The sequence below is a fragment of the Streptomyces sp. NBC_01515 genome (genome assembly GCF_045040345.1).
In the GTDB taxonomy this organism is placed as follows: Bacteria; Actinomycetota; Actinomycetes; order Streptomycetales; family Streptomycetaceae; genus Streptomyces.
The window spans coordinates 4,283,872-4,399,214 of record NZ_CP109416.1; the positions used below are offsets into that span (position 1 = coordinate 4,283,872).

The 115,343-nt window shown below is 70.7% G+C and carries 101 protein-coding genes, 3 tRNA genes and 2 pseudogenes (2 of these 106 only partly in view); 58 read left to right on the top strand and 48 right to left on the bottom strand.

All coding sequences use genetic code 11. The annotated features are described in order from the left end of the window. From OG407_RS18950 to OG407_RS18965, 4 genes are all read right to left on the bottom strand, one after another. Positions 1-368: the 5' portion of an ATP-dependent Clp protease proteolytic subunit gene (locus tag OG407_RS18950; RefSeq protein ID WP_328683354.1), read on the bottom strand. Its footprint begins 313 nt before the window's first position; the window shows 368 of its 681 coding nt (coding positions 1-368); the start codon lies at positions 366-368; its stop codon lies beyond the left edge, outside the window. 50 nt (positions 369-418) lie between these two features. Next, a complete protein-coding gene (locus tag OG407_RS18955; RefSeq protein WP_327407260.1) occupies positions 419-1,021 on the bottom strand; it encodes an ATP-dependent Clp protease proteolytic subunit in 603 nt (200 codons plus the stop codon). A gap of 366 nt (positions 1,022-1,387) precedes the next feature. Then, complete coding sequence (gene tig, locus OG407_RS18960) at positions 1,388-2,767, bottom strand: trigger factor (RefSeq protein ID WP_405859521.1); 1,380 nt, start codon at positions 2,765-2,767, stop codon at positions 1,388-1,390. 194 nt (positions 2,768-2,961) lie between these two features. Beyond that, positions 2,962-3,038: transfer RNA gene (locus OG407_RS18965), tRNA-Pro, on the bottom strand. A 164-nt stretch (positions 3,039-3,202) separates the two neighbouring features. Here OG407_RS18965 and OG407_RS18970 point away from each other — a divergent pair. Then, positions 3,203-3,276: transfer RNA gene (locus OG407_RS18970), tRNA-Gly, on the top strand. A 79-nt stretch (positions 3,277-3,355) separates the two neighbouring features. Here the strand turns inward: OG407_RS18970 and OG407_RS18975 are convergent. Beyond that, complete coding sequence (locus tag OG407_RS18975) at positions 3,356-3,550, bottom strand: hypothetical protein (protein ID WP_026151384.1); 195 nt, start codon at positions 3,548-3,550, stop codon at positions 3,356-3,358. A 303-nt stretch (positions 3,551-3,853) separates the two neighbouring features. On the opposite strand from OG407_RS18975, the gene OG407_RS18980 reads away from it, so the two are divergent. Further along, positions 3,854-4,996, top strand: coding sequence for an acyltransferase family protein (locus OG407_RS18980; RefSeq protein ID WP_405859523.1), 1,143 nt, complete (start codon positions 3,854-3,856; stop codon positions 4,994-4,996). A 16-nt stretch (positions 4,997-5,012) separates the two neighbouring features. Here the strand turns inward: OG407_RS18980 and OG407_RS18985 are convergent, their stop codons facing one another. Both OG407_RS18985 and OG407_RS18990 read right to left on the bottom strand, forming a co-directional pair. Continuing rightward, positions 5,013-5,483, bottom strand: a complete 471-nt coding sequence (locus OG407_RS18985; protein WP_405859525.1) for an HD domain-containing protein — start codon at positions 5,481-5,483, stop codon at positions 5,013-5,015. Further along, the gene (locus OG407_RS18990) at positions 5,480-6,661 is read right to left on the bottom strand and encodes a PP2C family protein-serine/threonine phosphatase (RefSeq protein WP_365300441.1); all 1,182 of its coding nucleotides are present in this window, start codon (positions 6,659-6,661) and stop codon (positions 5,480-5,482) included. Before OG407_RS18990 ends, OG407_RS18985 begins: the two co-directional genes overlap by 4 nt. Positions 6,662-6,823: 162 nt before the next feature. On the opposite strand from OG407_RS18990, the gene OG407_RS18995 reads away from it, so the two are divergent. Further along, the gene (locus OG407_RS18995) at positions 6,824-8,086 is read left to right on the top strand and encodes a GNAT family N-acetyltransferase (RefSeq protein WP_405859527.1); all 1,263 of its coding nucleotides are present in this window, start codon (positions 6,824-6,826) and stop codon (positions 8,084-8,086) included. A 36-nt stretch (positions 8,087-8,122) separates the two neighbouring features. Here OG407_RS18995 and OG407_RS19000 read toward each other — a convergent pair whose 3' ends face one another. Beyond that, on the bottom strand, positions 8,123-8,938 hold the full coding sequence (locus tag OG407_RS19000; RefSeq protein WP_405859529.1) for an Fpg/Nei family DNA glycosylase: 816 nt from the start codon (positions 8,936-8,938) through the stop codon (positions 8,123-8,125). Positions 8,939-9,035: 97 nt separating this feature from the next. Beyond that, on the bottom strand, positions 9,036-9,521 hold the full coding sequence (locus OG407_RS19005; RefSeq protein ID WP_403587945.1) for a ribose-5-phosphate isomerase: 486 nt from the start codon (positions 9,519-9,521) through the stop codon (positions 9,036-9,038). 215 nt (positions 9,522-9,736) lie between these two features. On the opposite strand from OG407_RS19005, the gene OG407_RS19010 reads away from it, so the two are divergent. After that, the gene (locus OG407_RS19010) at positions 9,737-11,179 is read left to right on the top strand and encodes an amino acid permease (protein WP_405859531.1); all 1,443 of its coding nucleotides are present in this window, start codon (positions 9,737-9,739) and stop codon (positions 11,177-11,179) included. 19 nt (positions 11,180-11,198) lie between these two features. Here OG407_RS19010 and OG407_RS19015 read toward each other — a convergent pair whose 3' ends face one another. After that, positions 11,199-13,205: a serine/threonine-protein kinase gene (locus OG407_RS19015; RefSeq protein WP_405868487.1), complete on the bottom strand. Its 2,007-nt coding sequence runs from the start codon at positions 13,203-13,205 to the stop codon at positions 11,199-11,201. 239 nt (positions 13,206-13,444) lie between these two features. On the opposite strand from OG407_RS19015, the gene OG407_RS19020 reads away from it, so the two are divergent. Next, entirely contained in the window at positions 13,445-14,185 is a 741-nt protein-coding gene (locus tag OG407_RS19020; protein WP_405859533.1) for an LPXTG cell wall anchor domain-containing protein, read from the top strand. Between the two features lie 136 nt (positions 14,186-14,321). Continuing rightward, positions 14,322-15,647 (top strand): FAD-binding oxidoreductase, encoded by a 1,326-nt coding sequence (locus tag OG407_RS19025; RefSeq protein WP_405859535.1) that lies wholly within the window; start codon positions 14,322-14,324, stop codon positions 15,645-15,647. On the opposite strand, the gene OG407_RS19030 is transcribed toward OG407_RS19025, so the two are convergent. Then, positions 15,631-16,212, bottom strand: coding sequence for a biotin transporter BioY (locus tag OG407_RS19030; protein ID WP_405859537.1), 582 nt, complete (start codon positions 16,210-16,212; stop codon positions 15,631-15,633). The two genes, OG407_RS19025 and OG407_RS19030, sit on opposite strands and share 17 nt — an antisense overlap. A gap of 450 nt (positions 16,213-16,662) precedes the next feature. Here OG407_RS19030 and OG407_RS19035 point away from each other — a divergent pair, with 450 nt between their 5' ends. The 7 genes from OG407_RS19035 to OG407_RS19065 all read left to right on the top strand — a co-directional run bounded on the left by OG407_RS19035 (position 16,663) and on the right by OG407_RS19065 (position 24,079). Beyond that, complete coding sequence (locus tag OG407_RS19035) at positions 16,663-17,895, top strand: ROK family protein (RefSeq protein ID WP_405859539.1); 1,233 nt, start codon at positions 16,663-16,665, stop codon at positions 17,893-17,895. A gap of 215 nt (positions 17,896-18,110) precedes the next feature. Continuing rightward, positions 18,111-19,181, top strand: coding sequence for an ABC transporter substrate-binding protein (locus tag OG407_RS19040; RefSeq protein ID WP_405859541.1), 1,071 nt, complete (start codon positions 18,111-18,113; stop codon positions 19,179-19,181). Continuing rightward, on the top strand, positions 19,178-20,059 hold the full coding sequence (locus tag OG407_RS19045; RefSeq protein WP_405859543.1) for an ABC transporter permease: 882 nt from the start codon (positions 19,178-19,180) through the stop codon (positions 20,057-20,059). Before OG407_RS19040 ends, OG407_RS19045 begins: the two co-directional genes overlap by 4 nt. Further along, positions 20,035-20,778 (top strand): ABC transporter ATP-binding protein, encoded by a 744-nt coding sequence (locus OG407_RS19050; protein WP_405859545.1) that lies wholly within the window; start codon positions 20,035-20,037, stop codon positions 20,776-20,778. Before OG407_RS19045 ends, OG407_RS19050 begins: the two co-directional genes overlap by 25 nt. A 341-nt stretch (positions 20,779-21,119) precedes the next feature. Then, on the top strand, positions 21,120-22,463 hold the full coding sequence (locus tag OG407_RS19055; RefSeq protein WP_405859547.1) for an LLM class flavin-dependent oxidoreductase: 1,344 nt from the start codon (positions 21,120-21,122) through the stop codon (positions 22,461-22,463). 12 nt (positions 22,464-22,475) lie between these two features. Next, on the top strand, positions 22,476-23,366 hold the full coding sequence (locus OG407_RS19060) for a TauD/TfdA dioxygenase family protein (protein WP_405859548.1): 891 nt from the start codon (positions 22,476-22,478) through the stop codon (positions 23,364-23,366). 77 nt (positions 23,367-23,443) lie between these two features. Beyond that, complete coding sequence (locus OG407_RS19065) at positions 23,444-24,079, top strand: superoxide dismutase (RefSeq protein WP_405859550.1); 636 nt, start codon at positions 23,444-23,446, stop codon at positions 24,077-24,079. 106 nt (positions 24,080-24,185) lie between these two features. Here the strand turns inward: OG407_RS19065 and OG407_RS19070 are convergent, their stop codons facing one another. Genes OG407_RS19070 through OG407_RS19080 form a run of 3 tightly spaced genes read right to left on the bottom strand, consistent with a single transcriptional unit; the run spans position 24,186 to position 26,717 of the window. Next, the gene (locus OG407_RS19070) at positions 24,186-24,629 is read right to left on the bottom strand and encodes a hypothetical protein (protein ID WP_405859551.1); all 444 of its coding nucleotides are present in this window, start codon (positions 24,627-24,629) and stop codon (positions 24,186-24,188) included. Between the two features lie 25 nt (positions 24,630-24,654). Then, positions 24,655-25,260 (bottom strand): histidine phosphatase family protein, encoded by a 606-nt coding sequence (locus OG407_RS19075; protein ID WP_405859553.1) that lies wholly within the window; start codon positions 25,258-25,260, stop codon positions 24,655-24,657. Further along, positions 25,257-26,717, bottom strand: a complete 1,461-nt coding sequence (locus OG407_RS19080) for an FGGY-family carbohydrate kinase (RefSeq protein ID WP_405859555.1) — start codon at positions 26,715-26,717, stop codon at positions 25,257-25,259. Before OG407_RS19080 ends, OG407_RS19075 begins: the two co-directional genes overlap by 4 nt. A gap of 71 nt (positions 26,718-26,788) precedes the next feature. Between OG407_RS19080 and OG407_RS19085 the strand changes: the two genes are divergently transcribed. The 3 genes from OG407_RS19085 to OG407_RS19095 all read left to right on the top strand — a co-directional run bounded on the left by OG407_RS19085 (position 26,789) and on the right by OG407_RS19095 (position 29,602). Continuing rightward, entirely contained in the window at positions 26,789-27,829 is a 1,041-nt protein-coding gene (locus OG407_RS19085) for a 2-hydroxyacid dehydrogenase (RefSeq protein WP_405859557.1), read from the top strand. 49 nt (positions 27,830-27,878) lie between these two features. Beyond that, positions 27,879-29,300 (top strand): FGGY family carbohydrate kinase, encoded by a 1,422-nt coding sequence (locus OG407_RS19090; protein ID WP_405859559.1) that lies wholly within the window; start codon positions 27,879-27,881, stop codon positions 29,298-29,300. Positions 29,301-29,407: 107 nt separating this feature from the next. After that, entirely contained in the window at positions 29,408-29,602 is a 195-nt protein-coding gene (locus OG407_RS19095) for a hypothetical protein (RefSeq protein ID WP_405859561.1), read from the top strand. A gap of 12 nt (positions 29,603-29,614) precedes the next feature. On the opposite strand, the gene OG407_RS19100 is transcribed toward OG407_RS19095, so the two are convergent. Then, the gene (locus tag OG407_RS19100) at positions 29,615-30,268 is read right to left on the bottom strand and encodes a disulfide bond formation protein DsbA (protein ID WP_405859563.1); all 654 of its coding nucleotides are present in this window, start codon (positions 30,266-30,268) and stop codon (positions 29,615-29,617) included. Positions 30,269-30,418: 150 nt separating this feature from the next. Between OG407_RS19100 and pepN (OG407_RS19105) the strand changes: the two genes are divergently transcribed. Together pepN (OG407_RS19105) and OG407_RS19110 are read left to right on the top strand one after the other, a co-directional pair. Then, complete coding sequence (gene pepN, locus OG407_RS19105; protein WP_405859565.1) at positions 30,419-33,031, top strand: aminopeptidase N; 2,613 nt, start codon at positions 30,419-30,421, stop codon at positions 33,029-33,031. A 252-nt stretch (positions 33,032-33,283) separates the two neighbouring features. Continuing rightward, positions 33,284-34,321 (top strand): hypothetical protein, encoded by a 1,038-nt coding sequence (locus OG407_RS19110; protein ID WP_405859567.1) that lies wholly within the window; start codon positions 33,284-33,286, stop codon positions 34,319-34,321. A gap of 72 nt (positions 34,322-34,393) precedes the next feature. Here OG407_RS19110 and OG407_RS19115 read toward each other — a convergent pair whose 3' ends face one another. Both OG407_RS19115 and OG407_RS19120 read right to left on the bottom strand, forming a co-directional pair. Beyond that, positions 34,394-35,611, bottom strand: coding sequence for a glycosyltransferase (locus OG407_RS19115; protein WP_405868489.1), 1,218 nt, complete (start codon positions 35,609-35,611; stop codon positions 34,394-34,396). A gap of 154 nt (positions 35,612-35,765) precedes the next feature. Next, a complete protein-coding gene (locus tag OG407_RS19120) occupies positions 35,766-36,182 on the bottom strand; it encodes an ATP-binding protein (protein WP_405859569.1) in 417 nt (138 codons plus the stop codon). A gap of 203 nt (positions 36,183-36,385) precedes the next feature. Between OG407_RS19120 and OG407_RS19125 the strand changes: the two genes are divergently transcribed. Next, positions 36,386-37,267: a helix-turn-helix domain-containing protein gene (locus tag OG407_RS19125; RefSeq protein WP_405859571.1), complete on the top strand. Its 882-nt coding sequence runs from the start codon at positions 36,386-36,388 to the stop codon at positions 37,265-37,267. A gap of 4 nt (positions 37,268-37,271) precedes the next feature. After that, entirely contained in the window at positions 37,272-37,559 is a 288-nt protein-coding gene (locus OG407_RS19130) for a DUF397 domain-containing protein (protein ID WP_405859573.1), read from the top strand. Here OG407_RS19130 and OG407_RS19135 read toward each other — a convergent pair. Next, positions 37,548-37,793 (bottom strand): annotated as a pseudogene (locus OG407_RS19135) (helix-turn-helix transcriptional regulator); the annotation flags it as partial. The gene OG407_RS19130 and the pseudogene OG407_RS19135 sit on opposite strands and share 12 nt — an antisense overlap. 64 nt (positions 37,794-37,857) lie before the next feature. Between OG407_RS19135 and OG407_RS19140 the strand changes: the two are divergent. Both OG407_RS19140 and OG407_RS19145 read left to right on the top strand, forming a co-directional pair. After that, complete coding sequence (locus OG407_RS19140; protein ID WP_405868491.1) at positions 37,858-38,004, top strand: DUF397 domain-containing protein; 147 nt, start codon at positions 37,858-37,860, stop codon at positions 38,002-38,004. Positions 38,005-38,288: 284 nt separating this feature from the next. Continuing rightward, positions 38,289-38,480 carry a hypothetical protein gene (locus OG407_RS19145; RefSeq protein WP_405859575.1) on the top strand — a complete coding sequence of 64 codons (192 nt, stop codon included), beginning with the start codon at positions 38,289-38,291 and terminating at the stop codon, positions 38,478-38,480. A gap of 38 nt (positions 38,481-38,518) precedes the next feature. On the opposite strand, the pseudogene OG407_RS19150 reads toward OG407_RS19145, so the two are convergent. From OG407_RS19150 to OG407_RS19175, 6 genes and pseudogenes are all read right to left on the bottom strand, one after another. Continuing rightward, positions 38,519-38,884 (bottom strand): annotated as a pseudogene (locus tag OG407_RS19150) (aldo/keto reductase); the annotation flags it as partial. 90 nt (positions 38,885-38,974) lie between these two features. Beyond that, positions 38,975-40,093 (bottom strand): serine hydrolase domain-containing protein, encoded by a 1,119-nt coding sequence (locus tag OG407_RS19155; protein ID WP_405868493.1) that lies wholly within the window; start codon positions 40,091-40,093, stop codon positions 38,975-38,977. Positions 40,094-40,239: 146 nt separating this feature from the next. After that, complete coding sequence (locus OG407_RS19160; RefSeq protein WP_405859577.1) at positions 40,240-42,018, bottom strand: TIGR03767 family metallophosphoesterase; 1,779 nt, start codon at positions 42,016-42,018, stop codon at positions 40,240-40,242. 252 nt (positions 42,019-42,270) lie between these two features. Further along, positions 42,271-42,729, bottom strand: coding sequence for an NUDIX hydrolase (locus OG407_RS19165; RefSeq protein WP_405859579.1), 459 nt, complete (start codon positions 42,727-42,729; stop codon positions 42,271-42,273). Between the two features lie 104 nt (positions 42,730-42,833). Continuing rightward, the gene (locus tag OG407_RS19170) at positions 42,834-43,724 is read right to left on the bottom strand and encodes a pyridoxamine 5'-phosphate oxidase family protein (RefSeq protein WP_405859581.1); all 891 of its coding nucleotides are present in this window, start codon (positions 43,722-43,724) and stop codon (positions 42,834-42,836) included. 19 nt (positions 43,725-43,743) lie between these two features. Beyond that, positions 43,744-44,196 (bottom strand): VOC family protein, encoded by a 453-nt coding sequence (locus tag OG407_RS19175; RefSeq protein WP_405859583.1) that lies wholly within the window; start codon positions 44,194-44,196, stop codon positions 43,744-43,746. Between the two features lie 110 nt (positions 44,197-44,306). On the opposite strand from OG407_RS19175, the gene OG407_RS19180 reads away from it, so the two are divergent. Then, entirely contained in the window at positions 44,307-44,870 is a 564-nt protein-coding gene (locus tag OG407_RS19180) for a CGNR zinc finger domain-containing protein (protein ID WP_405859585.1), read from the top strand. Between the two features lie 113 nt (positions 44,871-44,983). Beyond that, positions 44,984-48,286 carry a S8 family serine peptidase gene (locus OG407_RS19185; RefSeq protein ID WP_405859587.1) on the top strand — a complete coding sequence of 1,101 codons (3,303 nt, stop codon included), beginning with the start codon at positions 44,984-44,986 and terminating at the stop codon, positions 48,284-48,286. 62 nt (positions 48,287-48,348) lie between these two features. On the opposite strand, the gene OG407_RS19190 is transcribed toward OG407_RS19185, so the two are convergent. Then, a complete protein-coding gene (locus OG407_RS19190) occupies positions 48,349-49,101 on the bottom strand; it encodes a hypothetical protein (protein WP_405859589.1) in 753 nt (250 codons plus the stop codon). A gap of 1 nt (position 49,102) precedes the next feature. Continuing rightward, positions 49,103-49,624 carry a sigma-70 family RNA polymerase sigma factor gene (locus OG407_RS19195; RefSeq protein ID WP_405868495.1) on the bottom strand — a complete coding sequence of 174 codons (522 nt, stop codon included), beginning with the start codon at positions 49,622-49,624 and terminating at the stop codon, positions 49,103-49,105. Between the two features lie 314 nt (positions 49,625-49,938). Between OG407_RS19195 and OG407_RS19200 the strand changes: the two genes are divergently transcribed. After that, positions 49,939-50,955: an aspartate-semialdehyde dehydrogenase gene (locus OG407_RS19200; protein ID WP_405859591.1), complete on the top strand. Its 1,017-nt coding sequence runs from the start codon at positions 49,939-49,941 to the stop codon at positions 50,953-50,955. Between the two features lie 129 nt (positions 50,956-51,084). Here the strand turns inward: OG407_RS19200 and OG407_RS19205 are convergent, their stop codons facing one another. Next, complete coding sequence (locus OG407_RS19205; protein WP_405859593.1) at positions 51,085-51,558, bottom strand: DUF1203 domain-containing protein; 474 nt, start codon at positions 51,556-51,558, stop codon at positions 51,085-51,087. Between the two features lie 112 nt (positions 51,559-51,670). Here OG407_RS19205 and pepN (OG407_RS19210) point away from each other — a divergent pair, with 112 nt between their 5' ends. Continuing rightward, positions 51,671-54,247: an aminopeptidase N gene (pepN, locus tag OG407_RS19210; protein WP_405859595.1), complete on the top strand. Its 2,577-nt coding sequence runs from the start codon at positions 51,671-51,673 to the stop codon at positions 54,245-54,247. Between the two features lie 96 nt (positions 54,248-54,343). Here pepN (OG407_RS19210) and OG407_RS19215 read toward each other — a convergent pair whose 3' ends face one another. The 4 genes from OG407_RS19215 to OG407_RS19230 all read right to left on the bottom strand — a co-directional run bounded on the left by OG407_RS19215 (position 54,344) and on the right by OG407_RS19230 (position 58,848). After that, complete coding sequence (locus OG407_RS19215; RefSeq protein ID WP_405859597.1) at positions 54,344-55,567, bottom strand: M14 family zinc carboxypeptidase; 1,224 nt, start codon at positions 55,565-55,567, stop codon at positions 54,344-54,346. A 131-nt stretch (positions 55,568-55,698) separates the two neighbouring features. Continuing rightward, positions 55,699-56,457, bottom strand: coding sequence for an SDR family NAD(P)-dependent oxidoreductase (locus OG407_RS19220; RefSeq protein WP_405859599.1), 759 nt, complete (start codon positions 56,455-56,457; stop codon positions 55,699-55,701). Between the two features lie 86 nt (positions 56,458-56,543). Next, positions 56,544-57,881 carry a sigma-70 family RNA polymerase sigma factor gene (locus OG407_RS19225; protein ID WP_405859601.1) on the bottom strand — a complete coding sequence of 446 codons (1,338 nt, stop codon included), beginning with the start codon at positions 57,879-57,881 and terminating at the stop codon, positions 56,544-56,546. A 19-nt stretch (positions 57,882-57,900) separates the two neighbouring features. Next, the gene (locus tag OG407_RS19230) at positions 57,901-58,848 is read right to left on the bottom strand and encodes an EamA family transporter (protein WP_405859603.1); all 948 of its coding nucleotides are present in this window, start codon (positions 58,846-58,848) and stop codon (positions 57,901-57,903) included. 151 nt (positions 58,849-58,999) lie between these two features. Between OG407_RS19230 and OG407_RS19235 the strand changes: the two genes are divergently transcribed. Continuing rightward, complete coding sequence (locus OG407_RS19235) at positions 59,000-59,494, top strand: MarR family winged helix-turn-helix transcriptional regulator (protein WP_405859605.1); 495 nt, start codon at positions 59,000-59,002, stop codon at positions 59,492-59,494. 19 nt (positions 59,495-59,513) lie between these two features. On the opposite strand, the gene OG407_RS19240 is transcribed toward OG407_RS19235, so the two are convergent. Continuing rightward, entirely contained in the window at positions 59,514-61,013 is a 1,500-nt protein-coding gene (locus OG407_RS19240; RefSeq protein WP_405859607.1) for an FAD-dependent monooxygenase, read from the bottom strand. Between the two features lie 127 nt (positions 61,014-61,140). On the opposite strand from OG407_RS19240, the gene OG407_RS19245 reads away from it, so the two are divergent. Beyond that, a complete protein-coding gene (locus tag OG407_RS19245) occupies positions 61,141-61,734 on the top strand; it encodes a TetR family transcriptional regulator (RefSeq protein ID WP_405859609.1) in 594 nt (197 codons plus the stop codon). Positions 61,735-61,831: 97 nt separating this feature from the next. Here the strand turns inward: OG407_RS19245 and OG407_RS19250 are convergent, their stop codons facing one another. The 3 genes from OG407_RS19250 to OG407_RS19260 all read right to left on the bottom strand — a co-directional run bounded on the left by OG407_RS19250 (position 61,832) and on the right by OG407_RS19260 (position 64,615). Then, positions 61,832-62,110: a hypothetical protein gene (locus tag OG407_RS19250; RefSeq protein ID WP_329350858.1), complete on the bottom strand. Its 279-nt coding sequence runs from the start codon at positions 62,108-62,110 to the stop codon at positions 61,832-61,834. A gap of 66 nt (positions 62,111-62,176) precedes the next feature. Further along, entirely contained in the window at positions 62,177-64,303 is a 2,127-nt protein-coding gene (malQ, locus tag OG407_RS19255) for a 4-alpha-glucanotransferase (protein WP_405859611.1), read from the bottom strand. Further along, the gene (locus OG407_RS19260; protein WP_405859613.1) at positions 64,304-64,615 is read right to left on the bottom strand and encodes a hypothetical protein; all 312 of its coding nucleotides are present in this window, start codon (positions 64,613-64,615) and stop codon (positions 64,304-64,306) included. Between the two features lie 207 nt (positions 64,616-64,822). Here OG407_RS19260 and OG407_RS19265 point away from each other — a divergent pair, with 207 nt between their 5' ends. The 3 genes from OG407_RS19265 to OG407_RS19275 are packed head-to-tail and all read left to right on the top strand — an operon-like array spanning position 64,823 to position 67,397. Continuing rightward, positions 64,823-65,356 (top strand): PadR family transcriptional regulator, encoded by a 534-nt coding sequence (locus OG407_RS19265; RefSeq protein WP_405859615.1) that lies wholly within the window; start codon positions 64,823-64,825, stop codon positions 65,354-65,356. Continuing rightward, positions 65,353-66,051 (top strand): ABC transporter ATP-binding protein, encoded by a 699-nt coding sequence (locus OG407_RS19270; RefSeq protein ID WP_405859617.1) that lies wholly within the window; start codon positions 65,353-65,355, stop codon positions 66,049-66,051. The genes OG407_RS19265 and OG407_RS19270 overlap by 4 nt, the downstream gene beginning before the upstream one ends. After that, positions 66,048-67,397: an ABC transporter permease gene (locus OG407_RS19275; RefSeq protein ID WP_405859619.1), complete on the top strand. Its 1,350-nt coding sequence runs from the start codon at positions 66,048-66,050 to the stop codon at positions 67,395-67,397. Before OG407_RS19270 ends, OG407_RS19275 begins: the two co-directional genes overlap by 4 nt. A gap of 102 nt (positions 67,398-67,499) precedes the next feature. On the opposite strand, the gene OG407_RS19280 is transcribed toward OG407_RS19275, so the two are convergent. Then, entirely contained in the window at positions 67,500-68,036 is a 537-nt protein-coding gene (locus OG407_RS19280; RefSeq protein WP_019063156.1) for an HNH endonuclease, read from the bottom strand. A 324-nt stretch (positions 68,037-68,360) separates the two neighbouring features. Between OG407_RS19280 and OG407_RS19285 the strand changes: the two genes are divergently transcribed. Together OG407_RS19285 and OG407_RS19290 are read left to right on the top strand one after the other, a co-directional pair. Next, positions 68,361-69,455 carry a mechanosensitive ion channel family protein gene (locus OG407_RS19285; RefSeq protein WP_405859621.1) on the top strand — a complete coding sequence of 365 codons (1,095 nt, stop codon included), beginning with the start codon at positions 68,361-68,363 and terminating at the stop codon, positions 69,453-69,455. A gap of 193 nt (positions 69,456-69,648) precedes the next feature. Further along, positions 69,649-70,269 (top strand): Uma2 family endonuclease, encoded by a 621-nt coding sequence (locus tag OG407_RS19290; protein WP_405859623.1) that lies wholly within the window; start codon positions 69,649-69,651, stop codon positions 70,267-70,269. A gap of 21 nt (positions 70,270-70,290) precedes the next feature. On the opposite strand, the gene OG407_RS19295 is transcribed toward OG407_RS19290, so the two are convergent. Both OG407_RS19295 and OG407_RS19300 read right to left on the bottom strand, forming a co-directional pair. Beyond that, positions 70,291-70,602 (bottom strand): hypothetical protein, encoded by a 312-nt coding sequence (locus OG407_RS19295; protein ID WP_403588085.1) that lies wholly within the window; start codon positions 70,600-70,602, stop codon positions 70,291-70,293. Between the two features lie 266 nt (positions 70,603-70,868). Continuing rightward, the gene (locus OG407_RS19300) at positions 70,869-71,297 is read right to left on the bottom strand and encodes an ATP-binding protein (protein ID WP_405859625.1); all 429 of its coding nucleotides are present in this window, start codon (positions 71,295-71,297) and stop codon (positions 70,869-70,871) included. Between the two features lie 185 nt (positions 71,298-71,482). On the opposite strand from OG407_RS19300, the gene OG407_RS19305 reads away from it, so the two are divergent. Continuing rightward, positions 71,483-72,319, top strand: a complete 837-nt coding sequence (locus OG407_RS19305; RefSeq protein WP_405859627.1) for a helix-turn-helix domain-containing protein — start codon at positions 71,483-71,485, stop codon at positions 72,317-72,319. Between the two features lie 3 nt (positions 72,320-72,322). After that, positions 72,323-72,496 (top strand): DUF397 domain-containing protein, encoded by a 174-nt coding sequence (locus tag OG407_RS19310; protein WP_405859629.1) that lies wholly within the window; start codon positions 72,323-72,325, stop codon positions 72,494-72,496. A gap of 291 nt (positions 72,497-72,787) precedes the next feature. Here the strand turns inward: OG407_RS19310 and OG407_RS19315 are convergent, their stop codons facing one another. Then, the gene (locus tag OG407_RS19315) at positions 72,788-73,138 is read right to left on the bottom strand and encodes an alcohol dehydrogenase catalytic domain-containing protein (RefSeq protein WP_405859631.1); all 351 of its coding nucleotides are present in this window, start codon (positions 73,136-73,138) and stop codon (positions 72,788-72,790) included. A 165-nt stretch (positions 73,139-73,303) separates the two neighbouring features. Between OG407_RS19315 and OG407_RS19320 the strand changes: the two genes are divergently transcribed. Beyond that, on the top strand, positions 73,304-73,558 hold the full coding sequence (locus OG407_RS19320) for a hypothetical protein (protein WP_405859633.1): 255 nt from the start codon (positions 73,304-73,306) through the stop codon (positions 73,556-73,558). A 141-nt stretch (positions 73,559-73,699) separates the two neighbouring features. Here OG407_RS19320 and OG407_RS19325 read toward each other — a convergent pair whose 3' ends face one another. Continuing rightward, positions 73,700-74,278, bottom strand: coding sequence for a hypothetical protein (locus tag OG407_RS19325; RefSeq protein ID WP_405859635.1), 579 nt, complete (start codon positions 74,276-74,278; stop codon positions 73,700-73,702). Positions 74,279-74,639: 361 nt separating this feature from the next. On the opposite strand from OG407_RS19325, the gene OG407_RS19330 reads away from it, so the two are divergent. The 14 genes from OG407_RS19330 (at position 74,640) to OG407_RS19395 (ending at position 93,982) form a co-directional block, all read left to right on the top strand. After that, on the top strand, positions 74,640-75,473 hold the full coding sequence (locus OG407_RS19330; RefSeq protein WP_405859637.1) for a hypothetical protein: 834 nt from the start codon (positions 74,640-74,642) through the stop codon (positions 75,471-75,473). 201 nt (positions 75,474-75,674) lie between these two features. Next, the gene (locus OG407_RS19335) at positions 75,675-76,901 is read left to right on the top strand and encodes an ROK family transcriptional regulator (RefSeq protein WP_405859639.1); all 1,227 of its coding nucleotides are present in this window, start codon (positions 75,675-75,677) and stop codon (positions 76,899-76,901) included. 111 nt (positions 76,902-77,012) lie between these two features. After that, the gene (locus tag OG407_RS19340) at positions 77,013-78,350 is read left to right on the top strand and encodes an ABC transporter substrate-binding protein (protein ID WP_403588108.1); all 1,338 of its coding nucleotides are present in this window, start codon (positions 77,013-77,015) and stop codon (positions 78,348-78,350) included. Between the two features lie 7 nt (positions 78,351-78,357). Beyond that, complete coding sequence (locus tag OG407_RS19345; protein WP_405859641.1) at positions 78,358-79,326, top strand: carbohydrate ABC transporter permease; 969 nt, start codon at positions 78,358-78,360, stop codon at positions 79,324-79,326. A gap of 2 nt (positions 79,327-79,328) precedes the next feature. After that, positions 79,329-80,222 (top strand): carbohydrate ABC transporter permease, encoded by an 894-nt coding sequence (locus OG407_RS19350; RefSeq protein ID WP_328683293.1) that lies wholly within the window; start codon positions 79,329-79,331, stop codon positions 80,220-80,222. Between the two features lie 6 nt (positions 80,223-80,228). Continuing rightward, complete coding sequence (locus OG407_RS19355; protein WP_405859644.1) at positions 80,229-81,494, top strand: 6-phospho-beta-glucosidase; 1,266 nt, start codon at positions 80,229-80,231, stop codon at positions 81,492-81,494. After that, on the top strand, positions 81,485-82,456 hold the full coding sequence (locus tag OG407_RS19360) for an N-acetylglucosamine kinase (protein WP_405859646.1): 972 nt from the start codon (positions 81,485-81,487) through the stop codon (positions 82,454-82,456). The genes OG407_RS19355 and OG407_RS19360 overlap by 10 nt, the downstream gene beginning before the upstream one ends. Positions 82,457-82,641: 185 nt before the next feature. Continuing rightward, positions 82,642-84,087, top strand: a complete 1,446-nt coding sequence (locus OG407_RS19365; RefSeq protein WP_405859648.1) for a hypothetical protein — start codon at positions 82,642-82,644, stop codon at positions 84,085-84,087. Positions 84,088-84,101: 14 nt separating this feature from the next. Then, positions 84,102-85,163, top strand: coding sequence for a glutamate ABC transporter substrate-binding protein (locus OG407_RS19370; protein ID WP_405859650.1), 1,062 nt, complete (start codon positions 84,102-84,104; stop codon positions 85,161-85,163). 66 nt (positions 85,164-85,229) lie between these two features. Beyond that, positions 85,230-86,561: a hypothetical protein gene (locus OG407_RS19375; RefSeq protein WP_328683289.1), complete on the top strand. Its 1,332-nt coding sequence runs from the start codon at positions 85,230-85,232 to the stop codon at positions 86,559-86,561. A 26-nt stretch (positions 86,562-86,587) separates the two neighbouring features. Beyond that, complete coding sequence (locus OG407_RS19380) at positions 86,588-89,128, top strand: tetratricopeptide repeat protein (RefSeq protein ID WP_405859652.1); 2,541 nt, start codon at positions 86,588-86,590, stop codon at positions 89,126-89,128. Then, positions 89,129-90,472, top strand: coding sequence for a PP2C family serine/threonine-protein phosphatase (locus OG407_RS19385; RefSeq protein ID WP_405859654.1), 1,344 nt, complete (start codon positions 89,129-89,131; stop codon positions 90,470-90,472). Positions 90,473-90,570: 98 nt separating this feature from the next. Beyond that, complete coding sequence (locus tag OG407_RS19390) at positions 90,571-91,917, top strand: vWA domain-containing protein (protein WP_405859656.1); 1,347 nt, start codon at positions 90,571-90,573, stop codon at positions 91,915-91,917. A gap of 61 nt (positions 91,918-91,978) precedes the next feature. Continuing rightward, entirely contained in the window at positions 91,979-93,982 is a 2,004-nt protein-coding gene (locus tag OG407_RS19395; RefSeq protein WP_405859658.1) for an FHA domain-containing protein, read from the top strand. Positions 93,983-94,010: 28 nt separating this feature from the next. On the opposite strand, the gene OG407_RS19400 is transcribed toward OG407_RS19395, so the two are convergent. Next, positions 94,011-94,994 (bottom strand): methyltransferase domain-containing protein, encoded by a 984-nt coding sequence (locus OG407_RS19400; protein ID WP_405859660.1) that lies wholly within the window; start codon positions 94,992-94,994, stop codon positions 94,011-94,013. 77 nt (positions 94,995-95,071) lie between these two features. Between OG407_RS19400 and OG407_RS19405 the strand changes: the two genes are divergently transcribed. The 4 genes from OG407_RS19405 (at position 95,072) to OG407_RS19420 (ending at position 102,668) form a co-directional block, all read left to right on the top strand. Further along, a complete protein-coding gene (locus OG407_RS19405) occupies positions 95,072-95,485 on the top strand; it encodes a globin (RefSeq protein WP_033284567.1) in 414 nt (137 codons plus the stop codon). 146 nt (positions 95,486-95,631) lie between these two features. After that, on the top strand, positions 95,632-98,865 hold the full coding sequence (locus OG407_RS19410; protein WP_405859662.1) for an FtsX-like permease family protein: 3,234 nt from the start codon (positions 95,632-95,634) through the stop codon (positions 98,863-98,865). Positions 98,866-98,947: 82 nt separating this feature from the next. Beyond that, positions 98,948-101,659 (top strand): FtsX-like permease family protein, encoded by a 2,712-nt coding sequence (locus OG407_RS19415; RefSeq protein WP_405859664.1) that lies wholly within the window; start codon positions 98,948-98,950, stop codon positions 101,657-101,659. A 52-nt stretch (positions 101,660-101,711) separates the two neighbouring features. Then, positions 101,712-102,668 carry an ABC transporter ATP-binding protein gene (locus OG407_RS19420; protein WP_405859666.1) on the top strand — a complete coding sequence of 319 codons (957 nt, stop codon included), beginning with the start codon at positions 101,712-101,714 and terminating at the stop codon, positions 102,666-102,668. Positions 102,669-102,674: 6 nt separating this feature from the next. Here OG407_RS19420 and OG407_RS19425 read toward each other — a convergent pair whose 3' ends face one another. The 7 genes from OG407_RS19425 to OG407_RS19455 all read right to left on the bottom strand — a co-directional run bounded on the left by OG407_RS19425 (position 102,675) and on the right by OG407_RS19455 (position 112,062). Beyond that, a complete protein-coding gene (locus tag OG407_RS19425) occupies positions 102,675-103,343 on the bottom strand; it encodes a hypothetical protein (protein ID WP_405859668.1) in 669 nt (222 codons plus the stop codon). Then, entirely contained in the window at positions 103,340-103,753 is a 414-nt protein-coding gene (locus OG407_RS19430) for a thioesterase family protein (RefSeq protein ID WP_328683279.1), read from the bottom strand. Before OG407_RS19430 ends, OG407_RS19425 begins: the two co-directional genes overlap by 4 nt. A 5-nt stretch (positions 103,754-103,758) precedes the next feature. Then, entirely contained in the window at positions 103,759-105,423 is a 1,665-nt protein-coding gene (ettA, locus tag OG407_RS19435; protein ID WP_403588150.1) for an energy-dependent translational throttle protein EttA, read from the bottom strand. 593 nt (positions 105,424-106,016) lie between these two features. Beyond that, on the bottom strand, positions 106,017-107,429 hold the full coding sequence (locus OG407_RS19440) for a Cys-Gln thioester bond-forming surface protein (RefSeq protein ID WP_405859671.1): 1,413 nt from the start codon (positions 107,427-107,429) through the stop codon (positions 106,017-106,019). A 270-nt stretch (positions 107,430-107,699) separates the two neighbouring features. Then, a complete protein-coding gene (locus OG407_RS19445; protein ID WP_405859673.1) occupies positions 107,700-108,233 on the bottom strand; it encodes a single-stranded DNA-binding protein in 534 nt (177 codons plus the stop codon). 202 nt (positions 108,234-108,435) lie between these two features. Further along, a complete protein-coding gene (locus OG407_RS19450) occupies positions 108,436-110,451 on the bottom strand; it encodes a GTPase (protein WP_405859675.1) in 2,016 nt (671 codons plus the stop codon). Positions 110,452-110,454: 3 nt separating this feature from the next. Next, positions 110,455-112,062 carry a dynamin family protein gene (locus OG407_RS19455; protein ID WP_405859677.1) on the bottom strand — a complete coding sequence of 536 codons (1,608 nt, stop codon included), beginning with the start codon at positions 112,060-112,062 and terminating at the stop codon, positions 110,455-110,457. Positions 112,063-112,384: 322 nt separating this feature from the next. Between OG407_RS19455 and OG407_RS19460 the strand changes: the two genes are divergently transcribed. From OG407_RS19460 to OG407_RS19475, 4 genes are all read left to right on the top strand, one after another. Then, a tRNA-Arg gene (locus OG407_RS19460) sits at positions 112,385-112,457 on the top strand. A 289-nt stretch (positions 112,458-112,746) separates the two neighbouring features. Beyond that, positions 112,747-113,202: a hypothetical protein gene (locus OG407_RS19465; RefSeq protein ID WP_405859679.1), complete on the top strand. Its 456-nt coding sequence runs from the start codon at positions 112,747-112,749 to the stop codon at positions 113,200-113,202. A gap of 464 nt (positions 113,203-113,666) precedes the next feature. Next, entirely contained in the window at positions 113,667-114,188 is a 522-nt protein-coding gene (locus OG407_RS19470) for a TerD family protein (protein WP_405859681.1), read from the top strand. A gap of 313 nt (positions 114,189-114,501) precedes the next feature. Beyond that, positions 114,502-115,343, top strand: the 5' portion of a protein-coding gene (locus OG407_RS19475; protein ID WP_405859683.1) for an APC family permease. Its footprint extends 697 nt past the window's final position; only the first 842 of its 1,539 coding nucleotides appear in the window; its start codon is at positions 114,502-114,504; its stop codon lies off the right edge, out of view.

Sequence of the window (115,343 nt, forward strand, 5' to 3'; positions counted from 1 at the left end):
GCGGACGCGGCCTGGCCCATGCAGACCGTCTGGACGTCCGGCTTCACGAACTGCATCGTGTCGTAGATCGCGGTCAGCGCCGTGAAAGAGCCACCGGGGCTGTTGATGTAGATCGAGATGTCGCGGTCCGGGTCCATCGACTCCAGGCACAGCAGCTGCGCCATGACGTCGTTGGCCGACGCGTCGTCGATCTGGACACCGAGGAAGATCACGCGCTCCTCGAAGAGCTTCGCGTACGGGTCGTACTCACGCACGCCCTGCGAGGTGCGCTCCACGAAGCGCGGGATCACGTAACGGGACTCGGCGGCGGGACCCGTGTATTCGGCGCGTGCGTGCTCGTACAGGCCGTTGCCGGGGAAGTCGTTCACTGTCTCTCTCCTAGGGGCTGTGACGGTCGGCTGGGGGCTGTGCTGGGGCATCAGGCCCCGGTGCCGCCGCCGCCCGGCATACCGGCGGCCGTGGGAATCACGTCGTCGATGAGGCCGTAGTCCTTGGCCTCGTTCGCGTCGAACCAACGGTCGCGGTCCGAGTCGCGGGTGACCTGCTCGATGCTCTGGCCCGTGTGCTGGGACGTGAGCTCGGCCATGCGCCGCTTGGTGTGCAGCAGCCGCTCCGCGTGGATCTTGATGTCGGAGGCCGAACCGGCCAGGCCGGCGGAGGGCTGGTGGATCAGGATCTCGGCGTTCGGCAGCGCGAAGCGCTTGCCCGGGGTACCCGCGCTGAGAAGGAACTGGCCCATGGAGGCGGCGAGGCCCATGGCGATGGTCACCACGTCGTTCTTGATGAACTGCATGGTGTCGTAGATCGCCATGCCGGCCGTGATCGAGCCGCCGGGGCTGTTGATGTAGAGGTAGATGTCCTTGTCGGGGTCAGCGGCAAGGAGGAGGAGCTGCGCGGTGATCTTGTTGGCGATGTCGTCGTCGACCGCCTGGCCGAGAAAGATGATCCGCTCACCGAGCAGCCGGTTGTAGACCTGGTCGCCGAGGCCACCGATAGAGGGCTCGCCGGCGGCTGTAGGCATCAGATTCGTCACGTATCCACCTGCTCGTCTTTACGACGGCGCCGGGCCGTCTCACCGTGTACTGCCGGGGGCAATGGGGACTCCCCTGCCCTCGTATTCATGGACCCTAACGCGCGGGTCCCTTCGGAGAATCCCGCAAAGGGAACTGTTCGCTGTCAGCGCATGCGGTGCGCCGGCCTGAGCGGAATCCTCTGGGGTGGGGTGGGTGCGGTCGTATCGGGGCCGCGGGTGAGTGGGGGCTTGTCGCGCCCGCGCGGCGGAGCCGCAAGTCGATACGGCCCCGCGCCCCCTTGGGGCGCCCCATTGGGCGGTACGGCAAAGGGCCCCGGGGCTTGATGCAAACCCCAGGGCCCCTCGTGTGACTGCTTACGCCTCGGTCGGCTCCTCGACGGCCTCGGCCGTCTCGGTGGCCGTCTCGGTGGTCGTCTCGTCGTCCTCGTCGTCCAGGTCGACGATCTCGCCGTTGGTGTCCTTGACCGTGGCGGCCTCTACGACGACGGCCAGGGCCTTGCCGCGGGCCACCTCGCCGACGAGGAGGGGGACCTGACCGCCTTCGACGACGGCCTGGGCGAACTGGTCGGGGGACATGCCGGAGGAGGCCGCGCGGCGCATGAGGTGCTCGGTGAGCTCCTCCTGGTTGACGTTCAGCTTCTCCTTGTTGACGAGCTCGTCGAGGACGAACTGCGTCTTGATGCCCTTGACCGCGGCTTCCTTGGTCTCGGTGTCGAACTCCTCGGCCGTCTTGCCCTGGATCTCCAGGTACTTGTCGAGGTCGAGGCCCATCTGGCCGAGCTGGTGGTGCTCCAGGTTGTGCTTGCGGGTGTTGATCTCGTCCTCAAGGAGCTTCTCGGGGACGGGCACCTCGACGAGCTCCAGCAGCTTCTCCAGGACGCGCTCCTGGGCCTGCGTGGCCTGGTCGTACTGCTTCATGTTCTCCAGGCGCTTGCGGCTGTCCGCGCGCAGCTCCTCCAGAGTGTCGAACTCGGAGGCGAGCTGGGCGAACTCGTCGTCCAGCGCGGGCAGTTCGCGGGCGGCGACCTGGGTGACCTTGACGGTGACCTGGGCCTCCTGGCCGGCCGCGGAGCCGCCCTTGAGCTCGGAGGCGAAGGTGGCCTCGCCACCGGCCTCCAGGCCGGTCACGGCCTCGTCAATGCCTTCGAGCAGCTCGCCGGAACCGATGGTGTAGGAGACACCCTCGGCGACACCGTCCTCCAGGACCTCGCCGTCGACCTTGGCCTCCAGGTCGAGGGTGACGACGTCACCGTCGACGGCGGCGCGCTCGACCGGGGAGGTCGCCGCGAAGCGCTCGCGCAGCTGCTCGACCGACTCGTCGATGTCCTCTTCGCTGACCGCCACGGCGTCGACCTCGACCTCGATGCCCGAGTAGTCCGGGATCTCGATGGTCGGGCGGATGTCGACCTCGGCGGTGAAGTTCAGCGTCTCGCCGTCCTTCAGCTCCGTGATGTCGACCTCGGGCTGGCCGAGCGGGTTGAGCTCCGCCTCGTTGACCGCCTCGGTGTAGAACTTCGGAAGCGCGTCGTTGACCGCCTCCTCCAGGACCGCACCGCGGCCGAACCGCTGGTCGATGACGCGCGCCGGGATCTTGCCCTTCCGGAAGCCCTTCACCGTGACCTGCTGGTTGATCTTCTTGTACGCCGCGTCGAGGCTGTCCTTGAGCTCCTCGAAGGGCACCTCGATGCTGAGCCGAACCCGGGTCGGGTTCAGGGTCTCCACGGCGCTCTTCACGGTTCGGTCTCCTTGGGGGCTGACTTCTTGGGTTGCGGACCCAGACAGGTCCGGCGGTTTCTGGTCGCCCGGAGGACTTCAGAGTGTGAGAGACACACGGGCGCGCAGCTTGCATAGTAGCCGCAGCGACGAGACCCCCCAAAAGGCGATCCCGCGAGGTACTGGTGTGATACCGGTCCCGGAGGGCCGGTATGTGGTCGGGGTGGCGGGATTTGAACCCACGGCCTTCCGCTCCCAAAGCGGACGCGCTACCAAGCTGCGCCACACCCCGTCTGGTGCGACACGTAGGGTACATGCCCGCAGGCGGTCGGGCCGCCGCATTTCACGAGCGCCGGGGTGCCGGACGGGGCACGGGGAATGCGGTGTGCGCTCAGGGCACCCGACCCGCTACGATGCCTTCTGTGCCGCGGTCGTCTGACCTGCGGCGCGTCGTGTGCGGGCGTAGCTCAATGGTAGAGCACTAGTCTTCCAAACTAGCTACGCGGGTTCGATTCCCGTCGCCCGCTCCATACGACTCAGGGCCAGGTCGGAGAATCACTCCTCGACCTGGCCCTGAGTCGTTCCCGGAGTCCCGCCCTTGCCAGCGACTCAGAAGCTGATCGAGTTGATCGTCTCCGCCAGTGAGTTTATGAACCGGTTGATGGACGGGGCCATCCCGGTCGAGGCGAGGAAGAAGCCGAAGAGGATCGCGACTATGGCTGGGCCGGCCTTGATCGATCCCCCTCGGATCAACACCACCAGGATGATCGCCAACAGCAGCACCACAGACAGTGAAATGGCCACAACTGATCACACCCTCGGTCGGTCCGCTCTCCCGGCCCGGGGACGCAACCCGCGCACCCCGCCAGAACCATCGTGCCACCAACGCGGCCCACGTATGCGGCGGGTGACGCATCGTTGGTCGCAAAGGTTCGGCAGGGACGCGTTCGCAGTTCGTTCGCATTATTGGCATGCGCACATGAACAGACCTTCCCCGTGTGCCCTTTTGCGCCTTTTGATCGGGATGAATCGTGACATCGTGAACAGATTCCGGACGCGCGTCCGATGGTTTCACCGATTTCCACAGGCAACGCTAGGGTGCCTCAGATGTTCCACGTTGACGCGCCCCCGGGCCAGAACGAACAGAGCAAACAGAACGAAAAGAACGAACAGACCAAACCGCGTGACGCGTTCTTCGACAACGCGAAGTACCTGGCGATCCTGCTGGTCGCCATCGGGCACTCCTGGGAGCCCCTGAAGGGCGACAGCAGAGCGCTCCAGGGCCTGTACATGGTCGTGTACAGCTTCCACATGCCGGCGTTCATCGTCATCTCCGGCTATTTCTCCCGCAGTTTCGACATGAGCCCCGCCCGGCTGAAGCGACTCCTCACCGGTGTCGCGCTGCCGTACGTCGTCTTCGAGATCGCGTACTCGCTCTTCAGCCGCTACGCCAACGACGACCCGCACCAGCAGATCACCCTCCTCGACCCGCTGTATCTCACCTGGTTCCTCTGCTCGTTGTTCATCTGGCGGCTGACCACCCCGGTCTGGAAACTGGTCCGCCACCCGCTGCCGGTCGCCCTCGGCATCGCCATGCTCGCCTCCTGCACCCCGGCCATGACCGACGACTTCGATCTGCAGCGGACGGCGCAGTTCCTGCCGTACTTCGTGCTCGGCCTCGTCCTGAAGCCCGAGCACTTCCGGCTGGTGCGGCGGCGCGAGGCGCGGATGCTGGCGGTGCCGGTGTTCGTGAGCGCGCTGGTGTTCGGCTACTGGGCGGTGCCGCGGATGAACGCGAGCTGGCTCTACCACCACGACTCCGCGCAGGAGTTCGGGGCGCCCTGGTGGGCCGGGCCCGTGATGATGCTCGCGATGTTCGGCTGCTCGCTGCTGCTGACCGCCGCCTTCTACTCCTGGGTGCCGAGCCGGAAGACCTGGTTCACGGCGCTCGGCGCGGGCACCCTGTACGGCTACCTGCTGCACGGCTTCCTGATCAAGGGCGCCGGCTACGCGGGCCTGTACGACCACACCTGGCTGCACCGCCCGTACGGCGTCGCCCTGGTGACCGCCCTCGCGGTCACCGCCGTCACCCTGCTGTGCACGCCGCCCGTACGCCGGGTGTTCCGCTTCGCGATCGAGCCGAACATGGAGTGGGCGTTCAGGCGGGACGCAGCCGAACTGGCCCGCGACCGCGAGCAGTTGGAGCAGCCGCACGGGCAACAGGCCGCGCGGGAGACGGTCAACGCCTAGGGACGCCCAGGGACGCCTATTCAGGAACGGCCAGACCGAGAAGTGCGCGCATCCGTGCGTACTTCGCGGTCAGTCGTCTCCGGGTCGGTTCGTCCAGGACGGCGAGGCGGGCCGGGTCCGCGTTGTGCGCCAGGTCCGCCTCCTTCACCAGGAGTGCGCCGGGGGTCGCGAGAATGCGCGCGGCGTACGCCTCCGGAGGCTCCCCGGCCCGCTTGGTGACTGCCAGCACGATGTCCTTCGTACGACGGCTCAGCGCGGCCTCGTGCAGCCGGCGCTCGCTGAGCGCGTCGTCCTCCACGGAGTCGTGCAGCCAGGCCGCCGCGATCTGCTCGGCGTCGCCGCCACGCGCGCGTACGCCCTCGGCCACGGCCTGGAGGTGCTCGGCGTACGGCCGCCCCGCCTTGTCGGTCTGGCCCTCGTGGGCGGCGCGGGCGAGGGTCTCGACCTCGGCGGTGGTCAGACTCCCCGGAAAATCACCGGTGCTCACCGGGGCAGGGCCTGCGCCGTCGGCCCCTCCCGGCACACCAGCAGCAGAGCCCGGTCGTCGTTGACGTCCTTCGCGACCGCCTCGATCAGGTGCCAGGCCGCGCCGTGGAAGCCGCCGGCGACATAGCGGTCGGCCTCGCCGGTGAGGCGGTCTATGCCCTCGACGATGTCGCGCTCGGAGGTCTCCACCAGGCCGTCCGTGAACAGCATCAACACGTCTCCGGGCCGCAGCGATCCCTTCACAGGGTCGAACTGGGCGCCGTCGTACACACCCAACAGCGGGCCCTCGGCCGCCTTCTCCTCCCAGCGGCCGCTGCCCGCGCTGAGCTGGAGGCCCGGCGGGTGGCCCGCGGAGAAGAGTTCGTAGTCGCCGGAGTCGAGGTCCAGGACGAGGTGGATCGAGGTCGCGAAGCCCTCGTCCCAGTCCTGGCGGAGCAGGTAGCCGTTGGCGGCGGGCAGGAACGCGTGCGGGGGCAGCGAGCCGAGCAGGCCGCCGAAGGCGCCGGAGAGGAGCAGGGCGCGGGAGCCCGCGTCCATGCCCTTGCCGGAGACATCCGTGAGGACCACCTCCATGGTCCGACCACCGTTCGTGCGGGCCGCGACCACGAAGTCCCCCGAGAACGACTGGCCGCCCGCCGGCCGCAGCGCCATCTCCCGGTGCCAGCCCTGCGGGAGTTGGGGCAGCTTGCTCTGCACCCGGATCCGCTCGCGCAGGTCGAAGAGCATGGTGCCGCCGCGCCGCCAGGGCACGCCCACCCGGCTGCGGAACTGCGCGATCAGCAGCCCGAAGAAACCGCACGCGGCCACCACGAGCACCACGCCCGGGGTCACCCGCGCCGGGCCCTCGGTGTACGGGCCGAGCTTCACCGACTCCACGATCAGACCGGTGGCCGCCGCCGCGTACAGGCCGAGCAGGCTCGCGGGGCGCAGCAGCAGGCCGCCCGCGACGATCGGGAGGACCAGCGCGGCGGCCGAGAACCACACCGCGTTGGCGAGGGTCATGGCCACGATCACCGGGATCGTGATCAGCAGCCCGGCCAGCGCGACCCAGTCCGAGCCGTCCCCGCGGAAGTAGTCCACGGCACTTCTGCGCAGGCCGGTGCGGACCCGGTGAACCAGCTTCTTCAACCGGGCCGTGAACGTGTCGGCCTCCGCGCGCCGCTCTCGTCCTGCTGCCATTAGTTCGGGACCCTATCCATCCGACCAGCCGCTTGGCACGGGAGGTCCCACTTGTCCCCCCTGCGAGGTTCAACTTCACAGTGAACTTCACCGGAGGCCCTCGTGGAGGCGCCCGGCGGAAATTCCCTGGCTCGTCCCGCAATGCGCTGGTAGGCATGGTCCATGGGGACAGTTGCGAGAAACACACCGGCCGGGCCGACCGAACTGCGGGTACTGCGCCAGGACGAGTGGAACACCTGGTACGACAACCTTGTCAACGCCTTCGGCGGCATCCCGGAGTCGCCCGAGGAACGTGAACTGTGGCAGCGGCTCACCGAGTTCGACCGCTCCCTCGGCGTCTGGGACGGGAACACGTGCGTGGGGACGGCGGGCGCCTTCAGCTTCCGGCTCACCGTGCCCGGCGGCGCCTCCGTGCCCGCGGCCGGCGTCACGATGGTCAGTGTCGCCGCCACGCACCGGCGGCGGGGCATCCTGAGGTCGATGATGCGCCGGCAGTTGGACGACGTACGGTCCTGGGGCGAGCCGCTGGCCGTCCTGACGGCCTCCGAGCCGGAGATCTACGGCCGCTTCGGGTACGGCATCGCGACGATGACCACGACCGCCGAGATCGACACCGACCGCGTCCGGCTCTCGGTGCCGCCGGGCACGGACGACGTACGCCTGCGCTACGCCGAGCCCGCCGCCGTACGGGACGAGTGCGAGGCGGTGTACGCGCGGCTGGTGGCCGGGCGGCCGGGGATGCTGGCGCGGCGGCCCGGGTGGGAGGAGCTGCCGCTGCTGGACCCGGAGAGCGAGCGGGAGGGGGCCTCGCCGCTGCGGTGCGTGGTGGCCGAGCGGGACGGTGAAGTCGTCGGCTACACGCGGTACTTCGTCAAGCCGGAGTGGGACATCCAGGGTCCCAAGGGGACCGTACGGCTGCGGGACATGGCGGCGCTGGACCCGGCGTCGTACGCGGCGCTGTGGCGGTTCCTCTGCGAGCTCGACCTGACGGGGAAGGTGGCGATCCACAGCCGGCCCGTCGACGACGCCTGGCAGCATCTCGTCTCCGACATCCGGCGGTGCGCGATCCGGCACCGGGACTCGCTGCACGTACGGCTGGTGGAGCTGGGGGCCGCGCTGGAGGCGCGCACCTACCAGGCGCCCGTGGACGTCGTGTTCGAGGTCGCGGACGCCTTCTGCCCCTGGAACGAGGGGCGTTGGCGGCTCACCGGCGACGCGAAGGGCGCCGCATCCTGCAAGCGCACCGAGGAACCGGCCGATCTCGCGCTGTCCGTACGGGAGTTGGGGGCCGCGTATCTCGGCGGGGTGTCCCTCGCGTCGCTCGCGGGGGCCGGTCGGGTGCGGGAGCTGCGGGCCGGGGCGCTGGCCGAGGCGTCCTTGGCGTTCGGGTCGACGGTCGCGCCCTGGCTGCCGCACGGGTTCTAGGCCATCCGGAGAACATCCGGAACAGCCGGAACAGCCCTACCGCTGCTGGCAGTTGGGGCACCAGAACAAGTTGCGGGCGGCGAGGTCGGCGGTGCGGATCTCGCCGCCACAGATGTGGCAGGGGCGGTTCGCCCTGCGGTAGACGTAGACCTCGCCGCCGTGGTCGTCGACGCGCGGCGGGCGGCCCATCGCCTCGGGGGTGTGCTCGGGCCGGACGGTGTCGATGCGGTTGGTGCGGACGCCCTCGCGCATCAGCGCGACGAGGTCGGTCCAGATCGCGTCCCACTCGGCGGGCGTGAGGTCCTTGCCCGCGCGGTACGGGTCGATGCCGTGCCGGAAGAGGACCTCGGCGCGGTAGACGTTGCCGACGCCCGCGATGACCTTCTGGTCCATCAGCAGGGCCGCGATCGTCGTACGGCTGCGGGAGACGCGCCGGTACGCCGCGTTCGGGTCGGTGTCCTCGGGCGGGCGCAGGGGGTCGGGGCCGAGGCGGTCGTGTATCGCCCGCTTCTCGGTGTCCGTGATCAGGGCGCAGGTGGTGGGGCCGCGGAGATCGACGTACGACGTGTCGTTCGCGAGGCGCAGGCGGACGGTGTCCGTGGGCGGGGGTGCGGGGGCTCCGCCGAAGCTCACCTTGCCGAACAGGCCGAGGTGGATGTGGATCCACTCCTCGTCCCGGAAACCCAGGAACAGGTGCTTGCCGTGGGCTTCCGTGCGGGTGAGTTCCGTACCGGTCAACAGTGCTGCGGCGTCGCTGAACTTGCCCTGGGGACTGGTGACTTGAGTGGCTCGGCCCTTGAAGTGAGCGCCGTAGTCCAGTGCGAGTCGGTGAATCGTGTGCCCCTCTGGCACCTGACGAACTTCCTTTCCCACCCAGCCACCCACCCACCCGTCTCGGTCAGTTGACGGGTGGGCGCTCGAAAGACCTCTCCCAAGAGGCTGGTTCCGCTTACTGCTTCGGGTGGTGCGCCGGAATCTCCGGCAGCTCCCCCGTCGCCTCGTACTTCGTCAGCATGTCGATCCGCCGCATGTGCCGCGGGTCCTCGGAGAACGGCGTACCCACGAAGGTCTCGACGAACTTCGTCGCCTCCTCCTCCGTGTGCATCCGCGCGCCGACAGCCACGACGTTCGCGTTGTTGTGCTGGCGGCCGAGCGACGCCGTCTCCTCGCTCCAGGCGAGGGCCGCACGCACGCCCTTGACCTTGTTCGCCGCGATCTGCTCGCCGTTGCCTGAGCCGCCGATGACGATGCCGAGGGCCTCGGGGTCGGCGGCGGTGCGCTCTGCGGCGCGGAGGCAGAAGGGCGGGTAGTCGTCCTGGGCGTCGAAGATGTGCGGCCCGCAGTCGACGGGCTCATGGCCCGCCTCCTTGAGCCACTCGACGAGGTGGTTCTTGAGTTCGAAGCCCGCATGGTCGGAGCCGAGATACACGCGCATGCGTCGAGTGTGACACGGCTGTTTCCGGGAAGCAGCTCCGGGGCCCGACCTCGTTAAATACAGGCAACACCTCGCAACCTCAAGGAAACCTCAAGTAACGATCTGGATTCAAAGGTTCAGGAATTCCTTTACCTCCGATTCACTGGACCGACTCGTACGCCGCTCGTACGAGCACCCCCCACCGGCATCCCAACCGGCGTAAAGGAATTCCCCCCATGACTGCCCCCATGACTGATGGCTCCGGCCTCCAGGCAGGACTCAAGAACCGACATCTCTCGATGATCGCGATCGGCGGTGTCATCGGCGCCGGCCTGTTCGTCGGCTCCAGCTCGGGCATCGCGACCGCGGGCCCCGGCATCCTGCTCTCCTACGCGCTCGTCGGCACGCTCGTGGTGCTGGTGATGCGCATGCTCGGCGAGATGTCGGCCGCGAACCCCACCTCCGGCTCCTTCTCCGCGCACGCCGACCGCGCGCTCGGCCGCTGGGCCGGTTTCTCGATCGGCTGGCTGTACTGGTTCTTCTGGGTCGTCGTGCTCGCCGTCGAGGCGACCGCCGGCGCGAAGATCCTCGAAGGATGGATACCGGCCGTACCGCAGTGGGGCTGGGCGCTCATCGTGATGGTGGTGCTGACCGCCACGAACCTCGTATCGGTCGGTTCCTACGGCGAGTTCGAGTTCTGGTTCGCCGGGATCAAGGTCGTGGCGATCGGCGCGTTCATCGTCGTCGGCGCGCTGGCGATCTTCGGCGTGCTGCCCGGCGCCCACACCGACAAGGCGGGCCTCGGCAATCTCACCGACCACGGCGGCTTCCTGCCGAACGGTCCCGGCGCGATCCTGACCGGCGTGCTCCTGGTCGTCTTCTCCTTCATGGGCAGCGAGATCGCCACGCTGGCCGCCGGCGAGTCCGAGGACCCGCAGCGCGCGGTCACCAAGTCGACCAACAGCATCATCTGGCGCATCGGCGTCTTCTACCTCGGCTCGATCTTCATCGTCGTCTGCCTGCTCCCGTGGAACGACCCGTCGATCAAGGCGCAGGGCTCCTACGTCGCCGCCCTCGACTCCCTCGGCATCGCGCACGCCGGCCAGATCATGAACTTCATCGTGCTGACCTCGGTGCTGTCCTGCCTCAACTCCGGCCTCTACACGGCCTCCCGCATGGCCTTCTCGCTCGGCGGTCGCGGCGACGCCCCGAAGGCGTTCGCCCGGACCACGTCCCGCGGTGTGCCGATGGCGGCGATCATCGCCTCCGTCGTCTTCGGGTTCGTCGCCGTGTTCTTCAACTACGCCTTCCCGGACACGGTCTTCCTCTTCCTGGTCAACTCCTCAGGCGCGGTGGCCCTGTTCGTGTGGCTGGCCATCTGCGCGTCCCAGCTGCGCATGCGCCGGATCATCGAGCGCGAGTCGCCCGAGAAGCTCGTCGTACGGATGTGGCTGTACCCGTATCTGACCTGGGCGACGATCGCCCTGATCGTCTTCGTCCTCGGCTACATGCTCACCGACACGGAGGGCGAGAGCAGCGGCCGTACGACCGTTCTGCTGTCCCTGCTGGTCGCGTTGGCGGTCGTGGCCGTGTCGGTGGTCAAGGAGCGGGTGCGGGGCGGAAAGGCGGTCGCGACCGCCGAGACGGATACCGACACGGACAAGGTGTCTGTGGGCTGAGGGAGTTCACCGAAGCCGTTCACAGCACCACGAAGCTGTTCTTGACCTTGTCGTAGGTCTTCAGGGCCTGGGTCTCCACGCCCGGCTGGTACCAGGTGTTGATCTGGTACGACTTCCCGTCCTCGTCGAAACCGAGCAGCCGGGCGTGCCACGCGACGCCCTTGAGCGTGAACGTGTACTCCCAACTCACCGCCGGATAACCGCGGAACGTCGTCCTGTCGAGGCGGATCTTCCGGTAGCTCTCCCCCTGATGAGCGTTCCGCTCCGAGGCCTCCCAGGTCTCCATCAGATCACCGCGCGCGAGCGACGACTTGCCGACCAGTTCCTGACTCCCGTCCGGGGACGTGTAGTGCACCTCGGCCCCCGTCTTCAGATCCCGCCGCCACCCGTCGGGCGTCGCCCACGCGAACCCACCCGCCTCTCGATGCGTGCCCGGGGGCAGGGTCGGGGGGCGGGAGGTGCCCTCGACTGTGGGGGACGGGGAGGTGGACGGGGACGTGGCTGTCGGGGACGGGGAGGTGGACGGTTCGGTCGACGTCGCTGGCGTAGACGAAGCAGATGAAGTAGCTGAAGTACCGGACGAGCCACCGGAGTTCGCGAGGAGCGTCCCGAGGACCGCGCCTGCGACCACCACTGCTGCGGCGGCGATCAGTCCGATACGGCGGCGGGTGCGGTGGGTGCGGTCGGGGCTGAACGGCCGTGCGGGGCCCGGGAGTTCACCGCCGGGCGACGAGGCCTCGGGACGGGGTAGGCGGGCGGGGTGGGGACCCAGGTCGAGTCGCTGGGGAGCCGGGCGGGGCGAGCGGGCCGGGTGGTTGCCGGGAACGGGGTCGGGGCCGGGACCAAGACCGGGGTGCGGTGGTGCCGGGCGCGGGGCCGGCGGGTGGGCCGGGAGGGGCACGGGCTTCCGCTCGGTCGACGCCGCGGCTCGTTCGGCGAGTTGAGCCTCTTCGCTGCGCTCGGCTTGTGCGGCGGGCTCAGCTTGCGCGGCGCGGACAAGGGAGACGCCCGTCCTGCGCGGCGCAGATCGCCGGGAGTTGTTGGACGATGCCTCGGAGTTCAACTCGGAGGCGGCTTCGGCAGCGGAGGCCGGTTCCTCTACGGCGGGACGCTGCGTCGGTATCGCGTCCTCGATGGGGTCGGGGTCGTAGATCCGGGGATCGCGTGCCGCGCGGACGAGTGACGGTGCCAGGAAGGCCGGGGTGGGTGACTCCTGATAGGCACCTGGCTCCTCCGTCAACTCCCCTTCCGCTGAGCCGGGTTCTTCGACCTCCGGCGGAGACGCCACCCGCACCAACACCCGCTCCAGCTCATCCAACCCCGGCCGGGCCGCAGGCCGCTTCCGCAGCAGCGCCGCGAGGATGTCGCGCAACGGGCCCGCAGCCGAAGGGAGTTCGGGCTCCTCGTACAGAACCGCGTGCAAAGTGGCCAGTGTTGTGTCGCGGGAGAACGGTGAGCGACCGCCGAGCGCCGCGCAGAGTGTCGCGCCGAGGGACCAGATGTCCGAGGGCGGTCCCTGCGGATGGCCGGAGATCCGCTCGGGTGCCATGTAGTCGGGCGAGCCCACCAGCATGCCGACCACCGTCAGCGCCGTGGCGTCCTGGATCGCGGCGATGCCGAAGTCGGTGAGCACGACCCGCTGGCCGCGGTTCTCGACGAGCACGTTGCCGGGTTTGATGTCGCGGTGCAGGACGCCTACCGCGTGCACCTGGCGCAGGGCGGCCACCAGGCCCAGTCCGATGCGGGCGGCCTCGTGCGGGCCGAGCGCGCCGTCGTCCGTCAGGATGCGTTCCAGGGAGCGCCCGGCGACCAACTCCATGACGATCCACAGGCGTTCGCCCTCGTCGACGACGTCGTAGACGCGCACGACGTTGGGGTGGTCGATGCGGGCCGTCGCCCTGGCCTCGCGCAGGGTGCGCTCGCGGCGGGTGCGGGTGTCCTCCGCGTCGAGGCCGTCGATGCGCATTTCCTTGACCGCGACCTGCCGGTCGAGCATTTCGTCGGCGGCTCGCCACACCCGCCCCATTCCCCCCTGACCGATACTCTCGACCAGCCGATAGCGTCCGGTCACCAATAGTCCCGGAGTACCGCCGCTCCCCATGCTCCCCGAATTTCCCATATTCCCCGGCAATCCGCCGCACCCCCACAATGGTCACACTTCATGCCGTACCAGCATAGTGCGGAGAAATCTTGTGGTACCTCTTCAAGTACTGCGAATTCAGGCACAGTCGCAGGGGGACACAGGGGAACACAAGGGGGACGAACATGAGTTCTCGTCGTGCGACGGCTATTGCCACGGCCGTCACAGGATCGCTGCTCACGGCATCTTTCTCGACGGTGATGATCCTTTCCTTCACCGCCTCGGCGGATGACCAGGGACCGGGCAGCAGCAAGGGCGGAAAGGCGATGGACGCGGCTCCGGCGGGAGTGAAACTGACCACGCTCCTGCCGGAGAAGATCTCGGTCGACAACGGCTCGAAAAAGACGGCGATCACCGCCACGGTGAAGAATGCGGGGACCAAGGAGAGCGGCGATCTCCATCTCCTGGTCGTCGGTTTCGACGGCCTCAAGGTCACCAATGTGCAGGGCTGTTCGGCGATCGGCGAAAAGGATCTGCCGCCCGGTTCGAACAGCGGATTCACGTGCTCCGTCGGCGCTCTCGCCGCGGGCAAGTCGAAGTCGTACGCCGTCGACGCGACGTACGACCTGAGCAAGGCCGGGAAGATCTGTCTGCCGGTGATGTCCGCCGACGGCAAGAAGACCTTCTGGCAGCAGGGCCCGGTCCCGTTCGGTACGACGAACCCGTCGCCGAACGCCCCGGCCACCCCGTTGCTGCTCGGCACCGATAACAAGCCGGTGGCACCGGGCGGCGACACGCTGCCCAAGACGGGGGTCGGCGACGACGTCCTGCCCCTGGGCGCGGCCGGCGCGGCACTGATCGCGGCGGGCGCGGCGGGCCTGTACTGGTCCCAACGACGGCCGGGGCAAAGCCCGTTGGAAAGCTAGGGCAAGGGGGGAGTGGGAGGGGGAGGGCCGGGTAGCGGGAGCACCCGGCCCTCCGCCGCTCCCCCGCTCGCTCCCGGTCCCACTCCCGCCGGAAAGCCTGACGGCACATGTCAGGTTATGCGGCCAGCATGACCCCATGAACCGCACACAGCCGCTCACCTTCCGCCCCACCGACCCCGGCTACGAGGAGGAACTCGCCGGTTTCCAGACCGGGTTCACCCAGCGCCCCGCCGTGGTCCACGGCGCGCGCTCGGCCGACGACGTGATCGCCGCCGTACGGTACGCGGCCGTCGAGAGCCTGCCGGTCGGCGTGCAGGCCACCGGGCACGGGCTGCCGGGTGGCTCCGAGGGCGGGGTGCTGATCACGACGAGGCGGATGGACGGGGTCCGGGTCGACCCCGAGGCACGTACCGTCCGCGTCCAGGCGGGCGTGCGCTGGGGGCAGGTCGTGGCCGCCGCCGAACCTCACGGCCTCGCTCCCCTCAACGGATCCGCCCCGAGCGTCGGTGCCGTGTCGTACACGCTGAGCGGTGGACTGGGCATCCTGGCAAGGGAGTTCGGGTACGCGGCCGATCACGTCCGCTCGCTCGACGTCGTCACCGCCGATGGCCAACTCCGGCGGGTGACACGGGAGTCGGAGCCCGAGCTGCACTGGGCACTGCTCGGCGCCGGTCATGCCTTCGGTGTCGTCACGGAGTTGGAGATCGACCTCGTCCCCGTGCGGAGGCTCTACGGCGGTTCGCTCGCCTTCGACGGGCGGGAGGTCGATCCCACGACCCTGCTGCGGGCGTACGAGGAGTGGACGCGGACCGTACCGGACGAGCTGACCTCGTCCTTCGCCGCCGTACCGTATCCGGACATCCCGGCACTGCCGCCGCATCTGCGCGGGCGGTACGTGCTCTCCGTGCGCGTCGCCTACACGGGCACCGCTGACGACGGGGACCAACTGGTCGCGCCGCTCCGGGAGTTCGTGCCGGTGCTCGCGGACTCGTTGCGGGAGATGCCGTACGCCGAGAGTCACACGATCCACAGTGATCCGCCCGAACCGCACGCGTACTACGGGGACAGCGCGGTGGTGAGCGAGCTGGATGTGGCGCGGGTGGGTGAGGTGTTGTCGCTCGCCGGGCCGGACGCGGCGGGCATGTGTGTCGTCCAGGTCAATCATCTCGGCGGGGCGCTGGCGAGGCCCGCGCCGAACTCGGTGCCGTATCGCGAAGGGCGGTTCCTGGTACGGATGTTGGCGGTCGGGGAGCGGGATGCCGCCCGTGCGCGGCTCGACCCGGCCTTCGCGCTGCTCGCGCCCGTGACGCTCGGGCGGGCGGTCAACTTCGCGTTCGGGGCCGGTGATCGGAGCGAGGGGCTGTACGACGCGGAGACGCGGAAGAGGCTCGCCGAACTCAAGTCGCACTACGACCCGGCGAACCTCTTCCGCGGGAACTTCCTTGTCAGCTCTGCTTGTTGACGAACTTCCAGGCAGTCGGCGTCGCACCCATCGCCAGCGCCGCCTTCAGGGCGTCGCCGATGAGGAACGGGGTGAGGCCGGCGGCGAGCGCGGCGCTCGTCGAGAGGTCGAGGCTCAGCGCCAGGTACGGGACGCCGATCGCGTAGATGATCGCCTCGCCGAGCAGCATCGTGCCGGCCATGCGGAGCACCGAGCGGTCGGCGCCGCGGCGGGCCAGGGCGCCGACGGCGGCGGAGGCGAGCAGCATGCCGACGATGTAGCCGAAGGAGGCGCCGTCGCCGGAGGTGCCCTCGGCGAACCACGGCACGCCGGCCAGGCCGAGCAGCGCGTACAGGGCGAGCGAGAGGAAGCCGCGGCCGGCGCCGAGGGACGTGCCGACGAGCAGCGCTGCGAAGGTCTGGCCGGTGACCGGGACCGGGGAGCCCGGCACGGGCACGGCGAGCTGGGCGGCGAGGCCGGTGAGCGCGGCGCCGCCGAGCACGAGGGCGATGTCCCGGACGCGGGAGGCGGGCAGCAGATCGGCGAGGACCTGGCCCGGGCGGGCGGTGGCGACGGCGGTACTCAAGGGGGACTCCGCAGGTTGACGGGGGTACAGGGGGACTTTGTGACGCTATCCCGGGGCCCTCGGTCCGATCACCGTCAGCGTTCGACAAAGGGTTCGCCGGGGACTTGGTGGGCTCCGGACAAAGGATGCCCGTTACACGCGCCCGCGCGTGATGCCGGTCACGCGGACCTCGTGCCGTCTCGCACACCGGCACCGTCACCATCTCGCACACCGGCCGCCGTGCCGTCTCGCACACCGGTCACCGTCTGGGCAGCCGTGGGCCGTTTTGCTAGCTTCGACCGCATGGTTGCCCAGGCCCGGAACTTCGCGTCGCGTCGCTACGTCGACCTGCGACGCCAGGCCGCGGCGACCTGTTACCGCCCCTGAGGCGGGCGGAGCGGATCCGGTGCGCCTCGACGTCTGGCACAAGACGACGGCGCACTGTCGGACCCGTTCCCGAGGAAGATCCCCATGCCCCGTACCGCGGCACCCCTTCTCGCCTCCCACTCCCCCAACTCCCCCGTTCCGCGCGCCGCCGACAGCGACCGGCGGCGCACCAACGCGAGCGTCATCCTGCGCTCGGTGCTGGAGCACGGCCCGGTGGCCCGCTCCACCATCTCCCGGCTGACCGGCCTGTCCCCGGCATCGGTCACCGACTACTGCGCCCGCTTCACCGAACTCGGGCTCATACGGGAGTCCGCCACGCCTCAACGCTCGAAGGGTGTGGGCCGGCCCCATGTGCCCGTCGACCTGGACGCGTCACGGTTCGTTGTGGGCGGAGTCCATGTGGCGGTGCCCTATACGACGGTCGCCCTGCTCGACCTGCGCGGGCGGGTGGTGGCCGAGCGGCGGATCGGGCACGACAGCCACCTCGCCGATCCGTGCCGGGTGCTGGCGCGGGCCGCCGAAGGGCTGGACACGCTGCTGACGGAGGCGGCCGGGGCCACCCCGCTGGGTGTCGGGGTCGCCGCCGGCGGCTGGGTCGACCGGGACTCCGGGACCATCGTCGACCATCCGCTGCTGGGCTGGCGGGACGTACCCGTGCGCGAACTGCTCGGCGCCCGCACCGGGCTGCCGGTCCATGTGGACGGCCACGCACGGGCGTTGGTGAACGGCGAGCGGCTCTTCGGGCGGGCCCGCGGCAGCCGTAGCGTGCTGCATCTCTTCGTCGGCAACGTGGTCGACGCGGCCTTCGCCACCAACGACGAGGTGCACCACGGGCCGCGCTCGCAGGCCGGGGCGATCGCCCATCTGCCGTTGCGCGGCGGCACCGAACCGTGCGACTGCGGACGCGTCGGCTGCCTCCAAGTCGAGCTGAGCGAACGGACGTTGTGCAGGCGGGCCCGGGAGGCGGGGATCGTCGACGGGGTGAACCCGACCCACGTCGTGACCGCGGCCGAGCGCGGAGACCCGGTCGCCGTACGGCTGTTGACGCAGCGGGCGCGGATGGTGGGGCGGGCGGTCGGGCTGCTGCTCGACATCCTCAACCCCGAGACGGTGGTCGTCACCGAGCTGGGTGTCATACGGCGGGAGGACTGCCTGCGCGCACTGCGCGAGGAGGTCGGGGACGCGCGGGCATCGGCGGTCGTGCCGACGAGTTTCCCGGATTCCGTGCTGGCGGTGGCGGGCGGTTCGGTGCTGCTCGACGTGCTGTACCGGGATCCGTTGAGCACTCCGCCCGGGCTGTCACCGGGGACTATTTAATTCAGAAAGTCGGAATGTTGACAGGGGGCGCCCATGGCCGGGAACATCCTGGTCATGAGCCTGCAGATGAGTTGTCGCACTTCTTGTTGCTGACCCGCTGAAGCGCCCCGGGCGCCGGCCTCATCCTGCCTGAATTCCCTTGTCGAGCTTTCCGCTGCCCGGAATTCTGTCTGCATTCCCCAGACTTTTCATCCGTTGAATCAGGGAGTCCTCCCATGCCTCATTCCCGTGCGCCCGGCGTCGACCGGCGGCTCTTCCTCACCTCCGTACTCGGTGCCGCAGCGGGCATCGCCGGCCTCAGCGGCTGTGCCACGAGCAGTGCCGCGGCCACCAAGTCGAGGGCCGGACTGTCCACCCCGCTCGCCGAGAAGGTCCCCTCCGGCACGAGCCTGAAGATCTCCTCGTACCTGAACACCCAGCAGCTCCAGTTCAAGCTGGCGAAACTGCCCAAGTTGCCGTTCACCGTGTCGAGTTGGGTGAACATCGGCGCCGGTCCCGATGTCATCAACGCGTTCCGCGCCAAGTCCCTGGACCTCGCCAACAACGCGGGCATACCGCCGATCCAGGCGCACTACCAGGGCTACGACGCGAAGATCGTCGCGATCGACGTCACCCGCAAGCCCAACTACCTCTTCGCCACCAAGCCCGGCAGCGACATCCACACGGTCGCCGACTTCAAGGGCAAGAAGCTGGCGTTCTCGCAGGGGCAGGCCCAAGGCGTCGTACTGCTGCGGGCGTTGAAGGAGGCCGGGCTGAAGTACGACGAGGTGAGACTGGTCCCGCTCACCAGCAACCAGTTCTTCACGGCCCTGCAGTCGGGCCAGGTCGACGTCGCCCCGCTCGCCAACAGCCAGGCACCGGCGTACCTCAAGCAGTACGAGGCGAAGGGCGCCCGCGCGATCACGACCGATGTCGTAGACCTGCTCAACCTGTTGTGGGCGCCGTCCGCCGTGCTGGCGGACCCGGCGAAGGCTGCCGCGATCGCCGCGTACATCCCGCAGTGGGCGCAGGGCCAGGTCTGGCAGTACGAGCACCCGGACGCCTGGAACGAGGAGTTCTACGTCAAGACGCAGAACCTGACGCTCGCGCAGGCCAAGTCGGTGACCGCGCTCGCCAACAAGCCGTTGTTCCCGCCGAGTTGGGACGAGGCCGTGAAGTGGGAGCAGGAGACCGCCGATCTGCTCGCGGAGGGCGGCTTCGTGAAGGAGTTCACGGTGGACTCACTCTTCGACCGGCGCTTCGAGGGGATCGCGGCGAAGGCCGTGGCGGCGGAGTACCGGAGGTGACGGCCGTGACGACCTCCACGTCCCGGACGACGGACACGTCCGTCGCAACCTCCGTACCGGTGACCGCAGTTGAGGGGAGCACGGCCGTACGGCGGAGGCGGCGGCGCGGGCTCGCTCCCGGCAAGCGGCTGCCCGCCTCCCGGGTCGTAGGCCCCGTCCTCTTCCTCGCCCTCTGGGCCGTCGCCTCCGCCGCCGGGCAGTTGGACCCGGCCGCGATCCCCGCGCCCTGGACGGTGTTGAAGACCGCCGGCCGGCTGTGGACGTCCGGCACGCTCCCCACCGACATGCTGACCTCGCTGGAACGCGCCGCCTACGGCTTCGCGCTCGGCCTCACCGCCGGTGTCGTCCTCGCGCTGGCCGCCGGGCTGAGCCGGATCGGCGAGGCGCTGATCGACGGGACCGTGCAGCTCAACCGGGCCATCCCCACCCTCGGCCTCATCCCGCTGTTCATCCTCTGGCTGGGCATCGGCGAGACCTTCAAGATCGCCATCATCGCGATCGTCGTCTACATCCCGATCTACCTCAACCTGCACGCCGCGCTGTCCGGCATCGACCACCGTTACGTCGAACTCGCCGAGGTCCAGGGCCTGTCGAGGCTCCAGTTCGTCCGTCAGATCGTCATCCCCGGCGCCCTGCCCGGCTTCTTCGTGGGCCTGCGCCTCGGGGTGACCGGCTCCTGGCTGAGCCTGGTGGTCCTGGAGCAGATCAACGCCACCAGCGGCCTCGGTTACATGATGTTCCAGGCCCAGAACTACGGCCAGTCCGACGTCATCCTCGTCGGCCTGCTGATCTACGGCGTGTTCGGCCTGGTCTCCGACAGCGTTGTCCGTCTCGTCGAACGGAGGGTGCTGTCATGGCGCCGCACACTCAGCAGCTGACCACCGCGACCGCCGTCTCTGCGGTTCCTGCGGTTCCTGCGGTCCAACTCCGGGGGCTCACAAGGTCGTTCGACGGGCGTACGGTGCTCGACCACATCGATCTGGATCTCCCCGCCGGGCAGTTCACCGCCCTGCTCGGGCACAGCGGTTCCGGCAAGAGCACGTTGCTGCGGGCCATCGCGGGGCTCGACCACGAGGTCGTGGGGAGTGGTCAACTCGCCGCCCCTGAGCGGGTGTCGGTGGTTTTCCAGGACTCCCGGTTGCTGCCGTGGCGGCGGGTTCTCGACAACGTGCTGCTGGGGACGGAGGGCAAGGAAGCCGCCGTGAAGGGGCGCGCGGCCCTTGCCGAAGTGGGGCTCGCCGGGCGGGAGCGGGCCTGGCCCAACGAGTTGTCCGGGGGTGAGGCGCAACGGGCGGCACTGGCCCGTTCGCTCGTCCGTGAGCCTGACCTCCTGCTGGCGGATGAGCCGTTCGGGGCGCTGGACGCTCTGACCCGTATCCGGATGCATGTGCTGCTCCGGGAGTTGTGGGAGCGGCATCGGCCCTCGGTGCTGCTGGTCACCCATGACGTGGATGAGGCGATCGTGCTTGCGGATCGGGTGCTGGTGCTGGAGGAGGGGCGAATCGGGCTGGACCTGGTGGTCGCCCCTGAGGTGCCGCGTGCGGAGTACCGGGAGCGGTTGTTGGCGGCGCTCGGTGTGACGTCGGACATCCGGTGAGCGTCCGCTGATTGGTGAACGTCGGCTGCTCGTGCCGTCTGCTGGGGGCTGCGCCCCCAGACCCCCATCGGCCCTGAAGGGGCCTCGTCCTCAAACGCCGGACGGGCTGAGAAATGCCGACCTGCGTTGAGAGGTCGCCCAACGGACTGAACAATGCCGGCCTCCGCCGAGAAGTCGCCCAGCTAGCTGACCAATGCGGCCTGCACCGAGAAGTCCCCCGGCGAGCTGACCAATGCGGCCGGCGTTGAAAGGTCGCCCAACGGGCCGATGTGCGGCCCGCGTTGAGAAGTCGCCCGACGGGCCGATTCAAGCACCCGGAACTCCCACCCAAAGGACCTGGCATGCCCCGCCAACTCCACCTCAACGCCTTCCTCATGAACACCGGCCACCACGAGGCTTCTTGGCGCCTCCCGGAAAGCAACCCCTACGCCCACGTCGAGCTGGACCACTACACACACCTCGCCCGCACAGCCGAACGCGGCACCTTCGACTCCCTCTTCCTCGCCGACGGACCGCAGTTGTGGAGCAACCTCGCCCAACGCCCCGCCGGCGCCCTGGAACCGCTCACTCTCCTCACCGCGCTGGCCACGGCCACCGAGCACATCGGCCTGATCGCCACCGCGTCCACGTCGTACAACTCCCCCTACAACCTGGCCCGTAAGTTCGCCTCGCTCGACATCATCAGCGGCGGCAGGGCGGGTTGGAACATCGTCACCACCGCCGGTGCCGAGGCCGCCCGGAACTTCGGTCTGGAGCACGAGCCCGCGCACGCCGAACGGTACGCGCGGGCCGCCGAGTTCCTCGATGTGGCGCTGAAGCTCTGGGACAGCTGGGAGGACGACGCGATCGTCGCCGACAAGGCGGCCGGCGTGTGGGGCGACGACGCGAAGATCCACCCGCCGCGTCACCAGGGGACGTACTTCAGCGTCGCCGGTGCTCTCAACGTCCCCCGCTCACCGCAGGGTTACCCCCTGCTCGTGCAGGCGGGTTCGAGCGAGGACGGCAAGGCGTTCGCGGCGCGGTACGCGGAGGCGGTGTTCACCGCGCAGCAGACCCTCGCGGACGCGCAGGCCTTCTACAAGGACCTCAAGTCCCGTACGGCGGCGGCCGGTAGGGACCCCGAGCACATCAAGGTGCTGCCCGGCATCGTCCCGGTGCTCGGTTCGACGGAGGCGGAAGCGCGTGCGAACGAGCGCGTACTGGAGGACCACATCGTGTACACGCACGGCGTGGACCACTTGGAGCGACTCCTCCAACTACCGCCCGAAACACTGGAGTTGGACGCCCCACTCCCCGCCGATCTACCTCCCGAGGACTCCATCGAGGGCGCGAAGAGCCGCTACACACTCGTCGTCGAACTGGCCCGCCGCGACCGGCTGACCGTACGGCAGTTGATCGGCCGGCTCGGTGGCGGGCGCGGGCATCTCACCTTCGCCGGTACGCCGGAACAGGTCGCCGACGCGATCGAGTCCTGGTTCACGCAGGGCGCGGCCGACGGCTTCAACATCATGCCCGCGGTACTGCCGTCCGGCCTCGACGCCTTCGTCGACCACGTCGTCCCGCTCCTCCGCACCCGCGGTCTCCTCCGCACGGAGTACGGCCCCCGCACCACCCTCCGGGAGCGCTACGGCCTCCCCCGCCCGGTCAACCAGTACACCCGACCCACCCAACCCGCCCTCGTCTGAAAGGACTTCACCATGTCCATCGAGATCCAGAAGGTCACCGCGAACATCGGCGCCCGCGTGTCGGGCGTGGACATCAACAAGCCGCTGAACGAAGAACGGACAACCGCTCTCCGCGAGGCCCTCAACGTCCACAAGGCCCTGGTCTTCGACGACGTCCACCTCGACGACGAGGGCCAGGAGGCCTTCGCCCGCCACTTCGGCGACCTCACCACCGCCCACCCCACCGTGCCCGCGGTCGACGGCGCCCCGAACGTCCTGCCCGTCGACAGCGAGCGCGGCCGGGCCAACCACTGGCACACGGACGTCACCTTCGTCCTCAACCCGCCCCAGGCCAGCACCCTGCGCAGCATCACGATCCCGCCGTACGGCGGCGAGACCCTGATAGCCAGTTCGGCGGCGGCCTACCGCGACCTCCCCCAGCCGCTGCGCGTCCTCGCGGACACCCTCTGGGCGGAGCACACCAACGACTACGACTACGCCGTACCGGAGGAGTCGGTCGACGCCGAACGGGCGGCCCAGCGCGCCCAGTTCACGTCCATCAAGTTCCGCACGGTCCACCCGGTCGTCCGCGTCCACCCGCTGACCGGCGAACGCGGCCTGTTCATAGGCGGTTTCGCGCAGCGGATCGTCGGCCTGTCAACCGGCGAGTCCCGCAAGATCCTCGACCTCCTCCAGGCGTACGTCACCCGCCCGGAGAACATCCTGCGCTGGCGCTGGTCCCCCAACCAGCTCGTCCTCTTCGACAACCGCATCACCCAGCACTACGCCATCGACAACTACGACGACCAGCCCCGCCGCCTCAACCGCGTCACCGTCGCCGGCGACGTCCCGGTCGGCATCGAGGGCAAGGAGAGCTACTCGATCGAGGGGGACGCGTCGCACTACACGTCGGTGGCGGAGTAGCCACACAGAGCCTTCTCGCTGCTAGGTTGTAGTTGCAACCTATGTGCAACAAGAGGCTCGAAGGGGATCGATCCGCCATGCCCGTCTACACGCTGCCCGACCTGCCCTACGACTACTCCGCGCTCGCCCCCGTGATCAGCCCCGAGATCATCGAGCTGCACCACGACAAGCACCACGCGGCGTACGTCAAGGGAGCCAACGACTCGCTGGAGCAGCTGGCGGAGGCGCGCGACAAGGAGCAGTGGGGTTCGGTCAACGGCCTGGAGAAGAACCTGGCGTTCCACCTCTCCGGCCACATCCTGCACAGCGTCTACTGGCACAACATGACGGGCGACGGCGGCGGCGAACCGCTGGCCGCGGATGGCGTCGGCGGCCTGGCCGACGCCATCCGCGACTCCTTCGGCTCCTTCGCCGGCTTCAAGGCCCAGCTCACCAAGGCCGCCGCGACGACGCAGGGTTCGGGCTGGGGCGTGCTCGCCTACGAGCCCCTGAGCGGCCACCTGATCGTCGAGCAGATCTACGACCACCAAGGCAACGTCGGCCAGGGCTCCACCCCCCTCCTCGTCTTCGACGCCTGGGAGCACGCCTTCTACCTCCAGTACCGGAACCAGAAGGTCGACTTCATCGACGCGATGTGGGCGGTCGTCAACTGGCAGGACGTGGCGAGGCGTTACGAGGCAGCGCGGTCCCGGCAGACGATCCTGCCCGTGTGACCCCATGAAGCGTCCTGCCTCGTGATCGTCTTCTCACCTTTCACGCGGGCGGGCGGATGAAGGGAAGACCCCCGCGAGGACGTGACTCGCGGGGGTCTTCCTCACCTCACTTCGCCTCGAAGGCGTGCCTCACCAGGTCCCGGTCCTTCTTGGTGAGCGCCAGGTCGAACGTGCCGTCGGCGGTGACGAGTTCGTAGCGCTCGAACTTCGGGCCCAGCGGCAGCTTCACACCGGTGGGCTTGAGGGAGAAGGGCGGTCTCAGGCTCGCGGTCCGGTCTCCCCGCCGGTCTGTCCAGACCGGTTCCTCCCCCACGGCCAGGCGCAGTTGTCCCGATCTGAGGCGCGCGATCTGCTTGCCCTTGCCGACCGAGGACATGGCTGCCCCGCCGATGCTCTTCGTGAATCCCGCGACAAGCAGCACCTGCCCGTTCTCGAAGTCCTCGATGTCCTGCGCGGACGTACGCCGTCGGATCCACGCCCAGCGCAGCAGCACATCCACCGTCGTCAGCGTCCCCGCGGCACGCCGTGCCGCCCGCTTCTCCTGCCCCATCGTCCCCACCCTTTTCGGCCGTCGATTACACAGGAACGTTAAGTGAGAGGAACGCGGCCCCACCCGGCGCCATCCGAATCTCGGACACCGCCGCATTGCGCAACTGCGGAAACACCCGCCGGTACTCGCCGAGCGGAATCCCCAGCAACCGGCACAGCACCAGTCGGAGCAGGGTGTTGTGGGCCACGATCAGGACGCGTTGGTCGGAGTGCGCGGCTGCGATGCGGTGCAGGGCGGCCGTTCCGCGCGCCGCGGCGGCCGCGGGGGCTTCGGCCTCCGGGAAGGGATTCGCCACCGGGTCCGACCGGAAGGCCTCCGCCGCCCCGGGGTTCTCCGCCGCGAACTCCGCGAGCGTACGGCCCTCCAGCACGCCGAAGTCGCATTCGCGCAGGGCGGGTTCGGTGTGGGGGGTGAGGTTCAGGGCGCGGGCGGCGGGGGTTGCCGTGAGGACCGCTCGGGAGAGCGGGGACGTCCAGATCGCGTCCACCGGGTGGGCCGCGGCCCAGCGGCCCAGGGCTTCCGCCTGCGCGACCCCCGTGTCCGTCAGGGCGACGTCGCTGATGCCGGCGTAGCGGTTCTCGGCGTGCCAGGTGGTCTGGCCGTGGCGGGCGAGGAGGAGTGTGGTGCTCATGAGTCGATCGTGTCCTGGTTCAGGCGGGTGCGGGTGTGGGTCGCGAGCGGGGTCGGCAGCCAGCCCCGGGTCTCCAGTTCGTCCACCAGGCGAGCGTACGGCTCGGTGAAGCGGGCCGTGTGGGACGCGCGGGGTTCGAGGACCGTGCGGACGCGGACCATCCGGTCGGCCACATCCGGCAGAGCAATGCCGCCCGTCCCCGTTCCGTACGCCGCCAACACCGCCATCCCCAGCGCCGGTTCGATCTGTTCCGGTACCCGGGCCGGGCGGCCGAGGATGTCAACTCGGAGCTGGTTCCAGTACGCGCTGCGGGCCGCGCCGCCCGTGAAGGTGAGGGGGCCGTCTATCGGGGCGCCGAGGTGGTGCAGGTAGTCGAGGCACAGGCGCTCGGTGAACGCCACGCCCTGCAGTGCCGCCGCCCATCGGTCCGCCTCGGATGCCGGGGTGCCGAGTGTGAAGGCGGTGGCCTCCGGGGCCAGGAACGGGAAGCGTTCTCCGGGTGAGGCCAGGGGATACGTCAGGGCGCCCGACGGTTCGTACTCGGCCGCCCGGATGTCCATCTCCGACGGGTCCGGCCCCAGCGGCAGCGCCCCCGCGCCCACACTCGACGCCCCTCCCGGTAGCCAACTGCCGTCCGGGGCACGGTGGTTGTAGACCACCCCGGCGTCGTCCCGGACGGGGTTCGCGGATGCTCCCTTGAGGACCAGGGTGGTGCCCAGTACCGAGTTCCAGGCGCCGGAGCGCAACGCCCCCGACGCGATCTGGGCCGCGCAGCCGTCCGTCATCCCGGCGATGACCGGGGTACCGGCGGGGATGCCGGTCGCTTCGGCGGCGGTCCGGCAGACCTCGCCCAGCCGGGTGCCGGGGCGGACGACCTCCGGCAACACCTCGCCCAAGCAGGCCAGTTGGGGCGGCCAGGCCTCGCGCTCCGCGTCGTAGCCCGTCTTGAGGGCGTGGCTGGAGTCGGTCGGGATCACCTCTCCCGTCAACTGCGCGGTGATCACGTCGGGTTGGTGCGTCACCCGGGCCGCCTGCCCCCTCCCCTCCCTCCACCCGTATGCATCCAGTAGCCACAACGCCTTCGGCAGCGCCCAGCTCGTCTGCATGCCGACCCGCGCCGCCTCCTCCACCGCGCGCCCGTCGTCGTACATCAACCCCCGTGTGAGCGGGCGGCCTTGGGCGTCTGTCAGCAGGACCGTCCCGGAGGTGCCGCACACCGCGAGCCCGCCGATCGACCTTCGCCCCCTCAGCAAGGACATCGCCGAGCGGGACGCCGTGCACACCGCCTCCCACCACTCCCCCGGATCCTGCCCGTGCCGTACGCCGTCCCGGTGATTGGTCAGCGGGGCCGTGCCCGCGCCGAGGACCGTGCCGTCGGCCGTGACCAGCAGTGCGCGGACGCTCTGCGTGCCCAGGTCGATCCCCAGCCACGCTTCCGCTTCGCCCTCGAACATCATCCGGACCTCCCTCAGGGGTTACGCATTCGGCATTCCCCGTTCATCGTGGCGGAGAGGGAGGGAGCCCCACGATGACCGAGACCCTGCGTGTCGTCGCCGCCGGTGACCATTTCGTACTGCCTTCACTGATCACGGCGGCCGTCGCCGAGGAACTGCGCGAACACCCCTTCACCGTAAGCGAGTTGACGCTCGGCTGGCCCCTGGAGCCCTTCGGGGCCGTGGCCGAGGTGGAGGAAGCCAGCGATGCCGAGGAGGAGGTGATCGACGCCCTGCGGAGCAGCGACGGCCAGGTGCTCGTCACCCAGATGGGTCCGGTCACCGAGCGCGTGCTCGCGGCCTGTCCGGATCTGCGGCTGGTCGTCGTGTGCCGGGGCGGTCCCGTCAACGTCAACCTGGACGCGGCGAAGACCCACGACGTACGGGTGTGCTTCGCGCCCGGCCGTAACGCCGCCGCGACCGCCGAGTTCACCGTCGGGATGATGCTGGCCGCGCTCCGCCGTATCCCGCAGGCTCATGAACTCCTTGCGGGGCAGGGGAGTTGGGAGGCCGGGGCCGCCTACTACACCTACGAGCACAGCGGGTTGGAGCTGGAGGATCTGCCGGTCGGGCTCGTCGGGTACGGGGCCGTGGGCAGCCGGGTGGCGCGGGTGCTCTGTGCCTTCGGGGCGCGCGTGATGGTGTACGACCCGTATGTGCACGGCGAGATCCACGGGCTGCGCGTCGGCGAGCTGGACGAGCTGCTGCGCCGGTCCCAAGTCATCACGCTGCACGCCCGGTTGACCCCCGAGACACGGGGTCTGATCGGCGCCCGTGAGCTGGCGCTGCTGCGGCCCGGTGCGGTGGTGGTGAACGTGGCGCGGGGTCCGTTGCTGGACGAGGAGGCGTTGTGCGACGCGTTGGAGAGCGGGCAGGTGTCGGCTGCCGCACTGGACACCTACGCGCGGGAACCGTTGCCCGCCGGGGCTCGGCTGTTCGGCTTCGCCGACCGGGTCACCCTCACCCCGCATCTCGGGGGTGCGTCCCGGGCCGTGGCCGAGAAGGCGGCGCGGATCGCGGCGGCGGAGGTGGGACGGTGGGCGCGTCGGGAGCCGCTCGCGCACAGCCTGACCTGAGGATCGTCACGAACCGCCTGAGGATCGTCACCAACTCCGAGGAGGCGTTATGTACGTCGGAATCGATGTCGGCACATCCACGGTGAAGGCCGCCGCCTTCGACGGCTCCGGGCACCAACTCGCCGTAGCGGCCCGGCCGGTGGGCCTGTCGATGCGCGGCGGGTTCGTCGAGCAGGACATGGACGAGGTCTACGGCGCGGTCGTCGCCGTACTGGACGAAATCTCGGCGGAGGTGGACGGACCGTTCGAGCTCGCCGGGCTGACCGGGCAGGGCGACGGGGTGTGGCTGGTGGACGCGGAGGGGCGGCCGGTGCGGGCGGCGGCGTCCTGGATGGACGGGCGGGCGCATGAACTGCTCGATCAGTGGCTGGCGGACGGGACCTTCGAGACGGTGTTCCGGCGGACCGGGAGCGCGATGTTCCCCGGGTGTCCGGGGCCGTTGCTGGCGTGGCTCGCGGCGCACGAGCCCGCGTCGCTGGACGCTGCCGCCACCGCCCTGTACTGCAAGGACATGGTGTTCCAGCGGCTGACGGGGGCGCGGGCGACCACCGATGTGTCGGACGCGTCGATGCCGTTCCTCGATCCCCGGACGCGGTCGTACGACAACGGTGTCGTCGAGCTTCTCGGGCTGACCCGTCGACGGCGGCTGCTGGCGCCGGTCGCCGACCCGGTCGCCACGGCCGAGACGCGGGGCGAGGGGCTGCCGGCGGGGACCCGGATCGCGAACGGGCCGTACGACCTGCCCGCCTGCGCGCTCGGTGCGGGGGTGACGGAACCGGGTGACGGGCTGCTCATCGTGGGGACGTGTCTCGCCAGTCTGGTCGCGACCACGGAGCTTGATCTGAGCGGTGAACCGGCCGGGCTGTACATCTCCCTCGACCGGCCGGGGCACTGGTTGCGGGCCATGCCGGCGATGGTCGGTACGGCGGCGCTGGACTGGGTGCTGTCGACGACCGGCGTCCGCCACGAGGAGGTGGACGGGCTGCTCGCGGCGACCCCGCCGGGCGCGAACGGGGTGCGGGTGCTGCCGTACTTCGCGCCGTCCGGTGAGCGCGCGCCCTTCGTCGAGCCCCGTCTCCGCGCCGAACTCACCGGTGTCTCCCTGGAGTCGACGCCCGCCGACCTGATCCGGGCGACCTGCGAGGGCATCGGTTACGCGGCCCGGCACTGTCTGGAGGCGGCGGGGCTGACGGGATCGCTGGCCGTGTGCGGCGGGGGTACGCGCAGCCCGGCCTGGATGCGACTGCTCGCGGATGTGCTGGGGCGGCCGTTGCGGGTCGTGGAGGGGGAGGTGGGCGCGCGGGGCGCGGTGCTCGCGGCGGCCGAGCGGTACGGGGTTCCGCTGGACGCGGGGGTGTGGACGCGGCCGACCGAGATCGTGGAGCCGGACGCCGGGCGGGCCGCGTTCTACGCCAAGGGGTTCGAGGACCATCTGGCGCGGCTGGCGGCCGCGCGGCACCGGAGCCGGTGATTTCGGGGGCGGGCGCCCGCGATTCGCGGTGTACTACCGGCCTGGCCGTGCGTGGCGAGGAGGAGTTCATGGCGGTACGCCGAAAATGGTGCCCGAACTGTCGTGGGATGCACGACTTCCGGAAGATGGTCGCCGCCGAGAAGGCCGCCGTCCGTGAGGAGAAGGGGCCCCGGCACTTCGTGCACGATCTGTGGCGCTGCGACGTCAAGGGCTGTGTGTGGTACCAGCCGTGGTTCAGCACGCGACGCGGCGGCGATCTCCCCGAGAAGTTCCGTGAGGAGAAGGCCGCCGCCCCGGAGTGAGCGCCGCCGTGGTTACACCAGGTTGCTGAAGTCCGGGCCCTTGGTGCGAGTGCGCTTCAGCTCGTAGAAACCGGGGACCGAGGCGACCGCGACGGTGCCGTCCCAGAGGCGGGCCGCTTCCTCGCCCTTGGGGGCGGGGGTGACGACCGGGCCGAAGAAGGCGATCTGCTCGCCGTCGGGGCCGGGGACGGCGATGACGGGGGTGCCGACGTCCTGGCCGACCTTGTCGATGCCCTCCTTGTGGGAGGCGCGCAGCTCGGCGTCGAACTCGAAGTCCTCCTGGTCCGCGTAGTCGATCAGGTCGGCGGGCAGGCCGACGTCCGCGAGCGCACCGGCGATCGCCTCGACGGTCGGACCCTCGCCGTTGTTGTGGATGCGGGTGCCGAGCGCGGTGTAGAACGGGCCGAGGGCGTCCGAGCCGTGCTTCTGCCAGACGGCGGTGACCACGCGGATCGGCTTCCACGCCTTGGTCGCGAGCAGCTCGCGGTACTCCTCGGGCAGCTCGTCCAGCCGGGGCTCGTTGAGCACCGCCAGGCTCATGATGTGCCAGTGGACCTCGATGTCGCGGACCTTCTCCACTTCCAGCACCCAGCGGGAGGTCATCCAGGCCCAGGGGCACAGGGGGTCGAACCAGAAGTCCACGGGGGTCTTGGCGGTCTCAGACATGACGCTCCTCGGAATACAGCCGTTTCCCCACGGCAACACCGCCCCTCCCCACCTCATTCCCGGGTACCTACCGTCAGGGGCACATGGCAGGATCGGCCCTGACCGCATAGCGAACACCGTTGATCGAACACCATCCGAGGGAGTGCCTCCGTGCCCGGTGAGAATCTGACCCGCGACGAGGCCCGTGAGCGGGCCGCCCTGCTGTCCGTCGACGGGTACGACGTGTCCCTCGACCTGCGTTCGGCGGTGGGCGACTCCGCCGGGGGCGAGGGCACCGCGGAGGGGCCGCGGACCTTCCGGTCGGTGACCACGATCCGGTTCCGCTGCGCCGAGCCGGGCGCGGCGAGCTTCGCGGACCTGATCGCGCCGGCCGTGACCGCCCTGTCGCTCAACGGCAAGGACCTCGACCCGGGCGCGGTCTTCGACGGCACGCGCATCCAGCTGGAGGACCTGGCCGCCGAGAACGAGCTGATCGTCGACGCGCAGTGCGCGTACTCCCGTACCGGCGAGGGCATGCACCGCTTCGTCGACCCCGAGGACGGCGAGGTCTACCTCTACACCCAGTACGAGCCGGCCGACTCGCGCCGGGTCTTCGCCAACTTCGAGCAGCCGGACCTCAAGGCACCCTTCCGCGCCGAGGCGCGGGCCCCCGAGGGCTGGACGGTGTGGAGCAACGGCGTCGGCGAACTGGCCGACGGCGTATGGAAGTTCGCGGAGACGAAGCCGATCTCGACGTACATCACGGCGTTCGCGGCGGGCCCGTACCACTACGTGACGGACTCCTACTCGCGCACCTTCGACGACGGTACGACGCTGGAGATCCCGCTCGGCGCGATGTGCCGCAAGGGCCTGGCGCCGTACTTCGACGCCGACGACGTCTTCCTGATCACCAAGCAGGGCCTGGACTTCTTCCACGAGCACTTCGACTACCCGTACCCGTTCGGGAAGTACGACCAGGCGTTCGTGCCGGAGTACAACCTCGGCGCGATGGAGAACCCGGGGCTCGTCACCTTCCGCGAGGAGTACATCTTCCGGGGGAAGGTGACGCAGGCGTCGTACTCGGGGCGGGCGAACACGATCCTGCACGAGATGGCGCACATGTGGTTCGGCGACCTCGTCACCATGGAGTGGTGGGACGACCTGTGGCTGAAGGAGTCGTTCGCCGACTTCATGGGCGTGTTCGCGAACGTCGGCGCGACCCGCTTCACCGACGCCTGGATCAGCTTCGCCAACCGCCGCAAGGCGTGGGCGTACCGCGCGGACCAGCTCCCCTCCACGCACCCGATCACCGCCGACATCCGCGACCTCCAGGACGCGAAGCTCAACTTCGACGGCATCACGTACGCCAAGGGGGCTTCCGTACTGAAGCAGTTGGTGGCGTACGTCGGCCAGGACGCGTTCCTCGAAGGCGCGCGGCGCTACTTCAAGCGGAACGCGTACGGCAACACGCGCCTCGGTGACCTGCTGTCGGTGCTGGAGGAGACGAGCGGGCGGGACATGGCGTCCTGGTCGCGGTCGTGGCTCCAGACGGCCGGGGTCAACTCCCTCACTCCGCAAGTGGTGTTGGACGTGGAGGGCGGCCGTATCGCCGAGCTGACCGTGCTCCAGGAGGCGGCGGAGTCGCACCCCGAACTGCGCCCGCACCGGGTGGTGATCGGCCTCTACCGGATGGAGGACGGCCGTCTCGTGCGGTACGAGCGGGCCGAGGTGGACGTCGACGGCGCGCGGACGGTCGTGGTGGAGCTGGCCGGTGCGGACGCGCCGGAGCTGGTGCTCGTCAACGACGAGGACCTCACGTACGCCAAGACCCGCTTCGACGCCGTGTCGTTGGCGACCCTGCGTGAGCAGCTCGGCTCGCTCACCGACCCGATGGCGCGGGCGCTGTGCTGGTCGGCGCTGTGGAACATGACGCGGGACGCGCTGCTGCTCGCGCCCGACTTCATCGACCTGGTGATGCAGTTCGGGCGCCGGGAGACCGACATCGGTGTCCTGCAGATGCTGCACGCGTGGGCGAACTCGGCGCTGGTGAACTACTCGCCGCCGTGGTGGCGCGAGACCGGCGCGAAGCTCCTGGCGCACATCGCGCTGCGGGATCTGCGGGACGCCGAGCCGGGCAGCGAGCAGCAGCTGGCGTGGGCGCGCTTCTACGCGTCGGTGGCGTCGGCGCCGGAGGAACTCGCCCTGCTGCACGCCCTGTTGGACGGTACGGAGAAGATCGAGGGCCTGGTTGTCGACCAGGAGCTGCGCTGGGCGTTCCTGGAGCCGCTGACCGCGCACGGCGCCGCCGACGAGGCCGTCGTGGCCGCCGAACTGGCCCGGGACGACACCGCGTCCGGCAAGCGCCACCAGGTCCGCTGTCTCGCCGCCCGCCCCTCGGCCGCCGTCAAGGCGCAGGCGTGGGCGCAGGTCGTGGAGTCGGACGCGCTGTCCAACGCGCTCGTCGAGGCGACCATCGCGGGGTTCGCGCAGCCCTCGCAGCGGGAGTTGCTCGCGCCGTACACGGAGAAGTACTTCGCGGCGATCGAGCGGGTGTGGTCGGAGCGGTCGATCCAGATCGGCGTGGATGTGGTGCGGGGGCTGTTCCCGGCGTACCCGGCGGCCGAGGACGCGCAGGCGACGCTGGACGCGACGGACGCGTGGCTGACGTCCCACGAGGGGGCGGCGCCGGCGCTGCGGCGGCTGGTGCTGGAGTCGCGGGACGATCTGGCGCGGGCGTTGCGGGCACAGGGGGCGGACAACGAGGGGCGGGGCGCTGAGGGCTGAGGGGCCGAGGGTTGAGGGCTGAGGGGCTGAGGGGCTGAGGGGCTGATCGTTGGCCTGTGATTGGCCTCTCCGTCACCGTTACTGAATACAGGTAATCCACCCCGTAACCCCTGGTCCACCCCATCCGGACCAGGGGTTTTCGGCGCCTACTCGGCATCCGAACGCCTGTCCTTTAGTACCGCGTTGTCCGGATTTGTCGACGGACGTGTAACAGCGGTTAGGGACCGGATCCGGCGCGGGAAACCCCGTTGCATGAACCACAACACCCCGCTCTCCCCCCGCCCCCTCAGCCACCTCACCGAGGTGCACCGCCGTGTGCTGACGACGGTTCAGCTCCGGGCGCACGGCGTCCCGGCCGCCGAGGTGAACGAGCAGTGCCGTCCCGACGGGCCGTGGCAGCAACTCCTCCCCGGCGTCGTCCTGTTGCACTCCGGCCCGCCCACCGGCGAGGAGCGGCTGCACGCGGTGCTGATGTACGCGGCGCGGGAACGGACGGCGGGGGTCCCGGTCCAGCCCGGCGCGGAGGGCCCGCACCGCCCGACGTACACGGAGACGATGCTCACGGGCCTGGCGGCGCTGACCCTGCACGGCTTCACGTCGGCCCCGGAGCCGGCCTCCCTCCAGCAGATCGACGTCCTGGTCCCCCGGATGCGCCGGCTCCGCTCGACCGGCTGCGCCCGCATCGTCCGCACGGCGGCGCTCCCCACCCCGCAGCAGGTGAAGGGCGTACCGGTCGCGCCGGTGCCGCGGGCCCTCGCGGACGCGGTGGCCGAACTGTCGGACGCGAACGCGGTACGCGGGCTGCTCACCGAGGCGGTACGCGGCGGCCACTGCGAACCGGCCGCGGTGGTACGGGAGTTGAACAACGCCAAGCTGCTGAGCCGCCCGCACGTGGTGGACGCCGTGGACTCCCTCCTGGCGGAGGGCAGGGCAATCGCCGAGGACCGCCTCTACCGGATGGTGAGCGAGCACGGCCTCCCGGACCCGGTGTGGAACGTCGACCTGCGCCTGCCCGGCGGCCCGCACCTGGGCGGCCTGGACGCGTACTGGCCGGAACAGGCGGTCGCCGTAGAACTCGACACCCGCGCCCCGCGTCAGGACGAGGACGCGCTCTGGTCGGAGTACGCCCGCAAGCGCGAGCACCTGGAGCGGCTGGGCATCACGGTCGTCCACATCACCCCGAAGAAGCTCCGGGACGCGATGGAGCAACAGGCGGCGGTGGTCCGTACGGCGCTCATGGCGTCGGCGGACCGCGATCCGGCCGCGTATGTCGTGGTGCTGCCCCGGTAGTGACGGACCGGGGCGGGATCAGGAGGGGAGAGGAGGGGCCACCGGGGGTCGGTGGCCCCTCCTCGCACGTGCTTACAGGGGCTCGGGCAACGGCGGCGGGGCGGTGCTCGTCGTCGTGTGGCCCGCGTGGAGGCCGTCGATGAGGGCGGCGTAGGAGGCGATCATGCGCGTACGGCTGAAGCGTTCGCGGCTGCGGGCGTGGGCCTTGGCGAACTCCGTGCGGCCTACGACCGCCTCGGTCCAGGCCGACGCGACGGCGTCCGGGTCGGGGGGCGTGATGATGCCGTGCCCGGCGACGATGGACGCGCTGTCGCCGACGTCGGTGGAGACGGGTACGGCCCCGCACATCATGCCCTCGATGAGGCAGAGGGGCGCGGCCTCGCCGAAGGACGACGTCAGCGCGACGACGTCCGACCCGGCGTAGACGGTCTCCATGTCCCGCCGTACGCCGAGGAGATGGAGCCGGTCGGCGAGTCGCTCCCGGTCCTCCCCGAAGGCGTCGTCGATGTCGGCGGAGAGGGCGGGCTGGTTGTCGGCGGTCATGCCCGTGCCGCACATGAGGACGTGGCCGGCGGGTTCGCGCCGTAGCCACTCGTGGGCGGCGCGGAGGAAGAGCGGGATGTTCTTCATGGTGGCGTAGCGGGCGGCGAAGACGACGACGGGGGCGGCATCCGGAATCCCGAGGGAGGCGCGGAGGGCGAGCCGCCGGGCGGGGTCGGGACGGAAGCGGAACAGGTCGACGCCGTTGGGGATGACGTGGAGGACCTCGGGCGGGATGCCGGCGGCCTGGTAGGCGTCGCGGGTGGATTCCGCGCAGCAGACGGCGGCGACGACCTTGCCGTCGGCGATGGCGGCCTTCAGTTCGTCGAGGGCGGCGCCCTGGTGTTCGGGGTCCGAACGGTGCAGGCACACGACGACGGGGCGGCGGGGCAGGCCCGCCTGGTTGAGCAGGGAGAGCGGCTGCTCCTTGAGGGACAGGACGACGTCGGCGTCCGCGAGGGCGCGGGCCGCGTCGGCCAGCTCGGGTCCGGTGAATCCGCCGGTGACGGTCCCGTCCGGGTCCCGGTCACCGCCGAAGCTGCGGCCGAGGGTGGAGACGCCGACGCCGGCCGCGGTCAGCTGCTGGTAGCAGGCGTCGTTCTCCATGGCCTGCCGGGTTGCTTCTCGGTGTACTTCTCCGTGGATGCTGAGCACCGTATGGTGCTGGCCGCCCTCCACCAGTCCCAGTACGACGTCGCTGTGGACGATGCGGGCTCCTCCGGAGAAGAACCCCTCGTAGACCGACAGCACGTGCAGCTCGTGTCTAGCGCGCACACGACCACCCGCCTTGCATATGAATCGAGCCATCCCCGTGAACAGCGGGTTAGCCGTTATGAGGCGGCACGGACATTTCGTCCGAATGAACTGGGCGTCTCGTGTCTGGGTCCGGTTGGTTATCCGGGGGTCAATTGGTACGGGGGCCTACGGCGAGCTGGACGCGAACTGTCTTGCCGATGTCTCCCCGCGGAAACCAATCGAGGGATTCGGAGAGGGCGGAGACGACGAGAAGCCCGCGCCCGTTCTCTGCTCCGGGGGCCTGCCTGACCACGGGGAACGCCGGGGTCGGGTCCGACACGTCGATCGTCAGACCGGCGTTCTCTTCGTCTACGGCGACTCGCAGCCAGACCTCGTGCCCGGGGATCTTGCCGTGTCGTACGGCGTTGGCGACGAGCTCGGAGGTGACGAGGACGGCGTCGTCGATGTCACCGGGCCAGTTCCAGAGGGTGAGGCGGCGGCGGGTGTGGGTGCGGGCGAGGCGGACGCTGCGGGGGGTCATGGGGTAGCTCATGGACCAGTCGGGGGTGAGGAGGGTGGGGGGCATGAGGGTCCCTTTCGTGCGTGGGGTTGTTCAACCACGGTGACGGGAGGGGCCGTTCGACTTCAATCGAAACGCGGCTGATTAATCAGGCGGCTGTAAATTGGACTATGCCGAGTTCTGCACAACCGCCTGCGCGACCCCCGCACCGGATGTCACACTCTGCGCACGGCGATCAGCCGTACGTACACGGCCGGAGAGAGATGCACATGGCGGCGAAGCGCGGGCGCACTGCCCAACGCCTGGAACTCGGCTTGCAACTCCGCCAGTTGCGAGAGAACTGCGGCTTGGGCGACCGAGGTGGGGGCTTCACCCGCAAGCAGGCGGTCATGGGACTTCGAATCTCGGAGGCCTCATTGCAGCGGATCGAGTCGGGGTCCCTGAACTTCCGCAACGTGGGCGACCTGCGCAAGCTGCTGAACAAGTACGGGGTCACCGACGAGGAGGTCGTCGAGTCGCTGATCGGCCTCAACCGGGATTCAAATCAGCAGGATTGGCTGACGCAATACCGGGGGTTGATGCCAGCGGGGATGCCGGGATTCGTGGGGCTTGAGCCGGAGGCTCACTCCATGAAGGCGTACCACCCGACCCTGGTCTACGGCCTGCTCCAAACCGAGCGTTACGCACGTGCCGTCCATGAGGTGCAGAAGCCGATCGAGGAGTACACGACAGAGTTCATCCGCAGCAGCGTGGAGTTGCGCATGCTGCGCCAGAAGATCCTGACGCGGGAGAGTCCCGTCAAACTGCACGTCATCCTGGGGGAGGCCGCCCTGCGGTATCCGATCGGGGGTATCGACGTAATGCGGGAACAGTTCGCGCGCATCGAGGAATTGTCGGGATGGGACCACATCACTGTGCAGGTGCTGCCGTTCCGCCCCAGCTACCGCTCGATCAACGACTTCGCGATCCTCGACTTCGGCAACCAGCTGCCACCACGTGTCCAGGCCGACAGCGCCTGGGGTTCCGTATCCACCTCGGACAAGCCACGTGAAGTCGACCGGTTCGCGCGCCGTTTCAACGCCATGGCAGCATCAGCACTGCCACCCGAGGACACTCCGGAGTTCCTGCACCGCCTAGACCGAGAGCTGTAGGCCCATGAATCCGCGCCGCACCGCATCCGATATCGCCCCCGAGCACGCCTGGCTCAGGTCCTCCTACAGCGACGGCACCGGAAACAACTGCGTCGAACTCGCCCCGGAACAGGCCTGGTTCAAGTCCTCCTACAGCGACGCGGGCCAGAACTGCATCGAAGCCGCCCGCCTCACCCCCACCGGCATAGCGGTCCGCGACTCCAAGAACCCCACCGGCCCCGCACTGCTCCTCCCCGCGACGGCATGGACCCCCTTCGTCACCCAGTTCCGCGAGACGGACTCACGCGACTGACGAACGTCCGCCCTGTTCCGCGTCCCCCGGCTCGCCCCGGCCGTGCGCGGTGAAGACGAACGCCGACCTATCACCGTCCAGATCAATGGTCAGCGAAGCGTCCAACGCCTTGGCCAGCCGGGTGAGCAGGGGCAAGGCGGGTACGGAGTCGCCGCCCTCGATATTCGAAATCTGCGGCTGGGTCATCCCCACCCCGCGAGCCAATTCGGCCTGCGACAGACCGAGTTCGATCCGCTCGTAGAGTAGCCACAGCCGGACGACACCACCCACAGTGGACCCCGACGAGAGCAGTAGGCCGATGCCGACGCGCCCAACCGCCTCCGAACTCGCCCCGGCCCAGGGATGGTTAAAGTCCTCGTATAGCGACGCGGGCTCGAACTGCGCAGAAACCGCCCACCTCACCCCCACCGGCATAGCGGTCCGTGCGTCGGGATCACGCGACTGACCGACAGCCACACCCACCCCACAGAAATGTGACACTTCCGCGCCAACTGTCACACTTCCGCGCCCCACCCTTCCGGAGCGCCGACCGCCTCCCGCACCCGCCCGCGAGACCGGCTCACTCGACTGACGAAAGTCCGCCCCGCACATAGTGCCCCTGTTCACGATCGCCGCCTACGGGGCCGGAACCGTCTGCGGGCTCGCCTTCACGAGCCCGCTCGACGTGTGTGCGGACAGGGCCGGCGACGGCGGGACATGGACGCCGGGCGGGACTACAGCCTGACATCGGTGAGCGTGGACAGCTTCCCGCCGTCCGTCAGCCGCCACTGGACCAGCGGCCACAGCACCGAAGCGGTGTGGTTCTGGGCCTCGCCCCTGCTGTACGCGGGGCTGGCCTGCGCCGTCGCGTGCTCCGTCCTGTTGCTCGTCAACCGCTACAAGGACCGAAAGCCTCCTCGCGGTATCGAACTGGACGCATAGACGGCTCTCGACCTCGACACCGGTCCTGTTCCCGTTGGTCAGGCCGCCGGGCGCTCCTCAGCCGTACGCCTGCGCGGCCCGTACCGCTGGATGACCGGCGGGGCGTACGCCATGTCGAGGGTTCCGACGTCCGTGCCGGGCGGTGTCAACTCGTCGATCGCGTCGAGGAGTTCGTCGGACAGGACGGTTTCCGCGCCGGCGAGGGGGCTGTAGACCAGGGCGCCCATGCCGTAGCGCTCGCAGACCGGCAGCACCTCGCGCTCGATGCCCCGGTTGAGGATCGAGTACGTCGGCTGTTCCGTGCGGAAGCGGACCAGACCTCGCCGCTCCGCCACCCACTGCGTCTCGACGATGCCCGAGGCGGGCAAGGACGACGTGCCGACCGCCCTCACCTTGCCCGCGCGGTCGTGATCGGGATTGCCGATGGCGCCGAACAAGCGGAGCGGCGTTCCGGAACGCTATACGGAACGCTGTTCCGCTTACGCAAGAAGACCTCACTTACCGCAGAACTCCCCCACCACCACCGCCCCCGCGTCCCCCGACCAGTCCCCGTTGAAGTTGAACGCCAGGGAATGGCGGCCGTCCGCCGTCGTCACCGCCGCCGAGGACGAACCGTGGATGCCGCCGTCGTGGCCCCAGACGTGGACACCGCAGGGCAGGGTGATGTCGGCGAGGCCCAGGCCGTAGCGCGTGCCGTCGCTGTCGTCGCCCGTCGCCACCGTCGTCTTCATCTCCTTCAGTTGCTTCGCCGGGAGGAGCTTTCCGCCCAGCAGCGCGCCGTAGAAGCGGTCCAGGTCGGCCGAGTCGGAGATCATCGAGCCCGCCGAGGAGGCGATGGTCGGGTTCAAACGCGTGACGTCGTACGTCGGGCCCGTCGTCGCGTCCGCCAGCTTGCTGTAGGCGTGGCTGCTGGGCCGCGGGAGCGTGACCCGCGTGCCCGGGAGTGAAGTCGCCTTCAGGTGAAGGGGGTTGATGATGCGGCGGCGGATCTCCGTCTCGTACGAGTGGCCCGTGACCTTCTGGATCACCATCCCGGCCAGGACGTAGTTCGTGTTGGAGTAGTTCCACGACGTGCCCGGCGCGAAGTCCGGCTTGTGGGACATGGCGATCGCCACCAGGTCGGCCGGGGTCTTCGTGTCGTAACGGTGCTGGAAGAAGCCGTCCTTGGTGAAGTACGCGGTGCCGAAGTCGTCGTCCGCCGTGTAGTTGAAGATGCCGCTGGTGTGGTTCATGAGCTGGCGGACGGTGACCTTGCCGCCGTCGTTGCCGTTGCCCTCGACCACGCCCGGCAGCCATGTCGCCACCGTGTCGTCCAGCGACAGGCGTCCCTCCGCCTCCAGTTGGAGCAGCACCGTCGACACGAACGTCTTGGTGATGCTGCCCACCCGGTAACGGTCCTCGGCCGAACGCGGCTTGCCTGTACGGAGGTTGCCCACGCCGGCCGTCGTCGACCAGGTGGTGCCGCCGTCCCGCACGGTGGCCGTGACGCCGGGGACGCCGTCCTCCACGGCCGCCCGGAGAGCCTCCCGCGTCGCCGTGTGGTCCCGTCCGGCGGGCGCCGCCGTCGCGGGACCCGCCAGCGCCACCGACAGCGCCACCGCCGTCGCACCCATCACTACCGCGCGAACTGCCATGTCTTCCCCCTCTGTTGAGCCCGGTTCGGCTCGGTCGAGGGGAGGGACTCGGTCATCCGGTGCGAAGGTTGCCCGGGTCTACGCCAGTTGAGTGAGTTTCAGCCCTTCTTCAGGATCCGTCTTCTTCAGGATCCGCCCTTCTTGAGGAGCAGCTCCGTGTTGCGGTCCTTCGCTGCGCCGCCCAGCACCGTGCTGGAACCCGGTGCGTTGTACGACAGTTCGCGGTACAGGGCCGCGAGGCCGGTCTGGGTGAGGTCGGAGAAGTCGGTGCGGTGCGGGGCCGCGGACTCGATCAGCGTGGTGAAGAGGGACAGCGTGCCGTCCTTGTTGTCCACCAGCTCGATGACGCGGGCGAGTTGGGGATAGTCGACGTGCGAGGCGGTGGAGATCTCCCAGAAGCTGCGGCCGTCGGGCGCCGAGTGCGGGGTGATGACGTTGCGGTGGATGTGGCCGTTGACCCAGGCCAGCACGTTGGGGTGGCTGCCGAGGAGGGCGATGACGGCCGAGCCCTCGTAACGGCGCTCGGTGGGGTGCGCCGGGTCGGGGCGGGTGTTGTCCATCGTCTGGCTGGTGTGGTGGCTGAAGATCACCGCGTACGAGTCCTTGTTGTCACGGAGTGTCTTGTCCAGCCACCTCAACTGCGTTGCCCCGATGGACCCTTCGTAGTGGCCGCCCGCGTCCGTGGTGTCGAGGCTGATGCCGATCACGTCGTCGGCGATGCGGAACGCGTAGTACTGGGTGCCCGCGTCGACGTTCGCCGAGGAGTAGCCGTGGCCGACCGGGCCGAGGCCCTGGTAGGCCGGGTCGAGGTGGGCCTTGAGGTACTCGGCGGAGGTGTACGGGGCGCGGTTCTCGTCCGGCGTGATCGAGCGCGCGGAGCGGGCGTGCGCCTTGAGGAAGTCGCCGTAACCCGTGCCCTTGGGGTCCTTGGCGTCCCGGATCGAGTTCTGCAGCTTCTTCGCCTCGGCCGCCGTCGCGGTCATCAACTTCTTGCCGCCGATGGCGAGTTCGGTGAGGTACGGGTCCGCGTGCGAGCCGAAGCAGCCGAGCGGGAGCGCGTCGTGGTTGCCGACCGTCGAGTACCAGGGCAGGTTGAGGCCGGGGCTGCGGACCTCGCGGATCGCGGCGGCCAGGAAGCCCTGGAGGTGCGGGAAACCGACCTGCTTGTCGCCGTCGCGCACGGTGGAGTCGGGCTGCCAGTACAGCTTGAGGCCGCTGTTCTGGACGCCCTCGTAGTGGCGCGGGTCACCGGTGTTGGGGGTGAACCGGCCGCCGCTCATGATCTTCATGAACCATTCCAGCTCGGACTTGGCGTTGTTGTCCGTGTTGTCGCCGGTGGTCATCACGAAGTGCAGCGGGGAGCCGGTCACCGGGGCGCCGCGCAGCGCGTTGACCCGCTCGACCAGCGAGATCCCGCCCTGCACGGTCAGCGCCTCGTGCGGGCGCCAGGCGTGCTTGTCGGTCGAGCGCAGGTACTCCAGGCGCAGCGGGTGCTGGGTGTCCATCAGGTGCAGGTCGGTGAACTGCACGAACGACGCGAGTGCCGTACGGCGGCCCGCGCGCCCGGACTTGGCGTTGGCTAGGTCGCCGCGCACGACGCGCTTCCAGCCGGCGCCGTCGCCGAGCCGGCGGTAGCCGGAGCTGGTGCGCGGGGCGGCGACCGTGGCGAGGGTGGTGCCCTTGGTGTACGGGGCGAGGGGTGCGGCGGGTGCCACGCGGGAGTGCGCGACGGGTGCCTCGGCGGCGGCGTCCGCCGCGTCGGCGGTGGCTGTGGCGGCCTGGCTGTCGGTGGGCCGTAGGGCGTAGCCGACGCCCGCGGAGACGGACACGGCCGCGGTGGCGGCGAGGACGGTACGGCGGTTGACCCCCAGCGCGGAGCTGGCGACAGAGCGTGTGCGCGACATGGCGCGATCTCCCCGAGTACGAACTGCGTCGGCAGTGGTCGCGGGTGTTCGCGGCGATCGGTTTTCGATCGCGGTCGCGAACTTCCCGCTCGTACTGGATGCTTGGCATCGGGGATGACCTGCGCGTAAACGAGACGGCAACGCGTAGCGCCGATCACCGTACGTGGATCTTGGCGCCCCCTGTGCGTTCGTGAACGCTCGTCGAGCCGCCTGGAAGCGGCTACTCCGTGTTCATCTGCCGGGGTACTGAAGCTATTCCGGGACCCGTTCCACCCGTCCGACTGCCGGCCGCTCCCGCCACAGCCGCAGCGCCGCGTCGATCAGCCCGACCCGGGGCAGGCCGGGGACGTCGTCCAGCGGATGCCAGGCCGCCATGTCGGTCGACCCGCCGATCTCGTTGCGCAGCTCGCCGCCGACGATCCTGGCCTCGTAGACGAGCCGGAGGCCGTGCTGGTCCACCTTGCGGCGGTGGCGCCACGGGATGACATGGTGGATCGAGTCCATGCCGAGGAGACCGGTGACCTCGACTTGGTAGCCGGTCTCCTCCTCCAGTTCCCGTACGACCGTGTCGTTCGGGTGCTCGCCGTGGTCCATGCCGCCGCCGGGGAGTACCCATTCGTGGCCTCCGCCCGCGGCCGGTGAACGGGCCAGGAGGAGCTGACCTTCCCTGACGCAGACGGCGTAGGCGGCGACCCTCAGCTTTTGGCGCATCCGGAGACGTTAAGTGCTCTGTGGGAAGTGCCGCAATGTGTCGTTGGTCGGCTGCCGCGCCGTCGTGGCTGGTCGCGCAGTTCCCCGCGCCCCTGAAGGGGCGCTTAACGCGCCGGGGTTGGGTTGGCAGGGGAGTATTCGGGGGCGGACCAGCGGAGTGGGAGTGCGGCGGCGCTCTCGACTGCCTCGGTGACGGCGAAACGCACCCTGCGTTCGCCGTCCTGCCCGAACTCCGGCCTGGCCTCGCCGGTGAGTTGGAGGGTGGTGCCCGTGTTCCAGTCCAGGAAGAGGAGGCCCGCGCGGGGGTCGGCGAGCAGGTTGCCCAGGCTCAGGAACATGGCGTTGCCCGAGTAGTCCGGCCAGGTCAGCTCGTGGGCTGAAATCGCCTGCACGAAGCCCGGGTTGCCGCCCCGGTGGCTGGCGTCGGCGCCATGCTCGTGGACGGTGGCCAGGAAGAAGGTGTCGGCCGCCGCGATGAACTCGGCCTGGGCGGGGGTGAGTTCGCCGCCGCGCCGGGCGGCCGCGGGCTCGCGGCCGACGACCGTCTCGTAGGACTCCCTGCGCTGGATGTACTTGGGGCAGTTGGAGAACACCCGCTCCGCCTCGATCGCGAACCCCCTTGCGGTGGAACGGAGTTGACCGTCGACTCGCATACGGCGGCGGGTGCGGGGGTCGAGGGCGATCGTGCCGACCGGCAGGTCCCGTGCCTCGGCGAGTGCCGGGGTGAGGGGGTCGGCCGTGCGCGGTCCGCCGGTGATCGAGATCTGGTGGGGGCCCGTCGCACGGACGAAGCCGGGGGTGCCGGTGAGCGGGGAGGCCCACACCTTGCCCGTTGTCGGGTCCGCCGCGCCCAGGATCAGGAGGGGCTGGAGTTCGAGGAAGGCGGCGGCCACGGGTTTGATGCCCTGGCCGATGATCCTGCCGACGTGGTCGGCTAGTTCGCGTACCCCCGCCCGGTCCTGCACGGTGCGGGAGCCCGCGTGATAGGTCTCCATGGCCTCTAGGCCTCCATTGCTAGAAGAAGCCGCAGGTCGGGGCGTCTGCGCTCGGGGCCGGGGCGTCCTCCGCGCCGGTCGGCACCGAGATCTCCAGGCGGGTGCCGTCCGGGTCGTGGAAGAAGATGCCGCCCGAGGCCGCACCCTCGCCGTGGGCGACCACGCCCTCGTACGCGAACTCGGCGCCGTGGGCCTTGAGCGCCTCCTCGTACCGCCGGACGCGCTCGATCGAGTCGGCCGCGAACGCCAGGTGGTGCAGACCGGCGCGGTCGCTGTCGTACGGCCCCTGCGCCTGCTGCCAGAGGGTGAGGACGGGGCGGCCGTCGCCTTCGCCGTCGCCCAGGAACGCGTACCGGCGGTCGTCCTCCTTACCCTCGGCGAGGACCGCGAAGCCGAGGACGTCGCGGTAGAAGGTGAGCGAGCGGTCGAGGTCGGTGACGTTCAGGCCGATGTGGCCGAGGTTCAGGGTCATGCGAAGCCCTCCCAAAATCTAACCGTTGTGAGTGACGTTAATGGTTAGAGTTAGGGGCGTCAACCGGTCACGTACTCTTGACCGGTTAGATCAGAAGAGAGGCACCCGATATGCCGAAGCCCCAGTCGAAGCCGACGCCCCTCGTCGAGGACCCCCGGCCGCTCATCGGCGAGCCGCTCGCGCTCGACCTGCTCAACACGTGGTGGATGCGGGACGGAGTCCTGCAGGATCTGCTCGCGGTCCCGGGCGGGCTCGCCGTGTGGCTCCGGTCGAACGGGCTCGACGAGCGGTTCGCGGCCGACACGATCACCCTGACGCACGTCAACATCACGCGCGGCGCACTGAAGACGGCCCTCGACGACGGCCGCACGGACGACCTCGACGCCGTGCTCGGCATGGGACGCATCCGCGCCACCCTCACCGCCGACGGGCCCGGCGAGGTGCCCGAGTTCCAGGACCCCAGGTGGGGGCCCGGCTGGCTGGCCGCCCGCAGTTATCTGGAGCTGCTCTCCACCGCCCCGGACCGCATCCGCCGCTGCGCCCACGAGGCGTGCGTCCTGCGCTTCTTCGACACATCGCGGAACGGCACCCGCCGCTGGTGCTCGATGGCGGCCTGCGGCAACCGCGCGAAGGCGTCCCGCCACTACGCACGTTCGAGCCCCCCGAGCGAATAGGGGGTTTTCCCCATACGTTCATAGCGTTTCGGTCAACACTTCCCAAACAACCGTCCCTTGGGTAAAGCTGTGCCCTCGTCCGGCACTGGATTCTTCACCTACAAGGGATGCCGATGACCCTCTCCCACCAGAGACGCGTGGCCCGAATATCCGTGGCCGCCGGTCTCGTCGCCGCGCTCTCCGCGGCCGGGCCGATACCCATGGCCTTCTCCGCCGACTCACCGTCCGCCACCACGCCCGCGGACGGCACGGTCAAGTCCGCCGCCGCCAAACTCGGTTCGGACGACGCCGACCTGCTCGCCACGGCCAAGGCCGACGGCGACAAGAACGTCACGATGATGATCGCCACCGCGCCGGGCGCGACCGAGCAGGTCGCCCAGCAGCTGGACGCGGTCAAGGGCGGCTCCGTGGGCCGCACCTACGACAAGCTCGGCTACGTCCGCGCCACCGTCCCCACCGGCAGGGCGGACTCGGCGATCGCCGCCGCCGCGAAGCTGTCCTCGGTGCAGGCCATCGACCTCCGCCAGGAGATCGCCCTCGACGACCCGACGCCGAGCGCGGACACCGCGAAGGGCGCCAAGAGCGCCAACAAGGCCACGGCGACGACCACTTACCCGGCGCCGAACAAGAACACCCCCGCCGAGAACCCGTACAACCCGTCCTTCGAGACGGGCGCCGTCGACTTCGTGAAGAAGAACCCGAAGGCGGACGGCCGCGGCATCACCATCGGCATCCTCGACTCCGGCGTCGACCTCGGCCACCCGGCGCTGCAGAAGACCACCACCGGCGAGCGCAAGATCGTCGACTGGGTCACCTCGACCGACCCGATCGTCGACGGCGACCAGACCTGGCGCCCGATGGTGACGGCCGTCTCCGGCCCCAACTTCACCTACGGCGGCACGAGTTGGACGGCGCCGACGGGGTCGTACGAGATCAGCACGTTCAAGGAGTCGTACACCACCGGCGGTGACGCGGCGGGCGACGCGAACCGTGACGGCGACACCACCGACTCGTGGGGTGTCCTGTACGACCCGGCGGCCGGCACGGTGACGGTCGACCTGAACAACAACCAGAACTTCAGCGACGACACCCCGATGAAGCCGTACAAGGACGGTTACCAGATCGGCTACTTCGGGACCGACAACCCGGCGACGGACGTCGTCGAGCGGCAGCCGTTCGTCGTGCAGATCAGCAAGGACGTCCCGATGGACCCGTACGGCGGGTCCTGGGTCGGCAAGACCGCCGACTTCGTCAACATCGGGGTCATCGAGTCCGAGCACGGCACGCACGTCGCCGGTATCACCGCGGCCAACGGCCTGTTCGGCGGCAAGATGAACGGCGAGGCGCCGGGCGCGAAGCTCGTCTCCTCGCGCGCCTGCACCTGGACCGGCGGCTGCACCAACGTGGCGCTCACCGAGGGCATGATCGACCTCGTCGCCAACCGCGGTGTCGACATCGTCAACATGTCGATCGGCGGCCTGCCCGCGCTGAACGACGGCAACAACGCGCGCGCCGCGCTGTACACGCGCCTCATCGACACCTACGGCGTGCAGCTCGTGATCTCGGCCGGCAACTCCGGTCCGGGCGCCAACACGATCGGCGACCCCGGACTGGCCGACAAGGTGATCTCGGTCGGCGCCTCGATCTCGAAGCAGACCTGGGCGGCCAACTACGGCTCCCAGGTGGAGAAGAAGTACCAGCTGCTGCCGTTCTCCTCGCGCGGTCCGCGTGAGGACGGCGGCTTCACGCCGACGCTCGTCGCGCCAGGCGCCGCGATCAACTCGACCCAGACCTGGCTGCCGGGTTCCCCGGTCCCCGAGGCGGGTTACACGCTGCCGGCCGGCTACTCGATGCTCCAGGGCACCTCGATGGCCTCCCCGCAGGCAGCCGGTGCCTCGGCGCTGCTGCTGAGCGCCGCCAAGCAGAAGCACATCGCCCTCACCCCGGCGAGCCTGCGCACGGCGCTGACCTCAACCGCCGATCACATCAAGGGTGTTCAGGCGTACGAGGAGGGCGCGGGCCTCATCAACATCGTGGACGCGTGGAAGTCCATCAGGGACGGCGCCACGTCTCACGAGTACACGGTGAAGGCTCCCGTCGACACCGCGATCGACTACGCGCTGAAGACCCCGGGCTTCGGCACGGGACTGTACGACCGCGAGGGCGGCCTCAAGGCCGGTGCGAAGAAGACGTACGACATCACCATCACGCGAACCACCGGTGCGGACAAGGCGGTTCGGCACGAGCTGCACTTCGGGAACAACGCCGGTGACACCTTCCGGATCGTCGGCCCGGACGAGGTCAAGCTCCCGCTGAACCGGCCGGTGACGGTCAAGGTGCAGGCGGCGCCCAGGAGTTCGGGCATCAAGAGCGCGATCCTGGAGGTCGACGACCCGAAGACCGAGGGGATCGACAAGCAGATCCTCACGACGGTCGTGGTCGCCTCGCCCGTCAACTACACCTACTCCACCGCGAGTTCGGTGCAGCGCAACAGCACCCGGTCGTACTTCGTGACCGTCCCCGCGGGCGCCAAGGCCCTTGAGGTCGCGATCAGCGGGCTGAAGGACAAGAGCCAGACGCGGTTCATCTCGATCCACCCGTACGGCGTTCCGGTCGAGGACACGGGCACCCCGTACTGCTACAACAACTACCTGAACGGCAACGGCTGCAAGCCCGACGTGCGGTCGTACGCCGACCCGCAGGCCGGGGTCTGGGAGATCGAGGTCGAGGCGCGCCGCACCTCGCCGCTGCTCGACAACCCGTACAAGCTGGACGCCACCGTCCTCGGCGCGGCCTTCGACCCGGAGACCGTGACCGTGCCCGAGGCGAAGGTCGGCGTCCCGGCCACCGCCTCCTGGAAGGTGACGAACAACTACGCGGCCCTCACCGGCACGTTGAAGGGCGGCCCGCTCGGCTCCTCGCTGACCGCGCGGCCCACCGTCACCGAGGGCGTCACCCAGACCACCACGGTCGACGTCCCCGCCGGCGCCACGTCCCTGGACGTCGCGATCGGCAACGTGTCGGACACGGCGGCGGACCTGGACCTGACGGTGAAGAACGCCGCCGGGACGGTCGTCGGCACCTCCGCCGACGGCGACTCGGAGGAGGCCGTCTCCATCGCCAACCCGGCCGCCGGTACCTACACCGTCGAGGTCGCGGGCTACTCGGTGCCGTCCGGCTCGACCGCGTACGACTACCGGGACGTGTTCTTCTCCCCGGCGCTCGGCACGGTCACCGTCGACGGTTCGACGCCGGTGAAGCTCGCCACGGGCGCCTCGGCGACGGTCTCGGGCAGTGTCACCGCGCTGGCCCCGGCTCCCGAGGGACGCGAGTTCTTCGGCCAGGTCCAGCTGGTCAACGCCCGCGGCACGGTCGCGGGGCTGGGCAGCGTGAAGATCGAGAAGGTCACGTCGTAGCCCTGACAGGGATACGGCGGTGAGGGGGCGGGCGTCCGTGCGGGCGCCCGCCCCTTTCGTGTTCAGTGGGCGGGGCAGGTGGTGGTGCGGGAGCCGGGCAGGGCCTTGAGGATCCAGGCGCGGTTCACGGCGACGCGGGTGTCGCCGACGGCCCAGAGGCCGGCGTTCTGCTGGCCCCGTCCGACCGTGACCAGCACGTGCTGGCCCTTGCGCGGCTTCGGGTCCGCTCCGCCGTCGAGGAGGAAGGACACCTGGGAGGGTCCCTCGGCGGGCTTGTAGGAGCGGATCACGGTCAGCACGATCCGGCTCCAGGGGTCGTCCACGTACGTCTCCACCTCGGCCACCGTGCCCTCGACCACGAGCCGGTCGCAGGCCAGCGCCAGCTCCGGGTCGGACGGCGCCGGCCCGTCGCCGGACACCTTGGCGGGGGCGTCGGACTTGCTCTGGGCGGCGGAGGAGTCGGCGGAGGCGCCGCCGTTGTGGGCCCCGAGCCAGGCCAGCCCGGTGACCATCCCGGCGATCACGGCCGTGGCGAGCGTGCCGTAGGCGAGGACGCGCAGGGCGGGACGGCGGCGGCGGACCGGGCGGGCGCTGATCACCGGTGCCGAGGGTGCCGGGGATGCCGGGGGCGCCGACAATGCCTCCCCGATGAGCCCCAACTGCTCCCTCAGCAGCGCCACTTCGGCCGATGCGAGCGCGTGCTCGGCCATGAACCCGGCGTCCGCGCGGGCCGCTTCCGGCAGGGGCTCGTCCGTGATCGCGGCCATCAGCGCGTCCATGCCGTCGTACTCGTTCTCATGCCGTTCGGCGGTCATGTCACACCACCTCGTCCTCGTGCAGGCGGTCGCGCAGGGCGCGGACCGCGGTGTGCAGCCGGCTCTTGACCGTGCCTTCCGGGATGCCGAGTTCCTCGGCGATCCCGCGCACGGGCAGGTCGGCGAAGAAGCGCAGGACGAGGACCTGGCGGTGCTGGTCGGGCAGTTCGTCCAGGCCCTGCGCCACCGCCAGGGACAGGACGCTCGTGTCCTCGCCGGAGGGGTGTTCCAGCTGGCGCAGGGAGGCCAGCCGCTCCCCCACCCGCTCCTGGCGGCGTTTGGCGCGGTGCCAGTCCATGGCGAGGTTCGAGGCGACGACCGCCGCCCACGCCGAGACGTCGCGCGGCGCCTCGTCGCCCTTCGCCGCCCGCTCCAGCAACCGCAGCCGTACCTGCTGGACGCCGTCCGGCAGATCCGCCTGCGGCACCCCGCCGAGCGCGAGCACCGCCCGTACCCGGCGTTCCTGGGCCGCGTCCAGAGGATCGTCGTCCTCCTGGACCCGGCGGGCCTTTCTGCGCAGCACAAGCCACCCCCTCACCGCGTTTCCTCTACGACGCGGGAGCGGGCGGAAACGTTCGGCCGGGCGAGGAGGAGTTTTCCGCGGCGGCGGGCGGAGGCGTGGATCACACCGGCGGGCGGGACGGCTTGCGGTCCTGGGCCGGTGCGGGGCGGATTTCTCGCAGTGCGCGGAGCCGTCGCCGGAGGATCGGGCCGGGGGCACTCCGGTGTCGCGTCCCACTCCTCGGGCCGGGCGGCGAAAGGATTGGACAGGCGGGCACGGGTGAGACGCATCATGGAAGCGCTGGACCACGTAGAACGCACGCAAAGGGAGTCGCCGTGAAGGTCGGAATCGTCGGAGCCACCGGTCAGGTCGGCACGGTCATGCGCAGGATCCTCGTGGAGCGGAACTTTCCGGTCACCGAGCTGCGTCTGTTCGCCTCGGCCCGTTCGGCGGGGACGGTCCTGGACGGCGTGACGGTGGAGGACGCGGCGAGCGCGGACTACTCCGGGCTGGACATCGTGCTGTTCTCGGCAGGCGGCGCGACGTCGAAGGCGCTGGCCGAGAAGGTCGCCTCGCAGGGCGCGGTCGTCATCGACAACTCCTCCGCGTGGCGCAAGGACCCGCAGGTCCCGCTGGTCGTCTCGGAAGTGAACCCGCACGCGATCGTCGACCGGCCCAAGGGCATCATCGCCAACCCGAACTGCACGACGATGGCCGCGATGCCGGTGCTGAAGCCGTTGCACGCGGAGGCGGGCCTCGAAGCGCTGGTCGTCGCCACTTACCAGGCGGTGTCGGGTTCCGGGCTTTCCGGGGTGGCCGAGCTGCACGGGCAGGCCCTGAAGGTCGTGGCCGACGCCGACAAGCTCACCCACGACGGTTCGGCGGTCGACTTCCCCGAGCCGCAGGTCTACAAGCGCCCCATCGCCTTCAACGTGCTCCCCCTCGCCGGTTCCATCGTCGACGACGGCCTGCACGAGACCGACGAGGAGCAGAAGCTCCGCAGCGAGTCCCGCAAGATCCTGGAGATCCCCGAGCTGAAGGTCTCCGGCACCTGCGTCCGCGTCCCGGTCTTCTCGGGGCACTCCCTCCAGGTCAACGCCCGTTTCGCCCGGCCCATCTCGGTCGAGCGCGCCACGGAGCTGCTCGGCGGCGCCCCGGGTGTCGCCCTGACCGACATCCCGACGCCCCTCCAGGCGGCCGGGCAGGACCCGTCCTACGTCGGCCGTATCCGCGCCGACGAGACGGTCGAGCACGGGCTCGCGCTGTTCATCTCCAACGACAACCTCCGCAAGGGCGCCGCGCTGAACGCGGTGCAGATCGCGGAGCTGGTGGCGGCGGAGCTGAACGGCTGACGCCGGGAGTTCTCCGCCCCCGCCGCCCCTACCCGTCCCATCCCTCCGGGGCCCCGCCCCAGACCCCGCTCCTCAAACGCCGGAGAGGCTGGATTCTCGGCCCGTCCGGTGTTTGAGGTGCGCAGGGCGCTACGCCCTGCGTACCTCATAGAAGAAGCACCCGTACTCCACCGCCCTGACGTGGACGAGGACCGCGGACGGGTCGGCGAAGGCCCCGCGGATGGCGTCGTCGTCGAGGGTGTCGACCAGCTCGCCGCCCAGGATGTGGCCCTCGGCCGAGTAGCGGCGCAGCACGCGGTGGGCGTCCGCGAAGGGATACCCGGAGCCGACCGCAGGCCCCGCGCACTCGTCCGCGTGGATGAACACCGGGCCTTGTTCGTCGTACGCCCCGGGCTCGGCACCCGTTTCCGCGGCCCAGCGCCGCAACGGGGCGTAGGAGACGAGGGCGATCCGCTCGCCCGGCTCGCTGCGACGCAGGCAGCAGCGGAGCGGAGCGCCGCCCTCCTCATCGAGTGCGGGAACCATTCCGCGCCCCGCATCGTCAGCAGAGCGCAGCTCCTTCAGGACTGTCGGGTCGACGGGCCGTGCCGTGTACGTCGTCATGACACCAGGCTCGCGCCCGTCCGCCCCGCTCACCGGCGGGATACGGACATCGCGCTTCCCGCAGCTCCCGTGGAAGGATGGCGTAACCCACACATAACGAGGAGATGACCGCGTGCCTGGCACAAACCTGACTCGCGAAGAGGCGCGGCAGCGGGCAACGCTGCTCACCGTTGACTCGTACGAGATCGATCTCGACCTCTCCGGCGCGCAGGAGGGCGGGACCTACAGGTCCGCGACGACGGTGCGTTTCGATGTGACGGAGGGCGGCACCGAGTCCTTCATCGACCTGGTCGCCCCGGCCGTCCGCGAGGTGACGCTGAACGGCGACCCGCTCGACCCCGACGAGGTCTTCAAGGACTCGCGGATCGCGCTCGCCGGGTTGCTGGAGGGGCCCAACGTTCTGCGCGTCGTCGCCGACTGCGCTTACACCAACACCGGTGAAGGGCTGCACCGGTTCGTCGACCCCGTCGACCAACAGGCCTACCTCTACACCCAGTTCGAGGTGCCGGACGCCCGCCGCGTGTTCGCGGCCTTCGAGCAGCCCGACCTCAAGGCCACCTTCCAGTTCACCGTGAAGGCGCCCTCCGGCTGGACCGTCATCTCCAACTCCCCGACGCCCGAACCCCGGGACGACACCTGGGTGTTCCAGCCGACGCCGCGCCTCTCGACGTACATCACCGCGCTGATCGTCGGGCCGTATCACAGCGTCCACAGCGTGTACGAGAAGGACGGGCAGAGCGTGCCGCTGGGCATCTACTGCCGGCCCTCGCTCGCCGAGTACCTCGACTCGGACGCGATCTTCGAGGTCACGCGGCAGGGATTCGACTGGTTCCAGGAGAAGTTCGCCTACGCGTACCCCTTCAAGAAGTACGACCAGCTGTTCGTCCCGGAGTTCAACGCGGGCGCGATGGAGAACGCGGGCGCGGTGACCATCCGCGACCAGTACGTGTTCCGGTCCAAGGTGACCGACGCCGCGTACGAGGTGCGCGCGGAGACGATCCTGCACGAGCTGGCCCACATGTGGTTCGGCGACCTCGTGACCATGGAGTGGTGGAACGACCTGTGGCTGAACGAGTCGTTCGCCACCTACACCTCCATCGCCTGCCAGGCCTACGCGCCCGACTCGCGCTGGCCGCACTCGTGGACCACGTTCGCCAACTCGATGAAGACGTGGGCGTACCGGCAGGACCAACTCCCGTCCACGCACCCGATCATGGCCGAGATCCGCGACCTGGACGACGTCCTCGTCAACTTCGACGGCATCACGTACGCCAAGGGCGCGAGCGTCCTGAAGCAGCTCGTCGCGTACGTCGGCATGGACGAGTTCTTCGCGGGCGTGCAGGCGTACTTCAAGCGCCACGCGTACGGCAACACCCGTCTGTCCGACCTGCTGGGCGCGCTGGAGGAGACCTCCGGGCGTGACCTGAGCGCCTGGTCGAAGGCGTGGCTGCAGACCGCCGGCATCAACATCCTGCGCCCGGAGATCGAGACGGACGCGGAGGGCGTCATCATCACCTTCGCGATCCGCCAGGAGGCCCCGGCACTCCCTGCGGGTGCCAAGGGTGAGCCCACCCTCCGCCCGCACCGCATCGCCGTCGGCCTGTACGAACTCGACGAGAGCACCGGCAAGTTGGTGCGCGACGAGCGCGTCGAGCTGGACGTGGACGGCGAACTCACCGCCGTACCGCAGCTGGTGGGCAAGCGGCGTCCGGACGTGGTGCTGCTCAACGACGACGACCTGTCGTACGCGAAGGTCCGCCTCGACGAGCAGTCCCTCGCGTTCGTCACCGAGCACCTCGGCGACTTCGAGTCCTCGCTGCCCCGCGCCCTGTGCTGGGCCTCGGCCTGGGACATGACCCGGGACGCCGAACTCGCCACCCGTGACTACCTGTCGCTCGTCCTGTCGGGCATCGGCAAGGAGTCCGACATCGGCGTCGTGCAGTCGCTCCAGCGGCAGGTGAAGCTCGCGATCGAGCTGTACGCCGACCCGGCCGCCCGCGACGCCCTGCTCACCCGCTGGACGGACGCCACGCTGGCGCACCTGCGCGCAGCCGAGGCGGGCAGCGACCACCAGCTGGCCTGGGCGCGGGCGTTCGCGGCGACCGCGCGCACCCCGGAGCAGGTGGACCTGCTGGACGCCCTGCTGGACGGCGCGACGACGATCGAGGGTCTGGCCGTCGACACCGAGCTGCGCTGGGCGTTCGTCGAGCGGCTCGTGGCGGTCGGGCACTTCGACGAGGAGGACATCGCCTCCGAGTACGAGCGGGACAAGACGGCAGCCGGTGGGCAGCACGCGGCGACCGCCCGTGCCGCCCGCCCGACCGAGGAGGCGAAGGCGGAGGCCTGGGCGCAGGTCGTCGAGTCCGACAAGCTCCCCAACGCCCTTCAGGAGGCGGTGATCTCGGGCTTCGTCCAGACCGACCAGCGCGAACTCCTGGCGCCGTACACGGAGAAGTACTTCGCGGCGGTCAAGGAGGCCTGGGACACCCGGTCGCACGAGATCGCCCAGCAGATCGCGGTCGGCCTCTACCCGTCGATCCAGGTCTCCCAGGACACCCTGGACCGCACGGACACCTGGCTGACCACCACCGAGCCCAACGCGGCCCTGCGCCGCCTGGTCTCGGAGTCCCGCTCGGGCGTCGAGCGCGCACTGAAGGCACAGGCTGCGGACGCGGCTGCCGACCACTAGGCAGGGCCGCACGGAGGGCGGGTGACCCGGTCGGTCACCCGCCCTCCGTGTACCCGCCCTCCGCGCACAGCGGACGGGCGGTGTCGAGCATCGTCCTCAGATGCAGCCCGGTCTGCACGGCCACGGGCACCCAGCGCGGGTCGTAGGACTTCCGCAGCTCCCGGCACCACTCGTGCACCAGGTTCCCGAGGGTCTCGCAGGCGTCGGGGTCGGTGCGGGCGAGGGCGCGGCGCAGCATGGCCGCCGCGCGCAGCGGGACCCGGCGGGCGGAGACGCCAGGGTCGCGAAGTGGCCCTCGTGCGCGGGGAGTTCCTCGGCGGCCCAGGTGTCGGCGATGGACGGCGAGACGTCGACGAGTTCCAGCCCCGCGTCCCGCAGCGGCCTCAGGTCCTCGGGGACACCGTCCAGCGCCCGCCCGCCGAGTACGGCGGTGAGCTGCCGGGTCCGGTCGAGGAGCAGCTCGCTCACCCGCGCGGTCTCCCCCGCCGGGTCGGCGGCGGGCCTCGGGTCACCCGTCGCGGCGACGGACCAGGCGGGCGCCTCGACGAGGGCGGTGAGGGTGCCGTAGCGCCGGGGATGGAGCCAGGTGCTCTCGGCGACGAAGCCGCTCTGGTCACGTTCGCCCGTGCCCCGGTCCGACGGCAGCACCAGGACGCCGGGCGGTTCCGGGCGCCAGTCGAGGCCGTCGAGGGGGTGATGGACGAGGGGGATCCGCAGCCGGGCCGCGGTGTGCCGGAAGGCGTCGGCGACGCCCGGGACGTCCTTGGTCAGCATGACGAAGCCGCCGCCGAACTCGATTCCGTGCAGGGTGAATTGGGCGGCGGGCCGCAGTTCGTCGAGCAGCCGCACCAGCGCCGAGGACTCGGGCAGCGGCTGCCGTCCCTCGCCCCGGGCGGGCATCGACTCGGGCCGGCAGGCGAACTCGGGCCGGTAGAAGGTGTGGTGGCACTCCTCCAGGGACGGCTCCGGTTCCTCCGGCTGCCAGCCCTGCGCGAGGCGCGCCCCGTCCGGGTCGAGGCAGAGCAGGAAGTGCCAGGTGCAGCCGAGCAGTTGGAGGTAGTGCGGTCGGCGCGCGAAGAGCCGTGCCAGGCGCAGTGCGGAGGCCCCGCCCACGGGTTCGTTGGCGTGCGCGCCCGCGACGGTCAGGAACTGCCGGTCCCCGTGCCCGGCCGACAGCAGCCACAACGGACGCCCGGCCCGGCTCTCCCCCACGGCGCGCAGCCGCAGCACCCCGGGCGCCAGGGCGACCAACGCGCGCGCCTGCCGCTCCAGTTCGTCGACGCCGGGATACGGCGCACCCGGGACGAGCGGTGTCCGCACGCCGGTTCTCCCCTTCACCACCCCGCCAACTCCCTTTGCCTGTAGGGCTGTTGAACTTTCTCATGGGAGCTCCAGGAGTACGGCGTGTCAAGAGGGACCCCGGGGGACGGACGACCCCACCCGGCCCGTCCTCAGCCCGGGAACATCCCGCCCGTGACGTTCACGAACGTGCCGGTGATGCTCGCCGCGTGGTCCGAGGCGAGGAACACGGCGGTCGCGGTGATCTCCGCGAGGGTGGGGTTGCGGCGGGTCATGCGCAGGCTCGACAGGTGGTCGAGGATGCCCTGGATCGCGGCCTCGTTGAGGTCGGGGTTGACCTTGCCGAGCTTCTCGACGGTCAGGGTCTCGGGGATGCCGGCGGCCCACAGTCCTACGGCGCGCACGCCGCGCGGGCCCAGTTCCATCGCCAGGTTGCGCACGAGGCTGTCGGTCGCCGCGTCGGCGGGGCCGGTGCCGCCCATCATCGGACTGCCGTGCGCGGAACCGCTGTTGAGGGTGAGGACGACGCCGGAACCGCGTTCGGCCATGCGGCGGGCGGCGGCGCGGGCGGTGATGAAGTTGGCGCGGGTGCCGTTGATCACCGGCCGCAGGAAGTCGTCGACCGGCATCTCGGTGATCGGGAGCCCCTGCGCGTCGCCCCGTGAGACGAGGTTGAAGGAGATGTCGATGTCGCCGACGCGGGCGAGGTGTTCCGTGACGGCCGTCTCGTCGAGCGCGTCGACGACGGCGACCTCGGCGTCCTTGATGTCACCCGCCACGGCCTCCAGCGTCTCCCGGGTGCGTCCCACGAGGTGGACGCGGGCTCCCTCGGCGGCGAAGGCGCGGGCGACCGCACCGCCGATCGAGCCTCCGGCGCCGTAGATGACCGCGGTCTTGTCGGTGAGCAGCATGGTGGTTCTCCTTGCGGGTCGTGTGTCGTTCGAGTCGGTCGTACAGACGCACGCGGGGCCCGCCGCTCATCGGTCACCCCTGTCGGTCACAACCGCAGCGGCAGCCCGAAGGCCGGGAACAGGTGCGGTTCGAAGGACGTGATCTCCACGATCCGGTCGTCGGCGTCGAAGCGCAGCACGTCGAGGACCTGGGCGCGGTAGACGGTCGTACCGGGGCGACGGACGTAACCCCCGGCCGCCAGCTGGCCGTTGGCGCGGGCGGGCAGATGGCGCCAATGGCCCAGGAACATGGGCGAGTTGACGTCGAGGCTCACACTCAGGAACTCCAGGAGCGCGTCGCGGCCGGTGAACCAGAACGGGTTCGGCGGCATGGTGAGGGTGACGTCCTCGCTGAGCAGTGTGGCGACCTCGGACAGGTCGAGGCGCTCGGCGGCGGCCATGTACCGCTTGACCAGGGCGCGTTGGTGCTCGGTGGGTTCGGCGGTCGTCCAGTCGGCACGCCGGCCGGGCAGGCGGTCGCGCAGGGTGGGGCGGGCCCGTTGCAGCGCGCTGTTGACCGAGGCCACGGTCATGCCGAGCGCCTCGCCGGTCTCCACGGCGGTCAGCCCGAGCACGTCCCGCAGCACCAGCACCGCGCGCTGGCGCGGCGGGAGATGCTGCACGGCGGCCAGAAAGACCAGTTCGAGGGTCTCGCGGGAGACCGCGGCGGCCTCCGGCTGCTCCTCGGCGGAGGGCAACTCGTCGTCGGGGTACGGCTGTAGCCAGGTGATGCGGGCGGGCGGCTCCCCGCCGCCGTGGTTCATGCCGGGCAGCGGTTCGTAGCGCTTGGGGCGGCGGGCCGTACGGCGCTGGAAGTCCAGGCAGGCGTTGGTGGCGATGCGGTACAGCCAGGTACGGGCACCGGCCCGCCCCTCGAAGGTGTCCCGGGCCCGCCAGGCCCGCAGGAACGTCTCCTGCACCAGGTCCTCGGCGTCGTCGTACGACCCGGTCATGCGGTAGCAGTGGACCTGGATCTCACGGCGGTGGGACTCGACGAGGGCCGCGAAGTCGCCTTCGTCGACGGGGACTTGGAGGACTGCGGTAACTGCGGGGGCTCCCGTAACGGGCGTCTGCGTGACGGATTCCCGAGCCGGCTCCTGGGCGGTGTCCCGCGCCGTACGCGCCACCCGCCGGAGCCGCGCGACGGACGACGACAGTTCCGTCACGCCGGAGTAGAAGACGGAGGGCGGCTGCGGCACCAACTCCTCCACCTGCCGCCCGATCTCCTTGATCAGCCCGTCGACTCCGACCCCGCCACCGCCACCCTGCCGCTCCCGGTAGGCCTTCTGCCGGCAGGCGGCGGAACAGTACACGGAACGCCGGCCGGTACGGCCCGCCCGTGCGATGAGCGGCTTGCCACAACTGGGGCAGGAGTCTTCGGCCACGAGCGCCTCCGGCGTTGCGTCACGAGCGTTGCGTCACAGATGTCGCCGCACGGCGTTGCGTAACGACATTCCCGCGTGACGCTACCTCCCGCACGGGAACAGGAGGCGTACGCGTACCGATCTGCCCGAACACGGTCGCCCCGAACGCCAGCGCCATCCCCGCCACCTGCACCGCCGTGAGCGCCTGCCCGAGCGCCGCCCAGCCGACGACCGCCGCGGTCAGCGGGGAGAGCGGCCCGAGGAGGGTGACCTGGGTCGCGGAGAGCCTGCCGATGCCGCGGAACCAGAGCCAGTACGCGATCGCCGTGTTGGCCAGCGCGAGGTACAGGTAACCGCCGACCGCCCGGCCGTCCAGCGCGGGCGGCGCACCCTCGGCCAGGAAGGCGACGGGGGCTATCAGCAGCCCGCCGGCGGTGAGTTGCCACCCGGTGAGGGCGAGCGGGCCGACGCCGTCGGGGCGGCCCCACCGCTTGGTCAGCACGGTGCCGGTGGACATCGAGGCGGTGGACGCGAGGGCCGCGAGCACCCCGACCGGGTCGAGCGCTCCGGCCGCCTTCAGTACGACGAGACTCACGCCGAAGGCCGCGACGGCGCCGGTGAGCACGCTCCGGGCCGTGGGCCGCTGCCCCAGCAGCACCGCCGAGAGGCCTACGACGATCAGCGGCCCGACCGAGCCGACGACCGCCGCCATGCCACCCGGGAGCCGGTACGCGGACAGGAACAGCAGCGGGAAGAAGGCGCCGATGTTCAGCGCGCCGAGCACCGTCGCCTTCCACCACCAGGCACCGCGCGGCAGCACCCGGGCGATCGCGAGGAGCACGAGGCCCGCGGGGAGGGCGCGCATCAGGCCGGTGAAGAGGGGGCGGTCGGGCGGGAGGAACTCGGTGGTGACGGCATAGGTGGTGCCCCAGGAGATGGGGGCGAGGGCGGTGAGGGCTATGAGAGCGGGGCGGCTGGTGGTCGTCATGGGACGCACCCTTCAGGTAGGTCACTGGTAACTAGCTTAGCCGTAAGCTAGTTAGCGTCAAGCCACTAACCCGTGATCCACTGACCCGAGACCCACTGACCGCTGATCCACTTTCTTGCGACCGACCTACTGACCGGCGGATACTCACCCCATGAACGACAAGGACCCCGTCGACGCGATCGTCGAGCAGTGGGCGGCCGTGCGGCCCGACCTCGACACCGCCGCGATGGAGGTCTTCGGGCGGATCTTCCGGCTCGCCCGGGCCATGGGCGACCGCATGGAGAAGGCGTACGTCCCGCACGGCATCTCACGCGGCGAGTTCGACGTCCTCGCGACCCTGCGCCGAGCCGACGAGCCGTACACGCTCTCGCCGCGCGAGCTCTCCGCGACCCTGATGCTCACCACCGGCGGCATGACCGGCCGCCTCGACAAACTGGAACGGGCCGGCCTGCTCCGCCGCTCCCCCGACCCGCACGACCGCCGGGGCCTCCAAGTGACCCTGACGGAGAAGGGGTTGGCACTCATCGACGAGGCGGTCGGCTCCGGCCTCGCCACCCAGACGGCGGCCCTCTCCGGCCTCGACGCCGAACAGGCCGACCAACTGGCCGACCTGCTCCGGAAGTTGCTGACCTCGACGGAGCGATAGCCGCTCCCGGCGGGTGCGTTCAGGCGACGAGCCGCTTCAGCGGCAGGCCCTTTCCGCCGACGTGCTCGGCGAGGGCCGCCTCGATCGCGGCCGGGTCGGCGGTGTCCGCGGCCCAGGCCACGTAACCGTCGGGGCGCACCAGCAGCACCGTACGGCGGTCGCTCGCCCAGTGCTCCACGACCAGCCGGTTGCGGCGGCCGCCCTTCACGTCGTAGGCCGTCGTGGCGTGGGTCTTCGGGGTGACGAGTACGAACCGGCCGCCGCGCAGCGCCTCGTAGAGACGGCCGCCGTCGGCGAGGGTCACGTCCGGGGCGCGGGTGCCGGTCAGGCGGTGGGAGCCGCGGGGCGCGGGGTAGGCGTAGCCGATGCCGGTGATCTGGCTGTTCACCTTGGAGCGGGCCGGGGCGAAGTTGTTGAGGAAGGACATCAGGACCGCGCGCAGCGCCAGGGACCAGGGGCGCCTGACCATGGCGAGGCGGACGATGCCGCCGCTGCTGCGGAGGACGGCCTTGCCGACGGGGTGGCGTTCGGCCTGGTAGGTGTCGAGGAGTTCCGGGGTCGCGTGACCGTCGATCACCGCGGCCAGCTTCCAGCCGAGGTTGGCCGCGTCCTGGAGGCCGGTGTTCATGCCCTGGCCGCCGGCCGGCGTGTGGACGTGGGCGGCGTCGCCGGCGAGGAAGACCCGGCCGACGCGGTAGCCGGGTGCCTGGCGTTCGTCGCTCTTGAAGCGGGACATCCAGCGGGCGTCGTACATCCCGAAGTCGCGGCCGAGGGCGAGCCGGGTTATCTCCCTGACCTCGTCGAGGTCGAGGGGCTCGCTGTCGGGGACGTCACGGCCGCGGTACCAGCCGATGATCCGGTAGTAGTCGTCGCCGAAGGGCGCGAGGAAGGCCCAGGCGTCGCCGGTGGCGTTGACGGTGAGGACCGTGTCCGGCTTCTCGGCGAGCCGCACGTCCGCGAGGACGACGGAACGGATCACCGCCTGCCCGGGGAACGGCAGCCCGACCGCGTCCCGCACCGCGCTGCGCATCCCGTCGGCGCCGACGACGTACGCGGCCCGCAGCGACTCGTTCGCCCCGCCGGGCCCGCGGACCTCCACGGTCACACCGTCCGCGTGCTGCGACAGCCCGACCACCTCGGCCTCGTAGCGGAAGTCCACGCCCGCCTCGACCGCGCGCCGCAGCAGCGCCTTCTCCACCTCGTACTGCGGAAGGACGAGCAGGTGGTTGAAGCGGGAGGGGAGCGTGGTCAGGTCGACGTCGAGCCGGCCGAACAGGCGGAGCCGGTCGAGGGCCTGCCCCGCCGCTTCCACCTCGTCGGCGAGGCCGCGGGCGTCGAGCTGTTCCAGGGTGCGGGCGTGCAGGACGAAGGCGCGGGACAGGTTGCTGATCTTCTGGGGGCGCTTCTCCAGCAGGGTGACCGGGACACCGGCGGCGGCGAGGTCACCGGCCAGCAGAAGGCCGGTCGGGCCGGAGCCGACGACGATGACGGTGCGGTCGGGGTAGCTGATGCCGTTCATGATGGCCTCCTGATGCCAACGCCTGTTGGTCCACGCACGTTGGCCAACATCTGTAGGCCAACGGGCGTTGACAACGGTAGAACCCGGCCCCTGGACTGTCAACACGTGTTGGCCTACGCTTGTTGGCATGAACGGCAGCAAGAGCAGAGGTACCGAAACAGTCGGCGGCGCACGCCGCTCCGACGTCACCCGCAACGCCATCCTGGAAGCCGCCCGCGAGCGCTTCGCCGCCGACGGCTACGAGCGGGCCACGATCCGCGCCATCGCCAAGGACGCACAGATCGATCCGTCGATGGTGATGCGTTACTACGGCAACAAAGAGGGCCTGTTCGCGGCAGCCGTGTCCTTCGATCTGCGGCTGCCGGACCTGGGGACGGTGGCGCGGGCCGACGTCGGCCGAGCGCTGGTGACGCACTTCCTCAGCCTGTGGGAGGAGAACGAGGAGTTCACGGCCATGCTGCGGGTCGGCGCGACCAACCAGGCGGGGGCCGAGCGGATGCGGGACACCTTCCGGGAACAGTTGCTCCCGGCCGCCCGGCAGGCGTGTCCCGACCCCGAACAGGCACCGGCCCGCGCCGGGCTGGCCGCCTCGCAACTCCTCGGGCTGGCGCTCACGCGCTACGTCCTACGGCTCCCGCCGACCGTCGAGCTGGCCCGCGAGGAGATCGTGGCCTGGCTCGGCCCCACCCTCCAGCGCTACCTGACGGCACCGAGCCCGTGACCGGAAGCGGAAGCGGAAGCGGAAGCGGAAGCGGACATGCCGAAGGCGCCCGCCTCACCGCTGTGGGTGATGTGGGCGCCTTCCGGAAAGGGTGAGGTCAGACCTTGGCGTCGACGGCGGTGCCGGTCTTGCCGGGCTTGGCCTTCGGCGCGCGGTCCTTGGACTTGTCCAGCGCCATGACCAGGCCCGCGATGACCGCGAACAGGGCGAGCGGGATCAGGACATAGAGCCCCAGCGTCTCGGCGACGCTCAGGCCATTGCCCGGGTCGTCACCGTCGTCGCGGGTGAGCGCGAGCGCGGGGGACGTCATGAGCAGCATCATCAGCGTCGTACCGGCAGCCAGGGCACCGGCGCGCAGGGCGTTCTTCTTGTCCACACCGCAAAAGTAGCGAACGCCCGAACGGGCCGCGCGCCCGGGGGTGCCGTACGGGGCGCAGGCCCCTCACGGACCCCCTTCCTCACCGGCCTCCGCCCCCTCGCCCGACCCCACCCGCAGCACATCCACCAGCGCGTGCAGCCGCGGCGAGGCGGCCAGCTCCTCCAGCGTCACCGGCCGCCCCTCCGCGTCGGCGATGGGCAGCCGCCAGTTCGGATACTGGTCCCACGTGCCGGGCAGGTTCTGCGGGCGCCGGTCGCCGACGGTGTCGGGCAGCCAGACGCCGATCATCCGGGCCGGGGTGCGCAGCAGGAAGCGGTGGACGGCGTGGATCTCGGCCTCCTCCTCGGACGCGGGCCGCCCGCCGCCGTCGGCGTGTTCGTAGAGGCCGAGCCGGGACAGCAGCGCCAGCCACTCCCCCACATCGGTGGCGGACTCGATCCGCTCCTCCTCCACGGGCCGGGTCAACAGGCCCAGCCGGTCGCGGAGTTCGACGTGTTCGCCGGTGAGCCGGGCCGCGGTGGGCGGCAGATCGTGGGTGGTGGCGGTGGCGAGGCAGTCGGCCCGCCACCGCTCCGGCGCGAGCGGACGCCCGTCGCCCTCCCAGTCCCGCTCGAACCACAGCACCGACGTGCCGAGCACCCCACGCTCCTGCAAGGTCTCCCGCACACCCGGTTCCACGGTCCCGAGGTCCTCGCCGATCACCACAGACCCGGCGCGGGACGCCTCCAGCGCGAGGATCGCGAGCATGGCCTCGGCGTCGTAGCGGACGTAGGTGCCCTCCGTGGGCGGGTGCCCCTGCGGGACCCACCAGAGGCGGAACAGGCCCATGACGTGGTCGATGCGCAGGGCGCCCGCGTAACGGAAGAGGGCGCGGAGCAGGCGGCGGTACGGGGCGTAGCCCGACTCGGCGAGACGGTCGGGGCGCCACGGGGGCAACCCCCAGTCCTGGCCGAGGGAGTTGAAGGCGTCCGGGGGCGCTCCGACCGACATGCCGGCGGCGAAGTACTCCTGTTGCGCCCACGCGTCGGCACCGTCCGGGTGCACCCCGACGGCGAGGTCGTGCACGACCCCGATCGGCATGCCCGCGTCCCGTGCGGCCCGCTGGGCGGCGGTGAGTTGGTCGTCGGTGAGCCAGGCGAGGCGGCAGTGGAAGTCGACGCGGTCCATCAACTCGCCCCGGGCGCGGGCGGTTTCGGGTGAGCGCGGGTCGCGCAGGGCGGCCGGCCACTCCCGCCAGTTCGAGCCGTGCACCTCGGCGAGGGCGTACCAGGTGGCGTGGTCCTCCAGCGCCTCGCCCTCGCGGGCGAGGAAGTCGACGTAGGCGGCCCGTCGTCCGGGGCCGAGGGGGACCTCGCGGACGAGTTCCAGCGCCTCCCGCTTCAGCTCCCACACGGCGTCGCGGTCGATCAACGCGTCCTTCTCCAGGACGGATTCCCGCAGTCGCGCGGCCTGTGAGAGGAGCCCGCGCAACCGCTCCCGCTCGCTCTCCTCGACGTAGGCGAACTCGGGGATGTCCTCGACCCGCAGATACACCGGGTCGGGGAAACGGCGCGAGGACGGCCGGTACGGCGACGGGTCGGTGGGCGCGCCCGGCACGGCCGCGTGCAAGGGGTTGACCTGGACGAACCCGGCCCCGAGCGATCGCCCGGCCCAGGCGGTGAGTTCACCCAGATCACCGAGGTCGCCCATGCCCCAGGAGCGCCGCGAGAGCAGCGAGTACACCTGCACCATCAGCCCGTACGACCGTCCCGCGGGCGCGGGCAACCGGTCCGGGGCGACGACGAGTTGGGCCTCGGCGCTACGGCCGTCCGGCGCGGTGGCGGTCAAGTGGTGGACACCGGGCGGGAGTTGCTCGGCGCTCGCCCGCACCTCGCCCTGCTCGGTCTCGATGTGCAGCACGGTGCCCTCGGGCAGCGCGTCGAGCGCGGCGGGCGTACCGCCGTACCGGCCCACGATCGTGGGCGGCAACAGCCGTTCGGCCAGCTCCTGTTGGCGGGCGGCGAGCGCGGCGGCGGTGGCCCGCGGGGTGCTCGCGTCGACGCCGAGGGCGGCCAGCGCGGCGACGACCGCGACGGCCGAGGCGGGGAGCGCGCGGTCCGGTGAGGGGCTGTAGGCGGTGGCGACGCCGTGCAGTTCGGCGAGCCGGGACAGGTCCTCGCCGAGGGTGTCCGCCGGCCGGGGTGCGGTCATCTAGGGCCTCGTCGAGTCCGGGTCGGCGAAGGGGGCGACCTCACCGCTCATCGGGTCGCCGATCAGGCCGGCCTCGCTGGTGAGCGGCGCGTCCATCGTGGCGGACTCGCTGGTGAGCGGGGTGGCGTCGGCGAGCGGGGGCTCGCTGGTGAGGGGTTCGGCGTCGGCCAGCGGCGGTTCGCTGGTCAGCGGGGTCTCGGCCCAGGCTCCCTCGGAGTCGAGGAAGAACAGGTCGGGGGTGAGGTCGGCGGCCGGCTCCGGGGTGCGTTTGGAGCGGGCCGGGCGCGGAAGCGATGCCGATGCTGCGGCCACGGGGGCCTCCTTCTTCTCGTGTCGGGCGGGCGGGCTTGTCATGTCGGGCGTGCGGGCGGGTCACCGCAGCCCTACCCAGTGGGCGCGACGGCAGACCTCCAGGTTGGGGTACGGGTGGCACGGCAGCCACTCCCGCCCCCCACTCCCCGCAATTCTCCTGCTGATCACTATTCACTCAGTACATGTACCTGGTGCATACTGAGCGCCATGAGCACCCGCCACATCCTGCTGGGCCTGCTCGCCTCGGGACCGAGCCACGGCTACGACCTCAAGCGACGCCACGACGAACGTTTCCCGCAGGCCCGCCCGCTGGCGTACGGGCAGGTCTACACGACCCTGCAACGCCTGGTCCGGGACGGTCTCGCGGAGGTCGACGGCACCGGCTCGGACGGCGGCCCGGAGCGCACGGCGTACCGCTCGACGACGGACGGTTCGCGTGAACTCGCCCGCTGGGCAGGGGAGATCGCGCCGCCCGCGCCCTTCGTGACGAACGAGATCTTCGCCAAGGTCGTCGTCTCGATCCTGGCCGACGGCGACCCGGAGGCGTATCTGCGGGCCCAACGCGCCGCCCACATGGAGCGGATGCGGGAACTCACGGCGGTCAAGACCGCCAAGGGCTCCGACCTGGCGACCGTGCTCTCGGCGGACTACGCCCTCAACCACCTTGACGCGGACCTCCGTTGGATGGCGACGACGGCGGCCCGGCTGACCACTCTGACCGCGGAGGTCGACACAGCATGAGCAACCAGGAGGACACCTCGGTGCCGCTTCTCGCGGCCCGTGACCTCGCCAAGACGCACGGCAGGACCCGGGCGCTGAGCGGCGCCTCGGCCGACCTGGGCGCCGGCGAGATCCTCGCCGTCACGGGGACCAGCGGCAGCGGCAAGTCCACCCTGCTCCACTGCCTGGCCGGGATCGTCCGTCCCGACGAGGGGACGGTGACATACGCCGGGGAGCGGCTGGACGAACTCCCCGAGAAGCGGCTCAGCGAGCTGCGGCGCACCGAGTTCGGGGTGGTCTTCCAGTTCGGCCAGCTGATACCCGAGCTGACGGCCGTCGACAACGTCGCGCTGCCGCTGCTGCTCGCGGGCGCCTCGCGCACGGACGCCCGGGCGGCGGCCGGTGAGTGGCTGGAGCGGTTCGGGGTGCGCGGGCGGGCCGAGTCGCGGCCGGGCGAGCTGAGCGGCGGCCAGGCCCAACGGGTCGCGCTCGCCCGGGCGTTGGTGACCTCCCCGAAGGTCGTCTTCGCGGACGAGCCGACGGGCGCGCTGGACTCCCTGGCGAGCGAGCAGGTGATGACGGCCCTGGTCACGACGGCCCGCGAGTCCGGTACGGCGGTCCTGCTGATCACCCATGACGCGCAGGTCGCGGCGTACGCGGACCGCGAGATCCGGCTGACGGACGGGACCGTGGCGACGGCGGGGGTGACGGTATGAGCGCGCTGCTCGCGGATCTGCGGCTGGCCTGGCTGCTGACTCAGGGGTCGGACCGGCGGGAGTGGTGGCGGATCGGGCTGACGGCGTTCGGGGCCGCGCTGGCGACGGGGATCGGACTGGCCGTCGTAGCGCTGCGGTCGTTGGACGGTTTCTACTCCGTGTCCTTCGGATCCGGGCTGTTCGACTCCCCCAGTGACCGGCAGAACGTGAGTCTCGCGCTCGGCCTGCTGCTCATCCCGGTGCTCGGGTTCCTCGGGCAGTGCGCGCGGATCGGGGCGGTGCACCGGGACCGGCGGCTGGCCGCGCTGCGGCTGGCGGGGGCCGGGCCGTGGCAGGTGCGGCGGATCGCGGCGCTGGAGTCGGGGCTCGCGTGCCTGGCCGGTGCGGCGGTGGCGACGGCGGTGGTCGTGCCGCTGCTGCCGTACGCCGTCGCCCGGGCCGGTGTCGTCCTGGTCGCCGTGGCCGTGCCGGTGCTGGGCGCGGGCGTGAGCGCGGTGGCGCTGCGCCGGGTGGTGGCGGATCCGCTGGGCCGGGTGCGGCGGGTACGGCCGGTGCGGGGGCCGGGGCGGCTGTTCGGTACGGCGACGCGGCTGCTGGCGGTGACGGCGGCGGCGATCGCGCTGACCCCGGTCTTCGGCAGCCCCGTCTCCTTCGGCCTCGGCCCCGTGACGGTGCTGGTCCTGGCCGTGCTGATCAGCCTGATCGCGATCTGGCTCTCCGGGGCCTCGTCCCGCCAACTGGGTGAGGGCTTCGCGGCCGGCACCTCTCGCCCCGCCCTGTTGATCGCGGCGGAGCGGATGCGCGAGGACCCCTGGTCGACCGCCCGCACGCATGCGGCACTGCTGCTGGTGACGGTCGTCGGGTCGGGCTTCGCGGGCGTACGGCAGATCCTGCTCGCGGGCCTGGAGGACATGCGCCGCAGGGGCCACCTCGGCACGCGCATGTCCTACTACACGACGGGCATCGACCTCACGGCCGCCGCGATCCTCGTCGCCTTCGCGCTCGTCCTGACCGCCCTGGCCGTCGGCACCGCCGAGTCCCTCGCCACCCGGCGCCGGGGCCTGGCCGCGCAGGTGGCGGCCGGGGTGCCGCACGCCGTACTGGCCCGCGCGCTCCTCCTGGAGACCGCGCTGCCGCTGCTTCCGGCGATCGCGGTGGCGGGCCTCGGCGGTACGGCGATCAGCTTCTGGTACGGCGCCGCCGTCTCCAGGCACGCGGACGTGCCGGTGCCGTACTGGGCGCTGCTGGTGCCCGTCGGCGTGTACGCGGCCTGCGTGCTCGCGGCGGCCACGTCACTGCCGCTGCTGCGGCGGTCGGTGCGGCCGGGCGAGCTGCGGTACGCATGACGGTCCGCGGTACGCATGACGGTCCGCCCCGGCAGCGCGGGGGGCTGCCGGGGCGGACGACTCCGTACCGCCGTGCATGGGCGTACACAAAAGCCCGGATCGTCAGGCGGAGATGCCGTCGATCCGGGCCATCGCGTCCTCCGCGCCGTACGGCTGCAAGTACGGCAGCCAGCGCGGGTCCCTATGACCTGTCCCGATGATGCGCCAGGCCAGGCCGGTGGGTGGGGCGGGTTTGTGGCGCAGCCGCCAGCCGATCTCGAAGAGGTGTCGGTCGGCCTTCGTGTGGTTGCAGCGGCGGCAGGACGCCACCACGTTGTCCCAGACGTGCTTGCCCCCGCGGCTGCGCGGAATGACATGGTCGACGCTGGTTGCGACGCCACCGCAGTACATGCACCGGCCCCCGTCGCGCGCGAAGAGCGCCCGCCGGGTGAGAGGAACGGGCCCCCGATAGGGAACCCGCACGAATCGCTTGAGCCGGACCACGCTGGGTGCGGGGACTGTGACGGTTGCGCTGTGCATAAAGGCGCCGGATTCCTCAAGGGAGACAGCCTTGTTCTCCAGGACGAGGACGAGCGCGCGGCGGAGCGGTACGACGCCGAGTGGCTCGTACGACGCGTTGAGGACCAGGACATGCGGCACGGATGCCTCCTTGTGCGTCGGCGGCGCGTGGCTCGCGCCGGGACGATCTGTAGTCAGTCTCCCCTCATGCCTGGTGGAAGCGCCACCATGTCCCGGTAACGGGCTGGGAGTGTTTTCGACCACATGTGATGCGGGGCCGGGACGGGTGTGGGTTGGTCCCACCTGTTCATTCCCGGCTGAGCGCGGCCTCTCCCCTGAACACGGCAACGATCCGCACACGATGCCCCGATAGTGTGGTGCGCCTGCCCTCTTGGTGACCTATTCGTGACCTTGCCCCTGTCGGACCATGCCGGAGGGCGGACGCAGCACCTGGAGGTACCTGCCGTGTCCTTGTCCGCCGTCCTACTGGCCGCCGCTACGCCGTCGCCGTCCCCGAGCCCTTCGGAGACGGCGGTGACCGTGCCCTCGCTCCAGGACGCCCAGGAGGGCGCGACGAACGCCGCGAGCTGGGTGGAGCAGAACTGGTCCACATGGCTGGCGATAGGTCTCCGGGTGCTGCTGATCGTGGTGATCGCGGCGGTGCTGAGAATGACGGTGCGGCGGGCGATCACCAAGCTGATAGACCGGATGAACCGCACGGTCGAGTCGGTGGACGGCACGGCACTGGGCGGCCTCCTGGTCAACGCGGAACGTCGCCGTCAACGCTCCCAGGCGATCGGCTCGGTCCTCCGCTCGGTGGCGTCTTTCGTGATCCTGGGCACAGCCGCACTGATGGTCCTGGCGACCTTCGAGATCAACCTCGCCCCTTTGTTGGCGTCGGCCGGTGTCGCGGGCGTGGCGATCGGTTTCGGCGCCCGCAACCTCGTCACGGACTTCCTCTCCGGCGTCTTCATGATCCTTGAGGACCAGTACGGCGTCGGCGACCAGATCGACGCGGGCGTCGCCTCCGGCGAGGTCATCGAGGTGGGCCTGCGCGTGACCAAGCTCCGCGGCGACAACGGCGAGATCTGGTACGTCCGCAACGGCGAGGTCAAACGCATCGGCAACCTGTCCCAGGGCTGGGCGACGGCGGGCGTCGACGTGACCGTCCGCGCGTCCGAGAACCTGGACCGGGTAAAGGCGACGCTCGACTCGGTCACGGAGAAGATGAGCAAGGAAGAGCCCTGGAACGAACTCCTCTGGGGCCCGATCGAAGTCCTCGGCCTGGACAGTGTGTTGATCGACTCGATGGTCGTCCGCCTCTCCGCCAAGACCATGCCGGGCAAGTCGGTGACCGTCGAGCGAGAGCTGCGGTGGCGGGTCAAGCGGGCCTTCGACGAGGCGAACATCCGCATTGTCGGCGGGGCGACGGCGGACCCGGTGGACGATGTGGCGGACCCGACGGAGTCGGTCGCGGCGCCGTCGGTGTACTCGAACTCGGATTCGCCTCAGGTGGCGGCCACTTCGCCGCTTTCTTCGCAGCGGCCGGGGACGCGATAGCTGTTGGGGGCGCGGGTCCCGGGGTTGGACGGGGTCACGGGCGGGGCCAAGGTCGGCCGGAACGGTTCAGCACACCCGTTCGAGTGAACGCATGCGGAAACCCAGGTCGCGGGCTCTCCCGGCGACTCATGGTTCTGCCGGGGCACCCAGCACGGGCGTAGCCTGGCAGCAGCGTGACGAGGGAGAAGCATCGATGAGCGCCGAACCCATCATGGAGCCGGTCATGACGCAGCAGGACCCCATCGATCTGCTGATCGCGATCGAGGAGGCGTCGACGACGCCGATTCGACCCGAGTACGTCGAGGGGATGGCCATCGTGCCACCGGCACCGAACGACAATCACAACGACGGCGCTTTCGAGCTGTCCTTCCAGTTCCGCGCCGCCGGACACCGCTTGGTGGGCATGGGCAACGGCTATCGAGCAGCGCACAAGGACGGCACCACGATGGCCCTGCTCATCCCGGACTTCTACGTCCGCCGCCGCAGGCCGAGCGAGCTCGACGACTCATACCTGAAGGCCCACAGGGGCTGGTACCCCATCGACATGATCGCCCTGGTCGGCGAGGTCACGTCCACCAACCACGAGACGGACACCGGCCCGAAGCTCCGCACCTACGCCGCCGCAGGAGTCCCGGTCTTCGTCCTGATCAACCGCAACACGAAGACGGCCCACTGCTACACCGCCCCCGTTCTCCCCGGCGACGACCCCAAAGAGGCGTACTACGACGCCGAGTCCAAGGTCGGCCTGGGCAATCCCCTCGTCCTCCCGGCCCCGTACCCCACCCTGGACACGGCACCCTTCCTGGAGAACTGAGCCCGAGGCCACGGGCACGCCTCAGGCCCCGGCCCGCTCCGCCCCCGTAGCGAAGAACCGCCCCACATACTCGCCGGCGGGCAACCCGCTCTCCCGCATGAGCGAGAAGACCTCAACGCCCTCCCCCGGCTCGCCGAACATCCGGTATGCCTCGGCGAAGTCGGCGTACTCGACGCCGTCGAGGTCCGCGCAGTACTCGTGCGCCTCCAACTCCCCACGGCTGATCGCCTCGTCGAGCGAGCGGGCCCGCCACAGGGTCAACCGCTCCTCGTAGACGCCGAGTTCACGATGCCGGAACACACAGCGGACGCCGTACCAGGACTGCTCGCTCACCTGTGACCTCACTCAACACCGCTATCCGACCGGCCCACTTGAACCACCACGATCATCCGTGACCTCGCGGTGCGCCGCCCGCACAATTTCCCCGGCTTCACGGATGGCACGGTCGCGTACGACGGGGTCGCCGCTGTTGATCGCCTGCTCGGCCGCGTGGAGTCGGCTTGCCATCTCCGGGTGACGCTCAATCTCGACGACCGTGGCCACGGCCTGTTGGAGCGCCGGGAGCGTGAGGTCGGGACGAGGGATCAGTGGGGTGGCCTTCACTCCCGCACGCCGACAAGCGGATTGCCCACGGCGGGGTCGGCCCCGAGCGCCCACTCGGCGTACACGGTCTTGCCGACGGAACGGGGCTCCCATCCCCAGCGGTGGGACAGGGCCCCGACCAGGAGTAATCCCCGGCCGAACTGATCCGTGTCGCCTGCCGGGCACGGGTTCGGCAACCGTTCGCCGCGCGGGTCGCTGACCTCGACGCGGAGGGTGACCCCGGTGACTGTGATGCGGACCCGGATGAGTCGGTCCCGCAGGCTGCCGTGCAGCAGGGCGTTGGTCATCAACTCGGATACGACGAGGGCGACATCACCGGCGAGGGCGGGGTGCCCCCACTCGGTGACGAGGCGTGCGGTGCGGCGTCGGGCGAGGGGGGTGTAGTCGAGGCGGTCCTCGTGGGGAGCGGGTGGGGCTTCGGTCATGGGAGAAGCACCTCTCTTTGTAGTGGGGCGAGCACCGAAAGTAGCGATACTCGCACCCTCAGCGCAATCTACTTGAGGAAGTTCTTCCTGAGAGGGTGAATCCCTTCGACTCGGTGACACCAATGGGACACACTGTGACGGTGATGAGATCAACTCAGCCTCGACAGGGCCAGGTCTCAACTGTCTTGGCCCGCAAGCTCGGTGGCGAACTACTGCGCCTGCGAGACGCCGCGGGCAAGACCCAGCAGCAAGCCGCGGAGTCCATCAACGCGACCGGCACCAAGATCGTGAAAATGGAACGCGGCTGGGTGCCGATGCGCGACCCCGACATCCGCGTCCTGTGCGAGTTCTACGGCGTGGAGGACAGTCAAGTCGTAGGCCGGCTACTGGAGTTGGCGAAGCTGGACCGCGAGCGCCGCAAGGCCAAGGGTTGGTGGCGTGACTCGCTCGACACCGGAACGATGGCGGAGTACATCGCCATGGAGGACGTGGCGACCCACATCCGCAACTGGCAGTCGTCCCTGATTCCCGGCCTGTTCCACATCCCCGAGTACACGCGCGCACTGGCGGTCGCCGAGGGCACCTGGGATGACCCGGACGACATCGAGCGCGCGGCCGAGATCAAGCAGAAGCGCCAAGGGCGACTGTTGGGCGAACGTCCGCTCCAGTCGTACGCGGTGATCTGGGAAGCCGCGCTGCGCCAGGAAATCGGCGGCCCCGCCGTCATGCGCGCCCAACTGGAACGCTTGCTTGAACTGGCCGAGCTGCCGAACGTACGCCTTCAGGTACTCCCGTTCCGGGCCGGCGCGCACCCGTGCATCGCGGGCCCGTTCAGCATCATCTCCTTCGCGGAGGACGAGGCCCTCGACGTGGTCCAGAGCGACACCATCACGGGCATGGTGTGGGTGGAGAACGAGGTGGACAGCAGCACTTACAGCGTGCTGTTCGACCGCACATCGCGGCTAAGCCTCGCCCCTCGCGACTCGGTGACCCTCATCGACAGCCTGCGCAAGGAGATGTGAACCGTGCCCCAGTTCAACTTCACGAAGTCCAGTTACAGCACGCCGTCCAACGAGTGCCTCGAAGTCGCCCGCAACATCCCCGGCACCATAGCCATCCGCGACTCCAAGTCCCCCGACGGCCCGATACTCCGGCTGGCCCCCACCACCTGGACGAAGTTCACGGCGACGCTGCACTGACCAACACCCCGACCGACCCCACCCGACACCCTCCCCACAGAAGTGTGACACTTCCCCCCCGAGTGTCACATTCCCGCACCCCACCCCTCGGCGCCGAGCGTCCCCACACCGCCCCCGACCCCACATCCCCCCGCCTCGGCAGCCCGGGCCAGTTCAGCGATCCGGTCGGCCGACGGGTCGTTGCTGAACCCCGGACCAACAGCCGCTCACCGGGCGCGAGTCGAGCCTTGTCCGTCAGCGCGGTCAGCGCGGTCGTGCCCGACACCGAGAGCGCGGCGGCATCGAGCAGGCTCAGGTTCTTCGGCGCACGGGAAAGGCGCCGCTCGGGTACGGCGACGTAGTCGGCGATCGCCCCGAAGGTGAGGTGCGGCATGAGTCCCACACCGCATCCCCGGCCTGCCACGCGCTCACCCCGGCCCCCACCTCCACGACCCGGCCTGCGAAGTAGCCGCCCAGGCGACGGGGGAAGCCTGCGCGACTCATCCAGCGCAACCTGCCTGCCCGGAAGGCGATCTCCCCCGCGTCCACACTCGCGGCGTGCACCTCGACGAGCACCTCCGCCGGCCCGGGACTCGGCGCGGGCACCTCGTCGACGCGCAGCACCCCGGGCGGGCCACAACGGTCGTACCGCACAACGCGCATGATCGATCTCCCCTGGTCACGGCTCTCCGGTTATCAAGCGCAGGCGGTCAACGTGGTCGACACGGCGGCGCGACGGCCCCTGCGGGCGGCCGGGCAGGCGTAGGGTCGGCGACTCCGCACCGACACTTCCCCTCCCGGGCCTCCCTGTTGCGAGCCGTCTTCCGCTTGCGCGTCGAAGCGCTCTGCGCGAGGGCCGAGGAGCGCATCCTCGCGAGCGAACCAGGCACCGCCCTCTTCTCCTGGCTACGGGACTTCAACGCCTACGCGGCGGCCAGCCGCGGCCTCGCCGCCTCGCCGCTGCACGACGGCCGGGATGCCGGCCTGCTGGAGGAGGACGGCACACAGGCGGCCCGGCTCTTGGACATCGCGCTCGGCGGAATGCGCCTGCCCCCTTGCGGCCACCCGACCCCCAACCCGTAAGACACCCCGGCACCGACGAACGCGCGCCCACTCCACGCCCAAGTCACCCGCGCAGCAAGCCCATTCCTCGGTACGTCCGCAGATCCTGGCCGGCCTGTCGGCGCGCTTCGACGACCTGGCCCGGGACGTCCTCGACGAATGTCACGCCTGGTCCCCGCCCCTCCAGCGCCCCTCGGCCTCCACCAGCCCCAACCCCCCTGCCAGTTGGCACAACGCGACGAAGGACGCCCCCCGCCGCACCCCCGAGATCCCCGTGTACGCCTCCCCCTCGCGAAGGTCGAGCAGGACCGTCCCCGACGGTTCGTCGAAGGTGATCGAGCCCCAGACCGTGTGGCCATGGCGGCCCGGGCGCCAGCGGAACCAGATTTCCTCGCGCCCCTTCTCCGCCGTGACGGCGACCCGGTCCGAGGCCTTCAACTCCGCGCCCATCCGGTCGGACCAGCCCACCAAGGGCCGTAGCGCGCGGAGTTGGCGGGTCTGACGGTCGGCGAGGGCAGTCGGGGTGAGGGCGACGCCCGCCGTACGGGCCCGTCGTCGTAGCAGCAGCGAGGTCACCACCGCCCAGACGACACTGGCGGCGGCCCACAACACGACGTCCTCGCCCGCCCCGGACCAGGTGACACCGTCCTGGCCCAAGGCCGCCCGGAGTATCCCGACCGTCCCGAGCACCGCAGCGAACACACCCGCCGCGTCCCGCCAGCACCCCACCAACACCCTCACGCCCCGCACCCCGTTCACCCGCCCTCTCGATCCCCCCGACCCGCAAACGCCGCTGATCAAAAGTCAAAAGCCTGTGAGGCGGCTGGCAGGGCAGGTCGGCCCACATCACGAAACGGCCTCGGGGACGGAGCCGTAGCGGCTGAAAAGTGCCCAACAGGGCTCGCAATTCCGGCAGATCGGGGGAATCTCCGCCACCCGCTCCCACCTGCGGCTTTACCCATCGTGACGAAGCCGTGATGCGATCACCTTCACAGGTTCAACTCATTTTCATCGCAGACTCGCCATGCCTAAGGTCGCCCTACGGCGGGCCCTTGTTCTGGAGCGCAATGCCCAGGGGTCCGTTTCGAATGTGGGGACACGCATGAGAAAACTCGCCATCGGCGCCGCGATGACCGGCGCCCTGGCCCTGACCGGGCTGGCCGCGCCGCTCGCGCAGGCCGCTACGCCGGCCCTGGTCTTCAGCGGGGTGACGGTCAACAAAGGGAAGGCGATCGTCGTAGGGACGACCGCGACGGTGAAGGTTCCCGTCACGTACACGCTGACGCGGCCGTCCGACGTGACGATCGACTACAAGAAGACGTTCGCCGGGGTCATGCTCTACCGCGGCTCGCTCGCGGCCTTCGACAACGAGATCGACGCCGACATGTCTCCGACCTGCACGACCACCGCGACGACGGACACCACCGTCACCGCCTCCTGCTCCGACACGATCACGATCGACCCCGGGGACAGCCTGTTCGAGGCGGCCGACGCGACCACCTGGAACGTCGCCGGCGTCTACGCCCACATCGACGCCGACCTGGACGACTCGGACGACCAGATCAGCTACTCCACCGACTTCGCCGCCTGGGGCAACAAGGGCAAGGTCAAGATCCAGCGCGCCGCCAAGCTCACCGCCAACGCCTCCCCGGAGCCGGTGAAGAAGGGCAGGACCATCACGGTCACCGGCAAGCTGACCCGGGCCGACTGGGAGCGCGGTACGTACACCGGTTATGTGTCCCAGCCCGCCAAGTTGCAGTTCCGGGCGAAGAGTTCGAGCACCTACACCACCGTCAAGACGGTCACCACCGGGACGAGCGGTGCCCTGACGACGACCGTGAAGGCCGCGCAGGACGGCTACTTCCGCTACGTCTTCGCCGGCACCTCCACCACCGGCGCGGCCACCGCCGCCGGTGACTTCATCGACGTCAAGTAGCGGACCCGGCGAGCCGCCGGGCAACACCAGCACCTCCCCACCGCCCCCGCAGGTAACGAGTCTGTTGCCTCGGGGGCGGTGTCTATTGACGCCCCCTTCGTCCCGGGCTTACGTTCCTCCCACCCAATTGGAAACTTTCCTAACAGTGATCACGTGACAGGCTGTGTGGTTCGGGAGTTCGAAAGGCAGGTGGCGTAAGACATGGCAGGAACCTCCGGTACCCCGGGCAGCGGCACCCCGGGCACCCCCCGCGTCCTGCGCGCCATGAACGACCGTGCCGCCCTCGACCTCCTCCTGGAGCACGGCCCGCTCTCCCGCACCCGGATCGGCAAGCTCACCGGCCTCTCCAAGCCGACCGCCTCGCAGCTGCTGGCCCGGCTGGAGGCGGCGGGGCTCGTGCTCGCCACCGGAACGAGCGAGGGGCGGCCGGGGCCCAACGCCCAGCTGTACGTGGTCAATCCGGGTGCCGCGTACGCCGCCGGGCTCGACGTCACGCCGGAACGCATCCGCGCCGCCGTCGCCGACGTCACCGGTCGGACGGTGGGGGAATTCGAGCTGCCCACCCCTGGCCGACGGCCCGCCCAGCCAGTAGTACGTCAGGTCACCGACGCCCTCGACGGGGCGGTGAAGGCGGCCGGGCTCGCCCGGGACGACGTCCACCGGCTCGTCATCGGCACCCCCGGCGCCTTCGACCCCAACACCGGCCGACTGCGCTACGCCTCCCACCTGCCGGGCTGGCACTCCCCCGCCCTGCTCGACGACCTCGCCGCCGCGCTGCCGATGCCGGTGGAGTACGAGAACGACGTCAACCTCGTCGCCATCGCCGAGCAGCGGCTCGGCGCGGCCCGCGGGCACGGCGACTTCGTGCTGCTGTGGAACGAGGGCGGTCTCGGCGCCGCTCTGGTCCTCGGCGGCCGGCTGCACCGTGGCTGGACCGGCGGTGCGGGCGAGGTCGGCTTCCTGCCGGTGCCGGGCGCGCCGCTGGTCCGCCAGGTGACCAAGGCCAACAGCGGTGGTTACCAGGCCCTGGCCGGTTCGCAGGCCCTGCCCGGGCTCGCCCGTGAACTCGGCATCACCGAGATCCCGACGGGTCCGCACGCCGAGGTCGCCGCCGCCCTCGTCGCGTCCGCCGCCGACCATACGACCGGACCGCAGCGGCGGCTCCTGGAGATCTACGCGACCCACCTCGCGACCGGTCTCGCTTCGCTCGTCTCCGTGCTCGACCCCGAACTCGTCGTCCTCAGCGGCGGCTCGCTGGCCGCGGGCGGCGAACCTCTCCGTGCCCTCGTCCAGGCCGAGTTGGAGGAGCTGGCGGCGTCACGGCCCCGGCTCGTCGTCGGCGACGTCCATGAACACCCCGTGCTGCGCGGCACGTTGGAGAGCGCGCTGGCAACCACCCGCGACGAGGTCTTCGACACCTCCCGCTGAGACCACTTCCCGCACGGCCGACTCCGGTTCCCCCAGACCGACTTCGGCCCACCTCGAACCACCCGGCTTCCCCAACCACCTCACCCCGCCCTGCCCTTGGGAGACCTCGTCATGCCCGGAATATCCAGGAAAGCGGTTATCGCGCTCGCCGCCTCCGCCTCCTTCGCCCTGCTTGCCACCGCCTGTACGGGGCAGTCCTCGTCCGGCGCCTCCGACGACGCCTCGAAGGACGTCACCATCAACTTCTGGCACGCCTGGAGCGCGGCGTCGGAGTTGAGCGCCGTGAAGTCGCTGGTCGCCGGGTTCGAGAAGGCGCACCCCAACATCCATGTCAACGTCGTCGGGAACATGACCGACGACAAGATCAACCAGGCGCTGCGCACCGGCGGCGGTAAATCGCCCGACGTGATCTCCTCGTTCACCACCAACAACGTGGGCAAATTCTGTTCCTCCGGCGCTCTCGTCGATCTCAACCCCTTCTTCAAGAAGGACGGCATCGACCCGGAGACGACGTTCCCCAAGGCGATGAACGAGTACACCCAGTTCGACGGAAACCGTTGCACCGCCCCCCTGTTGGGCGACGCGTACGGGCTCTACTACAACAAGACGGAATTCGCGAAGGCCGGCATCACCAGCCCGCCCAAGACCTGGTCCGAATTCGAGGCCGACGCCAAGAAGTTGACGATCAGCAAGGGCGACTCGTACTCGCAGCTGGGGTTCATGCCGGACTACCACGGCTGGGAGACCACGACCGAGCACATCTTCGCGCAGTTCTCGCCGACGTACTTCGACAAGAGCGGCAAGTCGGCGCTCGCCACCGACCCCGCGTTCAAGGCCGGTTTCACGCTGCAGAAGAAGCTCGTCGACGAACTCGGCGGATTCAAGAAGCTGGAGAGCTACCGCTCCACGCTCGGCGACGAGTGGGGCGACAAGCACCCCTTCCACACCGGCCAGGTCGCGATGCAACTCGACGGTGAGTGGCGGCTCGGGATGGCCACGGCCGCAAATCCCAAACTGGACATCGGAGTTGCCCCGCTGCCCGTGCCGGACGACCAGGTCGCCCAGTACGGCAAGGGCTACATCACCGGCACGATCACCGGAATCGCCGCCACCAGCAAGAAGCAGAACGCCGCCTGGGAGTTCGTCAAGTACATCAGCACGGACACGGACGCGGTGGTGAACTTCTCCAACGGCATCCACAACGTGCCCTCCACCCTCGCCGCCCTCAAGTCCCCGAAGCTGAAGTACGACCCGCGCTTCAAGACGTTCCTGGACATCGCGTCGAACCAGTACTCGACGACAAGTCCCGCCTCCATCAACGGCGGTGTGTATCTGACGACGATCCAGAACCTCGGGTACGACTACGAGAGCGGCAAGGTGAAGGACCTGGACTCCGCCCTGAAGAGCACCGCCAAGCAGATCGACACCGACATCGCGCAGGCGAAGTAGCCACAGCATGAGCACAGTCACCCTGGCGAAGAAGCGCCGCACGCCCGGCCTCGCCGCGAAACAGCGGAAACAGGCGCTTCGCACCCTCGCCTTCATGTCGCCCTGGCTGATCGGCTTCGCGGTCTTCTTCGCGTACCCGCTGATCTCGACGGTCTATTTCTCGTTCATGCACTACGACGGCTTCAAGCCGCCGACGTGGGTGGGGACGAAGAACTGGACGTACGTCTTCAAGAACTATCCGTACTTCTGGCCCGCGATGCGCAACACCCTGTGGCTGGTCGTGGTGATGGTCTCGCTCCGGGTCCTGTTCGGGCTCGGTGTCGGGCTGTTGATCACCAAGATCAAGACGGCTACGGGTGTCTTCCGGACGCTGTTCTATCTGCCGTATCTCGCTCCGCCGGTCGCGGCGACGATGGCGTTCGCGTTTCTCCTCAACCCCGGTACCGGGCCGGTGAATTCACTCCTGGAGAAGGTCGGCATCCCGGCCCCGGGCTGGTTCAACGACCCCACCTGGTCCAAGCCCGCGCTCACCCTGCTCGCCCTCTGGGGCATCGGCGACCTCATGGTCATCTTCATGGCCGCGCTGCTCGACGTACCCAAAGAGCAGTACGAGGCAGCGGAGTTGGACGGCGCCTCGGCCTGGCAGCGGTTCCGGTACGTCACGCTGCCGAACATCTCGCCGATCGTGATGTTCGCCGTCGTCACCGGCGTGATCCAGACCATGCAGTACTACACACAGCCCCTCATCGCCGGGAAGGTCGCGTCCGGCGTCATCCAGGGCGCCGGCACGCAGTTCGAGCCCGGCTACCCGGAGAAGTCCACGCTCACCCTTCCCCAGCTCGTCTACAACCTCGGCTTCCAGCGCTTCGACTACGGCTCGGCCTGCGTGGTGGCACTCGTCCTGTTCGCCCTGTCGATGGTGTTCACCGCGTTCCTGATGCGGCGCCGGGGCGGCCTCAACCTGGCAGGTGACTGACCATGGCCCAAGTACTCGACAAGCCCGTGGAGTTGAGGGCGCCGGTGACCCCCGCCGAGCGCACCGCCCGCCGCAAGGCGCTCATGGAGTGGATCGCGGTCCACTCGCTCGGCGTCGCCGCGGCCCTCTTCTTCACCCTCCCCTTCGTGTTCGTGTTCCTGACCTCGCTGATGAGCGACAGCCAGGCCCTGAGCCGGGACCTGATCCCGCACACCTGGGAGTGGGGCAACTACCGCAAGGTGTTCGACACTCCGGGCTTCCTGACCTGGTGGAAGAACACGCTGATCTACGCCGGTCTCGGCACCGTCCTGACCGTCGTGTCGTCGATCCCGGTGGCGTACGCGCTCGCCAAGTTCCGCTTCCGGGGCCGGAACCTATCGCTGATGCTGGTCATCTCGATGATGATGCTGCCGCCGCAGGTCGTGATCATCCCCATGTACCTGTTCTGGGCCAAGCAGTTGGACCTGTCGGGCACGCTGTGGCCGCTGATCATCCCGATGGCGTTCGGGGACGCGTTCTCGATCTTCCTGCTCCGGCAGTTCCTGATGACGATCCCGAACGAGTACCTGGACGCGGCGAAGGTCGACGGCTGCGGCGACTTCAAGACGCTCGTGCGGGTCGTGCTGCCGATGGCCAAGCCCGGTATCGCCGCTGTGGCGCTCTTCCAGTTCTTCTACGCCTGGAACGACTACTTCGGGCCGCAGATCTACGCGTCCGAGAACCCCGGTGCCTGGACGCTGAGTTACGGCCTGGAGTCGTTCAAGGGCGCGCACCACACCGACTGGAATCTCACCATGGCCGCGACCGTACTGGTCATGGCCCCCGTGATCCTCGTGTTCTTCTTCGCGCAGAAGGCGTTCGTCGAGGGCGTCACGCTCACCGGAGTGAAGGGTTAACCAGGTATGAAACTGACCGTGGTCGGCGGAGGCTCGACCTACACACCCGAACTCATCGACGGCTTCGCCCGGTTGAGGGACACCCTGCCCGTCGAGGAACTCGTCCTCGTCGACCCGGCGCCCGAACGCCTGGAGCTGGTGGGCGGGTTGGCCCGCCGGATCTTCGCCAAGCAGGGGCACCCCGGCCGGATCGTCACCACGGACGACCTGGACGCCGGTGTCGAGGGCGCCGACGCGGTGCTGCTTCAGCTCCGGGTCGGCGGGCAGGCGGCGCGCGAGCAGGACGAGACCTGGCCGCTGGAGTGCGGCTGCGTCGGCCAGGAGACGACCGGCGCGGGCGGCCTCGCCAAGGCGCTGCGGACCGTACCGGTCGTTCTCGACATCGCCGAGCGGGTCCGCCGGACCAACCCCGACGCGTGGATCATCGACTTCACCAACCCGGTGGGGATCGTGACCCGCGCCCTGCTCCAGGCCGGGCACAAGGCGGTTGGCCTGTGCAACGTGGCGATCGGCTTCCAGCGGAAGTTCGCCGGACTCCTCGGGGTCGCCCCGGCCGATGTGCACCTCGACCATGTGGGCCTCAACCACCTCACCTGGGAGACCGGTGTGCGGCTCGGCGGTCCCGAGGGCGAGAACGTGCTGCCCAAGCTGCTCGGCGAGCACGGCGACGACATCGCCGCCGACCTGAGCCTGCCCCGGGTGCTGCTCGACCGGCTCGGCGTCGTCCCGTCGTACTACCTGCGCTACTTCTACGCGCACGACGAGGTCGTACGGGAACTGCGGACGAAGCCGTCCCGGGCCTCCCAAGTGGCCGAGATGGAACGTGAGTTGCTGAAGATGTACGCCGACCCGGCCCTCGACGAGAAACCGGCGCTGCTCGCCAAGCGCGGGGGCGCCTACTACTCCGAGGCCGCCGTCGACCTGGCCGCCTCGCTGCTCGGCGGGGGTGGCAGTCCCTACCAGGTGGTGAACACGTACAACAAGGGCACGCTGCCGTTCCTGCCGGACGACGCGGTGATCGAGGTGCAGGCCGCCGTCGGTGCCAAGGGGGCAACTCCCCTGGCCGTACAGGATGTTGATCCGCTGTACGCGGGGTTGATGGCCAACGTGACGGCGTACGAGGACCTCGCTCTGGAGGCCGCGCTGCGCGGGGGCCGGGACCGGGTGTTCCGGGCGCTGCTCTCGCATCCCCTGATCGGCCAGTACGAGTACGCCGACGCCCTGACCGACCAGCTGATCGCGCACAACCGGGAGCACCTCGCGTGGGCCTGACCGCAAGTGTCCTCGCCGTCGACGCGGGCAACAGCAAGACCGACGTCGCGGTCGTGGCGGCCGACGGGGAAGTCCTCGCCACCGCGCGCGGCGGCGGGTTCCGGCCGCCGGTCGTGGGCATCGAGACGGCCGTGGACAACGTCGCCGAAGCCGTCGCCCGCGCCTTCGCGGACGCGGGGGTGAGCGCGGTCGAGCATGTGTCGGCCTGTCTCGCCAACGCCGACTTCCCCGTGGAGGAGGAGCAGTTGGCCGTCGCGCTGCACGCGCGCGCGTGGGGCACGAGTGTGGAGGTCCGCAACGACACGTTCGCCGTGCTGCGGGCGGGCATCCCCGAGCCGCGCGGGGTCGCCGTGGTGTGCGGGGCCGGCATCAACTGCGCGGGCATGCGCCCCGACGGCCGCACCGCCCGCTTCCCGGCGATCGGCCGCATCTCCGGTGACTGGGGCGGAGGTTGGGGCCTGGCGGAGGAGGCCCTGTGGCACGCGGCCCGCGCCGAGGACGGCCGCGGCGGTCCGACGGCCCTGGCGCGTACGCTGCCCGCGTACTTCGGCCTGGACTCGATGTACGCCCTCATCGAGGCGCTGCATCTCGAACACGTCACGAACGAGCGGCGGCACGAGCTGACGCCGGTGCTGTTCGCGACGGCGGCGGACGGCGACCCGGTGGCCCGCTCGATCGTGGACCGGATGGCGGAGGAGGTCGTGGCCATGGCGACGGTCGCGCTGACCCGCCTCGACCTGCTCGACGAGGAGGCGCCGGTCCTGCTCGGCGGCAGCGTCCTCGCCGCCCGGCATCCCCAACTGGACGACCGTATAAGGGAGTTGCTGGCGGCCAAGGCGCCCAAGGCGGTGGCGACGGTCGTCACCGCGCGGCCGGTCCTCGGCGCCGTCCTGCTCGGTCTGGACCATGTGGGCGCCGTGGCCGGGGCACATGTGCGGGCCAGGGCCTATTACGAGCACTGACACCCGGGAACCGAACAGATTCCCACGGCGTATTCATGGACAGGGGGGCGGTGCGGGGCGTTGTGTGGTGCCGGAAATCCGGTGACCACGCTGCGATCCGATCAAGATCCAGTGAAGGCCGGTGCGGAATGTCAGTCCCTGCGGCGATACTTGCCGCGACGGGATGACCCTGGGGGAGGTCAGCAGTGACACAACCGCAGAAGAGCAGTACAGCGCCACCGGGCACCGCGGTGCCCACGATGCCGGTGGTGCCGCCGCAGCCGGGCCGGCCGGGGGCGCCCGCGCCCCGGCGTACGCCGGACGCGGCGCCCGCGCGCCGTACGGCGCTCGCCGAGGGCGTGGACCGGCTGCGCGTGGCCGCCACCACCGAGCCGGGCCGGCTGCGCGCGATCGGCGCGCTGCTGGCCGTGCTGGTGATCGCGTTCGGCGCGGTCACCGCCTGGCAGACCGACAGCCGCGCCACGGCGGCCGGCGACGTGCTCCACCACAGCCAGCCGCTCAGCTCGGACGCGGCGGACATCTACCGCTCGCTCGCCGACGCCAACACGATGGCGGCCAGCGGTTATCTGGCCGGGCTCCAGGAGACGCAGGCGACCCGCGACCAGTACGAGGCGGACATAAAGACGGCCGCCGCGAAGCTGGTGACGGCCGCCGCGAACACCGACCCGGGCTCGTCGTCCGCGACCACCATCGAGCAGCTCAACGAACTGCTGCCGGAGTACAAGGGCCTGGTCGAGTCGGCCCGCGCCAACAACCGGCAGGGCTTCCCGGTGGGCGGCGCCTATCTGCGCGCCGCGAACGACACCATGCAGAACAAGATGCTCCCGAAGGCCGAGACGCTCTACAAGACGGAGAACCAGCGGCTGAGCGACGACTACGGGGACGCGAAGCCGTACCCCTGGTTCGCGATCGTCCTCGGGCTCCTCGCGCTCGGCGGCCTGGCCTGGGCGCAGCGGCGCAACTACCAGCGCACGAACCGGGTGTTGAACAGCGGCCTGGTCGCCGCCTCGGCCACCACCGCGGTCGTCCTGCTGTGGGTGGTCGTCGGCCACACCGTCGCCCGCGCGGGCCTCGACGCCTCGTACGACCACGGCGTGAAGTCGCTCAACGTGCTGCACGACGCGCGGATCGCCTCCCTGAAGGCGCGCAGCGACGAGAACCTGACGCTGGTCAGCCGCGGCGCGGAGACGAAGACGCTGGCGGACAAGACGGTCGTGGACGCCTACGACTACGAGTACGACCAGGAGATCGCGAAGCTCGGCAAGGGCCTGAAGCTGGCCGACTCGCTGGCCGACGACTCCGCGGGCCGCAAGCCGGTCGCGGTCGCCAACAGCTCGATGAAGGTGTGGATCTCCCGCCACGCGAAGGTCAGCGACGACAACGAGAAGGGCCTCTACCAACAGGCCCGTGACGGTGTCATCGGCAAGAGCGGCGCGACGGGCGAGTGCTTCAACGCGGTGGACGCCTCGCTGAACACGGCGCTGGTGCACGAGACGAAGGAGTTCAGGCAGTCGGCGAGCGACGGCCTGGACGCGATGACCGGCCTCACCGTCGGGGCCGCGGTGCTCGCGGTGCTGGGTGCGGCCGGGGCCGTCCTGGGCATCGGGCGCAGGCTGTCGGAGTACCGGTGAGAGGGGGCGTGACGATGCGCGCACGGAGTGACTTCTTTCGCCGGCTGAACGCTGTACGACGCGTGCGGGCCGGTCTGCGGGGCTGGGGCGGGGTGGGCGCGATGGCGGTCGTCTGCGTCCTCGCGGTCGCCTTCGTGCTGCTGCTGCCGCTGACCCAGTCACGCGGCGAGGGCGGCGCGACCCTCGGCGGTCAGCGCACGGTCCAGGGCACCCAGGCCAGGGCGCCCTCGTGCGACGAGGCGACCGTCCAGAACCAGAGCCCGTCCCCGTCGGACGCCGACGGCACCACCATCGACGCCATCAAGGCGCGCGGTGTGCTGAAGGTGGGCATCGACCAGAACAGCTACCGCTGGGGCTACCGCAACCCCAACAGCTCCTCCGGTGACCTGGAGGGCTTCGACATCGACCTGGTCACCGCGATCGCGAAGAACATCTTCGGCGACTCGTACACCGCCAACAGCGTCCAGTTCCTGGCCATCCCGACCAACCAGCGCATCCCGGCGGTCCAGGACAAGCAGGTCGACATGGTGGTCCGCACCATGACGATCACCTGCGCCCGGGCCGGTCAAGTGGCCTTCTCCGCCCCGTACTTCCTCACCGGCCAGCAGGTCCTCGCCCCGAAGGCGTCGACGATCACCGGCTACGACAAGTCCCTGGCCGGCAAGCGCGTCTGCTCCGCGTCGGGTTCCACGGCGAACGACCGGCTGACCGACGACAAGGCGAGCGGCAAGCTGCCCGCCAGCGTGAAGATCCTGCCCCCCGTCGCCAACCAGCTGGACTGCCTGGTGGAGCTCCAACTCGGCCAGGCGGACGCGGTGGTGACCGACGGCGCGCTCGCCGCGAGCCAGGCCGCACAGGACCCGACGGTGGAGCTGAAGGGCACCACGTTCACCAAGGAGTACTACGGCGTGGCGATGAACAAGGACGCCACCGACCTGGTACAGCGGGTCAACCGAATACTGGAGAGCTACCGCACCAGCCCGGACGGCTGGCGGGCGTCGTACGCGAAATGGCTGCTGCCCACCCTGGGTAAGAACTCGGAGTCGGCCGACCCGCCGCCCCCGCACTACAAGTGACGGACCGTCAACTACCGAACGGCACAACGGACCTTCCACGGAACACAACGCAGCGAGAGGTGATCGATGGGCGTCACGGGACCCCCCGGGCCGGTAATGGACCGGGACGAGGTGGACCGTGCGCTGGCGCGGCTCGGCGCGGAGCACGAGGCCATCGAGACCTCGCTCCTCGCCCTCCAGGACCACGCGGGCCGCAGACTCCTCGAAGGCGCCGAGCTGACCGGCACGACCAAGGAGCGCTGGGCGTCCACCGACGCGTCGATCACGCTGCTGTGGGCGTACTTCGACGCGTACACGGACGCCTTCCGCGCCGCCCAGAGCATCCGCTCCCGGCGCCGCTGGTCCAGCCGTGAGGACCTGGTCGAGCTGACCGAGCTGCTGCGCGGCGAGTCCGTCACGGTCGCCGGTTCGACCACGGCGACGGCCAACATGCCGACGCTGACCGGTGGTTCGAGCAAGCTGAGCCACCAGTTCTCGCTGAGCGCGCTCGTCGACGAGATGAACGACCTGTACGCGAACTCGCTGGACATGGTCGTCACCTCCGACGCGGTGTGGTCGGCGCTGCCCGCCCGGATCGATTTACTGGCCGCGGAGTTGCAGCGCACCCGCCAGCTCGCCCACTCCGTCGGCGTCCGCCCGGGCGAACACCCGGCGGGCGACGACCTGGAGCGCATCACACGCGTCCTGACCGACCTGCGCGAGCGCGTGATCTCCGACCCGCTGTCCTACTGGGTGCGGGCGCAGGGCAGTTCGGCCCCAGGCGGCGGTCGCCCGGACACCACGGTCTACGACCGGGAGGCGCGCGCCTTGGAGGACGTGCGCCGCGAGATCGACGCCGTGCTCACCGTCCGGCAGGACGCGGAGGCGCGGCTGGTGAAGCTGCGGGACGTGCTCTCCCGCGCGGACCGCACGCTCGCCGAGGCACGCACCGCGCGCGGTGAGGTCCTCGCGAAGATCGCCGCCACGGAGGTGCCGGTCGTCGGCGGACCGCCGACCGTGCTGCAGGAGCAGCTGTCGACGGCCGCCGAGTACCGCAGACACGCCCAGTGGCACCGCCTGTCCCCGCTCCTGGAGTCCCTGGAGCGGAAGGCGGAGGACGAACTGCTGCGCGCCCGCGAGTCGTTGACCGCAGTCACCCAGCCGCTGGCGGTCCGCGCGGAACTGCGCGGCCGCCTCGACGCGTACAAGGCGAAGGTCGCCCGGCACGGCCTCGCGGAGGACCCGCTGCTGATCGAGCGGTACGACGCGGCCCGCCGCATGCTGTGGAGCGCGCCCTGCGACCTGCGCGTCGCCGAACAGGCGGTGCTGCGCTACCAGCACGCGGCGGCCGAGCAGTTCAACGCTCCGCGGACACAGCCGCAGGGCGGTCCCGAGGACCAGAGGGGGCCGGGCGCGTGAGTGACGGGGAAGAAGCGGGGTCGGTCATGAGCGAGACACAGCAGAAGTGTCAACGGCCGGGCTGCGAGGGCTCGTACGAGGACGTCGGCGGCGGCGAGCTGTACTGCGACACGTGCGGTCTGGCGCCGGTGGTGTCGGCGAAGGGCGCGATCAGCTCACCGCCCACCGGGATGACCAGCGGCAAGGGCTCGCGGGGCACGGGGAGCGGCAGTTCCCGTACCAGCAGCCGCAGTTCGCGTACGTCGTCGCAGTCGTCGAAGTCCCGGCGGTCGGTGTCGGGGCGGCTCTCGCGCTCGGAGTCGGGCCGCTCCACCGGCCGTTCGGTGTCGGTGCGCAGCTCCGGCTCGTCGTCCGGGACCTCCAGCCGCGGTCGGCTCGGCGTCGGTCTGGTGCAGGTGCCGGGGGTGCCGCGGCCCGACCCGCGCGAGATGGTGCTGGAGAACCCGGAGGTCCCGGAGCGCAAGCGGTTCTGCTCGCGCTCGGACTGCGGTGCGCCGGTGGGGCGTTCCCGCGGCGACAGCCCGGGGCGCACGGAGGGGTTCTGCACCAAGTGCGGCAACCCGTACTCGTTCACGCCCAAGCTGGAAGCCGGCGACATCGTGCACGGCCAGTACGAGACCGTGGGGTGCCTCGCGCACGGTGGCCTCGGCTGGGTCTATCTCGCGATAGACCGCGCGGTCTCCGACCGCTGGGTGGTCCTCAAGGGCCTCCTCGACACCGGTGACCAGGACGCGATGGAGGCCGCGATCTCCGAGCGGCGCTTCCTCGCCGAGATCGAGCACGCCAACATCGTGCGGATCTACAACTTCGTGGAGCACCTCGACCAGCGGACGGGTTCGCTGGACGGGTACATCGTCATGGAGTACGTCGGCGGCAAGTCCCTCAAGGAGATCGCCAACGACCGCCGTACGGAAGGCGGGAAGCGCGATCCGCTGCCGGTGGAGCAGGCCTGCGCGTACGGCATCGAGGCCCTGGAGGCGCTCGGCCACCTGCACAGCCGCAACCTGCTGTACTGCGACTTCAAGGTCGACAACGCGATCCAGACCGAGGACCAGCTCAAGCTGATCGACATGGGCGCGGTGCGCAGGATGGACGACGACGAGTCGGCCATCTACGGCACGGTGGGCTATCAGGCGCCGGAGGTCGCGGAGGTCGGCCCGTCGGTGGCGAGCGACCTGTACACGGTCGCCCGCACCCTCGCGGTGATGACCTTCGACTTCCAGGGCTACACGAACGTCTTCGTGGACTCCCTGCCCGACCCGGACAACATCGAGGTGTTCCGCCGCTACGAGTCGTTCTACCGGCTCCTGGTCCGCGCCACCGACCCCGACCCGGCCCGCCGGTTCGCCTCCGCGCAGGAGATGGCCGAGCAGCTGACGGGCGTCCTGCGCGAGGTCGTCTCGCTGCAGACCGGGCGGGCCCGCCCGTCCCTGTCCACCCTGTTCGGGCCCGAACTCAAGGTCACGGACACGGAGTTGTTCCCCAAGATGGACGGGGATGTGTCCCTGCTGGGGGCGAGAGCGGTGCTGCCGCCGAAGCGGACCCCAAGTGCCCGCTCCGGCACGGCACTTGCCGAACGGCCGCATGGCAGCGCGGTGTTGACCGGGCTGAACGGCAGCGCGCCGAGCATCGTCAAGCAGGTCGACTCCCCCGCCGTGGCCCTCGCGCTGCCCGTTCCGCACGTCGACCCGACCGACCCCAACGCGGGCTTCCTGGCGGGCCTGATGGCGACCGCGGCGACCGAACTGCTCGGCGCGCTCGCGTCGGCGCCCTCGCCGTCCGTGGAGACCCGGCTGCGGCAGATGCGGGCCTGGCTGGAGAACGGCGACTCGTACACCGCGCTGGACGCCCTGGCGAAGCTGGAGGACGAGCGGCCCGACGACTGGCGGGTGGTCTGGTACACCGGCGTGGCCGCGCTGGCGACCCAGGACTACGAAGCCGCCGCGCTGTCCTTCGACGCGATCTACGACGCCTTCCCGGGCGAGCCCGCGCCGAAGCTGGCGCTGGGCCTGTGCGCCGAGGTGCTGGGGCAGCTGGACAACGCCGCCGAGTACTACCGGCTGGTGTGGTCGACCGACCCGAGCTATGTGAGCGCGGCCTTCGGCCTGGCCCGCGTCCAGTTCGCGACCGGCGACCGGCGGGGCGCCGTACGGACGCTGGAGTCGGTGCCCGAGGCGTCGATCCACTACACGGCCGCGCGCGTGGCCGCCGTACGGGCGCGGCTTCGGGAGCGGGCCGCGACGGCGGACGACACGCCGTTCCTGGACGATCTGACCGCGGCCGCCGGACAGGTGGAAGCGCTGGAGGGATACGGTCTGGACGCGGTCCGGCGCGAGCGGTTGTCGGCCGAGGTCCTCGGCCGCGCCCTCGACTGGATACTCTCCGGAGGCCAGGGTTCCGTACCGCTCACGCGGCGGGAGCTGCTCGGCAGCGAACTGGACGAGCGGGGACTCCGCTTCGGACTGGAGCGTTCGTACCGCACGCTGGCCCGGCTGGCACGGGACGGCGAGGAGAGGATCGACCTGGTGGAACGAGCCAACCGTTACCGCCCCCGGACGTGGGTGTAGTTGATGTCGCAGATGCCCCAGCTCTCCGCCTGCCCGAGCTGCGAAGAGCCCCTGGAGTCCGGTGACCGCTTCTGCGGCGCGTGCGGATACGACCTGTCCGCCGTGCCCGCGCCGCCGGACGACCACCCGACGCTCACCATGAACGGCGCGGTGCCGCCCCCGCCCGAGGAGGCCGCGGACGTGAACTGGCCCGTGGTCCCCCAGCCGGAGGGCGCCGGGACCCCGCCGGCGGTCCATCTCCCGACGGACCTGCCCGGCACCGACTCGGGCGGCACCCCCCTGCCGTCCAACGCCCCGCCGCCGCCCGCCGGTTCACCGGCCGCCGCGGCGACGGGCGTACGGTTCGACCGGCCGCCGGAGCCCGACGAGTACCCGCTGCAGGCGCCGGACCCGCGGGTCGCCGCCGATCCGCCGACCGCGGGCGAGGGAGTCAAGGTGTGTGTGGCCTGCCGCTCGGGCCGGGTGGACCCGGACGGCTACTGCGAGAACTGCGGGCACGCCCAGCCCCGCGAACGCGACCACATGGAACAGGAGTTGGGCCCGCTCGCGGCGGTCAGCGACCGCGGGCTGCGCCACCACCGCAACGAGGACGCCTTCGCCGTAGGACAGTGCCTGCTGCCCGACGGGACGCCCGCGCTGGTCGCGGTCGTGTGTGACGGGGTGTCGTCGGCGACGCGGCCCGACGCGGCCTCGCTGGCGGCCTCGCGGGAGGCGGGTGAGGCGTTGCTGACCGCGCTGCCGCAGGGCACGCATCCGCAGGCGGCCATGCACGAGGCGATCATCGCGGCCTCGCACGCGGTCAACTCCCTTGCCCAGGAGCCCGCCACGGCCCGCGAGCACGCCCCGCACCAGAACGCGCCGGCCTGCACGCTGGTCGGCTCCATCGTCACCCCGACCCTCCTCGTCGTCGGCTGGGTCGGCGACAGCCGTGCCTACTGGATCCCGGTGGACCGCAGTTCACCGCCGGCCCGGCTCACCGAGGACGACTCGTGGGCGGCGCAGATGGTCGCCGCGGGCCTGATGAGCGAGGCGGAGGCCTACGCCGACGAGCGCGCCCACGCGATCACCGGCTGGCTCGGCGCGGACGCGTACGAACTGGAGCCGCACACCGCCTCGTTCAAGCCGGACCGGCCGGGTGTGGTGGTGGTCTGCACGGACGGACTGTGGAACTACGCGGAGTCCGCCGAGGAGATGGCCGAGATCGTTCCCGTCGACGCGGCGGTCCGTCCGCTGCACAGCGCCCAGGTCCTGGTCGGCCACGCGCTGGACGGCGGGGGCCACGACAACGTAACAGTGGCCGTCGTCCCGTTCCCCGCCCCGCCGCAAGGGGCAGTATCCGGCTGAGGCCGTACAAACGGGGGCGGCCTCGGACCGGTGGGGACCGGTCCGCACATAGTCATCACCCCATTCAGGTGGGGTACTTGAGGGGGAACAGAGTAGGCATGGCCAATTTCTCGAAGTCGAACGTGCCGCAGTTCTCGGTCGACGTGTACCAGAACGAGTACCTGCCGGAGGGCGGGCGCGAGGTCAACGCGATCGTCACGGTGACCTCGACCGGCGGCGGCACCATCGGGAGCCCGGTCGCGGCGCCCCACCTGTACTCGGCCGGGCAGGGCCCGGACGCGGCCGTGGCGATCATGGTCGACTGCTCGGGGTCGATGGACTACCCGCCGACCAAGATGCGCAACGCCCGGGACGCCACGGCCGCCGCGATCGACACCCTGCGTGACGGGGTGCACTTCGCGGTGATCGGCGGCACGCATGTCGCCAAGGAGGTCTATCCGGGCGGCGGGCGGCTCGCGGTCGCCGACGCCACCACCCGCGAGCAGGCCAAGCAGGCGCTGCGCAAGCTGAGCGCGGGCGGCGGTACGGCGATCGGCACCTGGCTGCGCCTCGCCGACCGGCTGCTGTCCTCCGCGGACGTCTCCATACGCCACGGCATCGTGCTGACCGACGGCCGCAACGAGCACGAGGCGCCGGAGGACCTGAAGGCGGCCCTCGACTCCTGCGCCGGACGGTTCACCTGTGACGCGCGGGGCGTCGGCACCGACTGGGAAGTGAAAGAAGTCACAGGGATCGCCTCCGCGCTGCTCGGCACCGCCGACATCGTCGCCGACCCGGCCAACCTCGCCGCCGACTTCACGAAGATGATGGAGACGGCGATGGGCAAGGAGGTCGCGGACGTCGCGCTGCGGCTGTGGACGCCGGTGGGCACGGCCATCAAGTTCGTCAAGCAAGTCGCGCCCAGGGTCGAGGAGTTGACCGACCGGCGCACCGAGGCGGGACCCCGCGCCGGGGACTACCCCACCGGGTCCTGGGGCGACGAGTCCCGTGACTACCACGTGTGCGTCGAGGTCCCCGAGGCCGGCATCGGCCAGGAGATGCTGGCCGCCCGGGTCTCGCTGGTCGTCCCGCAGCCCGACGGAAGCACCCAAAACCTGGGCGCCCAGGGCCTGGTGAAGGCCGTGTGGACCGACGACATGGTGGCGTCCACGTCCATCAACCCGCAGGTCGCGCACTACACCGGCCAGGCCGAACTGGCGCAAGTCATCCAACAAGGTCTCGATCTCCGCAAATCGGGTGATGTCGATGGAGCAACGGCCAAACTGGGACGGGCCGTTCAGCTCGCCAGCGTCTCCGGAAACGCGGATACTGCGAAACTGCTTGCGAAGGTGGTGGACGTGGTCGATGCCGCGGCGGGTACTGTGCGACTGAAGGCGAAGGTCGCGGAGGCCGACGAGATGACTCTCGAAACACGGTCCACAAAGACTGTTCGTGTAAAGAAGTGACTTAGCCAGCACGACTCCGTGAGACCCAGAACGACCCTGTGCGAAAGGGGGACGCGCCGACATGCCGACCTGCCCGAACGGACACCAGTCGGGTTCCGACGACTGGTGCGAGGTCTGCGGTCACCGCATGGCCGGTGCCGTGCCCCCGCCCCCTCCCCCGCCCCCCGGCGGCGGCTACGGCTTCCCGCCGCCCGCGCCCGGCCGCGGCCCGTCCGCCGAGGCGGAGCTCTGCCCGCAGTGCCGCACGCCTCGCGAGGGCGGTGCGCCGTTCTGCGAGGAGTGCCGGTGGAACTTCCTCACGAACACGGCGACGTCGTACACCCCGGCTGCGCCGCGCCCCACGACGCCCGGCCCCGGCCCCGGCCCGAGCCCGGCGTCCCGCTTCCAGCAGCAGCCTCCGCCGCCCGGTTCCGGCCCGTCGTACGGCGGTGACCCCTACGAGTACCAGGGGTCCCGGCCGTCGCAGATGAACCGGCCCGCGGAGCCCATACCCCCGTTCGGCAATGAACCGACGGGGCGACCTGGTGCGCCCGGCGGTCCCGGTGGATCCGGTGGTCCTGGTGGGCCGAACGGTCCCGGTGCCTTCGGTGGCGAACGGCAGGGTGGGCCCGGTGGACCGGGTGGTCCCGGTTCGCAGGGCTTCGGCAACGAGCGGCAAGGCGGACCCGGCGGCGGTCCTGGCGGACCCGGCCAACAGGGGTTCGGTGGCGAACGCCAAGGTGGACCCGGTGGGCCTGGTGGCCCCGGCGGTCAGGGTTCGCAGGGCTTCGGCAATGAGCGGCAGGGTGGGCCCGGAGGACCTGGCGGTCCCGGCTCGCAAGGCTTCGGCAGCGAGCGTCCGGGCGGCGGTCCCGGCGGCCAAGGCGGACCTGGTGGTCCCGGTGGCCAGGGCTCGCAGGGCTTCGGTGGCGAGCGGCAGGGTGGCCCCGGAGGCCCCGGCTCGCAAGGTTTCGGCAATGAGCGGCAGGGTGGCCCCGGAGGACCTGGCGGTCCTGGCGGCCCCGGCTCGCAGGGCTTCGGCGGTGAGCGCCAGGGTGGCGGTCCCTCGCCCTTCGGGAACAACGACCCGTCCGGTCCGCCGCGGCCGTTCGGCAACGAACCCTCCGGCCCGCCCCCGCCCTTCGGCAACGAGGCGTCCGGTCGGCCCGGTTCCTTCGGCAACGAGCAATCCCCGGGTCCCGGCGGCCAGTTCGGCAACGAGCGTCCCCGCCAGGGCGACTTCGGCGGCGGCCGCCCCGGTACCTTCGGCGGCGAGCGACAGGGTCCGCCCGGACCGTTCGGCAACGAGCCCTCGAACCCGCAGGGTCCCCCGAACTTCGGCCCCGACCCCTCGCGGCCGGTCCCGCCGCCGCCCGGACCGACCCCGCCCGCGGGTCCCGGTGGGACGAGCGGCGCCCCGCAGGCGTTCCAGCAGTCCGCGCCGCCGGCCCCGCCCGGGTTCCCGCAGGAGACGAACCGTCCCCAGCAGGGCGGCTCGCCCTTCGGCGGCGGTGACGACGACTGGGTGATCTCCCCGCCGACCCCGGGCTCCCCGGGCGGTCCCGGTGGCCCAGGGGGTCTCGGTGGCCCCGGAGGTCCCGGTCAGGGCGGTGGCGGCTACGGCTATCCACAGCCCGGTTCGAACCAGGCCCCGCCGCGTCCCGCGTATCAGCAGCAGCCGACGACCTGGCTGGCGACGATCGGGCCGGACCGCGAGTACTTCATGGCGATGATGCAGCGCTCGGGGCCGGAGGCCGCGGGGCTCAACCTGCCCGCGTACTCCCCTGAGCAGCAGCGGCAGTTGAGCGGGAACCAGATCACCATCGGGCGCCGTCGTCACTCCACCGGTGAGTCCCCCGACATCGATCTGTCGGTGCCGCCGGAGGATCCGGGTGTCTCGCATCAGCACGCGGTGCTGGTGCAGCAGCCGGACGGTAGTTGGGCGGTTGTCGACCAGAACTCGACGAACGGTACGACGGTCAATGGCGGCGAGGAGCCTATTCAGCCGTTTGTGCCGGTGCCGTTGCAGGACGGGGATCGGGTGCACGTGGGGGCTTGGACGACGATCACTGTGCGGCGGGGTTAGTACCTAGCCCCTTGCAGGGACGTAGTAGTTACCGGAGAGGCCAGGTGTACGGCCCCTCCGGGGCATCCAGCCACGCCCGCGCACCTTCACCGCCGACCGTGATGCCGTAGCGCTCCCGCCCGGGTCTCCCTTCGCGTTCCCACAGCTCACGGGCGTCCTGCGGAGCAAGCGTGCCATGGGTGAGGGTCAGCAGGAAGCGGAGTAGTTCGTGGTCGCCGGGGCGGTGCTGGATCTCGCCCTGTACGGCGGGTTCGGTGCCGCGTAGGGGGACGAAGTACGCGGCCGTGTGCAGGAAGGTGCCCTCGGCGTGGGTCGCGTCGTGGACGGTGAGGGCGATCAGGCCGGTGGCCAGGGGGGCCAGGATGCGGGCGCCGGGGGTGCACTGGGCCGGCCAGGCTCGCGGGACCGATGTCAGGGCGCAGGTGGCGATGATGCGGTCGTAGGGGCCGCGTTCGGGGACTCCTCGGGTGCCGTCGCCGGTGACGACGGTCGGGCGGTGGCCGGCGTCGGCGAGGTGGGTGCGGGCGGAGTCGGTGATCTCCGGGTCCAGGTCTACGGTCGTCACCAGGTCGTCGCCGAGCCGCTCCGCGAGCAACGCCGCGTTGTAGCCCGTCCCCGCGCCGATCTCCAGCACCCGGTCGCCGTCGGACACCCGCAGCTCGGCCAGCATCCGCGCCATCAGGGACGGCTGGCTGCTGGACGACACCAACTCCCCGTCCCGTAGCCGCGTGGCGAGCGGTACGTCGGCGTAGGCCCCGCGCAGCCAGCGCTCCCGGGTGCGCGGGTCGGGGCTGCCCCGCCACAGCCGCTCGTTCCCGTCGGCGACAGCCACGTAGTAGTACGGCACGAACAGGTGCCGCGGTACGGCCGAGAACACCGCCCGCCAGCCGGGGTCCGCGTCCCAGGCGCCGCTCAGGCCGATCGCCCGCACCAGTTCCGCCCGCGCGGAGACGGCGACGGCGTCCAGGTGCCGGCCGTCCTCGTGGTCCGCGTCGAGGGCGTGCGCGCTCATACGTCCACTGTCCTGCCACAGCGGCCGGGAGGCGAGCGGTCCTAAGTCCGAAGTCCTCCGCCGCCCCGTCTGAGACCATGGGGGGTGTGAACGAGATTCGGCGCGGCACGCTTCAGGAGCAGACCTTCTACGAGCAGGTCGGCGGGGAGAAGACCTTCCGTCGGCTCGTCCACCGTTTCTACGAGGGCGTCGCCGAGGACCCGCTGCTGAGGGCGATGTACCCGGAGGAGGACCTGGGTCCGGCCGAGGAGCGCTTCGCCCTCTTCCTGATGCAGTACTGGGGCGGCCCGACGACGTACAGCGACAACCGCGGCCACCCGCGTCTGCGCATGCGGCACGCCCCGTTCCAGGTCGACCAGGCCGCGCACGACGCCTGGCTGAAGCACATGCGGGTCGCCGTCGACGAACTCGGTCTGTCCGAGGAGCACGAGCACACGCTGTGGAACTACCTGACGTACGCGGCGGCTTCGATGGTGAACACGGCGGGCTGACCGCCGTTCACTGAACGTCGGATTCCGGTCGTACGGCGTTGGATTCCGGTCACGATCCGGTCAAGCAGTGGTCGCAAACGGTTACTCTCCGCCGGTCCCCTCTGGCAGCATCGCCGGGGAAGATCCGGACGACGGCGGGGGGCCGGGTGGGGTTCGTCCTGGTACGCGCGCGGGCACACCGCCTGCTGCTCGCCGCTGCCCTGCTCACCGTGCTGCTGACCACGGCCGTCCTGGCGACTCTCACCGCCTACTCCGGCGCGATCGGCGACGCGGCGCTCCAGCACTCCCTGAACGACGCCCGCAACGCCCCCGACACCGCCCTGCTCGTCAAGGCCGACGTGCCGCCCGCCGAGCGCCCGGCCGCCGACACCGCCGTACGGAAGGCGGCGGGGCGGACCTTCGACGAACTGCCCGTGACCGTACGGACGTTGGTGCGCTCGGGGCCGTACGCCCTGCCGCGTTCGCTCCAGCCGCGGGCCGAGCGGTCCGGCGATCCGGATCTCACCTACTTCGGGGCCCTGGACCGGTCGCAGGTGCGGCTGGTGTCGGGCCGTTTCCCGCGCGCGACGGCCTCGGGGGACGTCGAGGTCGCGCTGCCCCGCACCGCCGCCGAGGGGCTCGGGGTGCGGGCCGGCTCACGGCTCACCCTCGACAACCGGCTCAGCGGGCCCAAGGCGCACATCCTCGTCACCGGCGTCTACCGGCCGGCCGTCGCGAGCGCCGCCTACTGGCTCCTCGACGACCTGCGCGGTCGCGGCCTCAGCACGGCCGGTTTCACGACCTACGGCCCGCTGCTCACCGATCCCGCGAGCCTCGCCGGATTGAGCGCGGGGCAGTCCGCGTGGCTCGCGTCGGCCGACTTCTCCACGCTGACGACCGGGCGGATCGGCACCCTGCGCGAGAGCGCGGGGGCGGGCAGCGCCTCGCTGCGAAAGTCCGGTGCGGTGAAGGGAGTTACCACCGCGACGACCTCGCTGCCGGACGTACTCGACCGGATCGACCGCTCGTTGCTCGTCTCCCGCTCCACCCTGCTGATCGTCGCGCTCCAGCTCGCGCTGCTCGCGGGGTACGCCCTGCTGCTCGTGGCCCGGCTGCTGAGCGCCGAACGGGCGGGCGAGAGCCGGTTGTTGCGGGCGCGTGGTGGTTCCCGGGCGCGGATCGCCGGTCTGTCGGCGGTGGAGGCGCTGCTGCTCGCCGTACCGGCGACGGCAGTTGCCCCCTTGCTGGCGGGGCCGCTCACCGAACTCCTCGCCGGACACGGCGCGTTGGCGCGGATCGGCCTGCACCTGGACACCCCGGCGGGCGGCCGGGCGGGGGTGTGGCTGGTCGCGGCGGCCGTCGCCCTCGGCTGCGCGCTGGCGGTGACGCTCCCCGCGCTCACGTCCACCTTCGAGGGCGGCCGGGCCCGCGCGGTACCCGCTCCGATCCGCGCGGGTGCGGACATCGGGCTGCTGGTCGTGGCCGGCGTCGCCTACTGGCAGCTGAACCGGCAGACCTCGGGCGCCGTCAGCGCCGACAACTCCGGGACGCTGGGCATCGATCCGCTGCTCGTCGCGGCCCCCGCCCTCGCCCTCCTCGCGGGCACGGTCCTGACGCTACGGCTGCTGCCGCCGGTGGCACGGCTGGCCGAGCGCCGGGCCGCCGCCGGGCGGGGGCTGCCGGTGGCGCTGGCGGGCTGGCAGTTCAGCCGCCGTCCGATGCGCGGTGCCGGGCCGGTGCTGCTGCTGGTGCTCGCCCTGGCGCTGGGCATGTTGGCCATCGGGCAGAGCGCCTCGTGGAACCGCTCGCAGAGCGACCAGGCCGACTTCCAGGCCGGGGTGCCGGTCCGCGTACTGGCCGCCGGTGACGGCGGGCTGGGCCGCACGGAGACCTACGCGGACCTTCCCCGCGTACGGGAGGCGGCCCCCGCCGTCCGCACCTCCCTGTCCCTCTCGGGCGACCGCACGGCGACCGTGCTCGCGCTGGACACGGCCCGCGCGTCGGACGCCGTACTGATCCGCCAGGACCTGACATCGGGGCACTCCGCCGGACAGCTGCTGGCCGGCCTCGCACCGAAGGGAAGCACGGCCGGGACCCAAATCCCGGCGGGAACCGCCCGGTTGACGATGCGGGCGGGCATCCGCAGCACGGGCCCACGGACGACGGTCGACGTCACGGCCACGGTCGAGGACCGCTACGGCACGCCGTACCAGGAGCCGCTCGGCCAACTCCCCACGGACGGACGGCCGTACGACCTGACACTCGACCTGCCCCCGGCACTCGGCCCGCTTACCTTCACCGGCCTGCAACTGGACCTGCCCCAGCCCGGAGACCGAGACGCACAACACCGGCTCACAGTCAGCGAGTTGAGCGCCACGGACGCGGAGGGAAAGGTACGGCGGCTGACGCTGCCCACCGCCTGGACGGGGAAGTCCTCCGTCAGCGCGTCCTACGGCACGGCCAACCCGCGTGCTCCCGAGGTGAGTTCGGCGAAACCGCTGACCGTCGACTACGACACGGGATACATCCCGGACAAGGACTTCTGGACGATCGCCTCCGTCACGGTGCAGCTGCGGGTCGTGCAGCCTCCGGCGCCCGGGATCACGGCCGTCGCCACCGACCGCTTCCTGGCCTCGGCGGGCGCGCGCACCGGGCAGCGGGTGCAGGTGACGCTCGGCGGGGAGAACCTGCCGGTGCGGATCGTGGCGGCGGTGCGGGGGCTGCCGACGACGGGTGACTCCGGCGATTCTGCCGCGCAGGACGGGGGTGCGCTGCTGGTCGATCTCCGGTCCGTGAACCGGGTGTTGGAGGCGCGCTACGGCGCGAGCGTCACGCCCACCGAGTGGTGGCTGCGGACGGCGCCGGGTGACGCGGCGACGGTGGCCGCGGCGGTGCGTGCGCTGCCCGATGTCGATCCCACGGAGGTCGTGGTGCGGGAGGAGATCGCCCAGGAACTGCGCGACGACCCGTTCGGCGCGGGACCCGAGGCCGCGTTCGCCGCGGCGGCGCTGGTGGCGGCGGCCCTCGCGGCGGTGGGGTTCGCGGTGAGCACGGCGGGGTCGCTGCGGGAGCGCGGCGCGGAGTTCGCCGTGCTGCGCGCGCTGGGCGCCCCGCGCCGCCAGCTGGCCCGCATGATCGCCGCCGAACAGGGCGTCCTGGTCGCGCTGGCCCTCGTGGTGGGCACGGCCCTGGGCACCGTACTCACCCGCGCGGTGATCCCCCTGATCGTCCTGACGGCCCGCGCGACCCGTCCGGTACCGAGCGTCCTGGTCGAACTGCCCGTCCCCCACGTGGCGTTGCTGCTGGTGGCGGTGGCGGCGACCCCGCTGATCGTGACGGTGACACTGGCGCTGCGCCGGGCCGACCCGGCGACTTCACTCCGGGAGCAGGGGGGTGAGTGAGATGGGGGACGTGAGATCCGCAAGTGCGGGGGATTCCGGGGGCGTTGAGGGCTCCAGAGGTGCTGAGGGCCCCGGCGTCGCCGTGACCGCCCCCTGGGTCCGTACCCGGCTGCGTTCCGCCCCCGGTGCCGCCTGGGCGCTGGCGTTGCTCGTCGTGGTGACCGCGTGTCTGGCCGCCGTGTTCCCGCGGGCGCTGGACCGGTACGAGGACGCCGGGCTGCGGCACACCGCGCGGGAGGCGGGACCCGACCGGACCTCCGTCCAACTGACCGGCGCGCAGCCCGACTTCACGCTTCCGCAGGATCGGCGCGAGGCGGCTCTGCGTTCCGCCGCGCTCCGGAGGCAGTACGACGCCGTGCGCCCCACCGTCGGCCGACCCCTGGTGATCGACCCGGCCCAGTCCGCGTACGGCGTGCGTCCCGCCGACGACCCCGCCGTGCCGGACACCTGGATCCCGCGGCCGAACGGTCTGCCCGCGCACGTCTACCCGGCCACCCAGAGCGATCTCGCCGGACACGCGACCGTCCGGGAGGGCCGGTTGCCGCGCACCTCCGGCCAAGTCACCACGCAGTCTGCGGAGATAGAGGCCGCCGTCACCGCGGCGACCGCCAACAGCCTGCACATCAAGGTGGGTTCGGTGATACACGTGCCGGGCGAGGGACGCGCCCCGCTCGCCGTCCGCGTCACCGGCATCCTCACCCCGCGCGACCCCGCCGGCGCCTACTGGTCGACCCAGCCGCTGCTGCGCACCCCGACCCTGGTGGCCCTGCCGACGCCGGACCGGCCGAAGTACTGGCTGGGCGCCCTGTTGCTGGCCGAGGACGCGGCGCCCGCCCTGCTCGGCACCTCCGCGAAGCCGGGCCCGTACTGGCAGTTGGCGCCCGACCTGAGAGCCCTGCACGCCCACGACCTGGACGCCCTGAAGACGGCGGTCGCGGCGCTCGAATCGGGCCCCGGCCTCCAACTGGCCCGTACCCGCACCACTCCCGACACCGACGTGAGCACCGGTCTCGACGACGTGTTCGCCACCTTCGGCCAACTCCGTTCCGGCATCCGCCCGTTGACCGCCGTCGCGGCCTTCGGCACCGGCACGGTCGCCGTCGTCGTGCTGCTCATGGCGGGCGGTCTCACCGCGGACCGCCGCCGTACCGAACTCGCCCTGCTCCGCGCCCGCGGCGCCTCCCTGCGCGGCCTCACCGCCCGCCTGCTCGCCGAGACGGCCGTGATCGCCGTACCGGCAGGGGCACTTGGCCTGACGACCGCGCTGCTGGCCGTCCCGGAGGGCCGCCGCCGCTACGCCGTCGGGGCAGCCCTCGCGGTCGTCCTCACCGCGTCCGCCGCCCTCCCCGTACGCGCCGCGCTCACCCACCGGGCCGTCCGCGTCCACGGTCCCCGCGAGGACGTGACGACCGTACGTCCGTCCCGGCGCCGCACGGTCGCCGAACTCACCCTGCTGGTAGTGGCGTCCGGCGCGGTGGAGGCCCTGCGCAGGCGCGGCACGTCCGGCTCGGCGGGGGACCAACTGGTGTCGCTGGCACCGGTGTTGGTGGGTGTGATCGCGGCGCTGGTGCTGGTACGCGTGTATCCGTTCCTGCTGCGCCGACTGGCCCGTCCGGCGAGCCGGCTGCGGGGCGCGGTGGGCCATCTGTCGCTGGCCCGGGCGGGCCGTACCTCCGTCTCCGCGGTCCTGCCCCTGCTGGCCCTCCTCACCGCGCTCACCACGGCCGCGTTCGGCGGTTCGGTCCTCGCGGGCGTGAGCGATGCCCGCGACCACGCGGCACTCCTCGCCGTCGGCGCGGACGCCCGCGTCGACGCGACCGCTCCCCTGCCGAGCCAACTCCCCCGCGAGGTACGCCGATTGCCGGGGGTGCACGGTCTCGCCGAGGTGAGCATCACCGACGAGGCGAAACCGCTGGACGGCCTGGAGTCGGTCCCGCTGGTGGGCGTGGACCCCGATGCCTACGCGGAGTTGGCGGGTCACACGGGCCTGGGAGCTTTCCCCGAGGGACAGTTGAAGCGCCCCGCGGGCTCGGGCGCCGTCCTCCCGGCCCTCGCCTCCCCCTCCGTGGCGAGGGCGTACGGCACCCGCCCCTTCCTCGTACGGCTGCCGGACACCAGCGCGGTCACCGTGCGGATCGTGCTCGTCCGGGACGTGACCCCGGCCGTGTCCGGCGCCGACTTCCTGGTCGTGGACCGCACCGGGTTGTCCGGTACGGCGGCCCGCCCAACCTCGCTGCTGGTGACCGGCGACCGGGTGAGCGGGGCCGCGCTGCGCAAGGCGGCCGGGGCCTCGGCCGGGGTGACGGTACGGGCCGAGGAACGCGCCCGGTACGTCGACTCGCCCCTCCAGTCCGGCGCCGAGCGCATCTACACGGCGGCGGTGGCGGCGGGCGCCGGTTACGCCGTACTGGCCCTGCTGCTCTCCCTGCTGCGCGCCGCGCCGGAACGCGCCGCGCTCCTGGGCCGCCTCCGCACGATGGGCCTCACGCGCGCACAGGGCCGCCGTCTGCTGGTCCTGGAGTCGCTGCCCCAGGCCCTGTTGGCGGCGGTGGGCGGCGCGCTCACCGGCTGGGCGACGGTCCGTCTGCTCGCCCCCGGCATGGACCTGACGTCGGTGGCTCTCGCGTCGACTCAGAACCCGGTCGGGGAGGCCAGGCTGAGGATCGATCCGGTGTCACTGGCCGTCCCGGCGATCGGGGTGCTGCTGGTGGCGGTAGGGGTCGCGGGGGTGCAGGCGTGGTGGTCCGGACGGCGGGGATCCGTACGGGAGTTGAGGGCGGGAGACGCGCGGTGAGTCGTAGCGACACGGTGTACGCCGAAGGCAGTTGGGACCGAGGAGATCACCGATGACCACGAACCCCACCCTCGCCGACCTGGCCACCCGCGCGGCCGAGAGCCGCAACCGGCCCGCCTACGGCCATGACGCGCTGATCACCTGCGACCGGCTGGTCCGTGTCTTCACCGCGGACGGGGTCGAGGTGCAGGCGCTGCAGGGGCTCGATCTCCTGGTCAGGGAGGGCGAGTTGATGGCTCTGGTGGGGGCCTCGGGCAGCGGCAAGTCGACGCTCATGAACATCCTGGCCGGGCTGGACACGCCCACCGCCGGTGCGGCCCGGGTCGCCGGCCGGGATCTGCTCACGATGACCGCCAAGGACCGGCTCGCCTACCGTCGTGAGGTCGTCGGGTTCGTCTGGCAGCAGACCTCCCGCAATCTGCTCCCCTATCTGACGGCGGCTCAGAACATCGCCCTGCCCATGCAGTTGTCCGGCCTCCGCTCCGGGCGCCGGGCGAAGGCCGAACGGGCCCTGGAACTGCTGGAGTTGCTGGAGGTAGCCGACTGCCGCGACCGGCGTCCGCGGGAGATGTCGGGCGGTCAGCAACAGCGGGTGGCGATCGGGGTGGCCCTCGCCAACGCCCCGGCCGTGCTGCTCGCCGACGAGCCCACCGGCGAACTCGACTCCCACACCGCCGAACAGGTCTTCGCCGCGTTCCGCACGGCGAACGAGCGGTTGGGCACCACCATCGTGATCGTCACCCACGACCAGGCGGTGGCCACCGAGGTCCGCCGTACGGTCGCCATCCGCGACGGCCGCACCTCCACGGAGGTCCTGCGGCGCAGCGAGGTCGACGCGACGACGGGCCACGAGACGGTCGTGGCGCGGGAGTACGCGATGCTGGACCGGGCGGGGCGGCTCCAACTCCCCGCCGAATACACGGAGTCGCTGGATATGCGGGACCGGGTGGCTCTGGAGCTGGAGGCGGACCACATCGGCGTGTGGCCCGACGACAGCGAGCAGCGGTGACCGCGCTCAGCGCACGCTGACGCCGAGCGCCCCAAGTCCCGCCCTGCGGACGGCGATCGAGCCGTACGGGGTGCGGAGCCGCAGCCACGCGCCGGACGAGAAGAGGCCCGACTCGCCGCCGGGGCGGAGGAACCCGAGGGACTGGGCCGCGTGCACGGCGCGCACCGGGAGCGAGGTCTCGCCGACCGTGCGGGACCAGATCTCCCGTCCTATGCGGTCGAGTTCGGTGCGCGTGCGGGTCTCGGCGGTCAACTCCTGGGTGCGGGAGCGGAATTCGGCGACTCCGGCCGCGATCATCCCGCGCAGCGCCTGCGGACCCGGCAGCCCGGACTCCGGGGTCCAGCCGCCGCGGGGCGGCAGCACCCCGGCCCACGGCGGGCCGGTCACCGCGGCCGGTACCCCGGCCGTCGCCGCCAACTCGTCGAGGGATTCAAGGAGTTCACCGGCGGAGACGGTCACGTCGAGGGTGACGTCGAGGCCGTTCTCGTAGGGCTTGGCGAGGCGCACCGCGCGGATGGCGAGGACCTCGAAGGACGGCGGCCGGCCGAAGACGGCGAGCGCCGTGCCGGACGCCTGAAGGCGGACGGCGGCGGCGCGGTCGTAGTGGAGCAGCCGGGAGAGGAAGGCCGCGAGATCCGCCGCCTCCCCTTCGTCGGCGAGGTGGAGGACCGTCATGCGGCGACGGCCTCGTCCTCGGCGTCGTCCCGGTATTCCTCCAGGAACTCGCGTTCCTCGGCGGTGATCCGGCGCGGGCGCTGTGCCTCGAAGTCGAACGGGACGACGACCGTGGCGGCCCGGACGTAGACCAGGTCGCCGTCCTTCACCTCGTAGGTGATGGTGAAGGACGCCGCCCTGATCTCCGTGATCCACAGCTCGATGTCCACGGGCGCGTGCCGGTGGACGAGCTGGCGTTTGTAGTCGATCTCGTGGCGCGACACCACCGACCCCTGCTGGAAGTCCTTGTCCGGGCGGAACAGGAAGTCGATACGGGCTTCCTCCAGGTAGCGGAGGAAGACCACGTTGTTCACGTGGCCGTACGCGTCCATGTCCGCCCAGCGCAGCGGGCAACGGTAGATGTGGCGCAAGAAGATCAGCCCCGGGTCAGCTTCTTGTAGGTGGCGCGGTGCGGACGCGCCGCGTCCGCACCGAGTCGCTCGACCTTGTTCTTCTCGTACGACTCGAAGTTGCCCTCGAACCAGTACCACTTCGACTCGCCCTCGTACGCGAGGATGTGCGTCGCGACCCGGTCCAGGAACCAGCGGTCGTGGGAGATGACCACGGCCGCGCCGGGGAACTCCAGCAGCGCGTTCTCCAGCGACGACAGGGTCTCCACGTCGAGGTCGTTGGTGGGCTCGTCGAGGAGCAGCAGGTTGCCGCCCTCCTTGAGGGTCAGCGCCAGGTTCAGGCGGTTGCGCTCACCACCGGAGAGGACACCCGCCGGCTTCTGCTGGTCCGGGCCCTTGAAGCCGAAGGCGGACACATAGGCCCGCGACGGCATCTCGACCTGGCCGACGTTGATGTAGTCGAGCTCGTCGGAGACGACGGCCCACAGCGACTTCTTGGGGTCGATGTTGGCGCGGCTCTGGTCGACGTAACTGATCTTGACGGTGTCGCCGACCTTGATGGAGCCGGAGTCCGGGGTCTCAAGGCCCTGGATCATCTTGAACAGCGTGGTCTTGCCCGCGCCGTTGGGGCCGATGACCCCGACGATGCCGTTACGCGGCAGCGTGAAGCTCAGGTCGTCGATGAGAACCTTGTCGCCGAACGCCTTGGAAAGGCTCTGGACCTCGACGACGATCGAGCCCAGCCGCGGGCCCGGCGGGATCTGGATCTCCTCGAAGTCCAGCTTCCGCATCTTGTCGGCCTCGGCTGCCATCTCCTCGTAACGGGCGAGACGCGCCTTGGACTTGGTCTGACGGCCCTTGGCGTTGGAGCGAACCCACTCCAACTCCTCCTTGAGCCGCTTCTGGCGCTTCTCGTCCTTGCGGCCCTCGACCTTGAGGCGGGTGGACTTCTTTTCGAGGTACGTGGAGTAGTTGCCCTCGTAGGGAATCGCACGGCCGCGGTCCAGTTCGAGGATCCACTCGGCGACGTTGTTCAGGAAGTACCGGTCGTGCGTTACGGCGACGACGGCGCCCGCGTACTTCGTGAGGTGCTGCTCCAGCCAGTTCACCGACTCGGCGTCGAGGTGGTTGGTGGGCTCGTCGAGGAGGAGCAGGTCCGGGGCCTCGATCAGCAGCTTGCAGAGCGCGACGCGGCGCTTCTCACCACCGGAGAGGTTGACGACCGGCCAGTCGCCGGGCGGGCAGCCCAGCGCGTCCATGGCCTGCTCCAGCTGCCCGTCGAGGTCCCAGGCGTTGGCGTGGTCCAGGTCTTCCTGGAGCTTGCCCATCTCGTCAAGGAGCGCGTCCGAGTAGTCGGTCGCCATCAGCTCGGCGACCTCGTTGAAGCGGTTGAGCTTGCCCATGATCTCGGCGGCGCCGTCCTGGACGTTCTCCAGGACCGTCTTGGTCTCGTCCAGCTCCGGCTCCTGCATGAGGATGCCGACGCTGAAACCGGGCGACAGGAACGCGTCGCCGTTCGAGGGCTGCTCAAGGCCCGCCATGATCTTGAGAACGGTGGACTTACCGGCACCGTTCGGCCCGACCACACCGATCTTCGCGCCGGGCAGGAAGCTCAGCGTCACGTCGTCAAGGATGACCTTGTCGCCGTGCGCCTTGCGCGTCTTGCGCATGGTGTAGATGTACTCAGCCAAGAGAAACCGTCCGGCAGCTTGAAATCTGGAGTGGGCAGACGTATCCATCTTGCCTGAGGTCCCGGCTTGGGTGGTAACCCGTTTGGTCGGGGGGCTGTGAGCTGGGGGTTCGGGAGTGACGCCCGGTGGATGAGCTGTCGCCGCGGGTCGTCGGTACGCCGATGAGCCCGCCCGGGCGCACCGTCCTCGGTCGATGTCGGTCATTCCGCCCCCGGGGCCCGTGGGGTGCAGTACGTGGTTCCGCGGGTCCGGGATCGGGTCGACCAGCGCTCCCCACGCGATGCCGGCCACCTCCACGACGATCCGCGGAACGGGACGATCGGCGGAACGGGTCGTCGGCCGTACCCGCCTGGCACGCGTCCCCGCGAGCCGCCCGGACGAAGGCCCGCCACGCGGCGGGCGCGAGCACGAACAGCACTCCGCTCACCCTCCCCGGCCGGGGACCACCCGCCCCCGCACGACCAGCAGGAGGTCCCTCCAGCCCGCCACGGCGCCGAGGGTCAGGCTCCCGACGCCCGCCACCCCGAGGACACTGGGCGACAGCTCATGCCGGGCTGTGCACGCACTCCGGGAGTCACGGCGGGCCCGGGCTGTCAGCCCTGTCCGGGCTTCCGGTCCCGCAGCAGGACCAGGGTCGTCGCGCCGATGCCGACCAGGCCGAGGGCGAGGACCGTGATCATCGGGGTGATGCCGGAGCCGCCCGTCTCCGCGAGGTTCGTGTCGACGGTGGTGCCGCCCACCGTCGCGGGGCTCGGTTCGCTGAGCGTCTGCGTCACGGCACCGCCCGCGTCGCTCTGCGTGCGGCAGTCGAGGACCCCGGTGAATCTCTTCTCGTAGCCGTTCGGCGCCGTGATCGTGAAGTCGTACGCCTGGTCCTCCTGGAGCGGGACCTTCACCGTCGCGGACTTCCCGGCGTCGATGCCGTGCTCGATACCCATCAGCTCGAAGGTGAACGTCTGGTCGCCCTGGTTGGTCGCGGTGATGTCCAGGGCGCCCTCGGCACAGTTCTTCTGCGCCGACAGTGCCGGTATGGCACCGGTCTCCGCCCAGTTCGCGCTCGCGGCGGCGGCGACCGTCGACTCGCTGGAACCGGCGAGGATCTGCGTCTGGCTCCTGCTCTCGGAGGTGAAGGCCCGGCCGACGGGCACGGTGGTGGAGGCCTGCACGGTCAGGTCGGCCGACCCGGCCCCGGCGTCCTCGGGCACGTCGAAGAACACCTGACTGCCGTCCACCGCCGACGTGACGGCCTTGCCGTCCTTGTCGACGATCCGGACCTTGGTGGTGGCGGCATCCGCGGGCGGTGTCACCGTCACCCCGGTCGCGTTGGTGTGCACGGTCACCGGGCCGAGCCGCTCACCGGGGTGCCCGGACACGGCGGGCGGGTCGAGGGTCAGCGAGGCCTTCGGCTCCGCCACGTTCCGCGCGCTCTTCTCCAGGTAGTCCGCGAGCTTCTCCGCCTGCGGGTCGACCGCGTCGACGTCGGCGCCGTCCGAGTAGCGCCAGATGGCCACCTGGGTGCCGGCCGCCGCGTCGCTCTCGGTCAGGCCCTTGGTGCCGGCCTTCGCGGAGAGCGCCGCGAGGTCGTTCACCTGCGGGTAGGAGTGCTGCAGGATCCAACTGATCCTGCCTGCGCTCTTGTTGGCGCCCAGCGAGGTGCCGCTCCACGCGGTCTCGTGGTACTTGGCGTCCCGCTGGGTGGGGTTGCGGAGGTCGACGCAGTACGTCTGCAGGGTGCCGCCGCCGTCCACGGACATCTCGAACAGGCCCGCGGAGACCTGCTGGTCGCCGCTGTCCCCGTGGATCACGGCGGCGCCGTACGTCTTGAGCCCGCCTATCGTCGCCGTCGCCCCGCCCTGGGTCTGCGGTGTCTCGTCGGCGACGGCCGGGCCGGCACCGGCCAGCACTCCGGCGGCGACGAGTCCGCACGCCCAGGTCGCGGCGACGAAGCGCGCAGCGCCTCGGCCGCGCAGGGACAGCGCGGAGAACACAGACAACGCAGGTGACACGGAATTCCCCTTCGAGCAGGACCCGTCGACGTGGGCGTGCGGTCCCACCAGCAGAATCAGAGCACCGGGAACTGTGCCCGAGCCATGCCCGGCATCCTAGGGACGCGGGCGCACCGCCTTCTCCAGTCGGGTCGTCCGATAACCGATCCGACTCGGAATCGTTATCCCCAAGATCGCCCGCGAGCAGGGCTTATCGACAAATCCACCGGGTCTTTCGGAGCGCATTCATCGATAAGCCGCAGTTCGATCAGCCGGGGGCATTCACTGACATCACGTCACCACGAGGCTTTCCGCGAGCTGTTGGTCGGAAAGCTGTCCGTCGGCGGAAACAGCGTCCTCGACGGAATCCGTGGAATCGGTGGAATCGGTGGTCGAGTCGGGCGAATCCCCCGTCGGTGTCTCCCAGTTGGGCTCGGGCCGGGGCGGAGAGGCCGCCGTCTCCTGCCTGTTGGCCCGGCGGAAGGCCGAGGTGCCGCGCGCCAGGTCGTGGCCGATCGCCATCGCGTCGATGTCCGCCGAGGCCCAGTTCGACTGTCCCTCGCGTGCCTCCGTCCGCACCTTGAGCCGGCCCTGGACGACGACGGGGTCGCCGACCGACAGCGACGCCGCCACGTTCGTGGCCAGTTGGCGGTTGGCCCACACCGTGAAGAAGCTGGTGTGGCCATCCGTCCACACGCTCTTCTCGCGGTCGAAGTACCGCGCGGTCACCGCCAGCCGGAACCGCGCCGACGGTCCCGCCGCCAGGTCCCGGTACATCGGCTGGGTCGCCACATTCCCGACCGCGCAGATCGTGGTGTCGTTCATCGCTCGTCCCTCCCTGACCCGGCCCCGCGGGGCCGAGCGGAAACGTGTACGGGCCCGTCCCGTACGGCTGCAGTCAGACTGCCTCCGCCGAGCCGGGCCCGCTGAGCGCTGTGGACCACCGCCCACCTGTGGAAAACCTCGTCACCCGGACGAGGGAACGACGTCCGGACCGTGACTCACCCGCCCACAGCGCCGCCGGTGTTCACCCGGCCCCGATGCCCGCCCCCGTGACCCGCGCGTACTGCTCCCGCACCTCCCGGTACCGCAGCAGTTCCGCCGCCAGCGGATCGAGCACCCGCGCCCGTCCGCATCCCGCCGCCGCCTCCCGCAATCGGCGTTCCGCGTCGAGGCCGTAGCGGCGGGCGGGGCCGCGGGCCGCCAGCCGGCAGCTCCACTCGACGAGCGGGCCGCCGATGATGCCGGCCACCATCAGGAGCACCGGCACGCCCAGGTTCGGTGCCATGAAGCCGATGATCTGGCCCACCAGCCAGATCCCGCCGACGACTTGGAGGATCGTCATGGACGCCTGCGCGAGGACGGCCGCCGGCCACCAGCCCGGCCGGGGCGGCCGTCCCACGGGCAGCCCGGCCCGCGCCGCCAGTTCGTCCAGGGCCTCGGGCAACCCCTGCGACCCGCGTACGGCCGCCTCGCGCACCGCCTGCGCCCACGGCGCCGGGAGCCCGCCGGAGGCCCGGTCGGCGACCGTACGGACCGCCTGTTCGACGCGCTGGCGTGCCGTGGCCTCCTCGTCCGCCTGGGCGCGGACCGGCAGTCGGCCGGTGATGGGTTCGCGCCGGTCGTTGTACCAGCGCCACAGCCGCAGCCAGGGCGTGCCGCAGGCGCGGTTGGCGTTGCGCAGCCAGGCGCGTTCGGCGGCCTCGCCCGCGGCGGTGGCGCCCACCGAGTCCGCGAGCCGCGCGGCGAACTCGTCCCGCGCCTCCTCGCTGAGCCCGGTGCGCCGCCCCGTGGCGTAGACGGGCCGCAGTCGCCACGCGGCGGCGTCCACATCGGCCGAGATCCGCCGTGCCGCGGCCCCGCGGTCCCCCACGAACTGGCCGAGAACCTCGCGCAGTTCGGGGATGCCGTCCCCGGTGAGCGCGGACAGGGAGAGCACGGTCGCGCCGGGTTCGCCGTACTCCCCCAGGGCGATGCCGTCCTCGTCCAGGAGCCGCCGCAGGTCGTCGAGGACCTGGTCGGCGGCCTCTCCGGGGAGCCGGTCGATCTGGTTGAGGACGACGAACATGACCTCCGCGTGGCCCGCCATCGGCCGCAGATAGCGCTCATGGAGGATCGCGTCGGCGTACTTCTCCGGGTCGACGACCCAGATGACCGCGTCGACGAGCGCGAGCACCCGGTCGACCTGTTCGCGGTGCGCGACGGCCGCCGAGTCGTGGTCGGGCAGGTCCACCAGGACGAGCCCGCGCAGCTGGGCCTCCATCTCGGCGCTCTGCAGGGGGCGTCGGCGCAGCCGTCCCGGGATGCCGAGCCGGTCGATGAGGGTGGCCGCGCCGTCGCTCCAGCTGCACGCGATGGGCGCGGCGGTGGTGGGCCGTCGTACGCCCGTCTCCGAAATGGCCACTCCGGCGAGCGCATTGAAGAGCTGCGACTTGCCGCTGCCGGTGGCGCCGGCGATGGCGACCACGGTGTGCTGCCCGGAGAGCCTGCGCCGCGCGGCGGCCTCGTCGAGCACCCGCCCCGCCTCCGCGAGGGTCCCGCTGTCGAGCCGGGTGCGGGAGAGCCCCACGAGTTCGCGCAGCGCGTCGAGACGGGACCGTAGCGGCCCGTCGTACGCCAACGGGGCCGGGACGTGCGCGGCTTGTGCGGCGTGCGCGCTGTGCGCGGCCTGCGCGCGGGAGGCCCTGATCTCCACGGCGGCGGCCTGCTGCGCCGCGGTGGTCTCGTTGACCCGCCGCGCGATCAGCCCGTCGTCCCAGGAACCGGTCGGTTCCTCGGGGTCCGCCGGATCCGCGGACGCCTTGGATTCCGTCCGGCCCGAGGTGTCGGCGTCGGCCCGCACGCGCGCGTGGTCGTCGGCGTCCTCCGGGGTACCCGCCTCCTCCGCAGCCTCTACGGGGAGGCCGTTCGCGGAGGCCGCCTCTGGATCGCCCTCTACGGAGGAGGCGTTCTCGGGGTGCTCGTCCTTGGCGGCGACCGCGTCCCCGGCGTGTGTGACGTGGTCCATCTCGTCCGTGTGGTCCTGGTCAGTGACGGCAGTCACCGGTCACCTCTCCTTCTGCAGTACGGACAGCGCGGCGATGAGTTCGGCCTGGGGTTCGGGGTGCACCTCAAGGGCGTCGAGCGGGGCGAGCCGTCGTTCGCGCTCGGTGTGCACGACCCGGTCCAGATGTTCGTTGAGCAGCCGCCCGGCCCGGTCGCGCAGCCGCAACGCGCCGTGGGCGCCGATCCGTTCGGCGAGCCCCTCGCCCGCGGACCGCGCCCTACGGCCGCCCAGCAGCGCGGTGGCGACCAGCGCGGCGACCACCTCGGGATCGGGCGCGATGCTCCGGTCGAGGTCGCTCACCTCCTCCTCGGCGTACTCCTCCAGCTCGCGCCGCCACCGCCGTACGGCCATCCCGATGCGGTGCTCGGCGCTCTCCGGCGACGGATCGCGCTCGGCGAGCTCTGGGGCGCCCGCGGCCGGTTCGCGGCGCCAGGCGTCGTCGACGCGCTCGTCGGCGGCCGTGACGGCGCACAGCAGCAGTGCGGCGAGGCTCTCGGCGAGGGCGTCGAGCAGTTCACCGGCGGAGCAGTCGAGCGGGAAGGCGCGCCAGCGCTTCAGCGCGTCCCCGGCGAGCACGGCCCCGGCCTGCAACCGCCCCCGCACCCGCGCGTGCTCGCTGTCGTACGCCCCGTCGACGGCGGCCGTGAGCCGGAGCGCGGCGGCGTACTGGGCGGCGGCGGCGCTGGCCAGTTCGGGCATCCGCGACTTGAGCGAGTCGAGGACGCCGTAGGCCGTGCGGGCCATCGCCTGGTGCCGGGCGCCGGGGTCCTGGGCCTGCTGCACGAGCCAGCTCCGCAGGGTCGCCACGGCACTGGCCGGAAGCAGCCCCCCGCCCCAGGCGGACTCGGGCAGTTCGGGCACCGTGAAGCGGGGTACGTCGCCGAGGCCGGCCTTGGCGAGCAGGGCGCCGTACTGCCGCGACACCTCGGACACCACCTGGTGGGGCACCCGGTCCAGCACGGTGACCAGGGTCGCGTTGTGCTCCTTGGCGGTGCGCAGCAGGTGCCAGGGCACGGCGTCGGCGTAGCGGGCGGCCGTGGTGACCATGACCCAGATGTCGGCGGCGCAGATCAACTCGGCGGCCAGCACCCGGTTGTCGGCCACCAGGGAGTCGATGTCGGGCGCGTCCAGGAGGGCGACTCCGCGCGGGAGGGTGTCGGCGGTCTCGATCCGCAGCACGCGCATACCGTCCTCACCGGGGAGGAGCAACTCGTCCCCCGGGTCCTGATGAGGCACCCACACGCGCGTGAGGTCGGGCAGCACCCGCATGCCGCTGAACCAGTGATGGTCCTCCGGGTGGCAGACGAGCACCGGTGTACGGGTCGTCGGCCGCAGCACGCCTGCCTCGCTGACCCGGCGCCCGACAAGGGAGTTGACGAGCGTCGACTTCCCCGCGCCGGTGGAGCCGCCGACCACGGCCAGCAGGGGTGCTTCGGGTTCTTTCAGGCGGGGCACCAGATAGTCGTCGAGCTGGGCGAGCAGTTCATCGCGATTGGCACGCGCGCGTGGAGCCCCCGCCAGGGGCAGCGGGAAGCGTGCGGCGGCGACACGGTCGCGCAGGGCGGAGAGTGCGTCGAGCAGCTGAGGCCGTACGTCCAAGGTCACCACATGTGAAGAATGCCCAATTTTGGGGGAATTCTGAAGCATATGAGCATGTCTGCGCGCCGACGGAACACAACGGACGGAAGGGATGACTGGGGCATGGGCACAGTCCAGGCATAACGAGTGCACAACACCCGTGGCGCCGGGCACCAAAAGCGATGCACGATTCGTACCTGCCTGCGATTATCAGGACCGCTTCACTGAACCTCCACATCGAGCCACGGAGGTGAAGCAACAGGGACAAGGACCCGGGAGCCCTATCCTTGTCCCCGGCAACGTCACGGACCGGCCCACACCCGGGCACACCACGACCGAGGCCACACACCCGGCCCCCGTAGCTCAGTGGATAGAGCAGGCGCCTTCTAAGCGCTTGGCCGCAGGTTCGAGTCCTGCCGGGGGCGCTTCGCGTACATCCCGTATCCGCCCTCCCCCTGGGAGGGCGTTTTTGCTGGTCAGGGGCATGATAGCGAGCGCGGGGTAGCGGTGACGTAAGGCCGGACCGACCCCCTGGTCACGAGGTCGACAGTCCGGTCGGGAGCAGTGTCGACGCGGCCTCTCCGCGGTCCACACGGCCCCACACGGCCCCACACCCTCCTTGAACAGGGCAAAACGGCATTCAGGCCGTCGCGGTGGTGCGAGGCGCTCCGGCCTTCGACCAGGTCGCCTGGCGGCGGCGGGCGGATCGGGGCGATGCTCCAGGACCGGATCCTGGTCGCACACAACGCCCGGTTCGACTACGACTTCCCGGCCTACGAGTTCACCCGCGCGCGAATGCGGCTGCCGGCGTCCCAGCGGCTCTGCACTTTGGCTTTAAATCGTCAGGTGGACCCGCCCACGAACGACATGAAACCGGGCACACTGGCCGCCCCCTACGACGTACCGCGGCAGCGCGCCCCCGATGCCCTCGACGCCCCCGATGCCCCCGACGCCCTCGACGACACCCGGGTACTCGCCGGCATCCTGCGCACCTCCCTGCGCGAGGCGGCACGGCTCAATCCGCCGTTGCCGCTGGTGAGTTGCCCACCTCCGCGCGGAATCCCAATTCACGCCGAAGCCGCCCAAGACGCCGTGCGCGTACCGCAGTCCGGGGCGGATGCCCCCCGGCGGCCCGCTGCGGCAGGGCATGAAGATCGCGATAACCAGTGAACCAGCTCTCGCCCGGGCGGAGTTGACCGACCGCGGCGTCGCCGACACCCGAGTCCACGAAGGCCCGCCGCGCGGCCACCCAGGGCGTACCGGTCATCGACGAGCCCACGTTCCTACGGCTGTTGGCGGCCATGCGGGGCGGAGCGGCGCACGAGGGGATGACGTCGCCCGCCTCAATCAAGCCGCCAACGACGGGAGTTCAGACCACCGAGCCCGAACCCACCCCGGCACCCGCCCCACCGCTCCCCGCTCCCCGCTCCCCGCTCCCCGCCAACGCACCACCCCCACCCACGACTTGACCACACCGACGCCGCCGCAGCCCGTACCCGCGTCGTCGAACTGGGCGATTCCGCAGCGGTCAACCTCTCCACCGGCGTCACCGACGTAGTCGTCCTGGCCAACGGCGAGCAGGACCGCCGCATGAGCCGCATCACGGCCCTCCAACTCCCCGCACACAAAGCGAATTGGCCCACTTCCCCGACGACCACCACCCCGGGCACAACACCGGTCCGCCCGAAGGAACCACACGTGATGCCAAGGAGCGGCGTCATCGACCTACCCACGCCATCCGACACACCCGCGCCAACACCGCACCCGCACCCGCACCCGAGTGGCACGTCACCGTCACCTGGTCTCCGCACCCCACCTGCGAGATCGACATCGTCGCCTTCATCCTCGACGACAACGAACAGGCCACCTTCGACGAGGACTTCATCTTCTACGGCACCCCCGAAAGCCCCGCCGGCGGAACGATCGGCGCGATCCAGATCGGCGCGCCCCCGGCACCAGCGGATCACCACTCGCCCGAGCCACCCTGGACGCCGCGACAACCGAACGCACCCTGCTCCTCGCGGAGTTCTACCGCAGCCGACCCCTCGGACAACCCGGAATCCATCCGGCCACGACCGGGGTACCGGGCACGCTCACCACACTGTGCCGCCGCCAGCGCTCCGCCCTGCGCCGCCCACGACACAGCCTCCCGGTGACGACCCCGATACGAAGCGGAATCACCCGTGCGAATCCCGTTCCGTACGCCCGTTCCGCCCGCCCGCTCCATCCCCCCTTCCCGCCACCACTTCCCACCCCCCTTCCCGCCCCCGTTTCCACCCGTGTTTCATCCCCGTTTCCGATACGCCCGGATGGATACGCAATGGTCAAGAATTGGCCCCGAACGCTTGTGGGATTTCACAAGGACGGCGGATCATTGGCCGAATCCCGCCCCTCTCCGTCCCCGCCTCATCCCCACCCCCGTCCCCATCCCCGTTAGTTCCCCCTCCTCCCGAACCCGCAGGAGCCCCGGTGGCCGCAGGTCAGATCGACTCCGAGCCGGCCGGTGCGTCGGCCGCAGCGCAGGTGGAGCGGCAGAAGCTGCGTAAGCACTTCGGCCGTTTCGACATCCTCTTCTTCCTCCTCTGCACGATCGTCGGCGTGGACACGATCGGCACGGTCGCCTCGTCCGGCGCCGAGGCGTTCACCTGGCTCATCATCCTGGCCGCGGTGTTCTTCATCCCCTCCGCGCTGCTGATCGCGGAGCTCGGCGCCGCGTTCCCCGAGGAGGGCGGCCCCTACATCTGGACCAGCCGCGCCTTCGGCCGCCTCGCGGGCGCGGTGAACAACTTCCTGTACTGGATCACCAACCCGGTCTGGCTCGGCGGCACCCTCGCCGTCTCCGCCGTCACGGCGTACACGACCTTCTTCAACGACGGCAAGGACCTCAGCACCCCCGCCTTCTACGTCTTCGCCCTCGTCTTCATCTGGGTCGGCGTCCTCGCCGCGATCCTCTCCTTCGACGTCGGCAAGTGGATCCCCACCATCGGCGCCTGGAGCCGCTTCGTCCTCCTGGGCCTGTTCACGATCACGGTCTTCATCTACGGCATCCAGCACGGCCTGCACGGTTTCGGCCTCGGCGACTTCTCCCCGACGTACGCGGGCTTCGTCGGCCTGGTCCCCGTCCTGATGTTCAACTACGTCGGCTTCGAACTGCCCAACACCGCCGGCGACGAGATGACCGACGCCCAGAAGGACGTCCCCTTCGCGATCTTCCGCAGCGCCGCCCTCGCCGTACTCCTCTACGCCCTCCCCATCCTCGGCATCCTGCTCGTCCTCCCGGTCAAGGCCATCACCGGCCTCGGCGGCTTCCT

Bases quoted from the DNA above. Each gene is read 5' to 3' on its own strand.
- OG407_RS18955 (WP_327407260.1), bottom strand. From the start codon at position 1,021: ATGCCTACAGCCGCCGGCGAGCCCTCTATCGGTGGCCTCGGCGACCAG.
- OG407_RS18980 (WP_405859523.1), top strand. From the start codon at position 3,854: ATGTTCCACGTTGACGCGCCCCCGGGCCAGAACGAACAGAGCAAACAG.
- OG407_RS18990 (WP_365300441.1), bottom strand. From the start codon at position 6,661: ATGGCAGCAGGACGAGAGCGGCGCGCGGAGGCCGACACGTTCACGGCC.
- OG407_RS18995 (WP_405859527.1), top strand. From the start codon at position 6,824: ATGGGGACAGTTGCGAGAAACACACCGGCCGGGCCGACCGAACTGCGG.
- OG407_RS19005 (WP_403587945.1), bottom strand. From the start codon at position 9,521: ATGCGCGTGTATCTCGGCTCCGACCATGCGGGCTTCGAACTCAAGAAC.
- OG407_RS19010 (WP_405859531.1), top strand. From the start codon at position 9,737: ATGACTGCCCCCATGACTGATGGCTCCGGCCTCCAGGCAGGACTCAAG.
- OG407_RS19015 (WP_405868487.1), bottom strand. From the start codon at position 13,205: ATGGGGCGGGTGTGGCGAGCCGCCGACGAAATGCTCGACCGGCAGGTC.
- OG407_RS19020 (WP_405859533.1), top strand. From the start codon at position 13,445: ATGAGTTCTCGTCGTGCGACGGCTATTGCCACGGCCGTCACAGGATCG.
- OG407_RS19025 (WP_405859535.1), top strand. From the start codon at position 14,322: ATGAACCGCACACAGCCGCTCACCTTCCGCCCCACCGACCCCGGCTAC.
- OG407_RS19035 (WP_405859539.1), top strand. From the start codon at position 16,663: ATGCCCCGTACCGCGGCACCCCTTCTCGCCTCCCACTCCCCCAACTCC.
- OG407_RS19040 (WP_405859541.1), top strand. From the start codon at position 18,111: ATGCCTCATTCCCGTGCGCCCGGCGTCGACCGGCGGCTCTTCCTCACC.
- OG407_RS19050 (WP_405859545.1), top strand. From the start codon at position 20,035: ATGGCGCCGCACACTCAGCAGCTGACCACCGCGACCGCCGTCTCTGCG.
- OG407_RS19055 (WP_405859547.1), top strand. From the start codon at position 21,120: ATGCCCCGCCAACTCCACCTCAACGCCTTCCTCATGAACACCGGCCAC.
- OG407_RS19060 (WP_405859548.1), top strand. From the start codon at position 22,476: ATGTCCATCGAGATCCAGAAGGTCACCGCGAACATCGGCGCCCGCGTG.
- OG407_RS19065 (WP_405859550.1), top strand. From the start codon at position 23,444: ATGCCCGTCTACACGCTGCCCGACCTGCCCTACGACTACTCCGCGCTC.
- OG407_RS19070 (WP_405859551.1), bottom strand. From the start codon at position 24,629: ATGGGGCAGGAGAAGCGGGCGGCACGGCGTGCCGCGGGGACGCTGACG.
- OG407_RS19075 (WP_405859553.1), bottom strand. From the start codon at position 25,260: ATGAGCACCACACTCCTCCTCGCCCGCCACGGCCAGACCACCTGGCAC.
- OG407_RS19080 (WP_405859555.1), bottom strand. From the start codon at position 26,717: ATGATGTTCGAGGGCGAAGCGGAAGCGTGGCTGGGGATCGACCTGGGC.
- OG407_RS19085 (WP_405859557.1), top strand. From the start codon at position 26,789: ATGACCGAGACCCTGCGTGTCGTCGCCGCCGGTGACCATTTCGTACTG.
- OG407_RS19090 (WP_405859559.1), top strand. From the start codon at position 27,879: ATGTACGTCGGAATCGATGTCGGCACATCCACGGTGAAGGCCGCCGCC.
- OG407_RS19095 (WP_405859561.1), top strand. From the start codon at position 29,408: ATGCACGACTTCCGGAAGATGGTCGCCGCCGAGAAGGCCGCCGTCCGT.
- OG407_RS19100 (WP_405859563.1), bottom strand. From the start codon at position 30,268: ATGTCTGAGACCGCCAAGACCCCCGTGGACTTCTGGTTCGACCCCCTG.
- OG407_RS19110 (WP_405859567.1), top strand. From the start codon at position 33,284: ATGAACCACAACACCCCGCTCTCCCCCCGCCCCCTCAGCCACCTCACC.
- OG407_RS19120 (WP_405859569.1), bottom strand. From the start codon at position 36,182: ATGCCCCCCACCCTCCTCACCCCCGACTGGTCCATGAGCTACCCCATG.
- OG407_RS19125 (WP_405859571.1), top strand. From the start codon at position 36,386: ATGGCGGCGAAGCGCGGGCGCACTGCCCAACGCCTGGAACTCGGCTTG.
- OG407_RS19130 (WP_405859573.1), top strand. From the start codon at position 37,272: ATGAATCCGCGCCGCACCGCATCCGATATCGCCCCCGAGCACGCCTGG.
- OG407_RS19140 (WP_405868491.1), top strand. From the start codon at position 37,858: ATGCCGACGCGCCCAACCGCCTCCGAACTCGCCCCGGCCCAGGGATGG.
- OG407_RS19155 (WP_405868493.1), bottom strand. From the start codon at position 40,093: ATGGGTGCGACGGCGGTGGCGCTGTCGGTGGCGCTGGCGGGTCCCGCG.
- OG407_RS19160 (WP_405859577.1), bottom strand. From the start codon at position 42,018: ATGTCGCGCACACGCTCTGTCGCCAGCTCCGCGCTGGGGGTCAACCGC.
- OG407_RS19165 (WP_405859579.1), bottom strand. From the start codon at position 42,729: ATGCGCCAAAAGCTGAGGGTCGCCGCCTACGCCGTCTGCGTCAGGGAA.
- OG407_RS19170 (WP_405859581.1), bottom strand. From the start codon at position 43,724: ATGGAGACCTATCACGCGGGCTCCCGCACCGTGCAGGACCGGGCGGGG.
- OG407_RS19175 (WP_405859583.1), bottom strand. From the start codon at position 44,196: ATGACCCTGAACCTCGGCCACATCGGCCTGAACGTCACCGACCTCGAC.
- OG407_RS19180 (WP_405859585.1), top strand. From the start codon at position 44,307: ATGCCGAAGCCCCAGTCGAAGCCGACGCCCCTCGTCGAGGACCCCCGG.
- OG407_RS19185 (WP_405859587.1), top strand. From the start codon at position 44,984: ATGACCCTCTCCCACCAGAGACGCGTGGCCCGAATATCCGTGGCCGCC.
- OG407_RS19190 (WP_405859589.1), bottom strand. From the start codon at position 49,101: ATGACCGCCGAACGGCATGAGAACGAGTACGACGGCATGGACGCGCTG.
- OG407_RS19205 (WP_405859593.1), bottom strand. From the start codon at position 51,558: ATGACGACGTACACGGCACGGCCCGTCGACCCGACAGTCCTGAAGGAG.
- OG407_RS19220 (WP_405859599.1), bottom strand. From the start codon at position 56,457: ATGCTGCTCACCGACAAGACCGCGGTCATCTACGGCGCCGGAGGCTCG.
- OG407_RS19230 (WP_405859603.1), bottom strand. From the start codon at position 58,848: ATGACGACCACCAGCCGCCCCGCTCTCATAGCCCTCACCGCCCTCGCC.
- OG407_RS19235 (WP_405859605.1), top strand. From the start codon at position 59,000: ATGAACGACAAGGACCCCGTCGACGCGATCGTCGAGCAGTGGGCGGCC.
- OG407_RS19240 (WP_405859607.1), bottom strand. From the start codon at position 61,013: ATGAACGGCATCAGCTACCCCGACCGCACCGTCATCGTCGTCGGCTCC.
- OG407_RS19245 (WP_405859609.1), top strand. From the start codon at position 61,141: ATGAACGGCAGCAAGAGCAGAGGTACCGAAACAGTCGGCGGCGCACGC.
- malQ (WP_405859611.1), bottom strand. From the start codon at position 64,303: ATGACCGCACCCCGGCCGGCGGACACCCTCGGCGAGGACCTGTCCCGG.
- OG407_RS19265 (WP_405859615.1), top strand. From the start codon at position 64,823: ATGAGCACCCGCCACATCCTGCTGGGCCTGCTCGCCTCGGGACCGAGC.
- OG407_RS19270 (WP_405859617.1), top strand. From the start codon at position 65,353: ATGAGCAACCAGGAGGACACCTCGGTGCCGCTTCTCGCGGCCCGTGAC.
- OG407_RS19275 (WP_405859619.1), top strand. From the start codon at position 66,048: ATGAGCGCGCTGCTCGCGGATCTGCGGCTGGCCTGGCTGCTGACTCAG.
- OG407_RS19290 (WP_405859623.1), top strand. From the start codon at position 69,649: ATGAGCGCCGAACCCATCATGGAGCCGGTCATGACGCAGCAGGACCCC.
- OG407_RS19300 (WP_405859625.1), bottom strand. From the start codon at position 71,297: ATGACCGAAGCCCCACCCGCTCCCCACGAGGACCGCCTCGACTACACC.
- OG407_RS19315 (WP_405859631.1), bottom strand. From the start codon at position 73,138: ATGCGCGTTGTGCGGTACGACCGTTGTGGCCCGCCCGGGGTGCTGCGC.
- OG407_RS19330 (WP_405859637.1), top strand. From the start codon at position 74,640: ATGAGAAAACTCGCCATCGGCGCCGCGATGACCGGCGCCCTGGCCCTG.
- OG407_RS19335 (WP_405859639.1), top strand. From the start codon at position 75,675: ATGGCAGGAACCTCCGGTACCCCGGGCAGCGGCACCCCGGGCACCCCC.
- OG407_RS19340 (WP_403588108.1), top strand. From the start codon at position 77,013: ATGCCCGGAATATCCAGGAAAGCGGTTATCGCGCTCGCCGCCTCCGCC.
- OG407_RS19345 (WP_405859641.1), top strand. From the start codon at position 78,358: ATGAGCACAGTCACCCTGGCGAAGAAGCGCCGCACGCCCGGCCTCGCC.
- OG407_RS19350 (WP_328683293.1), top strand. From the start codon at position 79,329: ATGGCCCAAGTACTCGACAAGCCCGTGGAGTTGAGGGCGCCGGTGACC.
- OG407_RS19355 (WP_405859644.1), top strand. From the start codon at position 80,229: ATGAAACTGACCGTGGTCGGCGGAGGCTCGACCTACACACCCGAACTC.
- OG407_RS19370 (WP_405859650.1), top strand. From the start codon at position 84,102: ATGCGCGCACGGAGTGACTTCTTTCGCCGGCTGAACGCTGTACGACGC.
- OG407_RS19375 (WP_328683289.1), top strand. From the start codon at position 85,230: ATGGGCGTCACGGGACCCCCCGGGCCGGTAATGGACCGGGACGAGGTG.
- OG407_RS19380 (WP_405859652.1), top strand. From the start codon at position 86,588: ATGAGCGAGACACAGCAGAAGTGTCAACGGCCGGGCTGCGAGGGCTCG.
- OG407_RS19390 (WP_405859656.1), top strand. From the start codon at position 90,571: ATGGCCAATTTCTCGAAGTCGAACGTGCCGCAGTTCTCGGTCGACGTG.
- OG407_RS19395 (WP_405859658.1), top strand. From the start codon at position 91,979: ATGCCGACCTGCCCGAACGGACACCAGTCGGGTTCCGACGACTGGTGC.
- OG407_RS19400 (WP_405859660.1), bottom strand. From the start codon at position 94,994: ATGAGCGCGCACGCCCTCGACGCGGACCACGAGGACGGCCGGCACCTG.
- OG407_RS19405 (WP_033284567.1), top strand. From the start codon at position 95,072: ATGGGGGGTGTGAACGAGATTCGGCGCGGCACGCTTCAGGAGCAGACC.
- OG407_RS19420 (WP_405859666.1), top strand. From the start codon at position 101,712: ATGACCACGAACCCCACCCTCGCCGACCTGGCCACCCGCGCGGCCGAG.
- OG407_RS19425 (WP_405859668.1), bottom strand. From the start codon at position 103,343: ATGACGGTCCTCCACCTCGCCGACGAAGGGGAGGCGGCGGATCTCGCG.
- OG407_RS19445 (WP_405859673.1), bottom strand. From the start codon at position 108,233: ATGAACGACACCACGATCTGCGCGGTCGGGAATGTGGCGACCCAGCCG.
- OG407_RS19465 (WP_405859679.1), top strand. From the start codon at position 112,747: ATGCTCCAGGACCGGATCCTGGTCGCACACAACGCCCGGTTCGACTAC.